97 protein-coding genes and 2 tRNA genes (2 of these 99 running past the window's edge) are annotated in these 113,916 nt (G+C 67.9%); 50 read left to right on the top strand and 49 right to left on the bottom strand.

Annotated elements, in window-relative coordinates:
• Positions 1-2,437, top strand: the 3' portion of a protein-coding gene (locus LCM32_RS06245) for a calcium-binding protein (protein ID WP_224820199.1). Its footprint begins 317 nt before the window's first position; the window shows 2,437 of its 2,754 coding nt (coding positions 318-2,754); the start codon falls outside the window, past its left edge; its stop codon occupies positions 2,435-2,437.
• Positions 2,438-2,506: 69 nt separating this feature from the next.
• Here the strand turns inward: LCM32_RS06245 and LCM32_RS06240 are convergent, their stop codons facing one another.
• Positions 2,507-3,304, bottom strand: coding sequence for a shikimate dehydrogenase family protein (locus LCM32_RS06240; protein WP_224820198.1), 798 nt, complete (start codon positions 3,302-3,304; stop codon positions 2,507-2,509).
• 101 nt (positions 3,305-3,405) lie between these two features.
• On the opposite strand from LCM32_RS06240, the gene LCM32_RS06235 reads away from it, so the two are divergent.
• From LCM32_RS06235 to LCM32_RS06205, 7 genes are all read left to right on the top strand, one after another.
• The gene (locus tag LCM32_RS06235; RefSeq protein WP_224820197.1) at positions 3,406-4,068 is read left to right on the top strand and encodes a GntR family transcriptional regulator; all 663 of its coding nucleotides are present in this window, start codon (positions 3,406-3,408) and stop codon (positions 4,066-4,068) included.
• 26 nt (positions 4,069-4,094) lie between these two features.
• Positions 4,095-5,117 (top strand): ABC transporter substrate-binding protein, encoded by a 1,023-nt coding sequence (locus tag LCM32_RS06230; RefSeq protein WP_224820196.1) that lies wholly within the window; start codon positions 4,095-4,097, stop codon positions 5,115-5,117.
• 60 nt (positions 5,118-5,177) lie between these two features.
• Positions 5,178-5,945 (top strand): ABC transporter ATP-binding protein, encoded by a 768-nt coding sequence (locus LCM32_RS06225; protein ID WP_224820195.1) that lies wholly within the window; start codon positions 5,178-5,180, stop codon positions 5,943-5,945.
• On the top strand, positions 5,938-6,774 hold the full coding sequence (locus tag LCM32_RS06220) for an ABC transporter permease (protein WP_412070666.1): 837 nt from the start codon (positions 5,938-5,940) through the stop codon (positions 6,772-6,774). The genes LCM32_RS06225 and LCM32_RS06220 overlap by 8 nt, the downstream gene beginning before the upstream one ends.
• On the top strand, positions 6,771-7,979 hold the full coding sequence (locus LCM32_RS06215; protein WP_224820194.1) for an FAD-dependent oxidoreductase: 1,209 nt from the start codon (positions 6,771-6,773) through the stop codon (positions 7,977-7,979). The genes LCM32_RS06220 and LCM32_RS06215 overlap by 4 nt, the downstream gene beginning before the upstream one ends.
• Before the next feature lie 167 nt (positions 7,980-8,146).
• Positions 8,147-9,295: a M20 aminoacylase family protein gene (locus LCM32_RS06210; protein WP_224820193.1), complete on the top strand. Its 1,149-nt coding sequence runs from the start codon at positions 8,147-8,149 to the stop codon at positions 9,293-9,295.
• 124 nt (positions 9,296-9,419) lie between these two features.
• Complete coding sequence (locus LCM32_RS06205; protein ID WP_224820192.1) at positions 9,420-9,761, top strand: zinc ribbon domain-containing protein YjdM; 342 nt, start codon at positions 9,420-9,422, stop codon at positions 9,759-9,761.
• 101 nt (positions 9,762-9,862) lie between these two features.
• On the opposite strand, the gene LCM32_RS06200 is transcribed toward LCM32_RS06205, so the two are convergent.
• The 3 genes from LCM32_RS06200 to LCM32_RS06190 form a co-directional block, all read right to left on the bottom strand.
• Positions 9,863-10,564, bottom strand: coding sequence for a tellurite resistance TerB family protein (locus tag LCM32_RS06200; RefSeq protein WP_224820191.1), 702 nt, complete (start codon positions 10,562-10,564; stop codon positions 9,863-9,865).
• Positions 10,565-10,749: 185 nt separating this feature from the next.
• Positions 10,750-11,130, bottom strand: a complete 381-nt coding sequence (locus LCM32_RS06195) for a RidA family protein (RefSeq protein ID WP_224820190.1) — start codon at positions 11,128-11,130, stop codon at positions 10,750-10,752.
• Positions 11,131-11,240: 110 nt separating this feature from the next.
• The gene (locus tag LCM32_RS06190) at positions 11,241-12,818 is read right to left on the bottom strand and encodes a GMC family oxidoreductase (protein ID WP_224820189.1); all 1,578 of its coding nucleotides are present in this window, start codon (positions 12,816-12,818) and stop codon (positions 11,241-11,243) included.
• 323 nt (positions 12,819-13,141) lie between these two features.
• Between LCM32_RS06190 and LCM32_RS06185 the strand changes: the two genes are divergently transcribed.
• Complete coding sequence (locus LCM32_RS06185) at positions 13,142-14,422, top strand: D-serine ammonia-lyase (RefSeq protein ID WP_263618105.1); 1,281 nt, start codon at positions 13,142-13,144, stop codon at positions 14,420-14,422.
• A 78-nt stretch (positions 14,423-14,500) separates the two neighbouring features.
• Here LCM32_RS06185 and LCM32_RS06180 read toward each other — a convergent pair whose 3' ends face one another.
• Complete coding sequence (locus tag LCM32_RS06180; RefSeq protein WP_224820187.1) at positions 14,501-14,896, bottom strand: VOC family protein; 396 nt, start codon at positions 14,894-14,896, stop codon at positions 14,501-14,503.
• 161 nt (positions 14,897-15,057) lie between these two features.
• Here LCM32_RS06180 and LCM32_RS06175 point away from each other — a divergent pair, with 161 nt between their 5' ends.
• Positions 15,058-15,999 carry a DMT family transporter gene (locus LCM32_RS06175; protein ID WP_224820186.1) on the top strand — a complete coding sequence of 314 codons (942 nt, stop codon included), beginning with the start codon at positions 15,058-15,060 and terminating at the stop codon, positions 15,997-15,999.
• A gap of 18 nt (positions 16,000-16,017) precedes the next feature.
• Here the strand turns inward: LCM32_RS06175 and LCM32_RS06170 are convergent, their stop codons facing one another.
• Both LCM32_RS06170 and LCM32_RS06165 read right to left on the bottom strand, forming a co-directional pair.
• Positions 16,018-16,314 carry a cupin domain-containing protein gene (locus tag LCM32_RS06170; RefSeq protein WP_222489513.1) on the bottom strand — a complete coding sequence of 99 codons (297 nt, stop codon included), beginning with the start codon at positions 16,312-16,314 and terminating at the stop codon, positions 16,018-16,020.
• A gap of 156 nt (positions 16,315-16,470) precedes the next feature.
• Positions 16,471-17,346 carry a LysR family transcriptional regulator gene (locus LCM32_RS06165; RefSeq protein ID WP_224820185.1) on the bottom strand — a complete coding sequence of 292 codons (876 nt, stop codon included), beginning with the start codon at positions 17,344-17,346 and terminating at the stop codon, positions 16,471-16,473.
• An 86-nt stretch (positions 17,347-17,432) separates the two neighbouring features.
• Here LCM32_RS06165 and LCM32_RS06160 point away from each other — a divergent pair, with 86 nt between their 5' ends.
• Positions 17,433-18,116, top strand: coding sequence for a class I SAM-dependent methyltransferase (locus LCM32_RS06160; protein ID WP_224820184.1), 684 nt, complete (start codon positions 17,433-17,435; stop codon positions 18,114-18,116).
• Between the two features lie 253 nt (positions 18,117-18,369).
• Positions 18,370-19,164 (top strand): DUF6635 family protein, encoded by a 795-nt coding sequence (locus LCM32_RS06155; RefSeq protein WP_224820183.1) that lies wholly within the window; start codon positions 18,370-18,372, stop codon positions 19,162-19,164.
• Between the two features lie 83 nt (positions 19,165-19,247).
• On the opposite strand, the gene LCM32_RS06150 is transcribed toward LCM32_RS06155, so the two are convergent.
• The 6 genes from LCM32_RS06150 to LCM32_RS06125 form a co-directional block, all read right to left on the bottom strand.
• The gene (locus tag LCM32_RS06150; protein ID WP_224820182.1) at positions 19,248-20,021 is read right to left on the bottom strand and encodes a MetQ/NlpA family ABC transporter substrate-binding protein; all 774 of its coding nucleotides are present in this window, start codon (positions 20,019-20,021) and stop codon (positions 19,248-19,250) included.
• A 44-nt stretch (positions 20,022-20,065) separates the two neighbouring features.
• The gene (locus LCM32_RS06145) at positions 20,066-20,740 is read right to left on the bottom strand and encodes a methionine ABC transporter permease (protein ID WP_224820181.1); all 675 of its coding nucleotides are present in this window, start codon (positions 20,738-20,740) and stop codon (positions 20,066-20,068) included.
• Positions 20,730-21,791: a methionine ABC transporter ATP-binding protein gene (locus LCM32_RS06140; protein WP_224820180.1), complete on the bottom strand. Its 1,062-nt coding sequence runs from the start codon at positions 21,789-21,791 to the stop codon at positions 20,730-20,732. Before LCM32_RS06140 ends, LCM32_RS06145 begins: the two co-directional genes overlap by 11 nt.
• Positions 21,792-22,070: 279 nt before the next feature.
• A complete protein-coding gene (locus LCM32_RS06135; RefSeq protein WP_224820179.1) occupies positions 22,071-23,189 on the bottom strand; it encodes an amidohydrolase in 1,119 nt (372 codons plus the stop codon).
• A 23-nt stretch (positions 23,190-23,212) separates the two neighbouring features.
• Positions 23,213-24,433: a Zn-dependent hydrolase gene (locus tag LCM32_RS06130; protein ID WP_224820178.1), complete on the bottom strand. Its 1,221-nt coding sequence runs from the start codon at positions 24,431-24,433 to the stop codon at positions 23,213-23,215.
• On the bottom strand, positions 24,430-25,620 hold the full coding sequence (locus tag LCM32_RS06125) for a diaminopropionate ammonia-lyase (protein ID WP_224820177.1): 1,191 nt from the start codon (positions 25,618-25,620) through the stop codon (positions 24,430-24,432). The genes LCM32_RS06130 and LCM32_RS06125 overlap by 4 nt, the downstream gene beginning before the upstream one ends.
• A gap of 113 nt (positions 25,621-25,733) precedes the next feature.
• Here LCM32_RS06125 and LCM32_RS06120 point away from each other — a divergent pair, with 113 nt between their 5' ends.
• A complete protein-coding gene (locus LCM32_RS06120) occupies positions 25,734-26,201 on the top strand; it encodes an Lrp/AsnC family transcriptional regulator (protein ID WP_224820176.1) in 468 nt (155 codons plus the stop codon).
• 284 nt (positions 26,202-26,485) lie between these two features.
• Here LCM32_RS06120 and LCM32_RS06115 read toward each other — a convergent pair whose 3' ends face one another.
• Positions 26,486-27,109 (bottom strand): SOS response-associated peptidase, encoded by a 624-nt coding sequence (locus tag LCM32_RS06115; protein ID WP_224820175.1) that lies wholly within the window; start codon positions 27,107-27,109, stop codon positions 26,486-26,488.
• Positions 27,110-27,302: 193 nt separating this feature from the next.
• On the opposite strand from LCM32_RS06115, the gene LCM32_RS06110 reads away from it, so the two are divergent.
• From LCM32_RS06110 to LCM32_RS06085, 6 genes are all read left to right on the top strand, one after another.
• Positions 27,303-28,595, top strand: a complete 1,293-nt coding sequence (locus LCM32_RS06110; RefSeq protein ID WP_224820174.1) for an amidohydrolase family protein — start codon at positions 27,303-27,305, stop codon at positions 28,593-28,595.
• A gap of 297 nt (positions 28,596-28,892) precedes the next feature.
• The gene (locus LCM32_RS06105; RefSeq protein ID WP_224820173.1) at positions 28,893-29,885 is read left to right on the top strand and encodes a BMP family protein; all 993 of its coding nucleotides are present in this window, start codon (positions 28,893-28,895) and stop codon (positions 29,883-29,885) included.
• Between the two features lie 152 nt (positions 29,886-30,037).
• Complete coding sequence (locus LCM32_RS06100) at positions 30,038-31,462, top strand: amidase (protein WP_224820172.1); 1,425 nt, start codon at positions 30,038-30,040, stop codon at positions 31,460-31,462.
• Positions 31,459-33,024 carry an ABC transporter ATP-binding protein gene (locus LCM32_RS06095; RefSeq protein ID WP_224820171.1) on the top strand — a complete coding sequence of 522 codons (1,566 nt, stop codon included), beginning with the start codon at positions 31,459-31,461 and terminating at the stop codon, positions 33,022-33,024. Before LCM32_RS06100 ends, LCM32_RS06095 begins: the two co-directional genes overlap by 4 nt.
• Positions 33,014-34,066 (top strand): ABC transporter permease, encoded by a 1,053-nt coding sequence (locus tag LCM32_RS06090; RefSeq protein ID WP_224820170.1) that lies wholly within the window; start codon positions 33,014-33,016, stop codon positions 34,064-34,066. Before LCM32_RS06095 ends, LCM32_RS06090 begins: the two co-directional genes overlap by 11 nt.
• Entirely contained in the window at positions 34,063-35,004 is a 942-nt protein-coding gene (locus tag LCM32_RS06085; RefSeq protein WP_224820169.1) for an ABC transporter permease, read from the top strand. Before LCM32_RS06090 ends, LCM32_RS06085 begins: the two co-directional genes overlap by 4 nt.
• A gap of 64 nt (positions 35,005-35,068) precedes the next feature.
• Here LCM32_RS06085 and leuD read toward each other — a convergent pair whose 3' ends face one another.
• From leuD to LCM32_RS06060, 5 genes are all read right to left on the bottom strand, one after another.
• The gene (leuD, locus tag LCM32_RS06080) at positions 35,069-35,686 is read right to left on the bottom strand and encodes a 3-isopropylmalate dehydratase small subunit (protein ID WP_224820168.1); all 618 of its coding nucleotides are present in this window, start codon (positions 35,684-35,686) and stop codon (positions 35,069-35,071) included.
• Positions 35,683-37,068: a 3-isopropylmalate dehydratase large subunit gene (gene leuC / locus LCM32_RS06075; protein ID WP_224820167.1), complete on the bottom strand. Its 1,386-nt coding sequence runs from the start codon at positions 37,066-37,068 to the stop codon at positions 35,683-35,685. Before leuC ends, leuD begins: the two co-directional genes overlap by 4 nt.
• Positions 37,069-37,079: 11 nt before the next feature.
• The gene (locus LCM32_RS06070) at positions 37,080-38,591 is read right to left on the bottom strand and encodes a tripartite tricarboxylate transporter permease (RefSeq protein ID WP_224820166.1); all 1,512 of its coding nucleotides are present in this window, start codon (positions 38,589-38,591) and stop codon (positions 37,080-37,082) included.
• A gap of 36 nt (positions 38,592-38,627) precedes the next feature.
• Positions 38,628-39,143, bottom strand: coding sequence for a tripartite tricarboxylate transporter TctB family protein (locus tag LCM32_RS06065; protein ID WP_224820165.1), 516 nt, complete (start codon positions 39,141-39,143; stop codon positions 38,628-38,630).
• An 85-nt stretch (positions 39,144-39,228) separates the two neighbouring features.
• Positions 39,229-40,239, bottom strand: a complete 1,011-nt coding sequence (locus LCM32_RS06060) for a Bug family tripartite tricarboxylate transporter substrate binding protein (RefSeq protein ID WP_224820164.1) — start codon at positions 40,237-40,239, stop codon at positions 39,229-39,231.
• A 162-nt stretch (positions 40,240-40,401) separates the two neighbouring features.
• Here LCM32_RS06060 and LCM32_RS06055 point away from each other — a divergent pair, with 162 nt between their 5' ends.
• The 5 genes from LCM32_RS06055 to LCM32_RS06035 all read left to right on the top strand — a co-directional run bounded on the left by LCM32_RS06055 (position 40,402) and on the right by LCM32_RS06035 (position 48,032).
• Positions 40,402-41,256: a GntR family transcriptional regulator gene (locus LCM32_RS06055; protein WP_224820163.1), complete on the top strand. Its 855-nt coding sequence runs from the start codon at positions 40,402-40,404 to the stop codon at positions 41,254-41,256.
• The gene (locus LCM32_RS06050; protein ID WP_224820162.1) at positions 41,253-42,113 is read left to right on the top strand and encodes an isocitrate lyase/PEP mutase family protein; all 861 of its coding nucleotides are present in this window, start codon (positions 41,253-41,255) and stop codon (positions 42,111-42,113) included. The genes LCM32_RS06055 and LCM32_RS06050 overlap by 4 nt, the downstream gene beginning before the upstream one ends.
• A gap of 435 nt (positions 42,114-42,548) precedes the next feature.
• On the top strand, positions 42,549-44,591 hold the full coding sequence (locus LCM32_RS06045) for an ATP-dependent helicase (protein WP_224820161.1): 2,043 nt from the start codon (positions 42,549-42,551) through the stop codon (positions 44,589-44,591).
• Positions 44,592-44,931: 340 nt separating this feature from the next.
• The gene (locus LCM32_RS06040) at positions 44,932-47,241 is read left to right on the top strand and encodes a sensor histidine kinase (RefSeq protein WP_224820160.1); all 2,310 of its coding nucleotides are present in this window, start codon (positions 44,932-44,934) and stop codon (positions 47,239-47,241) included.
• A 152-nt stretch (positions 47,242-47,393) separates the two neighbouring features.
• On the top strand, positions 47,394-48,032 hold the full coding sequence (locus LCM32_RS06035) for a response regulator transcription factor (protein WP_224820159.1): 639 nt from the start codon (positions 47,394-47,396) through the stop codon (positions 48,030-48,032).
• A 93-nt stretch (positions 48,033-48,125) separates the two neighbouring features.
• Here LCM32_RS06035 and LCM32_RS06030 read toward each other — a convergent pair whose 3' ends face one another.
• Both LCM32_RS06030 and LCM32_RS06025 read right to left on the bottom strand, forming a co-directional pair.
• Positions 48,126-48,899: a nitrilase-related carbon-nitrogen hydrolase gene (locus LCM32_RS06030; protein ID WP_224820158.1), complete on the bottom strand. Its 774-nt coding sequence runs from the start codon at positions 48,897-48,899 to the stop codon at positions 48,126-48,128.
• Between the two features lie 153 nt (positions 48,900-49,052).
• Positions 49,053-49,700, bottom strand: a complete 648-nt coding sequence (locus LCM32_RS06025) for a TetR/AcrR family transcriptional regulator (RefSeq protein WP_224820157.1) — start codon at positions 49,698-49,700, stop codon at positions 49,053-49,055.
• Between the two features lie 252 nt (positions 49,701-49,952).
• Between LCM32_RS06025 and hpbA the strand changes: the two genes are divergently transcribed.
• Positions 49,953-51,989, top strand: a complete 2,037-nt coding sequence (gene hpbA, locus LCM32_RS06020; RefSeq protein ID WP_224820156.1) for an N-methyl-L-proline N-demethylase HpbA — start codon at positions 49,953-49,955, stop codon at positions 51,987-51,989.
• 28 nt (positions 51,990-52,017) lie between these two features.
• On the opposite strand, the gene LCM32_RS06015 is transcribed toward hpbA, so the two are convergent.
• Both LCM32_RS06015 and LCM32_RS06010 read right to left on the bottom strand, forming a co-directional pair.
• Positions 52,018-53,202 (bottom strand): MFS transporter, encoded by a 1,185-nt coding sequence (locus LCM32_RS06015; protein ID WP_224820155.1) that lies wholly within the window; start codon positions 53,200-53,202, stop codon positions 52,018-52,020.
• The gene (locus LCM32_RS06010) at positions 53,199-53,522 is read right to left on the bottom strand and encodes an ArsR/SmtB family transcription factor (RefSeq protein ID WP_224820154.1); all 324 of its coding nucleotides are present in this window, start codon (positions 53,520-53,522) and stop codon (positions 53,199-53,201) included. The genes LCM32_RS06015 and LCM32_RS06010 overlap by 4 nt, the downstream gene beginning before the upstream one ends.
• A 254-nt stretch (positions 53,523-53,776) precedes the next feature.
• On the opposite strand from LCM32_RS06010, the gene LCM32_RS06005 reads away from it, so the two are divergent.
• Positions 53,777-54,880 carry a CobW family GTP-binding protein gene (locus LCM32_RS06005; protein WP_224820153.1) on the top strand — a complete coding sequence of 368 codons (1,104 nt, stop codon included), beginning with the start codon at positions 53,777-53,779 and terminating at the stop codon, positions 54,878-54,880.
• A 90-nt stretch (positions 54,881-54,970) separates the two neighbouring features.
• Here the strand turns inward: LCM32_RS06005 and LCM32_RS06000 are convergent, their stop codons facing one another.
• The 4 genes from LCM32_RS06000 to LCM32_RS05985 form a co-directional block, all read right to left on the bottom strand.
• Positions 54,971-55,264: a DUF6525 family protein gene (locus LCM32_RS06000; protein WP_224820470.1), complete on the bottom strand. Its 294-nt coding sequence runs from the start codon at positions 55,262-55,264 to the stop codon at positions 54,971-54,973.
• Between the two features lie 25 nt (positions 55,265-55,289).
• Positions 55,290-56,507: a zinc metallochaperone GTPase ZigA gene (gene zigA, locus LCM32_RS05995; protein ID WP_224820152.1), complete on the bottom strand. Its 1,218-nt coding sequence runs from the start codon at positions 56,505-56,507 to the stop codon at positions 55,290-55,292.
• Positions 56,508-56,814: 307 nt separating this feature from the next.
• Positions 56,815-56,889, bottom strand: a tRNA-Asn gene (locus tag LCM32_RS05990).
• Positions 56,890-56,990: 101 nt separating this feature from the next.
• On the bottom strand, positions 56,991-57,905 hold the full coding sequence (locus LCM32_RS05985) for an MBL fold metallo-hydrolase (protein ID WP_224820469.1): 915 nt from the start codon (positions 57,903-57,905) through the stop codon (positions 56,991-56,993).
• A 50-nt stretch (positions 57,906-57,955) separates the two neighbouring features.
• On the opposite strand from LCM32_RS05985, the gene LCM32_RS05980 reads away from it, so the two are divergent.
• Complete coding sequence (locus tag LCM32_RS05980; protein ID WP_224820151.1) at positions 57,956-59,272, top strand: ATP-binding protein; 1,317 nt, start codon at positions 57,956-57,958, stop codon at positions 59,270-59,272.
• A 135-nt stretch (positions 59,273-59,407) separates the two neighbouring features.
• On the opposite strand, the gene LCM32_RS05975 is transcribed toward LCM32_RS05980, so the two are convergent.
• Entirely contained in the window at positions 59,408-61,282 is a 1,875-nt protein-coding gene (locus LCM32_RS05975) for a hypothetical protein (RefSeq protein WP_224820150.1), read from the bottom strand.
• Positions 61,283-62,064: 782 nt separating this feature from the next.
• Between LCM32_RS05975 and LCM32_RS05970 the strand changes: the two genes are divergently transcribed.
• Together LCM32_RS05970 and LCM32_RS05965 are read left to right on the top strand one after the other, a co-directional pair.
• Positions 62,065-62,658: a hypothetical protein gene (locus tag LCM32_RS05970; RefSeq protein WP_224820149.1), complete on the top strand. Its 594-nt coding sequence runs from the start codon at positions 62,065-62,067 to the stop codon at positions 62,656-62,658.
• A gap of 46 nt (positions 62,659-62,704) precedes the next feature.
• Positions 62,705-63,772, top strand: a complete 1,068-nt coding sequence (locus tag LCM32_RS05965; RefSeq protein ID WP_224820148.1) for a cache domain-containing protein — start codon at positions 62,705-62,707, stop codon at positions 63,770-63,772.
• Here the strand turns inward: LCM32_RS05965 and LCM32_RS05960 are convergent.
• The 3 genes from LCM32_RS05960 to LCM32_RS05950 form a co-directional block, all read right to left on the bottom strand.
• Positions 63,759-65,738, bottom strand: a complete 1,980-nt coding sequence (locus tag LCM32_RS05960) for a glycosyltransferase (protein ID WP_224820147.1) — start codon at positions 65,736-65,738, stop codon at positions 63,759-63,761. The two genes, LCM32_RS05965 and LCM32_RS05960, sit on opposite strands and share 14 nt — an antisense overlap.
• Position 65,739: 1 nt before the next feature.
• On the bottom strand, positions 65,740-66,903 hold the full coding sequence (locus LCM32_RS05955) for an HlyD family secretion protein (RefSeq protein ID WP_224820146.1): 1,164 nt from the start codon (positions 66,901-66,903) through the stop codon (positions 65,740-65,742).
• 391 nt (positions 66,904-67,294) lie between these two features.
• Positions 67,295-67,370, bottom strand: a tRNA-Ile gene (locus LCM32_RS05950).
• A gap of 120 nt (positions 67,371-67,490) precedes the next feature.
• On the opposite strand from LCM32_RS05950, the gene LCM32_RS05945 reads away from it, so the two are divergent.
• The 3 genes from LCM32_RS05945 to purN all read left to right on the top strand — a co-directional run bounded on the left by LCM32_RS05945 (position 67,491) and on the right by purN (position 70,165).
• The gene (locus LCM32_RS05945) at positions 67,491-68,336 is read left to right on the top strand and encodes an MBL fold metallo-hydrolase (RefSeq protein WP_224820145.1); all 846 of its coding nucleotides are present in this window, start codon (positions 67,491-67,493) and stop codon (positions 68,334-68,336) included.
• A 183-nt stretch (positions 68,337-68,519) separates the two neighbouring features.
• The gene (gene purM / locus LCM32_RS05940) at positions 68,520-69,563 is read left to right on the top strand and encodes a phosphoribosylformylglycinamidine cyclo-ligase (protein ID WP_224820144.1); all 1,044 of its coding nucleotides are present in this window, start codon (positions 68,520-68,522) and stop codon (positions 69,561-69,563) included.
• Complete coding sequence (gene purN, locus LCM32_RS05935) at positions 69,560-70,165, top strand: phosphoribosylglycinamide formyltransferase (RefSeq protein ID WP_224820143.1); 606 nt, start codon at positions 69,560-69,562, stop codon at positions 70,163-70,165. Before purM ends, purN begins: the two co-directional genes overlap by 4 nt.
• Before the next feature lie 95 nt (positions 70,166-70,260).
• Here purN and LCM32_RS05930 read toward each other — a convergent pair whose 3' ends face one another.
• Positions 70,261-70,455 (bottom strand): hypothetical protein, encoded by a 195-nt coding sequence (locus LCM32_RS05930; protein ID WP_224820142.1) that lies wholly within the window; start codon positions 70,453-70,455, stop codon positions 70,261-70,263.
• Positions 70,456-70,671: 216 nt separating this feature from the next.
• Here LCM32_RS05930 and rnd point away from each other — a divergent pair, with 216 nt between their 5' ends.
• A complete protein-coding gene (gene rnd / locus LCM32_RS05925; RefSeq protein WP_224820141.1) occupies positions 70,672-71,841 on the top strand; it encodes a ribonuclease D in 1,170 nt (389 codons plus the stop codon).
• Between the two features lie 109 nt (positions 71,842-71,950).
• Here the strand turns inward: rnd and LCM32_RS05920 are convergent, their stop codons facing one another.
• A complete protein-coding gene (locus LCM32_RS05920; protein ID WP_224820140.1) occupies positions 71,951-72,427 on the bottom strand; it encodes a hypothetical protein in 477 nt (158 codons plus the stop codon).
• Positions 72,428-72,575: 148 nt separating this feature from the next.
• Between LCM32_RS05920 and LCM32_RS05915 the strand changes: the two genes are divergently transcribed.
• Complete coding sequence (locus LCM32_RS05915) at positions 72,576-72,986, top strand: SufE family protein (RefSeq protein WP_224820139.1); 411 nt, start codon at positions 72,576-72,578, stop codon at positions 72,984-72,986.
• A gap of 312 nt (positions 72,987-73,298) precedes the next feature.
• Here the strand turns inward: LCM32_RS05915 and LCM32_RS05910 are convergent, their stop codons facing one another.
• From LCM32_RS05910 to LCM32_RS05900, 3 genes are read right to left on the bottom strand one after another with little or no spacing between them, the layout of a single operon-like run.
• On the bottom strand, positions 73,299-73,823 hold the full coding sequence (locus tag LCM32_RS05910; protein ID WP_224820138.1) for a hypothetical protein: 525 nt from the start codon (positions 73,821-73,823) through the stop codon (positions 73,299-73,301).
• The gene (locus LCM32_RS05905; protein WP_224820137.1) at positions 73,820-74,536 is read right to left on the bottom strand and encodes a DUF1638 domain-containing protein; all 717 of its coding nucleotides are present in this window, start codon (positions 74,534-74,536) and stop codon (positions 73,820-73,822) included. The genes LCM32_RS05910 and LCM32_RS05905 overlap by 4 nt, the downstream gene beginning before the upstream one ends.
• A 13-nt stretch (positions 74,537-74,549) precedes the next feature.
• Positions 74,550-75,254: a corrinoid protein gene (locus tag LCM32_RS05900; protein WP_224820136.1), complete on the bottom strand. Its 705-nt coding sequence runs from the start codon at positions 75,252-75,254 to the stop codon at positions 74,550-74,552.
• 208 nt (positions 75,255-75,462) lie between these two features.
• Between LCM32_RS05900 and LCM32_RS05895 the strand changes: the two genes are divergently transcribed.
• Positions 75,463-76,575, top strand: a complete 1,113-nt coding sequence (locus LCM32_RS05895; RefSeq protein WP_224820135.1) for a PA0069 family radical SAM protein — start codon at positions 75,463-75,465, stop codon at positions 76,573-76,575.
• Positions 76,576-77,116: 541 nt separating this feature from the next.
• On the opposite strand, the gene bmt is transcribed toward LCM32_RS05895, so the two are convergent.
• From bmt to LCM32_RS05880, 3 genes are all read right to left on the bottom strand, one after another.
• Complete coding sequence (gene bmt / locus LCM32_RS05890; RefSeq protein ID WP_224820134.1) at positions 77,117-78,127, bottom strand: betaine--homocysteine S-methyltransferase; 1,011 nt, start codon at positions 78,125-78,127, stop codon at positions 77,117-77,119.
• A gap of 37 nt (positions 78,128-78,164) precedes the next feature.
• The gene (locus tag LCM32_RS05885) at positions 78,165-80,066 is read right to left on the bottom strand and encodes a phosphatidylglycerol lysyltransferase domain-containing protein (RefSeq protein WP_224820133.1); all 1,902 of its coding nucleotides are present in this window, start codon (positions 80,064-80,066) and stop codon (positions 78,165-78,167) included.
• Positions 80,067-80,384: 318 nt separating this feature from the next.
• Positions 80,385-80,699 (bottom strand): DUF1476 domain-containing protein, encoded by a 315-nt coding sequence (locus LCM32_RS05880; protein WP_224820132.1) that lies wholly within the window; start codon positions 80,697-80,699, stop codon positions 80,385-80,387.
• Positions 80,700-80,849: 150 nt separating this feature from the next.
• Between LCM32_RS05880 and purC the strand changes: the two genes are divergently transcribed.
• The 9 genes from purC to LCM32_RS05835 all read left to right on the top strand — a co-directional run bounded on the left by purC (position 80,850) and on the right by LCM32_RS05835 (position 94,157).
• The gene (gene purC, locus LCM32_RS05875; RefSeq protein ID WP_222489587.1) at positions 80,850-81,611 is read left to right on the top strand and encodes a phosphoribosylaminoimidazolesuccinocarboxamide synthase; all 762 of its coding nucleotides are present in this window, start codon (positions 80,850-80,852) and stop codon (positions 81,609-81,611) included.
• 17 nt (positions 81,612-81,628) lie between these two features.
• Positions 81,629-81,859 carry a phosphoribosylformylglycinamidine synthase subunit PurS gene (gene purS / locus LCM32_RS05870; RefSeq protein ID WP_222489588.1) on the top strand — a complete coding sequence of 77 codons (231 nt, stop codon included), beginning with the start codon at positions 81,629-81,631 and terminating at the stop codon, positions 81,857-81,859.
• A 713-nt stretch (positions 81,860-82,572) separates the two neighbouring features.
• On the top strand, positions 82,573-83,241 hold the full coding sequence (gene purQ / locus LCM32_RS05865; RefSeq protein ID WP_224820131.1) for a phosphoribosylformylglycinamidine synthase subunit PurQ: 669 nt from the start codon (positions 82,573-82,575) through the stop codon (positions 83,239-83,241).
• 192 nt (positions 83,242-83,433) lie between these two features.
• Positions 83,434-85,191, top strand: coding sequence for an ATP-binding protein (locus LCM32_RS05860; RefSeq protein ID WP_224820130.1), 1,758 nt, complete (start codon positions 83,434-83,436; stop codon positions 85,189-85,191).
• A 9-nt stretch (positions 85,192-85,200) separates the two neighbouring features.
• Complete coding sequence (locus LCM32_RS05855) at positions 85,201-86,535, top strand: sigma-54-dependent transcriptional regulator (RefSeq protein ID WP_224820129.1); 1,335 nt, start codon at positions 85,201-85,203, stop codon at positions 86,533-86,535.
• A gap of 949 nt (positions 86,536-87,484) precedes the next feature.
• Positions 87,485-90,373 carry an Rne/Rng family ribonuclease gene (locus tag LCM32_RS05850; protein WP_224820128.1) on the top strand — a complete coding sequence of 963 codons (2,889 nt, stop codon included), beginning with the start codon at positions 87,485-87,487 and terminating at the stop codon, positions 90,371-90,373.
• 245 nt (positions 90,374-90,618) lie between these two features.
• A complete protein-coding gene (locus LCM32_RS05845) occupies positions 90,619-91,368 on the top strand; it encodes a cytochrome c biogenesis CcdA family protein (RefSeq protein ID WP_224820127.1) in 750 nt (249 codons plus the stop codon).
• A 96-nt stretch (positions 91,369-91,464) separates the two neighbouring features.
• On the top strand, positions 91,465-92,721 hold the full coding sequence (locus LCM32_RS05840; protein WP_224820126.1) for a hypothetical protein: 1,257 nt from the start codon (positions 91,465-91,467) through the stop codon (positions 92,719-92,721).
• 23 nt (positions 92,722-92,744) lie between these two features.
• The gene (locus LCM32_RS05835) at positions 92,745-94,157 is read left to right on the top strand and encodes a cytochrome P450 (RefSeq protein WP_224820125.1); all 1,413 of its coding nucleotides are present in this window, start codon (positions 92,745-92,747) and stop codon (positions 94,155-94,157) included.
• A gap of 336 nt (positions 94,158-94,493) precedes the next feature.
• On the opposite strand, the gene LCM32_RS05825 is transcribed toward LCM32_RS05835, so the two are convergent.
• The 6 genes from LCM32_RS05825 to chrA all read right to left on the bottom strand — a co-directional run bounded on the left by LCM32_RS05825 (position 94,494) and on the right by chrA (position 99,518).
• Entirely contained in the window at positions 94,494-94,718 is a 225-nt protein-coding gene (locus LCM32_RS05825; RefSeq protein ID WP_224820124.1) for a ribbon-helix-helix domain-containing protein, read from the bottom strand.
• Entirely contained in the window at positions 94,715-94,951 is a 237-nt protein-coding gene (locus LCM32_RS05820; protein WP_224820123.1) for a DUF4169 family protein, read from the bottom strand. Before LCM32_RS05820 ends, LCM32_RS05825 begins: the two co-directional genes overlap by 4 nt.
• A gap of 2 nt (positions 94,952-94,953) precedes the next feature.
• The gene (fumC, locus tag LCM32_RS05815; protein WP_224820122.1) at positions 94,954-96,348 is read right to left on the bottom strand and encodes a class II fumarate hydratase; all 1,395 of its coding nucleotides are present in this window, start codon (positions 96,346-96,348) and stop codon (positions 94,954-94,956) included.
• A 445-nt stretch (positions 96,349-96,793) separates the two neighbouring features.
• Positions 96,794-97,351: a class I SAM-dependent methyltransferase gene (locus tag LCM32_RS05810; protein ID WP_224820121.1), complete on the bottom strand. Its 558-nt coding sequence runs from the start codon at positions 97,349-97,351 to the stop codon at positions 96,794-96,796.
• Between the two features lie 299 nt (positions 97,352-97,650).
• Positions 97,651-98,145: an SspB family protein gene (locus LCM32_RS05805; protein WP_224820120.1), complete on the bottom strand. Its 495-nt coding sequence runs from the start codon at positions 98,143-98,145 to the stop codon at positions 97,651-97,653.
• Between the two features lie 113 nt (positions 98,146-98,258).
• Positions 98,259-99,518, bottom strand: a complete 1,260-nt coding sequence (gene chrA / locus LCM32_RS05800; protein ID WP_224820119.1) for a chromate efflux transporter — start codon at positions 99,516-99,518, stop codon at positions 98,259-98,261.
• 442 nt (positions 99,519-99,960) lie between these two features.
• Between chrA and LCM32_RS05795 the strand changes: the two genes are divergently transcribed.
• From LCM32_RS05795 to LCM32_RS05785, 3 genes are all read left to right on the top strand, one after another.
• On the top strand, positions 99,961-100,692 hold the full coding sequence (locus tag LCM32_RS05795) for an RNA methyltransferase (protein ID WP_224820118.1): 732 nt from the start codon (positions 99,961-99,963) through the stop codon (positions 100,690-100,692).
• Between the two features lie 280 nt (positions 100,693-100,972).
• A complete protein-coding gene (gene ctaA, locus LCM32_RS05790; RefSeq protein WP_224820117.1) occupies positions 100,973-102,112 on the top strand; it encodes a heme A synthase in 1,140 nt (379 codons plus the stop codon).
• A 4-nt stretch (positions 102,113-102,116) separates the two neighbouring features.
• The gene (locus tag LCM32_RS05785) at positions 102,117-103,592 is read left to right on the top strand and encodes a carboxypeptidase M32 (protein WP_224820116.1); all 1,476 of its coding nucleotides are present in this window, start codon (positions 102,117-102,119) and stop codon (positions 103,590-103,592) included.
• Positions 103,593-104,123: 531 nt separating this feature from the next.
• Here the strand turns inward: LCM32_RS05785 and LCM32_RS05780 are convergent.
• Complete coding sequence (locus LCM32_RS05780; RefSeq protein ID WP_224820115.1) at positions 104,124-104,963, bottom strand: LysR family transcriptional regulator; 840 nt, start codon at positions 104,961-104,963, stop codon at positions 104,124-104,126.
• A 33-nt stretch (positions 104,964-104,996) separates the two neighbouring features.
• Complete coding sequence (gene gyrA / locus LCM32_RS05775) at positions 104,997-107,741, bottom strand: DNA gyrase subunit A (protein WP_224820114.1); 2,745 nt, start codon at positions 107,739-107,741, stop codon at positions 104,997-104,999.
• 192 nt (positions 107,742-107,933) lie between these two features.
• On the opposite strand from gyrA, the gene LCM32_RS05770 reads away from it, so the two are divergent.
• Positions 107,934-108,203, top strand: coding sequence for an usg protein (locus LCM32_RS05770; protein WP_224820113.1), 270 nt, complete (start codon positions 107,934-107,936; stop codon positions 108,201-108,203).
• 51 nt (positions 108,204-108,254) lie between these two features.
• Here the strand turns inward: LCM32_RS05770 and LCM32_RS05765 are convergent, their stop codons facing one another.
• Complete coding sequence (locus LCM32_RS05765; protein ID WP_224820112.1) at positions 108,255-108,815, bottom strand: YSC84-related protein; 561 nt, start codon at positions 108,813-108,815, stop codon at positions 108,255-108,257.
• 238 nt (positions 108,816-109,053) lie between these two features.
• Positions 109,054-110,067: a porphobilinogen synthase gene (gene hemB / locus LCM32_RS05760; protein ID WP_224820111.1), complete on the bottom strand. Its 1,014-nt coding sequence runs from the start codon at positions 110,065-110,067 to the stop codon at positions 109,054-109,056.
• Positions 110,068-110,190: 123 nt separating this feature from the next.
• On the opposite strand from hemB, the gene LCM32_RS05755 reads away from it, so the two are divergent.
• Positions 110,191-110,718: a component of SufBCD complex gene (locus LCM32_RS05755; RefSeq protein WP_224820110.1), complete on the top strand. Its 528-nt coding sequence runs from the start codon at positions 110,191-110,193 to the stop codon at positions 110,716-110,718.
• A gap of 4 nt (positions 110,719-110,722) precedes the next feature.
• Positions 110,723-113,916, top strand: the 5' portion of a protein-coding gene (gene mfd, locus LCM32_RS05750) for a transcription-repair coupling factor (RefSeq protein ID WP_224820109.1). It continues 283 nt past the right edge of the window; the window shows 3,194 of its 3,477 coding nt (coding positions 1-3,194); it begins with the start codon at positions 110,723-110,725; its stop codon lies beyond the right edge, outside the window.

The raw sequence follows: 113,916 nt of genomic DNA, 5'->3' as shown, positions 1-113,916 counted from the left end.
GATCCTCGATGCCGCGAAGTCCGTCGAAGTGCTGGACATGACCTTCGGGCTCTATGGCACCTACGGCGATGACATCTTCGACCTCTCCGGGGTGACCTCGTTCATCAGCGCGGGCGGCATCTACCTCGGGGACGGGGACGACAGCTTCATCGGCTCGGCGCTCGGCGATTCCGTCGACGGTGGCCTGGGCTACGACACGCTGCTCGGCGGGCTTGGCAACGACACGCTGAGCGGTGGCGACGGAAACGACTTCCTCGATGGCGGCGCAGGGGACGATCTCTTCTACAGCAACGCCTTCGACAGCCGGGATACCTTCCTCGGCGGGGAGGGGACCGATACGCTTCAGGCCAACGGCTACAGCTTTGCAGAGCTCATCCTCGACGAGGACGCCTCGATCGAAGTGCTCGACATGGCCGGCTGGGGTATCAGCGGCACCAGCGAGGCGAATACCTTCGACCTCTCGGGCGTCTTGCAGATCACGAACGGCTACTGGGTCGACATGGGGGATGGCGACGACAGCTTCATCGGCACCCAGACCGGGGATTCGGTCGACGGGGGCTATGGCAAAGACACGCTCTTCGGTGGCGCCGGCGACGACACGATGGATGGTGGCACCGGCAACGACTACCTCGACGGGGGCGCGGGCGACGACCTCTTCTACTTGTCCAGCTTCAACGGGGCCGACACCTATCGCGGCGGCGCGGGCACCGACACGCTGCAGACCTGGGGCTACACCACCTCGCGTCTCATCCTCGATGCGGCAGCCTCTGTCGAAGTGCTCGACATGAGCTATGGGCTCTCCGGGACTTCGGAGGCGGATATCTTCGACCTCTCCGGGGTCAGCAGCGTCATCGGGACGACCGCGATTGACCTCTACGCGGGCGCCGACAGCTTCACCGGGTCGAGCTTCGGGGATTCGGTCAACGGCTGGGAAGGCCACGACACGCTCATCGGTCTGGGCGGTAACGACAGCCTGCGCGGTGAAGCCGGCAATGACGTGCTGGACGGCGGCAACGGCAATGATACGCTCTCGGGCGGAGAGGGCAGCAACCTCTTCCTTGGCGGCGCGGGCAACGACCTCTTCCTCGCGGGCAGCTACTCCGGTCAGGACACCTTCGTCGGGGGGGCGGGGACCGACCGCGTGCAAATCTACCTCGGCACTGCAAACTCGCTGATCCTCGATGCGGCAGCATCGGTCGAGCAGCTGGACATGTGGTGGGGCATCTTTGGCACCGAGGCGGCGAACACCTTCGACCTCAGCGGGGTGAGCGAGTATTTCAATACCTCGACCATCTGGCTGATGGGCGGCAACGATGCCTTCACCGGCTCGGACCTGGCGGATTCTGTCGCTGGCGACAGCGGCAGCGATACGCTGATCGGTGGCGGCGGTGACGACTCGCTGCGGGGCGACGACGGGGCCGATTTCATCGCGGGCAACGCGGGCGTCGACACGCTGGACGGCGGCAATGGGATCGACACGGTCGATTACTCCGACGAGACCGGCGGCGGGTTCTTCAACCTCGTCAGTGGCGTGGTGGAGCTTTCCACCGGCGGCGGCATCGTCACCGAAAGCGCCACGAACTTCGAGAACCTTCTGGCCACCTCGGGCAACGACACGATCTTCGGCACCACCGGTCACAACGTGATCGCCGGCGGCGCCGGGGATGACGAGATCGCCGGGCGCGCGGGCAATGACTCGCTGGACGGCGCCCTCGGCGATGACAGCCTAGCCGGCGGGGCCGGGAACGACACGCTGATCGGCGGCTCGGGCGACGACACCCTCGAGGGGGGCGACGACCGCGACCTGCTCATCGGGGGCAACGACACCGACCGCCTCTTTGGCGGGGCCGGGGCCGATACGCTGCTTGGCGAGGCCGGGAAGGACTGGATCTACGGCGGTGACGGCGACGACAGCGCCGAGGGCGGCTATGCCAACGACAAGCTCTTCGGCGAGGACGGCGACGACGTGCTCTCCGGCGACGGCAACGACGACACGGTCGATGGCGGCCTCGGGGCGGATACGGTTCTGGGCGGTGACGGCAACGACCTCGTGCGCGGCGGCGCCGGCTTTGGCTGGGACCTCGTGGAGGGCGGCGCGGGCGATGACCGGCTGGTCGGCGGCGCGGGCAAGGACACGATGATCGGCGGCGCTGGAGACGACAAGCTCAACGGCGGCGGTGCGGCGGATCTCTTCATCTTCGCGGATGGGTTCGGCAACGACACGCTGGTGAACTTCGACAGCCTCGACGAGGAGCAGATCGACCTCTCCGACGTGACGGAGATCGAGAGCTTCGCGGACCTGCTGGCCAATCACCTGAGCGATGTGGGCGGCAACGCCCTGATCTCGGCCGGGGCCGACAGCATCCTGCTGGCCGGGGTCGCGGTGTCCGACATCGGCGTCGGGCTGGCCTATTCGGCGGATGATTTCCTCTTCTGATCCCGCCGCTTGTGCACTAAAACAGGGCCCGCCATGCAGATGGCGGGCCCTTTGCCTTGGTGCGGCGGATCAGCCCGCCAGCGGCCGGTCGAGGATGAAGGACAGCTGCGCCGCGACCTGACCTTCGCCCATGGCAGCGCCGTCCACCACGGGCGTGCCAAGGGCGGCAGCCCGCCGGGTCATCACGGTCTGGCCTGCGGGGCCGACGATGTCGCAGACGAAGGCCGCCGATTGCAGCTCCGCATCCGTGAAGGGCAGGGTGTCCGTCTCCTTCAGCCCCAGCGTGGTGGCATTCACCTGCACATCCACGGGGCTGTCGGGGGCCAGCAGGGCGACGCGCGGCCAATGCGTCACCAGCAGGTCCATCACCGCATCCAGCCGCGCCGGGTCCGCCTCGGCCAATACCAGCGCGGTGACCCCGGCCTCGCAGAAGGCATCCACGATGGCGAGGCCCGCGCCGCCGCCCGCGCCCACGATGCGCGCGCTGCGGCCCGCAAGGTCATGACCCGCCGCCGCGATCGCCGCGCAGAGCGCCAGCCCGTCGGTCGCATCGCCCGTGAGGCTGCCATCGGCCCCCCGCCGCAAGGTGTTCAGCGCGCCCAGCCGGTCTGCCCGGTCGGTGCGGCTGTCGACCTCGTCGAAGGCCGGCTGCTTGTGCGGGAAGGTGATCGAACAGCCCAGCATCGTCTCGGAGCTGCGCAGCAGCGTCCAGAAGGCGGGCAGCGCCTCGGGCGTCACGTCGAGGGCCGTCATGACGGCGTCGACTCGCTCCTCCGCCAGTCGGGCATTGATCGCGGGCGGCGAGACGACCTTCCACGCCGGATGGCCGATGATCGGAATATATTTCGTTTTTCCAGTGATTTGCATGGCGTTCCTCCCCCTCGCTGCAGGGCAGCGTATTTCCCTAGTTGACAGGATTGTGTCGCATGTTCCAAAAATATCCAACATTTTCAAGAACCGGGTATGAAATGCTCTTCGGCCGACAAACATCCGATGACGACACGATCGTGCAGATGCTTGCCTCCGCGTTGAAGCGCGACATTGCCTTTGGCCGTCTGCGCCCGGATGAGAAGCTCAAGATCGAAGCCCTGCGCCAACGCTACGGCGGCTCGGGCCATTCCATGCGCGAGACGCTGCGGATGCTGGTGGCGGAGGGCGTGGTGGAGGCCACGAACCAACGCGGCTTCCGGGTGACCTCGGCCACCGCCGATGACCTGAAGGACATCCTGCTGATGCGGATCGAGGTGGAACGCCTGGCGTTCTCCCGGTCGCTGGAGCAGGGCGGCGTGGACTGGGAGGCGGCGGTGATCGCCTCGGGCCACATGCTCGCCCGTGCGGATGCGGCGGTGCAGGAGAGCCCCGACGACACCACCGCGCTGCAATGGGACGAGGCCTGCCGTGCCTTCACGGCGGCGCTGCTTTCGGCCTGCGGCTCGCCCCGCCTGATCGAGACGGCGGACAGGTTCTACAATCAGTCGCGCCGGTTCCGGCTGGCGCTGCTGCGCGAAGGGCGGGTCGATTTCCCCGCACGTGCCGCCCGGCAAGAGGCTCTTCTGGATGCGATTATCCAGCGTAAAAGAGACCTTGCCCTTGCCCTGCAGGAGGAGGACATAAGGGCGGACCTAACCTGACTTCAGATTTTTTGGGAGGAGACTACATGACTAAATTCAATCGTCGCCAGACGCTGGGCCTGATGGGCGCAGCGGCGGCCACCAGCCTTGCCGCACCGGCACTGGCGCAGAACCGCAAGGCCGTGGTGGGTGCCATGAGCCTGACCAGCCACTCGGGCAGCTTCATCGCGCTGCAGCGGGGCTACTTCGAGCAGGCGGGCCTCGACGTCGAACTCAAGTTCTTCGAAGCGGCACAGCCCATGGCCGTCGCGATCGCCTCGGGCGACGTGGACTTCGGCGTCACCGCCATCACCGGCGGTCTGATCAACCTCGCCCAGAAGGGCGCAGTCACGGTCATCGGCGGCGCGCTGTCGGAAGAGCCCGGCATCGACGGCCAGATGTACCTCGCCTCGGACAAGGCGTTCCAGGACGGGCTGACCTCGATCGAGGGCCTTGCCGGCCGTCGCTTCGGCGTGACCACCGCGGGCTCCTCGTTCCACTACATGGGCGCCAAGGCGGCGATGCACGCGGGCGTCGATGCGCCGGAATTCGTGCCGCTGCAGAAGGTCGGGGCCATCGTCGGCGCGCTCAAGTCGGGCCAGGTCGATGCCTGGGCCATCGTGCCCCACATCGCCAAGGCGCTGGCCGGGTCGCCGGAAGTCCACGCCATCGGCATGGTCGCGGACGTGGTGCCGAACTACCAGGTGACCACGGTCTTCACCTCGCAGAAGAACGCGGGCAACGAGCGCGGCCTGACCGAGAGCTTCCTCAAGGGCTTCGGCATGGGCGTCAGCGACTACAACGCCACCATGGTCGACAAGACGAACGGGGACGAGGCCATCCAGGAGATGGTCAAGATCATCCACCAGTACGTCTATTCCGACCGTGAGTTCGAGAAGGCCGCGCCGTCGATCATCAACGGCTCGATGCGTCTCAACGAGGGCGCCGCGCTGAACACCGCCTCGGTGGCGGATCAGCTGGCGTGGATGCAGTCCGAAGGGCTGATCTCCAACGACATCACCCTCGATACCTTCGTGGACACCAGCTACGTCGAAACCATCGACGCCTGACGTCCGAACGACCCCGCGGGGCGGCCCTGTGCCGTCCCGCAAACCCTCAGTGAGTTCCCCATGGATATCCGACTAGACGGCATCAGCCATTACTATGGCGAGACCGAGGTATTGCGTGACATCACGCTCGACGTGCCCTCCGGGCAGATCGTCTGCCTCGTCGGCCCCTCCGGTTGCGGCAAGTCCACGCTGCTGCGTTTCATCGGCGGGCTGGAGCGCCCCACCAAGGGTGCCGTGCTCCAGATGGGCCAGCCGCCCGAAGGCTGCCTCAACCCGCTGACCTACGTCTTCCAGGATTTCGCGCTGCTGCCCTGGCGCTCGGTGCGCGGGAACATCTCGCTGGTGCTGGAGGATCACGGCATCCGCGGCGCGAAGGCCGACAAGATCATCGCCGACGTGCTGGCCCGCACCAAGCTGTCCGACTTTGCCAAGGCGCTGCCCAAGCAGCTGTCGGGCGGGATGAAGCAGCGGGTGGCCATTGCCCGCGCCCTCGCGGTGAACCCCGCTGTGATGCTGATGGACGAGCCGCTTTCCGCGCTCGACAGCCAGACCCGCGAACTGCTGATGGATGACCTGATCGCGCTCTGGGACCGGCAGCCCTTCACCGCCGTCTACGTCACGCACAACCTGAACGAGGCGGTCCGCCTCGGGCACAAGATCGTGGTGCTTTCGCGCCGCCCGGGTGCGATCCGCGAGGTGGTCGAGATCGACCGCCCCCTGACCGAGCGCAGCTTTGCCGACGCCGATCTGGAACGCACCCAGAAACACCTTTGGACACTCATGCGCGAAGAGGCGCGTGCCGCAGATGAGGAGCTGCTTGATGTCTGACGCGACCCTTCATTCGGCCCCGCCACCGGCTGCGGCCCCCAACGAGGCCATGGAAATCCGCTTCCGTGGCGGTGGCTTCGTCGCCAAGCCGCACCGCTGGATGGCGCCCATCGTCTTCGTCGTCCTGATCGCCTTCATCGAGATCGGCACCCGCAGCGGGTTCATCTCCTCGCTGACGCTGCCGCGCCCCTCGGACGTGCTGGCGACGCTGGTGCAGCTCTACAAGTCCGGCCAGCTCTTCGAGCATCTGGTGCCCTCGCTGACCCGTCTGGCGGTCGGCGCCTCGCTGGGGGCCATCGTCGGCATCTCGGTCGGCGTGATGATCGGGCTTTTCTCCTATGTCCGCGCGGGCCTCGTGCCGCTGGTGGCGGCGATCTTCCCGATCCCCAAGATCGCGCTGCTGCCGCTCTTCGTGATCTGGTTCGGCATCGACGAATCCTCGAAATATGCGCTGATCGCCTTCGGCACCTTCACCCCCACCGTCGTCGCCACCTACGGCGCGGTGGACAACGTGGACCGCTCGCTGATCCGCATGGGGCAGAGCTTCGGCCTGTCGTGGTTCTCCATCGTGCGCAAGATCGTGCTGCCCGGCGCCATGCCCGGCATCCTCTCGGGGCTGCGGATCTCGCTGGCCATCGCCATCATCCTGCTGGTCGCGGCGGAAATGCTGGGCGCGCAGCACGGCATCGGGGCCTATATCCTCGAAGCAGGCTCGCTCTATGACCTCGAACGGCTCTTCGCCGGCGTGGTGATCCTCTCGCTGCTCGGCGTGATCACCTCGGGCGCCATCGGGCTGATCGAACGCCGTGTGCTGGGGTGGCGGACATGAGCCGCAAACCCGAAAGCGCATACGACGTGATCGTCGCCGGGGGCGGGGCAGGTGGTATCGGTGCGGCGCTCGGCGCTGCCGCCGAGGGCGCCAAGGTCCTTCTGGTGGAGAAATACGGCTTCCTCGGCGGGGCGGCCACCACCTCGCAGGTTCTGGCCTACTGCGGCTTCTTCCAGCAGGGGCCGGACCCGATCAAGGCCGTGGGCGGCGTCGCCGACCTGCTGCTCGATGAGCTGCGTGCCCTCGGCCTCGACTGCGAACCGTTCAAGTCGCCCACCACCTCCAACTGGATCATCCTGCTGGAGCCGGAAGCGGTGAAACTCGCCATGGACCGGGTGCTGGCCAAGAACGGGGTGGAGGTGCTGCTGCACACCCGCATCGCCGCCGTCACCCGCACCGCCTCGCGGCTGGAGAGCGCCACGCTTGCGGGCATGGACGGACGTCAGCGGGTCACGGCAGAGGCCTTCGTGGATGCCACGGGCGATGCCAACCTCTCGCTCGTCGCGGGCCAGCCCTGCCGCACCGGCAATGCCGAGGGCAAGTTGCAGGCGGTCTCGGCCCCGGTGCGGATCGGTGGGCGCGACATGTCGGTGCCCATCGACCGGGACGCGATCATCGCGGCCTTCAGCGAATATAACAAGACTGGCGCCTATCCCACGGCGCGGGAGGATGGCGGCATCTTCACCATCGTGCCCCGCACCGGCGAGATGTGGTGGATGATGTTCGACCATCCCATGGCCGATCTCTCCTCCCGCAGCTTCAGCGAGGCAGAGCGCGCCTCGCGCGAGGCGGCGCATGACTACGTCGAAGTGCTGCGCGAGAAGGTTCCGGGGTTCCAGAACGCCTACCTCGTCCAGACCGGGCCGCAGATCGGCATCCGCGAAAGCCGCCACCCCGTCGCGCGCTACGAGCTGACGGGAGAGGACCTCAAGACCGGCCGCCGCCGTCCCGATGGCGTGGCCCGCGCCGCCTGGCCGATGGAGGATCACTCCGTCGCGGGCAAGCCGGTCTACCACCCGATCGGGGGCGAGGGCTTTGCCGATATCCCGCTCGACTGCCTGCGCGCCAAGGGGCTCGACAACCTCTATTTCGCGGGCCGGGTGATCGGCGCGGACGACATGGCCTATGCCTCGATCCGGGTCATGGGCACTGCCTTCGCCACCGGCGAGGCGGCGGGCCGCGCGGCCTATCGCAACGAACAGTAAGGACCTGCCTTTTCCGCAGGCAGCCCCCGTGCCCCCGCAAGGGCGCGGGGGCTTTCGCGTTTGAGGGGAGTGGACGCTGCCGCGGGATGCGTTAAACCTGCGCCTGACACGCATGTGCCCGCCGCAGGCAACACCGGGCGGGCCTCACGGCAAGAGGAGCCTCGCCCATGTCCCTCATGGAAAAAATCCGCAGCTATCAGGATGAGCTGACCGCCATCCGCCGCGACATCCACGCCCACCCCGAACTGGGGTTGCAGGAGCACCGCACCGCGGCGCTGGTGGCGGAAAAGCTGGAAAGCTGGGGCATCGAGGTGCATCGCGGCATCGGCCAGACCGGCGTCGTGGGCGTGCTGCAGGGCCGTCCGGGCAACCGCGCCGTGGGCCTGCGTGCCGATATGGACGCGCTGCCCATCGAGGAGGAGAACGACGTTCCCTACCGCTCGACCGTGCCCGGCGTGATGCATGCCTGCGGCCATGACGGCCACACCACCATGCTGCTCGGCGCGGCCAAGTACCTCGCCGAGACGAAGAACTTCGACGGCACCGTCTACTTCATCTTCCAGCCCGCCGAGGAAGGCGTGGGCGGCGCGCTTGCCATGCTGGAGGACAAGCTGTTCGAGAAATTCCCCTGCGACAGCGTCTATGGCCTGCACAACCGGCCCAACATGCCGGTGGGTGAGTTCGGCATCTGCGACGGTCCGGCCATGGCGGGCGGCGCCTTCTTCGACGTGAAGGTGACCGGCGTCGGCGCCCATGGCGCGCAGCCGCAGGCGGGGATCGATCCCGTGGTGGCCGCCTGCCATATCGCCACGGCCGCGCAATCCATCGTGTCGCGCAACGTGCTGCCGGGCCAGCCGGCCGTGCTGTCGATCACCAAGATCGCGGGCGGCGACGCCTATAACGTCATCCCCAACACCGCCACCATGGGCGGCACCGCGCGGTTCTTCAAACGCGAGATCGGCGAGCAGCTGGAGACCCAGTTCCGCAAGGTGGCCGAGGGCGTGGCCGCGGGCCTCGGCTGCACGGTCGAGGTGGACTGGCGCCTGATCTTCGCCCCCACCATCAATGCCGAGGCCGAGACCGAGGACAGCGCCGCCGCCGCGGTGGACCTCGTCGGTATCGAGAAGGTCGCGCGCGGCTTCCCGGCCTCCATGGGCTCGGAAGATTTCTCCTTCATGATGGAGAAGGTGCCGGGCAGCTACATGCAGGTGGGCAACGGGCCGGGCTTCAACCCGCACCACCCCAAGTATATGTTCAACGACGAGACGATCCCCTACGGCGTCGGCCTCTACGCCCGCATCGTCGAACGCGGCTGATCGCGACTGCGGTGACCGCACGGGCCGCCCGTGCCGTCGCCGCCCTGCGCCAGAACGTCGCCCCGGCCCGGCCGGGGCGTTTTTCATATGGTCAGGGGGCAGGGCGCTGCCTAAAGGCTGGGGCATGAGTGATACCCTGCCGCCGTGCCCCGAATGCGCCTCCACCTATGTCTATCAGGTCGACGCGCTGCTGATCTGCCCCGAGTGCGGGCATGAATTCTCCGCCACCGCGAGCGAGGAGGAGGGCCCGCAGGTGCGCGACAGCGTCGGCAACCCGTTGGCGGACGGCGACACGGTGACGGTGATCAAGGACCTGAAGGTCAAGGGCTCGTCGCTGGTGGTGAAGGTCGGCACCAAGGTGCGCGGCATCCGTCTGGTGGACGGCGATCACGACATCGACTGCAAGATCCCCGGCATCGGCCAGATGGGGCTGAAGTCGGAATTCGTGAAGAAGGTCTCCGAGTAAGCGGACCTTAGGCGAAACCCCCGCGGGCCGCTTCTGCGGTGCGGGGGCTCTGGCGCGGGGGATGGCCCGCGCGGGGGCGGCCTTCTGCCGCCCGCAAAGGGTCAGCCTGCGGCCTGACGGCGGGCGGCCTGTGCCTCCAGATCGAGGTGACCGCGCAGGCCCTCGGGCATCTGCAGCGCCCCGGCGAGGCTTTCGAGATACTGCTGCTCTTCCGGCGTGTCCGGGTCGATCGACAGCGCGGAGGCAAGGTAGATCTCCGCCCGCTGCTCGGTCGTGCGCGCCAGACGGGCCACGGCCACCGGATCGGCGGGGGCCGCGAAATAGTCGAAGAGCGCGGATTTCTCGGCCGATCCCAGCCCGAGGTTGCCGATCTGCTCGTGGATGCGGGCGTGTTCCTCCTGATCGATGTGACCGTCGGACTTGGCCGCGGCGATCATCGCCTTCATCAGCGCCAGTCGGAAATCCTCGCCGCCCGCGTCGTGGTCGTTCTCCACGTCGAAGCCGCTGTCGGCGGGGGGCTTGGGCAGGTTCAGCGGCTCGGCCTCGGTGCCCGAGGTCTTCTTGGCCTGCCAGTCGGAATAGGCCTTGTAGGCCAGCCCGCCGACCACGGCCATGCCGCCGATCTTCAGCGCCTTGCCACCCAGCTTGCGGCCCTTCTTGCTGCCCAGAAGCAGCGCCGCGAGGCCCCCGGCAGCGGCCCCGCCCAGCAGACCGTCGGGAAGACCCCCGGATTTGCCGGAGGCAGGCCGTTTCTGGCCGCCGCCCGATCCGAGAAACCCTTCGAGAAGTCTGTTCACGTCCATGTCACGCCTCGCTCCATTGTTCTCGAACGAGGTATGGAGGGGGCGGGGCCCCTTCAAGGCCGCATCACGATCCGTTCAGACGCGCGTCATCCGGGGCGGCGGAGGGCCGCCGTGAGGGGATCGTGACGACGCCAGACAGGGGCCACGATGGGCGCAGGCTGCCCAATGCCTTTGGGCGCCGGGGGTCAGCGCTTGGCGATCAGGTCGATCTCGACCAATGCGTCATAGGCCAGCCCGGTGACGCCGACACAGGTCCGCGCCGGGCGGCGATCCTCGGGGAACCAGCTGGCATAGGTCTCGTTCATGGCGGCGTAGTCGCGCTTGAACTCCGTCAGGTAGACCCGGCACATCAGGACGTTCTCCCAGCCAAGGCCGATGCCCGCCATGATCGTCTGGAGGTTCGTCATCACGTTGTTGGTCTGCGCCACGATCCCGTCCGGCAGGACGCCGGGGGCCTCGGGCGTGTCGGGCATCTGGCCGGTGATGCAGATCAGCCCGTCGCTCTCGACCGCATGGCTGAAGGGGGCCACCGGCGTCGTGCCATGGGCGATCATGTGGTACTTCATCGGGGTATCCTTGCAGTCTGTGCAGCCGGGTGTCCGGGCCAGTCTAGCCCGCCCGGTGAGGGCCTGTCACCTCTGGACCTGCCGCCGGAAAGCGACGGCAGGGCAGGGGATTAGCGCGCGCTCTTCATCTTGTCGGCCAGCCATTCCCCGATCATGACGCAGGTCATGTGGGTATTGGCGCGGCAGTCCATCGGCATGATCGAGGCATCGGCCACCCGCAGCCCCGGCACGCCCTTCACGGTCAGGTCGGGGTTCACCACGCCGGTGGGATCGGCATAGGCGCTCATCCGGCAGGTGCCCGCGGCGTGCTGGATGTCGGTCGCATTCTCCAGCATCCATGTGTCGAGGGCGTCATCCGGCAGCGCCACGGCCTCCTCCAGCGTCAGGGCGGTGTCGCCCATGGTGAAGCTCTCGGCGATCTCCGCCAGCCCGGGCTGTTGCGAGAGCGCATACGCGCGGCGCACCCCGTCGCGGAGACGGACGCGGTCGCGCGGATCGGCCAGCATGTTCTCTTCGATCTGGGGATCGGCCTCGGGGGCGGCGGAGGTCAGCGTGACGGCCCCGCGCGAGAAGGCATCGTAAAGCCCGATCCCGATGGCGCCGAAATCGTTCGGCGCATCCGTCCCGTCGATGTTGCGGTGGTTGAAGCCGATCATGATCATGTCGCGCACGCCGCCCTCGCCAAGACCCGAGGAATAGGTCAGGCAGCTGTTGGTGTGGCGCTGGTCGGGATCGGTGGTGCGGTGCTCGGGCTTTAGGGTGATCTTCACCCGGATCACGGGGTGATCCATGAAATGCCGGCCCACATCTGGCATCTCGCGCAGGCAGGCGATGCCGTGGTCGCGCAGGTGCATCGACGGCCCGAGGCCCGAGCGCATCAGGATCGCAGGCGAATGCACGGCGCCCGCGCAGAGCACGATTTCGCCCGCCCGGAACACCTGCCACTCACCGCCCACCTTGGCGCGCAACCCGGTGGCGCGGCCGTCCTCCAGCACGACCTTGTCGACGAGCGCCCCGCCGAGGATGGTCAGGTTCTCCCGTTCCCGCGCCGGTTCGAGGTAGCCGTCATTGGTGGTGATCCGTTTCAGCCCGCGGCTGTTGATCGGGTAGTTGGAGAAGCCTTCGCCCTCGGGTGCGTTCAGGTCGCGGTTCAGCGGATAGCCCGCGGCCAGCGAGGCATCGCGCAGCCCCTTGTCCACCGGGCCCCACGTCTCCTCGGGCGCGCGGTAGATCGGGATCGGCCCGCCCTGACCGTGGTAGTTGCTCTGTGCCATCTCCGGGTCGTCTTCCATTCGGGCGAAGAGCGGCAGCACATCCTTGGCGCCCCAGCCCTCGCAGCCGATCGCCTCCCATGCGTCGAAGGCCGCGCCGACGCCCCAGATGGCGATCTGCGCGTTGACGAGGGAGGAGCCGCCAAGCCCGCGCCCGCGCCAGTAATGCTTGGGCTCCTGCGCGGCGGTGCGGCGGCTTTGCACGCCGGGCCATTGCCACTCCTGCTGGTGGCCGGGCTGGTGCATGAAGGGCATGATATTGGCAGAACGCGCGGCCTCTGGCGCCTCGTCGGCGCGCCAGTCGCGGCCCGCCTCCAGCAGCAGCACCCGGATCGACGGGTCCTCGCTCAGCCGCCCGGCCAGAGCCGCCCCGGCCGAACCAGCCCCCACCACGATCACGTCATAGATGTCCGTCATTGTCGTCGCCCATTCCTGTCTTGCGCTGCGCCTCCCGTCGCGGCTTCAAGACAAGGCAAGCGGCGCGGAAGGTCCATGGTCGATTGTCGTCAATATCCGGTGTCCCGTTGATTTCCCGTCCTTTCACCCGTCGGGGCGCGTAAATTTGCGGCGTTTCCTCTTTGGGTTGTGCCGCGCCCAATGCGCCACCGTCCGTCCCTACGGGATCAACCGGGGGGCGACGTTTCGGGGGATAAATGGTTGCAGTGGCGGCCCAACCCCGGCAGAGGGGGAAGGGAATGCCCGGCGAGGCTCCGCGCCGGAGGAATGACAGGAAGTCCGCGATGTCCGATGCTCTTCTCGAGGCCCTCGGGGCCGCCCGCCCGCTGGTCTGGTCCAACCCCGATTATCGCCCCGCAGAGGATCCGCAGGCCCAGGCCGAGCTGAAGATCGCGCTGGCCGACTGGGACGCGGCGGCGGGCCTTCTGGCTGCGCTCTTCCCCGAAACCGGGCCTGAGGGTCGCATCCGTTCGCGCCTCGTCCCCGTGCCTCAGGGCGTGCTGCCCGCAGGCGTGCCCGGCAGCGTTTTCATGAAGGCCGACAATGACCTGCCGGTCGCAGGCTCCGTCAAGGCGCGCGGCGGCCTCTTCGAGGTGGTGACCACCGCCATCGCACAGGCCCGCGAGGCCGGTCTGCTGGCCGAGGGCGAAGACGCTGCCAAGCTGGCCAGCCCCGAGCTGCGGGATTTCTTCCGCGCGCGCACCATGTCCGTGGGCTCCACCGGGAACCTCGGCCTGAGCGTCGGCATCACCGCCCGGGCGCTCGGCTATCGGGCCGTGGTGCATATGTCGGCGGATGCCAAGGCCTGGAAGGTCAAGCGCCTGACCGACCTCGGCGTCAGCGTGATCCAGCACGCCAGCGATTACACCGCCGCCGTGGCTGCCGCCCGTGACGCGGCCGCCCTCGATCCGCTGTGCCACTTCGTCGATGACGAGGACAGCCCGACGCTCTTCCGGGGCTACAGCGCCTCGGCCGCCGAACTGGCCGAGGAACTGGCCGCGCAGGGCATCGAGATCGGGCCGGAGCGTCCGCTGATGGTCTACCTGCCCTGCGGGGTGGGCGGTGCCCCCGGTGGCACGGCGCAGGGCCTGCGGGCGGTCTTCGGGGCGAACGCGCATGGCTTCTTCTGCGAGCCGGTGCAGGCGCCCTCGGGCCTCGTGCGGCTGGCCTACAAGGGCAAGTACAAGACGGTCTACGACGTGGGCCTGACCAACAAGACCGAGGCCGACGGCATGGCCGTTGCGACCTTCTCGGACTTCGTGGCGGGCCGGATGGAAGAGCGCCTCGCCGGGGCCTTCACCGTGGGCGACGACACGCTGTTCACCTACCTGCTGAAGGCCCACGACCAGATGGGCGAGAAGCTGGAGCCCTCCGCGGCTTCCGCCTTCCGCGGGCCGGAGATGGTGATGCTCTCCGACGACGCGGCGGGCTTCCGGGCGCAGCATCTGGCCGGCGTCGATCCGGCGCAGGTGGTGCATGTGGTCTGGGCCACCGGCGGGCGTTTCGTGCCCGAGGCGCAGTACTCTGCCTTCGTCACCGAGGCGCGGAAACTGGCGCTGGTCTGATCCGACAGGGCTGATCCGGTGGCGATGCGGCCCAGGTGATCCGGCAGCGCCTGCGCGCCGCCGGATCACGTCTTGCCGTCACTTGTAGCGGCCGCCGCGCTCCAGCACTTCGATCTGGTAGCCGTCGGGATCGGCGACGAAGAAGAACTTCGCGATCACCTCGCCCGCAGGCGCAAAGCTGACCAGCTTGCGCGGGTTCAGGCCTGCGGCCTCGAACCGGGCGTGTTCCGCCTCCAGATCCTCCACCGACACGGCAAGGTGGCCATAGCCGTCGCCAAGGTCATAGGGCTCGGTCCGGTCCTTGTTGATGGTCAGCTCAAGCTCGAACTCGCTCTCCGGGTTGCTCAGGTAGACGAGGGTGAACTCCGGGAAATCCAGCCGGTCGGCGATCTCCAGTCCGAAGGCCTCGCGGTAGAAGGCAAGCGAACGCGCCTCGTCGAGAACGCGGATCATGCTGTGAATGGTCTTGGCCAAGTCTGTCTCCTTCTGGGGCCGTCAGGTCGCGGGCAGACTAGGACAGCGCCGCGCCGGGCGGTAGGGGCGGCGTGCAGGCCTTGCCCGGCCGACGCGCGCCCGCCGCGCATTGACGCCCCGGATGCAATCGCTAGACCGGAGGCGCTGACCCCGGAGCCGCCATGCCAGACCCCCAGACCCACGCGCAGATATCCCAGCCCGACAGCGGGCTGATCCTCGGCGCTGTCTTCTGTCTACTCGCGGCCACCGCATGGGGGACCACCGGCACGGCGGCGACCTTTGCGCCCGATGTGCCCGCCGTGGCCATCGGGGCTGCGGCCATGGGCTTTGGCGGGCTGTTGCAGGCGCTCATGGCGGCGGGCGGCATCCGGCGTCACGCGGCTTCGCTGAAGGCGCAGCTACCGCTCCTGCTGGCGGGGGGCCTCTCAGTCATGATCTATCCGCTGGCGTTCTATGCCTCCATGCGGCTGGCGGGGGTGACCATCGGCACGGTGATCTCCATCGGCTCCGCGCCGCTGATCTCGGCCCTGATCGAGAACCGCTTCGACGGTATCCGCCTGACCCTGCGCTGGACCTCCGGCGCGGCCATCGGCATCGCGGGCATGGCCCTGCTGGCCCTGGCCGAGGGCACGGGCGAGGTGATCCCGGAGAACGTGCCGCTCGGCGTGCTGCTGGGGTTGGTGGCGGGGGCGACCTATGCCCATTACTCCTGGGCCGCGCGGCGGATGATGCAGCGGGGCCTCCCGTCGCGCACGGCCATGGGCGCGATGCTGGGGGTGGGCGCGGCGCTGCTGATGCCGGTGCTGCTGGCCACGGGCGCGCCCTTCCTCGCCTCCACGCAAAACCTCGCCGTGGGGCTCTACATGGCGCTGGTGCCGATGTTCCTGGGCTACATCGCCTTCGGCGCGGGGCTGGCACGGGTGACGACCAGCATGGCGACGACGATCACGCTGTTCGAGCCGGTGGTGGCGGCGGTGCTGGCGGTGCTGGTGGTGGGAGAGCGGCTGCCCGCCATGGGCTGGACGGGCGTCGGGCTGATCATCGCCTGCCTGCTCTGGACCACCGCGCCCCTGCCGAAACGGCGGGCGCGGCGGAGGGTGTGAGGGGGCGCGTGCCTGACCTCAGTCCTTCAGTTCGACCTCGATGAAGGAGAGCATCCCCGGACCGGGATTGAAGACGTCATGTTCGATCCCCATGCCGCGGGCATAGGTGTCTCCGGCCTTCACCTCGCGCTCGATCACCTCGCCGTTCTGCTCATAGGCCATCTTGGCGTCGGTCAGGATGACGATGACGTAATCCATCTCGTGCTTGTGCCAGCCGGTGGTGTTGCCGGGGGCGAAATCCCAGCGGGTCACGCGGGTGCGGGCATCATCCACCAACTGGGTGGGCGTCGCGGGGCCGGTGCTGTCGAAGGGCATGGAACATCTCCTCTACTGATTATCGGCGCCACGTTAGCCCCGGCGCGGGCAGGGGCCAGAGGCATCTGAAGCGGATCGGCGCAAGGTTTCCAATACGGTGTAGAATTGCCACGCCCCGCCGCGGGGGAGGCGCGCGAGGTGTGCTCTGGGGCGCGGTCAGGCCGCCCCCAGACCCTCCGACAGCATGTCGAGCACCAGCTTGATCCGCGGGCTGGCCTGCAGCCCTTCGTGGCTGACCAGCCAGAGCGGCACCGGGATCGTCACCCCGGGCCAGAGCGGCAGAAGCTGCGGGTCATCGGCCACGATCTCGTCGAGGAAGGGGGCCACGCCCATGCCGCGCCGTACCATCTCCAGCACCACGAGCGAGGAGTTGGAGACGAGGCGGAAGTCCTCTGCCGCGATGCGGAACCCAAGGCCGTTGAGATAGGCGACCAGCCGTCCGGTGTCGTCGAAGCCGATGAGGGCACCGGCGAGCAGATCGGCCGGGGAGGCGGGCACGCCGTGGCGCAGGACCCAGTCGCGCGAGGCATAGAACCGCGCCCGGCTGCCGCGCAGCTCGCGCCCGCTGAGGCCCGCGCGATCCGGGGCGGCGTGGCGCAGGGCGATGTCGGCCTCCATCCCGTGCAGGTCGCTCAGGCTGTTCTGGGACCAGAGTTCCAGCACCAGCCCCGGCGCGGCGGCCCGGATCGTCTCCAGCAGGGCAGGCATCAGGAAGGTCGCCACCGTGTCAGAGGCCGAGATCCGCACCCGCCCGGTCATGTCCTGCAACCGCCCGCTGGCGGCCAATGCGACCGCCTGCGCCGCATCGCCCATGGGGCCGACATGGTCCAGCAGGGCGCGCCCGGTCTCGGTCAGGACCAGCCGCTTGCCGATCCGTTCGAAGAGCGCGACGCCGAGGGCCTCTTCCAGCGCCTGCACCTGCCGCGAGAGCGTGGGCTGCGTCAGCCGCAACGCCCGCGCCCCCGCAGAGAGCGAGCCATGGGTGGCGGTGGCGTGAAAGGCGCGAAGCAGGTTCCAATCGGGTGTGATCATGCGAATGCGTATATCATGCCTGCGAATTTCCGCAATTTACCGATTATCTGCATATGGCTATTCCGGGCGGTGAAAGGAGACCCCCGATGACAGCCTCGACCACCGCCCCCATGATGCCCACGGTCATGACCTCCGCCCCCGAGACCCGCGATGCCCGCTTCTGGGACCGGCTTTCCGCCCGCTACGCCCGCCAGCCGGTGGCCGATCCCGTGGCCTATGCACGGACGCTGGAACGGACGCGCGGCTACCTGCATGCCCGGACGCGGGTGCTGGAACTGGGCTGCGGCACCGGCTCCACTGCGCTGCAACTGGCGGGCGACGTGGCCGAATATATCGCCACCGACCTCTCGCCCGAGATGATCCGCATCGGCAATCAGCGGCTGGCCGAAAGCCCGGTGCCGGGGCTCTCCTTCGAGGCGGGCACCGTGCAGGACATGGCGCAGGAGGGGCCCTTCGACGTGATCCTCGGGTTCAACTACCTGCATCTCGTGCGCGATCTGCCGGGCACGCTGGCGGTGATCTCCAAGCTGCTGGCGCCGGGCGGGGTCTTCATCTCCAAGACGCCCTGCCTGCGCGAGATGAACCCGCTGATCCGGGGCCTCGTCATCCCGGTGATGCAGGCCGTGGGCAAGGCGCCCCATGTCGCCTCCTTCAGCGTGGCCGGGCTGGAGGATGCGCTGCATGACGCCGATTTCGCGCTGGAGTTGACCGAGAACCACGCCGGCAAGGGCGATGATCACCGCCCCTTCGTGGTGGCGCGTCCCTGGTAAGAGCGGCCCGCGCCGGGGGACCCAAGCCCCCGGCGCGGGAGAGGTAAGCCCGGGCCGTGGACCCCAAGCCCCCGGAGCGCGAGAGGGCGGCCCGGCGATCCGTGCCGCCCACCACTCATGTCCCATCCGGCCGCCCCATCGGCGAAAAGGCGCGGCCGTCACCTGCCGTCAACCAGACCATCGCAGGATGGCCCTCGACCTCGGACCGGGGAGGGACCAGAGTGGGCCTGCGATGCCAGAACCCGACCAGACCGTGACAGAGACCCGCCAGACGGCGACCCGCCGCTTTGCCCGCCGCCGCTTCGGCCCGCTGGGCACGCTGCGACTGCACCGCGCCGCCCTTGGCGCAGACCTGCTGCGCGCACCGCTGAACGTGGTGCTGGCGCCGCTCTACCTCGTGGTGCGGCTGCTGGCGCTCGGCCTCTCGGCGCTTGGCCTGAAACGCGCGGGCCGCTGGCTGGCGGCGCGGCGGATGATGCTGGAAACCAGCGTCGCGGCGCGGGTGAAAACGGACGTCCTGACGATGATCGAGGGGCTGGGCCCTGCGCGCCCCGCAGCGCCCGCCGCAGCGGTGGAGCTGGCCGTGCGCGACTATGCCGAGGTGCGCAATGCCGTGGCCGAGATCACGACGACGCTGATCGTGCTCTGCGCCGGGCTGCTGGTCTTCCATGCCGCGACGCCGGGCGTCCTGTCACTGGCCGCGCCGGTGGCCGAGATGCGCACGCAGGCCTACTTGATCGATAATTTTCCGCTCGGCCAATGGGCCGGGGGGCTGTGGTATGGCGTCTTCCCGGCGCGCCCCAGCGGGCTGGAGGTGCTGCTGACCGGGGTGGTGCTGGCGCTTTCCGCTTCGCTGGTGACCACCTTTGCGGGGCTCATCGCCGATCCGCTGCAGGTGCTGACCGGCACCCACCGCCGCCGGCTGATGCGGCTTCTCGACCGGCTCGACCGGGCGGGCGAGGGCGGGCTGGCGCGGGAACATGTGGCGGCGCGGATGGGCGATCTGTCGGACATGGCGCTCAGCCTCTGGCGCAGTCTGAAGGGCTGACCCACCGCAGCAACAGCAAAAAGGCCGCGCCCGGATGTCCCCGGCGCGGCCTTTCGTCTTCAATCCCCAGAGGGATCAGCGGCTTACCAGCTGGTCAGCACGGTGCCGTTGTACTTGTCCTCGATGAACTTCTTCACCTCGGGCGAGTGGTAGGCGTCCACCAGCGGCTTGACCCAATCCGCGTTCTCCTCGCCCTTGCGGACGACGATGATGTTCACGTAGGGGCTGTCGGTTTCGGTGGCGATGGCATCGTTCACCGGGTCGAGGCCCGAGGCGATGGCGTAGTTGGTGTTGATCATCGCCGCGTCGAGGTCATCCAGCGAGCGGGGCAGCTGTGCCGCGTCGAGTTCCTGGATCTTGATCTTGCGGGGGTTCTCGGTGATGTCGAGCACCGTCGGCACGAGGCCAACGCCATCGGCCAGCTTCAGCAGGCCCTTCTGTTGCAGCACCAGCAGGGCGCGGCCGCCGTTGGTCGGGTCGTTCGGGATGCCGATGGTGGAACCGTCGGGGATCTCCTCGGGCGATTTGAATTCGTTCGAGTAGAGGCTCATCGGCGTGTTGATGGTGGTGCCCACTTCGACGAGGTCGAAGCCGCGGTCGGCCATCTGGCGCTCGAGGTAGGGACGGTGCTGGAAGCTGTTGGCCTCGATGTCGCCATCGGCGAGCGCCTGGTTCGGCACCACGTAGTCGGAGAATTCGACCACGTCGATGTTCAGGCCGTCCTTGGCCGCGACCTTGGCGACTTCTTCCATGATTTCGCCGTGCTGGCCGGGGGAGACACCGACGCGGATGTCGGTGGCAAGCGCGGTGGTGGCCGTCAGCGCGAGGGCCGAGGTGAGGGTGATCAGACGCAGCATGGGAGGTCTCCTTCTAGCGATGCGTGTGAGAAAGGGGCGGGGCCTCAACGGCCCCGGTTGCGCGGTGCCCGCTTGTCGACGCGCCGGGCGAGGAATTCGCCCGCGGTCTGGACCAGCTGCACCATGACGATGAGGATGACGACCACGGCCAGCATGACCGAGGGCATGAACCGCTGATAGCCGTAGCGGATGCCGAGATCGCCCAGGCCCTCGCCGCCCACGGCGCCGACCATGGCCGAGTAGCCGATCAGCGACACCACGGCGAGTGTGAGGCCAAGGGTGATCCCCGGCAGGGCCTCGGGGATCAGCACCTTGCGGATGATCTGCATCGGCGTCGCGCCCATGGCGCGGGCCGCTTCGATCAGCCCGCTGTCGACCTCGCGGATCGCATTCTCGACCAGGCGGCCGATGAAGGGGATCGCGGCGATGGTCAGCGGCACGATGGCCGCCGTGGTGCCGATCGAGGTGCCCGCGATGAAGCGCGTCACCGGGATGATCGAGACGACGAGGATGATGAAGGGCACCGAACGGGTCGCGTTCACGATGACCCCCAGCACCTTGTTCACGAGGGGCGCCGAGAGCAGCTCTCCGCGTTGCGAACAGGCAAGGAAGACGCCGATGGGGATACCGAAGACGGCCCCGATCACGGTGGCAACGGCGACCATGTAGACGGTCTGCCAGGTCGCTTCCATCAGCATGTTGATGAGATTAGCCGACATAGCCCAGGACCTCCGTACGCTGATCATGGTTTTGCAGGTAGGCCCGCGCCTCGTCGGCGCGCGTGGCATCGACCGAGATCAGCAGGTTGCCGAAGGGCCTTGTGCCGATCTCCTCGATGGCACCGGCCAGGATGTTGACCTGAAGGCCCAGCTCCTCGCTCATCCGCGCCAGCAGCGGGTCGGTTGCGTTCTCGCCCACGAAGGTGATGCGGATCACCTCGCGTGCGGGGCCGGTGGGGCGGGTCGCGCTCATCTGGTCCGCGATGAAGCGCGGCAGGGTGACGCCGGTCACGCCCGAGAGGAACGACCGCGTCGTCGCATGTTGCGGCGCGGTGAAGATGTCGTAGGTCGCGCCCTGTTCGACGATCCGGCCGCCGTCGATCACCGCCACGTGGGAGGCGATGTCGCGCACCACGGCCATTTCGTGGGTGATCAGCAGGATCGTCAGCCCGAGGTCGCGGTTGATGTCGGCCAGCAGGTCGAGAACGGTCTGCGTCGTCTCCGGGTCGAGCGCCGAGGTCGCCTCATCCGAGAGCAGCACCTTGGGCTGCGTGGCAAGCGCGCGGGCGATGCCGACACGCTGTTTCTGCCCGCCGGAGAGCTCTGCAGGATAGCGCTTTGCCAGCTGTTCCAGCCCGACGCGGGCCACGAGGTCATCGACCCGGCCCTTGATCTCGCGCGCAGGCGTGCCCGCGATTTCCAGCGGCAGGGCCACGTTCTCGTAGACCGTGCGCGAGGACAGCAGGTTGAAGTGCTGGAAGATCATGCCGACGTCGCGCCGGATGCGCCGCAGCTCGGCCGCGCCCGCGCGGCCGACGTCGTGGCCCGCCACGGTGACGGTGCCCGATGTCGGCTGTTCCAGCCCGTTGACCATCCGCAGAAGGGTCGATTTGCCCGCGCCCGACCGGCCGATGATCCCGGTGATCGTGCCGGGTTCGACGGTCAGAGACACATTCTCCAGTGCGTTGACGGTGCCGCCACCCTTCTGCGGGAAAGCCTTCCCCACGTTCTCGAAGGTGATCCCGGCACCCGTGATCTGATTTTCGGCCATCCGTATCCTGTAAACTCGTCCGGCCTCCTCCCTGTGCGGCGGTAGATAACACTCCGTGTGGGGGTTCAAGTCCCGAAAAGCAGGCAAACCGGGACAGGATGCCCGGTTTTTGCCGCAAGGGGCCGGGAATGGCGGGAATATATTCCCACCATGCGGGGATGCGAAGAATGATTTTGTGTCATCCGCGCCAATGCGAACGGACGTTCTTATTGAATTTCAGGGTGACTTTGCGGCAGGTTCGCCGCCAAAAGCGACACGATGCGTCGCTTTTGAACGATCTCAGCCCGTGGGCAGGCGTTTGCGCACGATGGCCGCGTGCAGGGCGGCCCCATGCAGCAGCGCGGCATCGGCAAAGTCGTAGGCGGGGCTGTGCAGCGGGGCCGAATCCTCGCCATTTCCGATGAAGAGGAAACAGCCCGGCACATGGGCGAGGAAGCGGGCGAAATCCTCCGATCCGGTCATCGGCTCGGGCCGCAGCGCGGCTTGGGTCGAGACCGTGGCCGCCGCCTCCAGCGCCTGCGCGGTCAGCGCCGGATCGTTCAGCGTCGGGATGAATTCGCGCCGGTAGTCCACGCGGGCCGTGATGCCATGGGAGAGGGCGATGCCCTCGGCGATGCGGCGCATCTCTTCCTCGATCCTCTGCGAGGTCCGGGGCGCGAAGCTGCGGCAGTCGCCCAGCACCCGTGCCGTGCCGGGCAGGGCGTTGCGGGTGCCATCGGTGAGCAGCTCCGTCACCGAGACGACGGCGGTCTCGGAGGGCGCCAGACGTCGGGCGACGATGGTCTGCAACTCCAGCACCAGCGCACAGGCGGGCACCATCACCTCGCGGCCCCAGTCGGGGCGCGAGGCATGGCCGCCTGCGCCGGTCAGCGTGATCTCGAAGATGTCCTCTGCCGACATGATCGCGCCCGGGCGCGTCTCGGCATGGCCCACGGGGAGGCCGGGCATGTTGTGCAGGCCATAGACCTCGTCGAAGGGGAAACGCTCCAGCAGGCCGTCGTCCAGCATGGCGAGCGCTCCTTGCCCCCATTCCTCGGCTGGCTGGAAGAGGAAGTGCACGGTGCCGTCGAACCCGCCCTCGGTCGCCAGCAGCTCCGCCGCCCCCAGCAGCATGGCGGTATGGCCGTCATGGCCGCAGGCATGCATCCGTCCGGGCGTGGCGGAGGCATGGGGCAGGCCGGTCGCCTCGGTGATCCGCAGCGCATCCATGTCGGCGCGCAGGGCGACGGCCCGGTTGCCCGTGCCGCGCCGGAGCGTGCCCACCACGCCGGTGCCGCCCACGCCCTCGACCACCTCGAGGCCCAGACCGCGCAGGGTCTCGGCCACGAAGGCGGCGGTGCGGTGCTCCTCGAAGCCTGCCTCCGGGTGGCGGTGCAGGTCGTGGCGCCAGGCGGACATCCGGGCGTGGAGGGCCTCGCGGTTCACGAGATCAGGCCCCGCGCCACGTCCAGCAGCACCTCGGCCCCGGCCACGATGTCGGCGGGGTCGGTGTCTTCCAGCGGCGAATGGCTGATCCCGCCCTTGGAGGGGACGAAGATCATCGCCGTTGGGGCGATCCGAGCCATCATCTGCGCGTCATGGCCCGCGCCCGAGGTCATCCGGCGGCAGGAGAGCTGACGCGCCCCGGCGGCGGCCTCGATGGCGGTGACGATGGCGGGGTCGAAGACCACCGGCTCGAACCGGGCGAGGCTCTGGGTGGTGACCGTGAAGCCCTCGGCCCGGATCTCGTCCAGCAGGGCGGCCAGCCCGGCCTCCAGCGCGCGCAGCGTCTCGGCATCGGGGTGGCGCAGGTCCACCGTCATCTCGGCCCGCGCGGGGATCACGTTGATCGCACCGGGGGAGAGCGAGAGCGTACCGACCGTGGCCACGCCACCATCTGAGCCGCGCGCGGCTTCCTGCAGGTGGGTCATGATCCGCGCCGCCGCCACGCCCGCGTCCAAGCGCAGGCGCATCGGCGTGGTGCCCGCGTGGTTGGCCGCGCCGGTGAGGATGATCTTCTGCCACGAGATACCCTGCAGGTTCTCCACCGCGCCAAGGCGCAGCCCCTCGGCTTCCAGCACCGGGCCTTGTTCGACGTGGAGTTCGAGGTAGGCATGGGGCGTGAGCGCCGTGGGCGGGATCTCCCCGGCATAACCGATGCGCGCCAGTTCGGCCCCCAGCGTCGCGCCGTCGGTGCCCACGGTCGCGCGGGCCTCTTCCACCGACATGTCGCCGCAGGCCACGAGGCTGCCCAGCATGTCGGGGTGGAAGCGCACGCCTTCCTCGTTGGTGAAGGCCACCACCGCCACGGGCCGCGCCGGGCGGGTAGCGGCGGCCTTCAGCGCCTCGATGACCGAGAGCCCGGCCAGCACGCCGGTGCAGCCGTCGTAGATCCCTGCGTCGATGACGCTGTCGATATGCGAGCCCATGACCAGCGGCGCGCCGGTCGCACCCTCGGGCGACCAGAGCCCGATGATATTGCCGATCTGGTCCACGCGGATCTCCAGCCCGGCCTCCTCCAGCCAGCGGCAGAAGAGATCGCGCCCGGCGCGGTCGGCATCGGTGCCCGCAAGCCGCATCAGCCGGCCCTCCGCGTCGCGGCCCGTGGCGCCCAGCTCCTCCAGCCGGGCGATCAGGCGCGTGCCGTCGAGCGCCGGGGTCATGCCGCCACCTCCGCCGGGGTCTTGCCGACGATCCGCTCGTAGAGCGCCGCATCGGTCGCGCCCTCGGTGTTGATCACCAGCACGCGGGACTGCGGCCCGAGGCCCGCAGCCTGCGCGCCTTCCGCGTCGCGCAGCAGGGTGACGAGGCCCGCAAGCCCCGCGCCGCCGCTTTCGCCCGCCACCACCGCCGGGTCGCCCGCCACCGGGGCGGCAAGGCGGCGCATGACCTCGGTCGCGGCCTCCTCGGGCACGGTCAGGAAGCCATCGGCGCAGCGTTCCAGCACCCGGAAGGCCAGCGGCGAGGGTTCATAGCATTCCAGCATCGCCATAACGGTGGGCTCATCCTCGCCCACCTTGGCCACGCGGCCCTGTTTCGCGCTCTCGAAGAGGCAGGCGGCGCGGGCGGGCTCTGCCACGATGGCGCAGGGACGGTCTTCCCCCAGCACGAGGGCAAGGTGCCCGGCCACGGCGGCGGCGAAACCGCCCACGCCCGCCTGCAGGAAGACATGGGTCGGGGGCGTGTCGAGGGCCGCCAGCGACTCGGCGATCAGCGCCACGTAACCCTGCATGACGAGGCCGGGGATCACCTCGTAATCGTCCCAGGAGGTGTCGGAGACGATGGTCCAGCCCTCGGCCTCGGAGACGCGGGCGCTTTCCACGATGCTCTCGTCATAGGTGCCGTCGACCCAGCGGATCTCGGCGCCATAGGCGGCGATGGCGTCGGCGCGGTTCTGGCTGACGCCGCCGTGCACGAAGATGACCGAGCGCGCGCCCATGAGCTGCGCGCCCTGCGCGACCGAGCGGCCGTGGTTGCCGTCCGTGGCGCAGGCGAAGGTCATGGTGGCGGCGACGGCCTTCACCGCGTCCGAGAAGAGCTCTTCGACCGCGACCTCGCGGCCCAGCCGGGCGGAGGCCTCCTCCAGCACCAGCATCATCAGCGCATAGGCCCCGCCGAGCGCCTTGAAGGAGCCGAGCCCCAGCCGCTGGCCCTCGTCCTTGAGGTGCAGCGCGCCGATGCCGAGCTCCGCCGCGAGGCCGGGCAGGGCGATCAGCGGCGTGGCGCCGCCGTTGTCGCGCAGGGCCAGCACGCGGGCGATCCGGGCGGCACCCTCGGGGCCGAGAATCGCGGCGTCGCGGGGATCGAGAGGCTGGCCATGGGCGGGCAGGCGGTTGGGCAGGTAGGTCACGCGAGGCTCCTTGAATCGGGTGGTGTCGCAAGGATATTTCGTCTCGCCCGAAAAAGGGGCTGAATTTCCGCGGGGATCGTGCAAGTTTCTTGCATCCCGATGCCCTGCGGTGAATGTCCATGACGCCTCTCGACGAATATGACCGTGCCATCCTGCGGCTTTTGCAGGAGAACAACCAGATGCCGCAGCGCGAGATCGGCGCGGCGGTGAACCTCTCGGCGCCCTCGGTGCAGCGTCGCATCCGCCGGATGGAGGCCGAAGGCGTGATCGCGGCCAACGTGGCGCAGGTCTCGGGCGAGGCGGTGGGCCTGCCGCTGACGATCATCGTAACGGTGGAGCTGGTGAGCGAGACGCCGGATGCCATCGACGCGGCCAAGCGCAGTTTCCGCGACGCGCCGGAGGTGCAGCAGTGCCATTACGTGACCGGCGAGACGGATTTCGTGCTGGTGGTCTGCGTCGCCTCGATGCCGGCTTACGAGGAGTTCACGCGCCGGGTGTTCTTCGGGTCGGGCAACGTGAAAAAGTTCCGGACGATGGTGTCGATGGACCGGGTGAAGACGGGGTTGATGCTGGAGATTTGAGGGGGGGGGTTGACGGCTGGGTGCCGCGGAATGCCGTCAGCTTGGAGCCTGTCAGCACTGGCGGAGGGGTGAAGGTCTTTGAGAACGTCTTGAAGCCCTGCTGTGCAGCCTGGGCTGTCGACTACGAAGGGCAGCGCCGCCCCAGAGGGGCGGGACGGCGCTGCCCGGCCCAAGGCCGGGCGGGACATTGCTTGAGGTTTGCGGGACATTGCTTGAGGGTTTGTGTGGGCGCGTGATGGGGAGGGGCGTCCATTCCTCTGGAAGCGGCCAATAGCCCCGGCCCCTCACTCAGCCGGTTCGATCAGCTCCGGCCCGTCGTCCTTCATGCCGAACCGCGCCACCGGGTGGTGCCGCAGCCGGGCCTCGGCCCCCAGCAGCTCCGTCTCATCCGTCCCGCCCAGCCAGGCATCGCGTTCTTCGGCGTTCAGGATCACCGGCATCCGGTGGTGGATCGCCTCCACATCCGCATTGGCCGCGCGGGTCAGGATCGTGCAGGTCAGCAGCTCGTTCCAGCGCGAGGCGAGCCCCGCAAACCAGAGCGTCTCCTCGTTGCCCGCCGCGCTGAACACATGGGGCTGCTTCGCGCCCTTCTCGCCGGTCCATTCGTAATAGGCCCCCGCCGGGATCAGGCAGCGGCCATGACGCCAGACCGCGCGAAAGGTGGGCTTCTGCGCCGCTTCCTCGATGCGGGCGTTGAAGGTCGTGGCCTTCCACTCTTTCAGCTCGCCCTTGTGCCACGAGGGCACCAGCCACCAGCGCGCGTAATAGGCCACCAGCTCGGGCTTGGCGAAGAGCAGCACGTCCTGCGTCGGCTTCACGTTGAAGCGACGGGGGATCGGGTCGATCCTCAGCTCGGAATGCTCGAACTCGGTTCCGCGCAGGTTGGGGTCTACGAAACGGCCACACATGGGAGGGAGCCTAGCGTGCGGGCGGCATTTGACCAGAGGGCAGGGCGGCCCGCATTGCCGGGTGACCACGGCGCGGGCATCCCCGGGGCCAATCCGCCCCCCGCCGTCGCGGCAGAGGTGACACCGCCCGCCGCCGCCCCTAGGGTTCGGCCTGTGTCCCCGCGAGGGACGGCGCAAGACAAGGACCCCGCCGATGTTTGACCTGCTGATCCGCAACGCCACGCTTCCCGACGGCCGTACCGGGCTCGACATCGGCATCACCGGGGGGCGGATCGCCGCCGTGGAGGCCGGGATCACCGCCGAGGCGGGCGAGGTCATCGACGCCGCCGGCCTGCTGGTCTCGCCGCCCTTCGTGGACCCGCATTTTCACATGGATGCGACGCTGTCCCTCGGGCTGCCGCGGATGAACGTCTCGGGCACGCTGCTGGAGGGGATCGCCCTCTGGGGCGAGCTGCGCCCGACGCTGACGAAGGAGGCGCTGGTGGAGCGCGCGGTGCGCTATTGCGACCTCGCCGTCTCCAAGGGGCTGATGGCGGTGCGCAGCCACGTCGATGTCTCCGACCCGCGTCTCGTCACCGTCGAGGCCCTGCTGGAGGTGCGCGAGATCGTGGCGCCCTACCTCGACCTGCAACTGGTGGCCTTCCCGCAGGATGGCTTCTACCGCTGTGCCGAGGCCGAGGCGGCGCTGACCCGTGCCCTCGACATGGGGGTCGAGATCGTGGGTGGCATCCCGCATTTCGAACGCACGATGGAGGAGGGCGCGCGCTCTGTCGCGGCGCTCTGCCGTCTGGCGGCCGAGCGGGGCCTGCGCGTGGACATGCATTGCGACGAGACCGACGATCCCCTCTCGCGCCATATCGAGACGCTGGCCGCGGAAACGATACGCCACGGGTTGCAGGGGCGCGTCGCGGGCTCGCATCTGACCTCGATGCATTCGATGGACAATTACTATGTCTCGAAGCTGCTGCCCCTGATGGCCGAGGCCGAGGTCGCCGCGATCCCGAACCCGCTGATCAACATGATGCTTCAGGGCCGTCACGACACCTATCCCAAGCGCCGCGGCCTGACCCGCATCCCCGAGATGCTGGCCACCGGCATCACCGTGGGCTTCGGGCAGGATTGCGTGCTGGACCCGTGGTATTCCATGGGCACCGGCGACCTGCTGGACGTGGCCCATATGGCGCTGCATGCGACGCAGCTAGGATCGGGCGCCGACAAGCGGGCGCTCTTTGACTGCGTCACGGTGAATTCGGCGAAGATCATGGGGCTGGAGGGCTATGGGCTCGACGTGGGTTGCCACGCGGACATGGTGCTGCTGCAGGCCAAGGACCCGGCAGAGGCGATCCGCCTGCGCCCGAACCGGCTGAAGGTGATCCGCCGCGGCAAGGTCGTGGCGCAGACCGCGCCGGAGGTCACGACGCTCGACCTGCCGGGCCGTCCCGGGCGCGTCGATCCCGCCGACTATGCGCCGCGCCACGCCTCCTGAGCCGGGGCGGAGGCGCCGGGGCCTCTGGCGTCGCGGAGGGCTGGGGGGGGGGGCGCGGCACCCGGTGCCGGGACGTCCGCTGGGTAGGGTGCCACAGCGCTCTTGACCAATTGGTCAGAAATTGCCCGAATTCAGGGCATTGGCTCTCTGGCGGCTCTCCGGTTGCTTCGACAGTGGCGGCCCGTGCTTGACAGCGCGGGCGCGCCGCGTGCCTCGTAAGCCAGAACCGCCGCCAGACGGCCAAGGAACACCCGGCCAGAACCGGGGTATACCACTGACAGTCACGGGAGATTTCACATGACCAAGCTGATCCTCAACCGCCGCCGCCTGCTCGGCACCGGCGCCGCGCTGGGCGCAACGACGCTCTTCGCGCCCTCGATCCTGCGCGCGCAGGGCGCCCCGGTGAAAGTGGCGGGCATCCATGCCTCGCCGGTCGAGAACGCCTGGAACTCGGTCCTGCACGCGGCCATGGTGGCCGCCGATGCGGACGGGGCGATCGAATACACCTTCTCCGAGGGCGTCTCGGGCACCGATTACCCGCGCGCCATGCGGGAATATGCCGAGGCAGGCAACGTCCTGATCGTGGGCGAATCCTACGCGGTGGAGCGCGAGGCGCGCACCGTGGCGGGCGACTACCCCGACACCGCCTTCCTCATGGGCTCCTCCGGCGAGGCTGCAGGCGACAACTTCGGCGTCTTCGGCACTTGGAACTGGGAAGCGGCCTACCTCTGCGGGATGCTGGCCGGCGCCATGACCAAGACAGGCACCGTCGGCTCCGTTGGTGCGATCCCGATCCCGGAAGTGAACATGCTGATCAACGGCTTCGCGGATGGCGTGAAGGCGGTGAACCCCGAGTGCAAACATGTCGTCAGCTTCATCGGCACCTTCTTCGATCCGCCCAAGGCGCGCGAGGCGGGCCTTGCCCAGATCGACGCCGGGGCGGATATCCTCTTCGGCGAGCGGATCGGCACGGCGGATGCGGCGCAGGAGCGGGGCATCAAGGCCATCGGCTCGCTCATCGACTACACGCCGCGCTACCCGGATACGGTTTTTGCCAATGCCATGTGGTCCTTCCGCCCGCTGCTCGACGCGGCGCTGGCCGATGCCACCGGCGGGATGCCGGTCGGCAAGAACTACACGCCGCTCAGCCTGATGAAGGACGGCGGCAACGACATCCTCTTCACCGAGGGCGTGGCCCCGGCAGAGGCCGTGGCCAAGATGGAAGAGGTCCGCGCCGCCATCAAGGCGGGCGAGTTCGAAGTGCCGCGCAACTTCGACGAACCCGCGTAAGCGGCTGATCCCGAAGGGATGTGCAGCGCCCTGTCCGGCACCGGGCAGGGCGTTCGCGTCTCGCGCGCTCATGGCGGCGCGGCATTGACCGCGCGCAGCCGGGGCGGCATCACCGTCGGGACGGAACGCGCGACGCGCGAGGGGGACAGCGGATGACACAGACGCTCAGCGACGCGCCGGAGGCCCGCAGCGCCGGCTACGCCGATGCCACGGCACTGGCGCAGGCCATCGCGGCTGGCGAGATCACGAAGGCCGGGGCGATGCGGCGCGCCCGCGCCCGGGCGGCGGAGGTGGCGAACCTCGGTGCAGTCTGCTGGCTGGCCGAAAGTGATCCGGCCGAGGTGAGCGTGGAGACCGGTGCTGAGACCGGCGCAGAAATCGGCGCGGCCCCCTTCGCGGGCGTGCCTCTGCTGGTCAAGGACCTCGGCGGGCCCTTCGCAGGCATCCCGATGCGGGCGGGCTCCAAGGCGCTCGCCCGGATGAAGGGCGCCTCTGACAGCGATCTGGCACAAAAGTTCCGGGCGGCGGGCTTCCGGCCCTTCGGCGCAACGACGGTGCCGGAATTCGGGCTCTCGCTTTCCTCCGAACCGGCTGTCGGGCCGCGCTGCCGCAACCCGCTTGATCCGGCGCGCACGGCGGGTGGCTCTTCTGGCGGGGCGGCTGCGGCGGTGGCGGCGGGGATCGTGCCGCTGGCGCACGCCACGGATGCGGCGGGCTCGATCCGGGTGCCGGCGGCCTGCTGCGGCCTCGTGGGGCTGAAACCCTCGCGCGGGGCCATTCCCGGGGGCCCGGGCTTTGGCAACCATCTTGGCGGGATCGCCACGGAATTCGCGCTGACCCGCACGATCCGCGATGCGCAGGCGCTCTTTCCCTGCCTGACCGGGCAGGCCCGCGGCCCCGCGCCGGACCCGGCGCAGCTGCCCACGGGCAAGGCGCTGACCATCGGCCTCGTCACCGGGACCGAGGGCATCGCGCCGGAACGTGCCGCCGCCGTCGAGGCCGCCGCCGGGACGCTTGCGCAGGCGGGCCACCGGATCGAGGAGGTGCCCGTCTCGGACCTCGCCCAGATCATGAAGATCAGCGCCCGGGCCTTCGACCGGATTGCCTCGGCCAACCTCGCGGGGCTGGTGCAGGCCGGGCTGGATCCTGCGCTTTTCGAACCTCTGACGCGCGCCTTCGTGGCGCGGGGGCAGGCGCTCTCTGCCGTCGATCTCTACCGCGCGCAGGAGGGGATCGCGACGGCGGCCCACCTGCTGTGGCGGCTCTTTGACCGGGTGGATGTGCTGCTGACGCCGATGCTGGCTTCCGCGCCGGTGCCGCTTGGCAGCTTCCCCACCGATCACGACGACCCGCAGGCACAGCTGGACCGGATGGCCGCCTTCGCGCCCTTCACGGCCATGGCCAATGTCACCGGCGCCCCTGCGCTGACCCTGCCGGTGGGGGCCGATGCCGAGGGGCTGCCGCTGCCGGTCCACCTGATCGCGCCCATGGGCGGTGACCTGCGCCTGTTGGCCCTTGGCCGCCTGCTGGAGGGCGGCTGGACCCACCCGATCCCGCTTTTCGGAGGTGCCGCATGAGCCCGCCCGCTTCGCCGACTGCAACCCGCGTTCTGGAACTCGACCGGATCACCAAGCGCTTTGGCCCGGTGACGGCGAATGAAGACGTTTCGCTCCACCTCGACCGGGGCGAGATCGTCTCGCTTCTGGGGGAGAACGGCGCGGGCAAGACCACGCTGATGTCGATCCTCTTTGGCCAGTACACCGCCGACGAGGGCCATGTGCGGGTGGAGGGGCAGGAACTGCCGCCGGGCAAGCCGCGGGCCGCGATCCGCGCGGGCGTCGGCATGGTGCACCAGCATTTCGCGCTCGCCCCCAACCTGACGGTTCTGGAAAACGTCATGACCGGGACCGAACCGCTGTGGAAGTTCCGCTCGGACCGGGCGGGGGGCCGCGCGCGGCTGATCGCGCTGTCGGAGAAGTTCGGCCTGAAGGTGGACCCGGACGCCCGCGTCTCGGACCTCTCGGTGGGCGAATGCCAGCGGGTCGAGATCCTCAAGGCGCTCTACAACGATGCCCGTATCCTGATCCTTGACGAGCCCACCGCCGTGCTGACCGCGCAGGAGGCAGAGGGGCTCTTCTCCACCCTGCGGGAGATGGCGCAGAAGGGGCTCTCGCTCATCTTCATCTCCCACAAGCTGCATGAGGTCATGTCGGCCTCGGACCGGGTCGTGGTGCTGCGCCGGGGCCGGGTGGTGGCAGAGCGGAAGACCTCCCAGACCTCGAAGGAGGAACTGGCCTCCCTCATGGTCGGGCGCGAGGTGAAACGCCCGGCGCGGCCGCCCTCGACCCCCGGTCGGGTGCTGCTGGAGGCGGTGGACGTCCACGTGGGCGGCCGGGGCGGGGCCTCGCTCAAGGGCGTCAGCTTCCGCCTGCACGCGGGCGAGACACTGGGGATCATCGGCGTTTCCGGCAACGGGCAGACGACACTGGCGGGACTGGTCTCGGGGCTGCATGCGCCCGACAGCGGCAGCCTGCTGATCGACGGGCAGACGCCCGCGCGCCATGACGTGCCCCATGCGATCGCGGCGGGCATCGGGCGCATCCCCGAGGACCGCAATGCGGAGGGCTCCATCGGGGACATGACCACATGGGAGAACACGGTGCTGGAGCGCATCTGGTCGCCCGAGTTCTCGCGCCGGGGCATGGTGAAACGCGCCGCCGCCCGCGCCGCGACCGAGGCGATCATCCGCGATTACGACGTGCGCGGTGCCACGGTGGAGGGGCGTATCCGGCTGCTGTCGGGCGGGAACATGCAAAAGCTGATCCTTGGCCGGGTGCTGAACGCCGGGCCGGATATCCTTGTCGCGGCCCAGCCGAGCCGGGGGCTGGACGAGGGCGCCATCGCGGGTGTCCATGAACGCCTGCTGGAGGCGCGCGGGCGCGGGGCCGGGGTGCTGCTGATCTCGGAGGACCTCGAAGAGGTGATCGGCCTGTCGGACCGTATCCGCGCCATCGTGAACGGGCGGCTGTCGCCCGCGATCCCGGTGGAGAAGGCCGATGCCCAGACCCTCGGGCTGATGATGGCCGGCGACTGGAGCGCGGCGGCTGCACTGGAAGCGGAGGCCTCCCATGCGCTTTGAACGCCGCGACCATCCCTCGCGGGCCCTGACCCTGCTGGCGCCGGTGGGCGCGATCCTCGTGGCGCTGCTGGTGGCGGGCGGGCTGATCGCGCTCGCCGGGGCCAACCCGCTGCGGGCCTACGGGCTGATCCTCAAGGGGGCCTTCGGCTCCCGCCTTGGCATCTCGGAAACGCTGACGCGGGCCACGCCGCTGATCCTGACCGGGCTGGCCGCCGCCGTGGCCTTCCGCGCGCGGCTCTGGAACATCGGCGGCGAGGGGCAGCTTTACATGGGGGCGCTTGCGGTGGCGGGCTTCGGCATGATCCCGGCGCTTGTCGCGCTGCCCGCGCCGGTGGCGATCCTGCTCTGCCTTGCCGTGGGGGCCGTGGCGGGGATGGTGCTGCTGCTGGTGCCGCTGGGGCTGCGGCTGAAATTCGGCGTGGACGAGGTGGTGACGACGCTGCTTCTGAACTTCGTCGCCGTGCTTTTCGTCTCGCTGATGATCGAGGGGCCGATGAAGGACCCGCTGGCCTTCGGCTGGCCGCAATCGGTGCCGGTGCCCGACAGCGCGGTGCTGCCGCAGCTGATGGCGCGGACCCGGCTGCACCTTGGCCTGCTGATCGCGGTGGCGGCGGCGGTCTTCACCTGGTGGCTGCAATCGCGCACTGTCTTCGGGATGCGGGCGCGGGCGGCGGGGCTGAACCCGCGCGCCGCGGCCTTTGCCGGCGTGCCGCTGGGGCGGACGCTGATCGCGGTGGCCTGCCTTTCCGGCGGGATGGCGGGGCTTGCGGGCGCGATCGAGGTCATGGGGGTGAAGGGCTATGTCACCACCGATCTCTCGCCCAGTTATGGCTATTCCGGCATCATCATCGCGATGCTGGCCAACCTGAACCCCATCGGGGTGATCGGGGCCGCGCTCTTCTCGGCCGTGATGTTCGTGGGCGCGGACAGCATGAGCCGCGCGCTCTCGATCCCGTCCTATATCGCCGATGTCACCGTCGCCCTGTCGCTGCTGACCATGCTGGTGGCGATCTTCCTCACCCAGTACCGGATCCGCAGATGAGCGTTCTATTCGATATCCTCTCCTCGGTCGGCATGTGGGAGGCGGTGCTGCGCATTGCCACGCCGCTGATCTTCGGCACCCTTGGCGTGCTGCTGTGCGAACGGGTCGGCGTTCTGAACCTCGGGATCGAGGGGATCATGACCTTCGGCGCCATGGTCGGCTGGCTGAGCGTCTACAACGGTGCGGACCTCTGGACCGGCATGCTCGTGGCCGCTGCCGCCGGGGCGATGTTCGGCCTGCTGCATGCGCTGATGACCGTGCCGCTGGGGTTGAGCCAGCATGTCACCGGGCTTGGCATCACGCTCTTCGCCTCGTCGTTTTCCTATTACCTCTTCCGCCTCGCGGTGCCGACGTCCTCCTCGCCGCCCACGGTGGAGCCGTTCCGCCCGCTGGCGGTGCCCGTGCTGTCGGACATACCCTTCGTCGGGCCCGTGCTCTTCACCCAGACGCCGCCGACCTACCTTGCGCTTGTGCTGGTGGCGCTGCTGGCCTGGGGGCTCTACCGCACGCCGCTGGGGCTGGCGCTGCGCATGACCGGCGAGAACCCCCATGCGGTGGATGCACAGGGGATCGACCCGGTGCGCCTGCGGATTGTCACGATCATGGCGGGCTCGGCGCTGATGGCCATGGGCGGGGCCTTCCTGACGCTGGCGGCCTTCAACAGCTTCTTCCCCACGATGGTACAGGGGCGGGGCTGGATCTGCGTGGCGCTGGTGGTCTTTGCCAGCTGGAAGCCGGGCCGGGCCCTGCTGGGCGCGCTGCTCTTTGCCTTCTTCGATGCCTTCCAGCTGCGGCTTCAGACCGTGGTGGACGGCGTGCCCTACCAGCTGTTCCTGATGCTGCCCTACCTGCTGTCGATCCTCGCGCTGATCCTGATGGCGCGGCGGGCACGGGTGCCGCAGGCGCTGATGCAGCCCTACCGGCGCGGCGAACGGTAAGACGGCAAAAGGGGCGGCCATGGCCGCCCCTTTCGATTCTTGCGAGTGGTGCTGTTGGGCAGGATCAGCCTGCCTTGCGGGGCCTGATCCACGGGCGGGCGCCGAAATAGGACGCCTCGAACGCCGCGATCCGGTCGGCGTCCTGCAAGGTGGCCGAGAGATCGTCGAGCCCGTTTTCCAGCCGGTGCTTCAGCCGCGGGTCGATCTCGAAGGCAAAGACCTCGTTGCCGATGGTGACGCGCTGCGCGGGCAGGTCGACCTGCGCGGGCGTGCCCGGTGCCTCGGCCAGTTTCGCCAGCAGCGCCTGCACCGTGGCGGGCGGCAGGGCGATGGTCAGCAGGCCGTTCTTGCCCGAGTTCGAGCGGAAGATATCCGCGAAACTCGGGGCGATGACGGCGCTGACGCCGTAATCCAGCAGCGCATAGACCGCCGCCTCGCGGGAGGAGCCGCAGCCGAAGTTGTCATCCGCCACCAGCACCGTCGGCCCCTCGGGCAGGGCGTTGAGGGGGAAGTCGGCCTTGGCCGCGCCGTCCTGATCAAAGCGCATGTCGTGGAAGCACTGGTCGCCGTAGCCATCCGTGCGCGAGCGGCTCATGAAACGGGCCGGGATGATCTGATCGGTGTCGACGTTGGCGCGGGGCAGGGCGGCGGCGGGGCCAGAGAGGGTCTTGATCGGTTTCACGCCTTGGTCTCCTCTGCCAGCAGCGCGCGGGCATCGCTGATCCGTCCGGTGACGGCGGCGGCGGCCACCATCTGCGGGCTCATCAGGTGGGTGCGGGCGCCGGGGCCCTGACGGCCACGGAAGTTGCGGTTCGAGGTCGAGGCGCAGCGTTCGCCCGAAGCCACCAGATCGCCGTTCATGCCGACGCAGAGCGAACAGCCGCTCGCACCCCACTCGGCCCCGGCCGCGCGGAAGATATCCGCGATGCCAAGCTCTTCGGCCTGCCGGGCCACGTCGTCGGAGCCGGGCGAGACCAGCAGCGGCACGGCAAGGCTGCGCCCCGCCAGCACCGCGGCAGCGGCCTTGAGGTCCGAGAGCCGCCCGTTGGTGCAACTGCCGATGAAGGCGCGGTCCACGGTGATACCGGTGATCGGCGCGCCGGCCTCCAGCCCCATGTAGCCCAGCGAGTCGCCGTTGGCGTCCGCGGGGATCGCGCCATCGACGGGGGCGACCTGCTCGGGGCTTGTGCCCCATGTGACCATCGGGGCGACCTCGGCGGCGTCCAGTTCGACCTCGCGGTCATAGACGGCGCCCGGGTCGGCGGTCAGCCCGCGCCACTCGGCCACCGCCGCCTCCCAGTCGTCGCCCGCGGGCGCCATGGGGCGGCCCTTGAGCCAGTCGAAGGTCGTCTCGTCCGGCGGCACGAAGCCCGAGCGTGCGCCCATTTCGATGGTCATGTTGCAGAGCGTCATGCGCTCTTCCATCGAAAGCGCGGCAATGGCCGCGCCGTCGTATTCCACCGCATGACCCGTCGCACCGCCGGTGCCGATCTTCCAGATGATCGCAAGGGCTAGGTCCTTGGCCGTGGTGCCTGCGGGCAGGCGGCCGGTGACGCGGATGCGCATGACGGGCACGGGCTTTTGCCAGAGCGTCTGGGTCGCCATCACATGGGCCACCTCGGAGGCGCCGATGCCGAAGGCGAAGGCCCCGAAGGCGCCATGGGTCGCGGTGTGGCTGTCGCCGCAGACCACGGTCACGCCGGGCAGGGTGAGGCCCTGTTCCGGCATCGCCACATGGACGATCCCGCGCCGGGGATCGCCGATGCCGAAGCTGTCGATGCCGAAGTCGCTGGCGTTGCGTTTCAGCCGGTCGATCATCGTGGCCGTCGTCTCTGTCGCCCGCAGCGGGCTGGAGGGGGCGTAATGATCCGCCACGCCGAAGGTCAGCTCCGGGTGGCGCAGCTCGCGGCCGGTCTCGCGCAGGCGGGCGAAGGCGTGGTGCGAGCCCTCGTGCAGGTAATGCCGGTCGATATAGAGCAGATCGGTGCCGTCCTGCGTCAGGACGCGGTGCCTGTCCCAGATCTTGGCGATGGCGGTGCGGGGGGCCGTGTGGTGAGGGGACATCCGGGCTCTCCTTATTCGGCGATGACGGGGGCGGTCTGACGGCTCATCCGCTTGCCGACGAGGACCGCCAGCAGCATGAGGATCAGCAGCACCAGCATCACCATGGTGATCGGGCGGGTCAGGATGAAGGCCGGGTCGCCGCCGGAAATCTGCCACGAGCGGGTCAGCTCGCCCTCGGCCATGGGGCCGATCAGCAGGCCCACCACGGTGGCCGTCACCGGGTAGCCGTAGCGCCGCATGATCCAGCCGAGCGCGCCCGCGCCCGCCACGGTCAGCGGCCCGACGATGGAGCCGGTGATCGCATAGGTGCCCATCATCGAGACCGAGAGCACGTAGGGGATCAGGTAGCTGAGGCGGATCTTCACGATCGAGGAGGCGAGGAAGACGAAGACCAGCCCGACCCCCAGCAGCAGGATCGCCTGCGCGATGTTCCCGAGGATCAGCGCATAGACGATATCCGTGTTCTCGGAGATGAAGCGGGGGCCGCCGGTGACGTCATGCATGGCGAAGGCGCCTAGTAGGATCGCGGTGCCCGCGCCGCCCGGCAGGCCGAGCGCCAGCAGGGTGACCATGCCGCCGCCCTCGGAGGAGGAGTTGGCGGCCTCGGAGGCGACGACGCCCTCGCGGTTGCCCTTGCCGAAGGTCTCGGGCTCCTTGGATAGCCGCTTGGTGGCGGCGTAGGAGGCGAGGTTGGCGACTGAGGCGCCCACGCCGGGGATGATCCCGATCAGCGTCCCGATGGCCGAGCCGCGCAGCACCTGCGGCCAGCCGCGCATCGTGTCGCCCGCGCCCTTGAGGATCGGCTTCAGCTTCATCTTGCGCATCTCGCGGTCGGCGATCAGGTAGTCGCGGCCCGCCATGTTGATCAGCTCGGAAGCGGCGAAGAGGCCGATCAGCGCCGGGATCGCGGGAATGCCATCGAGCAGGTACATCGAGCCGAAGGTGCCGCGCATCAGCCCGGTGTCCGAATAGCCGATGGTGCTGATCAGGATGCCGAGGATGCCTGCGGCAAGGCCCTTGGCGATGGAACTGTCGTTCAGCACCGCGATCAGCAGCAGGCCCCAGATCGCGACGATCAGCATCTCGGTCGGGCCCAGCATCAGCACCCATGTGGCCACCGGCGAGACGATGAACATCAACAGGATGTAGCCGAAGAGCGTGCCCACGGCCGAGGCCACGAGCCCCGCGCCGAGCGCCTCGCCGTGCTGGCCCTTCTTCGACATCGGGTAGCCGTCGAAGGCGGTCGCCACGGCGGAGGAGGTGCCGGGGATGTTCATCAGGATCGCGGGCACCGCGCCGCCGAAGCCGCCGCCGGTGAAGATCGCGGTCAGGAAGAGGATCGCGGGCAGGAAGTCCATGTAAAGCGTGGCGGGCAGGAAGACCGCCATGGCGATGGAGATGGAAAGCCCCGGGATCGCCCCGAAGACCAGCCCGATGAACAGGCCGGGGATCACCACAAGCCAGGCCAGCGGATCGCTGCCCAGCAGGGAAAGGGCGGCGGAGAAGGCGGAAAGGTCGATCATCTGGGTCGTGTCCCGATAGTGGTCATCCGACGCGGCTCAGAAGAGCAGCACCGGCAGGCGGACCATCAGCAGGTCCGTGAAAATCCATGTCATCAGCGCGGCACCGGGCACGGCGGCCAGGGCCAGCTTCCACAAGCTGCGTTCGCCCTGGATGATCAGGGCGAGGGCGATGAAGACAGCGGTGCCCACGTCGAAGCCGATCCAGGGCAGCAGGCAGGCATAGACCCCGGTGAGCACCAGCAGGGCGATGCCCTTGGTCTCTTCGCGCAGCGGGCGGCGGGTGATCTGGGCCAGACCCTTGAGCGGGGCCAGATCGGCGATCCCGGCCCAGAGGGCGGCGGCCACGCCGATCACCGCGGCGGGCAGGATCAGCAGGTAATCCGTCAGGCCGCGGGCCACGCCCATCACGCTCCAGGCATAGAAGGCGAGGGCGGCGGCGAGGACGAGGGCGAAGACGAGGGCGCCCCAGTTGCGGCGCGGCGCAGGATCGCTCTGGGTCGGACCGCCTTGCGTTTCGGGGGCGACCGGAGGGGTGGAGGTGGCGTCAGTCATGTCGTGCGTCCAGCGGTGGAGGGTGGGGCAGGGCCCGCGGGGCCCCACCCTTGGTCGTCACATGTGGCGGCGCTTTCGGGCGGCCTCAGTTCACCACGTCGCTGAGCGCTTCGAGCGCGGTATAGGCGTCGTCGACCATCTTCTGGCTGGCCTCGGGGCCGACCCAGTCCGCGCCGAGGCCGGCCTGTTTCGCGGCGTCCTTGTAGGCGTCCGAGGTCACCACCGTTTCATAGGCCGCGACCAGCTTGGAATAGCGGTCGGGATACTCGCTCTCGAAGGCGGCGGGGATCAGCAGGCCGGTGATGTTGCCGCCGATGATCGGCTGCGCCTCGGCCCCGAGAGAGACCAGTGCGTCGTTCAGCAGCGGTGCGCCGAGCCCGTCGGGATCGTTGTCGTTGACCACGGCGAGGACGCGCAGGCTGTCCATGATCGAGGCGGCACCGCGGGCCGCGATGACCTCGAAGTCGACCTGGTTGCCGGCAAGGGCCGTGCGCAGCGGGGCACCGCCGTCATAGGTGACGAAGCGCACGTTGTCGGCGGGAATGTCGAGGGCCTCCATCGCGACGAGGGTCTGCAGGTGGCCGCCGTTGCCGTAGATGATCCCCGAGGAGACCTTGCCGGGCTCCTTCATCGCCTCGACCAACTGGTCGAAGGTCTCGTAGGGGCTGTCGTTGTGGACGGCGACGATGGCGTAGTCGTTCCACTGGGCGTTGAGGAACTTGAAGTCCTCCCATTTCACCGGGGCGCCGCCCACGAGGATCGCGTTGGCGAGGTAGGGCGTCGCCTGCATCAGCAGCAGCGTGTTGCCATCGGGCTTGGACTGGCGGGCGACATAGGTCGCGCCGAGGCCGCCTGCGCCGCCGGGCCGGTTCTCCACCACCACGGGCACGCCGAGCTCTTCGGAGAGCGGCTCCGACAGGGTGCGGGCCATCCGGTCGGCCGAGCCGCCTGCCTTGAAGGGCACCACGATGGTGATCGGGTCCTCGGGCCAGGCGTCGGCGGCCTGTGCGCCGGTCAGCGTGACGCCGGCAAGGCCCAGCGATGCGGCGGCGGTGCAGATGAAGCGGCGGCGCGATGCGCCGGTGAATTTCAGCATGGTATCCTCCCATATCCGGCCAATTCCGGGACGGACCCCGTGGCCCGCATGGCCTGAAAGCTATCAAGTCTTAATGTCATGTCAATAATACATTTGGGGTTGGACGCTGATCAACTTCCGGTTAACAATCGCCGTCAACGGGAGGAAATCTGAGGAAGAGCCATGGCAGAACAGCCGCGTAACCGGCCTTCGGGCAACGTCGTGACGGGGTCCGCTTCCTTTGGGGGCGCCGCCTCGGGCGAGGAAAGCCTCTGGCCCAAGCACCACCGCGTCTACCTGATTCTGAGGCAGGAGATCGAAGACGGGGTTTATACCGACGTGGAACCCATGGCGGGGGAGCTGGCGCTTGCGGATCGATTCGAGGTCTCGCGGATCACGATCCGCAAGGCGATGGACCGTCTGGCGCAGGAGGGCCGGGTCGAACGGCAGCGCGGGCGCGGCACCTTTGCCCGGCGCGACAGCCGTCCCTCGCCCGTGGGGGCCAGCCTTTCGGGCAATATCGAGAACCTGATCGCGCTTGGCCTTCAGACCGACGTGGAGCTGATCGACCTGACCTATGTCATCGCCCCGCCGCAGGTCTGCGACGCGATGCAGGTGCCCCATGGCACCGTGATGCAGCGCGCCGTCCGGGTGCGCAGCCACGAGGGCGTGCCCTTCAGCCACCTGACCACATGGCTGCCCGAGCCCATCGGGCGCAGTTTCACGCCGGAGGAGATGCAGTGCACGCCGCTCCTGCGCCTGATCGAGCGCGCGGGTCATCCCATCGCCTCGGCCCGGCAGGCGATCACCGCCAAGCTGGCCACGCCCGAGGTGGCGCATCTGCTGCGGATCGAGCCGGGCGAGGCGCTGCTTTCCGTCCGCCGCCTCGTCTTCGACGATGCCGGGGCAGTGGTGGAATACATCAACGGGCTCTACCGGCCCGACACCTACGAACACGAGATGGAATACGACCGCAGCCAGACGAAGGCGGCGCAAATCTGGACCACCAAGGACACCGCGACCGGAGCAGACCGATGACCTCTCTCAAGACCCTTCTGGCCGATCCCGCCCGCGGCATCGTGGCCCCCGGCGTCTATGACGCCTTTACCGCGCTGCTGGCCGAGCAGGCGGGCTTTGACTGCCTCTACCTTTCCGGTGCCTCGATCGCCTACACCCGGCTGGGGCGGCCCGACATCGGGCTGGTCTCCGTCTCCGAGGTGATCTCTACCGTGGAGCTGATCACCGACCGCGTCGGCCTGCCGATGATCGTGGACGGGGACACCGGCTTCGGCAATGCGCTGAACGTGCAGCGCACGGTGCGCGGCTTCGAGCGCGCGGGCGCGCAGGCGATCCAGATGGAAGACCAGAGCTTCCCCAAGCGCTGCGGGCACCTCGCGGGCAAGAAGCTGATCCCCGCCGCCGAGATGGTGGGCAAGATCCATGCCGCCGTGGACGCGCGGAAGTCCGAGGGCTTCCAGATCATCGCCCGGACCGATGCCATCGCCGTCGAGGGTTTCGACGCCGCGCTGGAGCGGGCAGAGATGTACGTGGAGGCCGGGGCCGACGTGCTCTTCATCGAGGCGCCGCGCTCGCTGGAGCAGATGGAGGTGATCGCCAAGACCTTCGCCGCGCGCATCCCGCTGCTGGCGAATATGGTCGAGGGCGGCATGACGCCCATGGGCTCGGCGCAGGAGCTGCACGACCGGGGCTTCCGGGTGGTGATCTTCCCGGGCGGCGTGGCGCGGGCGATGCTGCGGCAGGGGCAGGCGTATTACGCCTCGCTCAAGGAGAACGGAAGCAACGCGCCCTTCAAGGAGCGGATGGCGGTTTTCGACGAGCTGAACGAGGTGATCGGCCTGCCGCAGATGCTGGAGCATGGCGCGAAATACGAGTGATCCGGGGCAGAGGCCCTGACGGATCGGCACCCGGAGGCGCAGGCTTCCGGGTGTTTTTGTTTGGTGCGCTGATCACGTTCAAACCCACACGCTGGACATGAAACGCGAAGGGCAGCAGCCGACCCGCGGGGTGGCGCAATAGCGCCGCCCCAGGGGGGCGGGTCGGCGCTGCCCGGCCTCTCGGCCGGTCGGGACATTCCTTGAGGGTAGGGGGTGACGGTGAGGCCTTGGAGCTTAGCATGCCTCCCTGCCTTCGGAGCATTGCGCAGGGTTGGGAGAAGACAGCGCCACCAGCGGGGCTTCCCGCGGCGGAGGAATGGCGCGGAGGACCTGCGCCACCAACGAACCACCGCCCCGCCAAAACAAAGTTCCCTTTATGTTCTCTTAACGCTATCCTGCCGCAAAACGCAAAACGCAAACCATCGGTGGGCAGGGATGGCGCAGGCAGGATACCTCGACAAACTGAACGACAACCAGCGGGCCGCCGTGACCCATGGCCCGGCGGATGCCACGCCCGGCGCGCCGCTCTTGGTGATCGCGGGGGCGGGCTCGGGCAAGACCAACACGCTGGCGCATCGGGTGGCGCATCTGCTGGCCTCGGGCGCCGATCCCCGGCGCATCCTTCTGATGACCTTCTCGCGCCGCGCGGCGGTGGAGCTGACCCGCCGGGTCGAGCGGATCACGGCGCAGGCCATGGGCTCGGCCGTGGCGGCAGAGGCGCTCACATGGGCCGGCACCTTCCACGGCATCGGCGCCCGCATCCTGCGCGACAACGCCGAGGTCATCGGCCTGCATCCCGATTTCTCGATCCACGACCGCGAAGACAGCGCCGACCTGATGAACCTCTGCCGCCACGCGGCGGGCCTCAGCCAGACCGAGACGCGCTTCCCGGCCAAGGGCACCTGCCTTGCGATTTACTCCCGCGTGGTCAACGCCGAGGAGCCGCTGGCCGAGGTCCTGCGCGAGCATTTCCCCTGGTGCGCCCGCTGGGAGGCGGAGCTGAAAACCCTCTTCGGCGCCTATGTGGAGGCCAAGCAGGCACAGAACGTCCTCGACTTCGACGACCTGCTGCTGGCCTGGGCGCAGGTGATGGCCGATCCCGCATTCGCCGCCTGGATCGGGGCGGAATGGGACCACGTGCTGATCGACGAATACCAGGACACCAACCGCCTGCAGGCGCGTATCCTCATGGGGCTGAAGCCCGACGGGCGCGGGCTGACGGTGGTGGGGGACGACGCGCAGTCGATCTATGCCTTCCGGGCCGCGACCGTGCGCAACATCCTCGACTTTCCCGGCCAGTTCGATCCGCCCGCGGGGGTCGTCACGCTGGATCGCAACTACCGCTCCACCCAGCCGATCCTGGCCGCCGCCAACGCGGTGATCGCCGAGGCCCGCGAACGGTTTACCAAGGACCTCTGGACCGAACGCGAGAGCGCCGAGAAACCGCGCCTCGTCACGGTGAACAGCGAGGCGGAGCAGGCGCGTTACATCGTTGACCGGGTGCTGGAGGATCGTGAGACGGGCACGCGGCTGAAGGATCAGGCAGTGCTCTTCCGCACCGCCAGCCATTCGATCCAGCTGGAAGCCGAGCTGACCCGCCGCAACGTACCTTACGTGAAATTCGGCGGGCTGAAGTTCCTCGACACGGCCCATGTGAAGGACCTGCTGGCGGTGCTGCGGCTGGCGCGCAACCCGCGCGACCGTGTGGCGGGCTTCCGGGTGCTGCAACTGATCCCCGGCATCGGGCCCAAGGCGGCGGGGCGGGTGCTCGACGCGCTCGACCTTACGCCCGATCCGCTGACCGCGCTGGAGGCGGTGACGCCGCCCGCCAAGGCCCGCGCCGACTGGCCCGGCTTCGTCGCCGCCATGGCGGGGCAGACCGCATGGCCGGTGGCGCTGGAAAAGGCCCGTGCGTGGTACGAGCCGCATCTTGAACGCATCCACGAGGACGCCGACGCCCGCCGCGCCGACCTGCTGCAACTGGAGCAGATCGCCCAGGGCTACCCCTCGGCCGAGGCCTTCCTGACCGAGCTGACGCTCGACCCGCCCGACGCCACCAGCGATCAGGCCGGTGTGCCGCTGAAGGACGAGGACTACCTGATCCTCTCGACCATCCATTCCGCCAAGGGGCAGGAGTGGAAATCGGTCTACCTGCTGAACGCGGTGGATGGCTGCATCCCCTCCGACCTCGGCACCGGATCGACCCATGAGCTGGAGGAGGAGCGGCGGCTGCTCTACGTCGCCATGACGCGGGCCAAGGACCGGCTGACGCTGGGGCTGCCGCTGCGATTCTACGTCACCCAGCAGACGCGCAACGGCGACCGGCATGTCTATGCCATGCGCACGAGGTTCATCCCGAACGGCATCCTCGACCGCTTCGAGGCGCTGCACTGGTCACCCACCCAAGGGGCGTCACAGGCCCGTCAGGCCCCGCCGAAGATCGACGTCTCGGCAAGGATGCGCTCCATGTGGGGCTAGGCGGGCTGCAAAAGAGGGCAGTAGGGCAAAAAGAATGCCGGCATCAGGTGGGGATCCCGACACCGGCATTCAAAAAAGTGGATCCTATGGACGCACCACTCACACGCGCCGCTAAAAAGGTCTCTCTCAAATAGGCCGGAAGATCAGGTGCTTAACGGGATGTTGTTACGCCGTCTCCTCCGACAAGATGCAGACTGCCACAGCAAACATCCGCGTGATATTGGTGTGATTGCCTGCGTAATATTGCCTATGCCGGGCGGGGCCATTTCCGTTGCCCGGCGGGGACGATTGTGAGACCCCTTGGAAGGCGGGGGAGGCCCGTGGCAAGAACGGGCGGGACATGCGCAATTCACTGGGGGCATTGCTGGCGATCGGGTTGGCCGGGTTGCAGTTCATGGCTGTGCTCGCGGTGGTCTTCTCGTCCTACGTGACCTCGGAACGCGCCCTGCTGGATCACGCCCGCGACCTGCTCAGCGACGTGGGCACCAACACCATCGAACATTCCCGCGGCTTCCTCAGCCCGGCACGGGGCGCAGCGGAGCTGTCGGCCCGGCTGGCGCAGGACCGGGTGATCGCCAGTGACGTGCCCGAACTGCTGGAGCAGCTGCTGTTCCAGCAACTGCAGCTCGCCCCGCAGTTCGCCGGTGTCTACCACGGCAGTGAGGATGGCGAGTTCGTCTATGTCATGCGGGCGGATGCCTCTGCGCCGGGGCCGTTCCGGACCAAGATCATCCGCGTGAAGGGGGACACCCGCAGCACCGAGCTGATCTGGCGCGATGACGACTTCAACGTGATCGAGCGCCGCTTCGATCCCGACGACACCTATGACCCGCGCACGCGGCCCTGGTACAAGCGGGCGCGCGCGCAGCTCACCACGATCTGGACCGATCCCTATATCTTCTTCTCCTCCCAGCAGCCGGGCATCACGCTGGCCTCGCCGGTGATGGATGGCACCGACACCGTGCGCGGGATCGTGGGCGTCGATATCGAGATCAGCGCGATCTCGGATTTCCTGGCGCGGCTGCGCATCGGCTCGACCGGGCGGGCGCTGATCATCCACCAGAACGGTGACGTGATCGCGCATCCCAACAAGGAGCTGCTCAAGACCAAGGACGCCGACGGCACCTTGCGGTTCGTGGACATTACCCAGTTCGAGGACCCGATCGCGCAGGCGGCCTTCTCGGGGCTGAAGGCGGACGGCACGGTGCCGACGCCCAAGGAAACCCTGAGCCAGTTCACCTATGGCGGAGAGACCTACGTCTCGGTCATCATGCCGCCGATCAGCGAGCATCTGCCCTGGACCATCGCGGCCTATGCGCTGGAAAGCGACTTCACCGAGGTGATCAAGGAAAACCGGCTCCAGAACATCTGGATCGCGGCTGTCGTCGCGGTGGTGACCGGGCTCTTCGGTCTTGCGCTTGCGAATTACATCTACCGCCCCGTTCGGGCCTTCGCCGTGCGCTCGGCCCTGATCGCGCAGGGCGAGGTCGACCCGTCGGAACCCTCTCCCAAGACCTACGAGGAGTTGGACAACGCCAACCGCACGCTGATGCAGCAGATCGCCCGGCGGCGCGAGACCGAGATGGAATTCGGCCAGACCTTTGCCCTGTCCTCGCGCGGGATGGCGCAGATGGATGCGGGCAGCGGGCGCTTCCTGCGGGTGAACCACAAGTTCTGCGAGATCACGGGCTATTCCGAGGCGGAGCTGGAGCAGATGACCTTTGCCGATCTGGCCGACCCGGCCGATCCGCCCTTCCTGCTGCCCGCGGCCGATACCGGCGCCACCCCGCGCGAGATCAACCACGAGATGCGCTGCCTGCGGCACGACGGCTCTGCCATCTGGACGATGGTCAACGCGATCCTCAGCTTCAACCAGGAGGGGCGTCCGCTGCATTTCGTCCTGACAATGGATGACATCAGTCACGCCAAACGGGCGGAAGAGCAGATTGCCGAACTCTCCAAGGACCTGTCGAACCTGTCGCGCGACAACACGATGGGCCAGATGGCCGCCGGTCTGGCGCATGAACTGAACCAGCCGCTGACCGCCATTGCGCAGAACGCCGACAGCGCGCTCTTCGCCATCGACCAGATGGCCGGGGCCGATCCCGAACTGCGCCACACGCTGGAGGAAATCGCGGATCAGTCGATGCGCGCGGGCGAGATCATCAAGGCGCTGCGCGGCTTCATCCGCCGGGACGAGGGCATGAAGACGGCCTTCGACCTTGGCGAACTGGTGCAGCAGACCCGGCGGCTGGTCATGGCCGAGGCCCGGGTGGCGGGCGTTGCCGTGATCTCGGAGATCGGGGCGCTGCCCGCGGTCAGCGCGAACCGCATCCAGATCGCGCAGGTGCTGGTGAACCTGATGCGCAACGCGATCGAGGCCGTGGCCGAGGGGGCGGGCGAGGTGAAGCAGGTGCGGGTGCAGGCGCAGGTCGAGGGCAACCGCGTCACCGTCTCGGTCGCGGACACCGGGCCGGGGGTGGACCCCGAGATCACGCTCTTCTCCGAGTTCGAGACCACCAAGGTGAACGGCATGGGGCTGGGCCTGTCGATCTGCAAGTCCATCATCGAGGCCAATGGCGGCGCGCTTTGGCACACGCCGGCGCCGGACGGGGGCGCGGCCTTCCACTTCACCGTGGCGCTTGCCTGACCGGGGCGGCATCGGACATTCGTACGAGACAAACCGCCGCAGCGTCATAAGGTGACTTTTCGGGGCATTACCCGCCGCGGGCCACTTACCGAGGCGCGGCCGATCCGTTAGCTTGCGCCGCAGAGTGGTGGGACGCGTTTCTCGGGGGTCCGATGACGGACAGGACATCCGTCGTCTACGTGGTAGACGACGATCAGGACATTCGCAGTTCGCTGACGCGCGCCTTGGGGCAGCGCGGGTTCGACGTGGTGCCCTATGCCTCCGCCGCCACTTTCCTCTCGGAATATGACGAGCAGACGTCAGGCTGCATCGTTCTCGACTACGGGATGCCGGGGATGAACGGGCTGGAGCTTCAGGCCGAGCTCAACCGCCGGGGCAGCCCGCTGGCGCTGATCTTCATCACGGGCCACGGCGGCGTGCCGGAATCGGTGCAGGCCATGAAGGGCGGGGCGGTCGATTTCCTCGAAAAGCCCTTCCGCCAGTCGGTGCTGGTGGAGCGGATCGAGGCCGCGCTTGAGATCGCAAGCCAACGCAGCGAGGCGCTGGAGGTGCAGCGCGCATTCCGCGCGCGGCTCGACCGGCTGACGGCGCGGGAAGAAGAGCTTGTCGCCATGATGATGGCCAACCCGGCGGAGGTCTCCAGCAAGGAGATCGGCAACCAGCTGGGCATCAGCCCGCGTACCGTGGACCACCACCGCGCGCGTATCCTCGAAAAGCTGGAAGTGCGCTCGCTGGTGGAGCTTGTTGACCTCGTGAAGCGGGTCGAGGGGGCGGGGCCGTCGCTGTCCTGACCGGCGCGCACCGGTCTCGATAGAGAAGGCCGCCCGTGCAGGCGGCCTTTTTTCGTTTCAGGCGGGCATTCGGCCCGGCCTGAGGGGCGCGCTTCAGGGGCCCGAAATGTCGCCCCGTTCCTGTGCGGCCGGGGCATGGAGCGCCGTGCTGGCATCGGGGTCCGGCAGATCGGTGATCAGCAGTGCCTCGCCGCTGCCCGCACGGGCAAGGATCTCGCCTCTCGGCCCCGCGATGACAGAGCCGCCGCCGAAGGCGAGGCCCGCGTCGTCGCCGGTATAATTCGCATAGGCCACGGTGATCCCGTTTTCGGCCGCGCGGGCGGGCACCAGCAGGTCCTGCACGTGGGGATAGGCGGCGGGATTGGCCGTGGGCACCAGCAGCAGGTCGACCCCGGCCACGGCAAGGCGCCGGGCATGGACCGGGAATTCGATGTCGAAGCAGATCAGCAGGCCCAGCCGGCGGCCCTTGAAGTCAAAGGCGACATAGCCTGAACCGGGGGTGAAGTTCGCCTCTTCCATCGCGCCGAAGGGCTGCACCTTGCGGTAGAGCGCCAGCCGCTCGCCCTCGGCCGACAGGACCATGGCGCTGTTGCGGGTGCCCTCGGGCGTCTTTTCGGCAAAGCCGAAGCAGATCGCGCAGCCGGCCGCTTTCGCGATATCCGCCGCCCGGGCGATCCACTCGCCACAGGCAGGCTGTGCCATCGGGCCATGCAGCCCGGGCCGGTTGTAGCCGGGCAGGTACAGCTCGGGCAGCAGCAGCAGATCGGCACCGCCGAGGGCTGCGGCGCGCGCCATTCGTTCCATCCGGGCAAAGGCCCCTTCGACATCGCCCCCGGTGGGGGCGGCTTGGCACAGGGCAAGTCGCATTCTTCAGCCGATCCTCATGATGTTATTGGTGCCGGGATCCGCCGGGAGAGGGCGTCCGCGCACGGGGCGCTGCCTAGTGCGCCACGCGCCGGGCAGCAAGGGGGCGGGGCTGTCTTAGTCGGGTTGTGATCGCTGTCCGCGGTGCTCCGCCGGTCAGGGCTGGCCGTCCTGCGCGCGCCGATAGCCGATGCGCGCCTCGAAGCGGGCCATTTCCTGCGCCGGCGGGCGGGTGCCGGTGTAGATCTCGACGTAATGCGGGAAGCGGGCGAGGCGCTCTTCCAGCGGCTCCGTCACCCGCATCGAGATATAGCCCACCTGCACGAGGTAGACCGTCCGCGCCCGCACATCCGCGTCGTCGGGCGCATGGCCCCAGCGTTCCAGCAGGTCCCGCAGCGCCGCCAGCCGGTCCGCATCGGCCTGCTGCAGCCGGGCCAGCACGCCCGCGTCCTGCTGTGCCCAGGAGCGCACCGCCCGTTCCAGCCCGCTGTCGAAACTGTTGTCAGAGAGGAAGGTGCTGATCACGTTCAGCATCGCCTCTGTCTCGGTCGCAGCATACTCCTGCGTGGCGGCGACGAGGTGCCGGGTGGTGGCCGCCTCCCACCGGTCGAGAAGGGCAGCCAGCAGCTGCCCCCGGTCCTTGAAGAACCAGTAGAAGCTGGTGCGCGACAGCGCGAGCCGGTCCGCCAGCGTCATGATCTTGACCGCCTCCACGCCCTTCTCGACGAGCACGGCCTGCGCCGCGTCGAGCCAGAGATCGGGGGAGCCGCGCCAGCCGCGGTCAGAGGGGGAATCGTCGGTCATGCCATCCTGCAAGGCGCTCGGGTGGTCTTATTGTCCATAAAATGTGCGGTTCTGTCCAGTTGGGTGAGGTTTGGCCCGTAAGGCGCTGACTCAGTTGTCATCTCCATCTTCGCCACACCCACCTTTGGCTGTCCTCTCTCAGCGTTGCATATCGCAACCAAGACCAACGCCTACAAATTTCTTGACACAACTGTACATTTTTTCGGAGCGTTTCCCGAACCCGTCTGCGTGGCTTTTCGAGGGATGATGCCGATGACGAATGATCCGTTGCTCCAGCCGTTCCAGCTCAAGCACCTGACGCTGAAGAACCGCATCATGATCACCAGCCACGAACCGGCCTACCCGGAGGACGGGATGCCGAAGGAGCGCTACCGGGCCTATCACGTCGAACGCGCCCGGGCGGGTATCGCGCTGACCATGACGGCGGGCTCTGCCAGTGTCGCGCGCGACAGCCCGCCCGCCTTCAACAACATCCTCGCGTGGAAGGACGAGGTGGTGGGCCACATGAAGCAGCTCGCCGATGCCTGCCACGACGAGGGCTGCGCGGTGATGATCCAGCTGACGCACCTTGGCCGCCGGACCCGCTGGGACAAGGGCGACTGGCTGCCCGTCGTCTCGCCCAGCCATGCCCGCGAGGCGGCGCACCGGGCCTTCCCCAAGCGGATGGAGGACTGGGACATCGCGCGGATCATCGAGGATTACGCCCTTGCCGCCGAGCGGATGAAGGCGGCGGGCCTCGACGGGATCGAGATCGAGAGCTACGGCCACCTGATGGATGCCTTCTGGTCGCCGCTGACCAATGACCTCGACGCGCCTTATGGCGGCAGCCTCGACAACCGGCTGCGGTTTACCTTCGACGTGCTGCGCGCGGTGCGGCGGCGCTGCGGCGAGGACTTCATCGTCGGCATCCGCTACGTGGGTGACGAGGACCTGCCCGGCGGGCTGACCAAGACCGACGGGCTGGAGATCTCTCGCCGGCTGAAGGACAGCGGCATGGTGGATTTCCTCAACGTGATCCGCGGCCATATCGACACCGACGCCGGGTTGACGGACGTGATCCCGGTGCAGGGGATGCGCAACGCGCCGCATCTCGACTTCGCCGGAGAGATCCGGGCCGCCACCCAGATCCCCACTTTCCACGCCGCCAAGATCCCCGACCTCGCCACCGCGCGCCATGCCATCGCCAGCGGCAAGCTGGACATGGTCGGCATGACGCGGGCCCATATCGCCGACCCGCATCTTGTGCGCAAACTCGTCGAGGGCCGCGAGGAGGACATCCGCCCCTGTGTCGGGGCGAACTACTGTCTCGACCGGATTTACCAGGGCGGCATGGCGCTGTGCATGCACAACCCCTCCACGGGGCGCGAGGTGTCGCAGCCCCATGCGATCGCCCGGGCCGAGGCGCCGCTGCGGGTCACCGTGGTGGGCGCGGGGCCGGGCGGCATGGAGGCCGCCCGCGTCGCGGCGGAACGGGGCCATCAGGTGACGGTGCTGGAGGCCTCGGACGCGCCCGGCGGGCAGGTGCGGCTGACCGCCTTGCAGGAGCGGCGGCGCGAGATGGGGGCGATCATCTCGTGGCGCATGGAGCAATGCGAGAAGCTGGGCGTGACCTTCCGCTTCAACACCTATGCCGAGGAGGCGGAGGTGCTGGAGACCGAACCCGACGCGGTGATCATCGCCACCGGCGGGCTGCCCGATACGGAGGTGCTGGAGGCGGGCAATGACCTTGTCGTCTCGGCCTGGGACATCCTGTCGGGCGACGTGAAGCCGGGCCGCGAGGTGCTGGTCTTCGACGATGCGGGCGATGCGGCGGGGCTGCAGGCGGCAGAGGCGATCGCGCAGAGCGGCGCGCGGGTCGAGATCGTGACGCCGGACCGGGCCTTTGCGCCCGAGGTCATGGGCATGAACCTCGTGCCCTTCATGCGGTCGCTGCAACAGCTGGACACGACCTTCACCGTCACATGGCGTCTGCGGGAAGTCCGGCGCGAGGGCAACGCGCTGCTGGCGGTGCTGGGGTCGGACTATGGCGCGGTCATGCGCGAGCGGCGGGTGGATCAGGTGGTGGTGAACCACGGCACGCTGCCGCTGGATGAGCTCTACTTCGCGCTCAAGCCGCTGTCGTCCAATCTGGGCGAGGTGGACTACGAGGCGCTGGTGGCCGGGCAGGGGCAGGCGATGGCGCCCAACCCGGACGGGGCCTTCCGGCTCTACCGGATCGGGGATGCGGTCTCGGCCCGCAACACCCACGCTGCGATCTATGACGCGTTGCGGCTGGTGCGCACCCTCTGACCGCAAGGCAGGGCTGGCGCGGGCGGGGTCAGACCACCCGCTGCGCGCCGGTACTGTGAAGCCGCAGGTAGAGCAGCCCCGAAGCCGCCACCGGCAGCAGGGCGCAGGCGGCCAGCAACGCCAGCGTCCGGTCGGGCCCCAGCCCGTCGATCAGCATGGCCCCGATCAGCGGCGCCACGGCGCCCGCGATCAACATGGGCCGGGCAAGGCGTCCCATCAGCGGGGCATAGCCCTCTGGCCCGAAGATCGCGAGCGGCAGGGCGCCCTTGGTGATCGACCAGAGCCCGTTGCCCGCCCCGTAGGCCACCACCGCCGCCACTGCCGGAAGCCCCAGCGAGAGGGTGGCCATCCCGATCAGCACCAGCGTCGCACTGGCGATCATGGTCCAGATCGGGTGATGGCGCCCGCGGCCCAGCATCTCGATCACACGGGCGCCCACCTGCGACGGCCCCAGCAGCGTGCCAAGCCCGATCGCCGCGGCCAGCGTATAGCCCTGCGCCCCCAGCAGCGTGACCATGTGGATCGAGAAGATCGTGGCCAGCATGGTCAGCGTGACCCCGGTGGCGACAATGCAGAGCATCCGCAGATCGGTGCCGCTGACCGGGGCCGGGCCGGTGGCGGCCCCGGCGGCCGCGCCGCCGCCGTCGCCGGGCGCGCGCGGCAGCAGATACCGGCAGAGCGGCAGCGTCACGCACAGATGCAGCGCGGCATAGCCAAAGCAGGCCGCGCGCCAGCCGAAGGCCTCGACCATCCAGGCGGAGAGCGGCCAGCAGACCGTGCTGGCAAAGCCGCCCCAGAGCGTCAGCTGGGTGATCGCCGCACGGGCATCGCGCCCGAAGGCGCTGCCGAGGACGGAGAAGGCCGCGTCATAGAGCCCGGCCGCCATGCCGAAGCCGAGGACGATCCACGCAAGCAGATAGGCTGCCTGCGACTGCGCCAGCCCCAGCAGCGCGAGCCCGGCGGCAAGGCAGACCATGCCAGCCGAGAGCGCCTGCCGTCCGCCGGTGCGTCCGATCCAACGCCCGACGGCCGGGGCGCTGAGCCCCGAGACGAGCAGCCCGAGGGAGACACCGCCCGAGAGGAAGCCGAGGCTCCAGCCGGTGTCTTCGCCAATCGCGGCAGAGAGGGGGGCCATCAGGTAGTAGCTGCTGCCCCATGCGAAAATTTCGACCACGCCGAGGGCAGAGATCGTGCGGAGGGTCGCGCGGGTCATTCTGCCTGTTGCTCCGGCAGAGGAACAGCGCAGCCTTCATCGGCGCAGCACTCGTCCCCGAGAAAGCCGAGCAGCGCCGTCATGGCCGGGTATTCTGCATGGCAGATCAGCGTGGTGCCCCGGCGCTCCTGCCGCAGGAGCCCTTGCTGGATGAGCGTCTTGAGGTGATGCGACAGGGTCGAGGCAGGGAGGTCGACCCGGGCCTGCACCTGCGCCACGGGCAGGCCGCCGTGGCCCGCCCGCACGAGGGTCCGGTAAATCTGCAGGCGGGTCGTGTTGCCCAGGGCCTGCAATTGTCGCGCTGCTATTTCGATATCCATGGAAGGAAAGGGCCGGAAATCCAGCGGCCTGTCAATGGGGCATTCTCAATGGGGCCTTCGGGATCGGCGGAAATAACTCGCCGGCGGGTCGCGTGGCCTGCTTCTCTGACGGCCCGCTGCCGGTCCTGCGCCGGGGCGATGGGGGCTTTCGCCCACCCCCGGACCATGGCAAAACCCGCGGGTCCGGCGCGGCCCCTGCCTGAAAGCCAGCGGCGCGGCCCGCAGATCCGCGACAGGACGAGAGGAGCGGCAGCATGATCTCCCCCAAGGCGCAATGTCCCGTCTACCTGCTGACCGGGTTCCTCGGCGCGGGCAAGACGACCCTGCTGAACCGGCTGATGGACGATCCGGCATTGCAGGACACTGCCCTCGTGATCAACGAATTCGGGCTGGTCCCGGTGGATCACGATCTGGTCCGGGAGGGGCGCGAACAGCCCATGGTCACCACCGCGGGCTGTATCTGCTGCACCGTGGGCAGCGATCTGCGGTCCTCGCTGGACCAGTTGCTGCAGGGGCGCAAGACGGGCGCGCTGCCGCCCTTCAGCCGCGTCATCGTCGAAACCACGGGCCTTGCCGATCCGGCCCCGATCATCAACAGCCTGATCCCCGGCGGCATCGACGCGCGGTCCTGGGCCGATCACGCGGTGGCGCGGGCCTTCCGCCTGTCGGGGGTGATCACCCTTGTGAACGTGGAGGGCATCGGCGCCGCGCTGGCGGCCCATCCGGAAAGCCTGCGCCAGATCGCCTTTGCCGATCATGTCATCCTGACCCACACCGAAACCGGCGCCGTCGGCGACTGGCCCGACAGGTTGCGCGCGATCAACGGCGCGGCCCGTCTGCACGATGCCGCGGACCCCGGGTTCGATCCGGCCAGCCTTCTGGAGGCGGGCAGCTATCAGGCCTTCGGCAAGGGCGAGGACGTGACCCGCTGGCTGGCGGCAGAGGCCTCTGCCGGGGCGCATGCCCACGGCGGGGCGTTTCATGACCTGAACCGGCATGGCCGTGTCCTTGCCGTGCCGCTGACCCGCGATGCGCCGCTCGAAGAGGCCGACCTGCGCGGATTCCTCGACCGGGTGAGTGCCACGCCCGAGGCGGGGCTCTTGCGGATCAAGGGGCTGGTTGCGCTGCGGGACGACCCGTCCCGCCCGGCCGTGGTGCATGGCGTCGGGCATCGCCTCTATCCGACCCGGCGGCTTGAGGGCTGGCCCGATGGCTTGGCCCAGACCCGGCTGGTGCTGATCGGCACCGGGCTGGACGAAGAGGCGCTGCGCCGGGACTTCGCGGCGCTTGGCGGGGAGGCCCCGCCGTTCATGACCGCGCGCCCGGGCGGCAGCGGGACTGCGGGCGGTTCGTCCTGAGCCGCTGAGACCTTAAGAAAAAAGCCCCCGGGGACTACCGAGGGCCTGTGTCGTGTCTGTACCTGCGGACTGTCGGATGGCAAGTCAGCCCTAGGATCCCGTCCGCGCCCCGCGAGGGGCCACGCCCCAGATCGCGGGCCCGTCGCGGGCCAGCAGGGCGCTTTCGACCCGTGACAGGTAACGGGCCGCGGCAGAGGCATCCCCACCGTGGGCCTGCAGCGCGCGGGTCCAGAGCCGCAGCGCCGAGGACGGGGACCAGGGCAGGGCGGCCTGCGCCAGCCAGTGCCGCAGAGCGACCGGCAGCCGGTCAAAGGCCGCCATCGCATCCCCGCGCCGCCGTCTGCGCCGCAGGGTGCTGCGTGTGTTCGTGTCGCGCCTGTGCATCATGTCTCCGCCGGTGCGCCGGGCATCACGCGGCCTGCGGGGCACGCCGCCAGCCCGGGAAGGGATCGGGCAAATCCGCCCAGAGATCGGGTGCGAACTCCTCCTCCGGCACCAGTGCGGCGTCGAGCGTGGCCGTGATCGCGGCCCGGTCCATGCCCGCGCCGATGAAGACCAGTTCCTGCCTGCGGTCGCCAAAGGGCTCCTGCCAGTGCTGCGCGAGATAGGCGCGGGCCTGCGGATGATCCGGGCGGCGCGCCTCGGGCACGGTGGCCCACCAGTTGCCGAGCGGTCGCACGCTGCTCAACGCCCCGGCGAGCGAGAACTCCGCCAGCCAGTCGGGCCGCGTGGCGATCCAGAAATGCCCCTTGGCGCGGATCACCCCGGGCAGGTCACCGTTGAGCGCGTCATGGATCTTCTGCGGGTGGAAGGGGCGGCGGGCCCGGTAGACGAAGGAGGACACGCCGTATTCCTCGGTTTCGGGCACGTGGTCCTCGAACCCGTAGAGTTCCTTGGCCCACATCGGGTGTAGATGCGCCTTCTCGAAATCGAAGAGGCCGGTGTCGAAGATCCGCTCTGGCGCTACTCGGCCGTGGTCGGTTTCGACGATGCGGGCGTCGGGGTTCAGCGCGGTGACGATCTTGCGCGCGGCATCCAGCCTTTCCGGGCCCGCGTCGCTGACCTTGTTCAGTACGACCACATCGGCGAATTCGATCTGGTCCACCAGAAGGTCCACCAGCGTGCGATCGTCCTCTTCGCCCAGGGATTCGCCGCGGTCGCGGATGAAATCGTGGCTGGCGTAGTCTTTCAGCAGGTTCACCGTGTCGACCACGGTCACCATGGTGTCGAGCCGCGCCACGTCGCTGAGGCTGTCGCCTGCCGCATCCCGGAAGTCGAAGGTCGCGGCGACGGGCAGGGGCTCGGCGATGCCCGTGCTCTCGATCAGCAGGTAGTCGAAGCGCCCCTCCGCGGCCAGGCGGCGGACCTCGATCAGCAGGTCGTCCCGCAGGGTGCAGCAGATGCAGCCGTTGGTCATCTCGACCAGCTTTTCCTCGGTATGGCTGAGGTCCGCCCCGCCGTCGCGCACGAGGTCGGCGTCGATGTTCACCTCGGACATGTCATTGACGATGACGGCGACGCGGCGCCCGTCGCGGTTGTTGAGGACGTCGTTCAGGAGCGTGGTTTTTCCCGCCCCGAGAAATCCGGACAGGACGGTGACGGGCAGGCGGGGGTCCGTGGCGGGCATCTGGGTCTCCGTGGTGTGTAATGTTATACTATTACGTATAGCGGTCCGCGGGAGACGACTGCAACAGGAAACCGCCCGCCGAAGGCAGGGCGGTGCGTGTGGCGGCGTGCGACCTGGGCGTGGCGGGCGTGGAGGGTACTGATTTGTTTGGGGCGGACCGGGGTCGCCAGTGCGCTCTACGCCCGTGAGATTTCGGGCCAGAAACTTGGCGATCAATTGTACCCGGAACTGTGCCCCAGTGAGAGGGCTGAGTGACCGGCCCGAAAAGCAAAAAAGCCACCAAGCTATTGAGCTTGGTGGCTTTTTATGGCTCCGGCGGTAGGGATCGAACCTACGACCAATTGATTAACAGTCAACTGCTCTACCGCTGAGCTACGCCGGAACATGTGGGGCTGTATAGCGATGCGATTCCGGGGCGTCCAGAGGCAATTGTCACGAAATTTTCGATTTTCTCGCCGCGGGTGCCATGACCTTGCGGCAGGGTCAGGAGCGGCGCGCGAAGCGGGCGTCGAGGGTCAGGTCTCCGACCGGCGAAACACGGGATCTTCCCGTAAGGTCAATGAGATGCGCGAGGACATTGCGCGTTGCGGCGGGCAGGAGACGGGGATCCGTGTCGGTGTAGATCCGCGCCGCGAGGGCGGCCGCGGTGGCGGGGCCGTCGCTGAGCGCGTCCAGAATCGCCGACTCGCGGGCGCGGCGATGGGACAGCAGGAAGGCGAGCCGCTCGGCCGGGGTCGCGACCGGTGCGCCGTGGCCGGGATGGAAGCGCCGGGCGGGCAGGGTGGCGAGCCGCTCGCAGGAGGCCATGAAGTCCGTCAGGTCGCCATCGGGGGGCGAGACGAGGGAGGAGGCCCATCCCATCACGAGGTCGCCGGAGAAGATCTCGTCCCCCAGGCGGAAGCTCAGGTGGTTGCCGTAGTGCCCGGGGGTCCAGAGCGCCTCCAGCGTCCAGTCGGGGCCGGACACCTCGGCCCCGTCCGCCAGAAGGATATCGGGCACGAAGGTGGCATCCACGCCTTCGCCGCCGCCGATCTCGCCCGTCGCGGCGAGGGCCTGCATCGCGGCGGACCGCCCGGCGAAGGCATCGCCATAGGCCAGCACCGGGGCGCCCGTCGCCTCGGACAGGTCACGGGCGAGGGGAGAATGATCCAGATGCGCGTGGGTCACGAAAATGTGGCTGATCCGCTGGCCGGGCGCGAGGGCCGCCAGAATCGCCTCCATGTGGCGGGCATCGCGGGGGCCCGGGTCGATCACCGCGACCTCCGTCGCGCCAAGGAGATAGGTGTTCGTGCCGCGATAGGTCATCGGAGAAGGGTTCGGCGCCACGATCCGGCGCACCAGCGGCGACAGCGCCACGGGCTTTCCGGGCCGGGGATCGAAATCATCCGGCGCTTGCATGGGGCTCTGCATGGGCTTTCCTCCGCCAAGTCCGCTGCTAAGGTTTAGCCATGACCTTCGACTGGCTCAAACGCTATGTGCCGCGCAGCCTCTACGGGCGGGCGGCGCTCATCCTCGTGCTCCCGGTTGTGACGCTGCAACTGGTGGTCTCCGTCGTCTTCATCCAGCGCCACTTCGAGGGGGTGACCAAGCAGATGACCGGCTCGCTCTCGCTGGAGCTGGGGGTCCTGCTGGAGGCGGACAAGGAGGAGGCGGCCCTGCTGCCCGAGATCACGCTGGAGGAGATCTCGAACTTCCTGGAGATCGCCGTCACCAAGGTGCCCGAGGCCGACCTGCCGGCGCAGGACCAACGCCGCTGGTACGATTTCTCGGGGCGCGTGGTGATCGCGACGCTGGACGGGGCCGTGCCGGCGGTGCGCGCCGTGCTGCTGCCCGATGACCAGCGGGTGACGGTCTACGCGGAAGGGGCCCGTGGCCTCCTGCGGTTCGATTTCTCGCGCAAGCGGGTCTCGGCCTCAAACCCGCACCAATTGCTGGTGAACATGGTGGTCTTCGGCATGCTGATGACGGCGATCTCCTTCATCTACCTGCGCAACCAGCTGCGCCCGGTGACGCGGCTGGCCAAGGCGGCGGAGGCCTTCGGGCGCGGACGGGTCGAGCCCTACAAGCCCTCCGGTGCGGTGGAGGTGCGGGCGGCCGGGAATGCCTTCCTCGACATGCGCAACCGGATCGAGCGCCAGATCGAGCAGCGCACGCTGATGCTTTCGGGGGTGAGCCACGACCTGCGCACGCCGCTGACCCGGCTGAAGCTGGGCCTCTCCATGCTGGAGGACGAGGACCGCGAGCCGATGGAGCGCGACGTGGCCGAGATGCAGCACCTGCTGGACGAGTTCCTTGCCTTCGCGCGCGGCACCACGGGCGAGGAGGTGGAAGAGGTCGACCCGATCGCGCTGGTCCGGCAGATCGTCGAGGACGATCAGCGCGGCGCGGTGCCGGTGACGCTGGTGGAGACGGAGGGTGAAGGGACAGTGCTGCTGCGCCCCGGTGCGATCCGGCGCGCGGTGGAGAACCTGATCTCCAACGCCGTGCGCTATGGCGAGCGCGCCGAGGTCTCGGTCACGCTGTCCGAGAAGAGCCTGCGCATCCGGGTCGAGGACGACGGGCCGGGCATTCCGGCCGACCGGCGGGAAGAGGCGCTGCGCCCCTTCGCGCGGCTCGACGAATCGCGCAACCAGAATCGCGGCATGGGCGTGGGGCTGGGCCTCTCGATCGCCATCGACATCGCGCGCGCCCATGGCGGCGTGCTGCGGCTGGGGGACAGCCTGAGGATGGGTGGGCTTCAGGCCGACATCGTGATCGCGCGCTGATCCGCCCCGTGCCGCCGCGACGGGCTGCCTTTACGGGGTGACGCCCGGGGCCGTAGGCGAGGGCAGGGCGACGGGCCGTGGCCGACGACGCCGCAACGGGCCGCAGTCAGGCGAGGGCGCCGGGAGGGGCCGCAGTCAGGCCCGCTCCACCACCCAGATCATGTCGGGACGGCCATAGAGCAGCGGTTGCTGGGTGCAGTTGTAGTGCATCCCAAGGCTGCTGCGCCGGTTTTGCAGGTAGCAGGCGGTCGGGGCGCCGTCGCCGATCATCAGCATGGCCCAGTGATGCGCGATGTTCTGCGCCGCATCCTTGGCGTCGTGCTGGCGCAGGGCCATGGCGAGGCCGATCGCGCGGTTGTCGTCCTCGGGCCCGGAAATCGCCAGCGAAAGCTCCGGCGCATCGCGGGGGACGATCTTCCAGAAGAACTCGCCCTCGCGGCGCATGATCCATTGCGCCTCCGCGGCCTCGGGGCGTTCGTTCAGCGTCACGGGGGCGCCGTCCTTCAGGCCGGTGGCGGCCAGATGATAGCCGAAGGAGCTGAGCCGGACGGTATCGCCGTCCTCGAAAGGCCAGTAGTCGGGGTTGTCGAAGGCAAGGCGGTTCAGGGTCTGAACCACCGCGGTGTGTTTGTCCGACCCTTCGCCGACGCGGTAGTACTGATTGACGTCGCGCAGGCGGTTCATCTGCGGCGTGTTGATGTCCTGAAAGCTGTGCATGCCAAAGCAATTGTGCACGGCAAATCCCGACCCGTCGGGCAGCCAGACGTAATCCGCATTCCACCCCCCGGAATACTGCGGCCCCCGCATGAGAGAGATCGCCTTGTCCCAGATCGTCCAGGGCTTGCCGTTCTCGATCTCCCACCACTGCGCATGGGCGATGATGTTGGCCTCGGGCCAGTCGTCGCCATAGCGCGAGGCCGGCATCGAGGCCCAGACCCGCTTGTCATCGGCGGCGATGATCCGGCCCACGGGATAGCTGAAGTAGCGCGGCGAGGCCGGGTCATCCGACAGGCGGATGCGCGATCCGGTGTTGCTCCACGTCCGGCCTCCGTCGGTGGACTTGCGGACGACCTGGATGAAGCCGCGCTCTGCGTGACGGATCGAGCAGAGCATGTAGAGATCGGTGGTGCCGGGGCGCTGCACCACATCGGCCACCGTCGCGCCGAAGTTGCCGCCGTTGAAGGTGATCTCCCCGATCTCCTCGTAGGTCTCGAAGCCGTCGCGGCTTTCGATCAGGGCAAGGCGGTTGGAGGGGATGTTGGCATAGCCGTAGACATTGACCCAGAGTTGCTGGCGCGGCCCGCTGCCGTCGTCGAAGACGCTGCCCGCCATGTCGCCGTGCCGCGCGCCATAGGTCAGCAGCACCGTGCCGGTGCCCTTGCCGCCGGGCCCCGTGGCGCGGAACACCGTGCCTGCGGTGTTCGCCGGGGCGCCGGCCGTGCGGAAATCGGAGGTGCCGGGGCTCTCGATCACGTACCAGACGCCGGTTTCCAGCGCGCCGTCCGTGGCGATCATCCGGGCGCGGCCACTGCCGCCGGTGGTGTCCGTTGCAACGAAGCTGGCGCCCGCCTTGGCAGAGGCGGCACCGATCCGGCCCCAGTTCGTGTTGCCCGCGTCGGTGATCCGGTAGGTGCGCCCCTTGTTCAATCCGCCGGAGGGCAGGTCGGGGATCCACCGCTTGGCCGGGTTCGAATGGCTGTCGAGCGGCTCTGTCCAGGTGCCAACGCCGAAGTCGATCTGGGGATTGTTCTGCTCGGGCCGGATGTTGATGCCGTTGAAGAGGCTCCAGAGATCGGCGTTGCTCTCCAGCTCCGACACGCCGAGGTCATAGCGGTAGACCTGCGCGGGGTAGATGTCCTGCGGTGCAGAGGGGAAGACCTTGATCAGGCCGATGTAGCTGTCGCCGAAGGGCAGGACGTTGGCATTCTGCGCCTCGCCGATGTCGTGGTCCCGGGCGTTGCCGCCGCTGGCAAGGGCGGGCATCTCCGACAGGAAAACCGATTGGACCATGTCTTTCTCCTCGGACGGGGCGTCAGGCGGGCGGCCCGGGCGTGTGGGCCACGGCCCCACTTGGGCACGAGCGGCGGCCCGCTCTCAAGGGGCAATCGCCCGCAGCGGCCGTTCCGGCAGAAGGCTGCGCCCGACTTGCAGGCATTGCGACGCGATCACCGGGGCGGGACGCGGGCGCTGACCATTGCTCCACGGTTCTGGCCATCGGGTGTCCCGCCCGGATTTCGGACCGCTGGACCGGGCAGGGCGCGCTTCGGGCTCGATGAAATCCGACGGCAGAAGGGAGGGGTGAGCGCGGGGTGGCTGCGCTTTTGCTGACCACCGCTTAGGGATGCTACAGTGCCGAAAATGCCGACGCTGCAGGCGTGGTCGCTGCCCCGCGCTCACCATGACACATAGCCGGAGCATCAGACGCATGCGCCCCGCATTTGGGGATAGGACAGCGACTTCTTGAAGGTAGAGCGCAGAACGATCCTGATGGGGGACGACCAATCGACGGGCGATCCTGCCGGGGGCGGCGACAATGGTCTGACCCGGGACGACCATCCGGCGAGACGGGATCGGCAGGATCACGCTTTCGCCCGGGCGTGGCCTCACTTGCGCTGCTCTGCCGATAACATACACTTCTCACATATCTTTGATGGGCAATCCCGTGGTCGGGCCTCGTTAATCACGCCGCCGGGCAGAGAGGCAGGGGCGTGACCACAGAATTGCTGTATTTCCCGGCCATAGAACCGGGGCAGAATCGTCGCGAAACGCGGCACTTAGGCGAGAGGGCAGGCATGGAGACGCGCAAGACCAAGGCGCACACACGGGCGGCGATCGGGCTGGCCATCGCGCTGACCTGCGCGGCATCGGCCCGGGCGGATGGAGAGTTCTTCCAGCTCGACATCGCGGAAGACGCGACCGATGCCAGCCTCTCCATCGCGCGGGGGCAGCTGAGCTTCGATGCGGGCTACACGCGCTACGAGGGCGGCAGTTCCGGCCACGTCTCGCTCCTGTGGTCGATCCCGGTCGAGGGGTTAGGGACGGTCAAGCTCGGCCCGAGCGTGGCGCACAGCTTCAGTGACACCGCATCCGATGAGACGCAGCTTGGTGCCAAGGTCGCGCTTGAACGCTGGGCGCCCACGTCCTTCGGGCACATCTTCGTGCTGGGCAACTACAGCACCAACGACAATGACTACTTCGGGCTGGTGCAGACCGGCTTCGGCAATTCCGGCTTCGCGACTGAGTTCTCCGTCGGTGGCAGCGACAAGTACAGCTCTGTCGTCGCGGCTGTCAGCAAGCGGTTGGGCGACGGGCCCTACGTTCTGCGGGCCGGATACAAGTTCAAGGCCGAGACCTTCTTCGTCGGTTTCGCCGTCAACACCTTCTGAGGCTGGGCTGCATATGTCAGAGAAACCGTCCCGCGGATTGGTCACCTTGGGCACGGCCGTTTACGGCTTCGTCGTCCTTTCGGTGCTCGTATTGGCCGTGGCCGCTGCCGCGCTGTTCATGGCGCGGTCCGAAAGCGTGCTGGACGAGGCGCTCGACAGTGCGGTGCGCAAGCGGACAGAGGCGGCAGGGCAGGACTTCGCCCGGGCGCTGCACGCAGATTGGGCCGATCTCAAGTATCTCTCCGGCGCCATTGACGGATCGGACCTCGACGGGATCGGCGAGGTCATGGCCGGGATGCGCGGGGATGGCACGCGGATTTCGTGGATCGGCTACGCGGGTGTCGACGGAACCGTGCGCGAGGCCTCTGACGGGCTGCTGGTCGGCGCGGATGTGAGCGAGCGGCCGTGGTTCCGCAACGGGCTGCGGTCGGGTTTTGCGGGTGACGTCCACGAGGCGGTCCTTCTGGCCAACCTTCTGCGCCCCGAGGGCGGCGAGCCGCTGCGCTTCGTCGACCTCGCCCTGCCGGTCAAAAACCTTGAGGGAGACCTGACCGGGGTGCTGGGCATGCACATCGACGCGGGCTGGGCCGAACGGTCGCTGGCGGAGATGGCGCGGAGCCTCGGGATCGACCTCTACCTCATCAGCCAGTCGGGCGAGATCGTCATGTCCTCCACCGGCACCACGGCCGGTGTGGAGGAGGTCATGCAACTCGCCTCCGCGCGGTCCGGGGCCGAGGCGTCAGGCCGCGCCGAATGGTCCGACGGGCGGGAGTATTTCACGACGCTGGTGCCGAACCTGTCCTACGCGGACCTGCCCAACTTCGGCTGGCGGCTTGCGGGCCGGCTCGACGCCGGGACCTTCCAGGCGGGCCTGCACAGCCTCGTCGGATCGGCGGCGCTGGCCGCGGCACTGGCGCTCGCCGTGCTGGCGCTCCTGACCTTCCTCTTCGTACTGATCTTCATCCGTCCCATCGACGCACTCGTCGACAGCGCGACGCAGCTTGCCGCGGGCGAGGATGCCTATCCCCGGGAACGGAATTCGACGCGCGAGGCCGCCCAATTGTCGGCGGCACTCGCCCGTCTTCAGGCCCGCCGCAAGATCAGCGGCTCCTGACCGAGAAGCGTTCCATCAGGTCGCCCAGCAGGGCCGAGGCCCGGACGTTGGCCACACCGGGTGCGTTGCCCTCGGCGTAGAACCGCACGAAGAAGGCATCGCGCTGCGCCGCGTTCGGCAGCAGCTGGACCCGGGCGCCGTCCACCGTGGGCGTGATGACATAGGCCGCGACCTCGCCCGGAACGCCCTCCAGTTCGAGGGTGCCGCGGGTTTCGGCCGGGAAGACCGCACCACGCAGCCGCACCGTGTCCATCGTCAGCGAGGTGATCCACAGGTACCACTCGACGCCGTCGGCGCGGAAGGTCACGCGCTCGGGCCTGTCGGCGACATGGATCTCGGCGCGCGGCAGCTCGATGCAGGCCAGTGCCGTGGCCCCCAGTACGACAAGGTTGTAGAGCGTCCAGAACAGGATCACCCATTTCCCGTCGCCGGCATCGTTGAAGGCAAAGGCATCCGAGGCGATGCCCAGCCAGAGGCCCGCGAAGGTCACGGCGAAGGTCAGCAGGAACGGCATCATCATCCGCCACTGCACGACGACGCGGGACCGGTCACCGCCCTTGGCCGTGACCGAGAAGGGGTGGCCATGTGGCCGGAAGAGGCCGGTGAAGGCCGCGCGGCTGATCGGGATCGCGCCGATCAACTGGCTGACGTCGTTCAGGATCGGCACGATCATCCCCCGGCTGAGGATGTTCAGCACGACGAGGAACCAGACGTAGTAACAGCCGAAATAGCTGATCACGTCCGGCAGCCGCGCGTCGACGACGGTGATGTTGAAGTACCAGTAGAGCAGCGGGAAGAAGATCGACGCGATGCGGAACGGGAAGGTTGTCAGCCAGTAGAAGACCGAGTCGACCACGCTCCACCTGTCGCGCAGGCGCAGGTTGTTCTGCGCAAAGGGACCGAGCGAGGACCGCGCGATCTGCATCAGCCCGAGGCACCAGCGGGCGCGCTGCGTGACGTATTCCTTCAGCCCCTCGGGGGCGAGGCCCTCGGTCAGCGGTTCGGCGAGGTAGACGGTGCGCCAGCCCTGATTCTGCAGCGAGAGCGTCAGCAGGAAATCCTCGGTCACGCTCTCGGTCGGAAAGCCGCCGATGTCCTCGAGCGCCGCGACCCGGCAGACCGAGGAGGTGCCGCAACAGAAGGCAATGCCCCAGCCGTCGCGCGATGGCTGCATGTGGTCGAAGAAGAACCGCTGTTCGTCAGGGTAGGAGCGGCTGAGCCCGAAATTGTGCTGGATCGGATCCGGGTTGAAGAAGTGCTGCGGGGTCTGGACCAGCCCGACCGCGGGGTCGTGGAAGAGCGCGAGCGTGCGCGACAGGAAGCCCCGGTGCGGCACGAAATCGGCGTCGAGCACGGCAACGAAATCCGGTGGCACCGGGTCTTCGGCCAGCCGCGTGAGCGCGTGGTTGATGTTGCCGGCCTTGGCGCCCTTGTTGTCGGGGCGGCGCATGTAGCGCACGCCAAGCTCGGCGCAGAAGTCCCTCAGCCAGTCGCGGCGGCTGTCGTCGAGGACGATCACCTCCTTGTTCTGGTGCCTGAGCGAGCGAGAGCCGACGATCGTCCGTTCGAGGACATCGCGATCCTCGTTGTAGGTGGCGATCAGGATGGCGACCTTCGGTTCCGGCCCGCTCCACCACCCTTCGTGATCCGTCGCCTCGTCGCTGCGCAGCTTGACGCGCGACATGATGACAAAGGCGCTGAGAGACCCGACGAGGGCCAGCATCTCGAGCGCGAAGAGGGAGGTGGAGGCGACGAAGTCGACCGTCAGCCCCACCGGCGCCAAGGTCTCGCTCAGACGCCACCACGCGTAGCGCAGGGCAAACAGGAAGGCGATCACGAAGAGCACCGCGCGGTGGCGGTTGTTGGTCCGGTCGACGACCGAGGGCAGGATCAGCGCCACCCCGGTGATCAGCCAGAGGTGGATGATGCTCGATCCGAGCCCGCCCAGATGCGGAAATTCAAGCATGTCAGCCGCGGAACAGGTCGAGCGGCCGGCGGTCGAAGAAGGCGCGACCGGTCTGCCCGATGAGGCACCCGGCCTCGGGGTCGGCGGCAAGGCCGGGGACCTGCAGCATCACGTCGTAGCGCTCCAGATGTTTCTGGCTCGGGGCGACGGCCAGATGTTCGTAGACCGTCGCGGCGCCCGAACCGGCCAACCGGGCGACCGTCGCATCGAAAAGCTCGGACTGGCCTTCCAGTCGGAAGGTGGCGGCCTGTCCGATCCTCAGATCGTTGTAGACCCGCTCGGTCACCGACAGTGTCACCATCGCCTCGTCGCAGTTCACCAGACGCAGGAGAGGATCGCCGCGTTGCACCGTCACGCCATCGGCCTGCAGGATGTCCCAATAGAGGCCATTGACCGGCGCGGCCATCTCGCCCCCTCTGAGGGCATTGACGCGCACCCGCTCGCGGTCGATCCGGGATTGGATCGCATCCACGCGGCCCTCTGCCTCGGTCAGGGCGTTCTGCTGGTCCGCAAGCACGCTGTCGAGTTCGGTGGCCCGCTGCTCCGCATTGGGGCTGTCGTTGTAACCGTCGCCAAGGAAGACGCCCGCCTCGGCGGCACGCAGCGCGATCTGCAGCACCTCGACCCGCTCACGGGCGTGATCGAGCACCAGCGCATCCACAAGCGGCTCGCCCGGCAGCCGGTCTTGCAGGTCGTCCAGACCGTCGATCAGCCGCTGGTCCGTCCCGTCGGGGAAATCGCCGCCTTCCAGCAGCTGGAGACGGACACGGGCGTGATCCAGCCGCGTGCGCAGTTCGTCCAGCCGGTTGCTGCGGAAGACATCGGTTCGTGCGCGCAGGTCGGTCAGCACGGCCTGCGTCGCGTCGATATCGGCAGAGAGGCGCGCGGCCTCGGCCCGGGCGAGGTCCTGCTCCATGATCAGGTCATTCAGTCGGACCGTATCCACCAGTTCGTCCGTCACCGTCGCCAGAACTTCGCCCTGTGCGATGCGCGACCCATAGGCCCGCTGGGGCATGTCCAGCGTCCCGGCGACATCCGACCGGACAGTCACGACCGGGGCATTCACCACGGCATCCGCACTGGCCCCCGACATCTGCTCGCCGACGATGATCCAGATGGCGGCGAAGATTACGATGAAGCCGATGACGAGACGGGCGTATTTCATTTCAGGTCCTTGGGAGAGGGAAGACCGGGCAGGGGCGGCCACGGAGGATGGGGGGCGAGTCAGTGCGTACCACAGGGCCATGCAACTCGGGTTCAATTATGGCGTTCGCATGCTGCAACGGCGCAAGGCACATGAATCGTTGCAGAATAGCCCGATCGAGTGGCGAGAACCCGCACGCCGGCCTGATATTGCGCGCAATGGCGCCGAAGGCCGGGGGCAGAAAGCGCTTGCGCAGTGGCGTCCCTGTTCCACGGCACACGTGGCGTGGCAGCGCCGGGGGGAGGCCTCGGTCTTCAGTCCCGGTGCTGTTCAGGAAGACCCGCGCGGGGCAACGTCGAACGTCTTGCGGATCAGGGCGCCTGGGGCAGACTGGGGCATCGGGACGGAAGGGTGGTAGGCCCGGCAGGATTTGAACCCGCAACCAAAGCGTTATGAGCGCTCTGCTCTAACCGTTGAGCTACAGGCCCGTCCGGGGCTGTTATCGCGATCTGCGCCGGAAGGGTCAAGCATGCGCGCCACTGCACGGTGTCGTGGATTGCATCCGGGCCACGGGGCTGCTTGTTTGGCGCCAGCCAAGGAGGCCCCTCATGACACGTATTCACCGCGTGCCCGTCGGCGACGCAGCCCTGACCGTTCTCCACGACGGCGCCATGTACCCGCAGGCCGAGGCGGTGCTGCTCTCCTATGATGTCGCGCTTGCGGCAAAGGCGGATGCCCAGACGGGCACGCGGGCCGAGGAGCCGCTGAAGTTCGACATCAACGCCTGTCTGGTCGAGCTGGAGGGGCAGGTGATCCTGATTGACGCGGGCAATCCTCCGGGCCGCAGCCCCAACGCGGGCTTCACGCCCGAGGCGCTGGAGGAGGCGGGCGTGACGCCGGAGCAGATCACGACGGTCCTGCTGACGCATCCCCACGGCGATCACGTCGGCGCGCTGCTGGATGATGCGGGCGGGGCGCGGTTCCCGAACGCCACCCTCGTGCTCAGCCGCACCGACTGGGAGATGGTGCATGACGACGCGCTGCTGGAGGCCCTCAGCGAAGGCTCGCGCAGCTCGCGCCTCTATGTCCGCACCACGCTGTTGCCCTATGCCGAAGGCGTCCGGCTGCTGGAGGAGGGCGAGGAGGTCCTGCCCGGTCTGACCCATGTGCCGCTGCCGGGCCACACGCCGGGTCATTCCGGCTTCCGCCTGCAGCGCGGGGAGGACAGCCTCCTGATCCTCGCCGACGTGGTGCATTCGCAGCGCTTCCAGCTCGCCCTGCCGGAGTGGAGCGTGGTCTATGACCTCAATGCCGATCAGGCGCGGGCGACCCGGCAGGCCCTGCTGGAGCAGCAGGCGCGCAGCGGCGAACGGGTGGTTGGCATGCACCTCGACTTCCCCGCCGTGGGCCGGGTGGAGGCAGCTCCCCTCGGCTACCGCTTCGTGCCGGACTGAGGCGTCACCCCCGCCGCGGGGACGGGGCGGAGGCGTCGCAACGGGCCTGCGCCCCGGAAAACCCGGCGGGCCGGAGACGGGCAGGGCGAAACTCTGGCTGAAACCTGTGGTTTCGGCCCGCTTGCCCCGTGGACAGCCGCGCCGCATTGCTCTATCGGGGGCGCCATCATCAGGAGAGTGCGCATGAGCGGGAAACCCAACGGGATCACCTATGCCGATGCCGGCGTGGACATCGACGCGGGCAATGAGCTGGTCGAACGGATCAAGCCGGCGGCGAAGCGGACCAGCCGGTCCGGCGTCATGTCGGGCCTGGGCGGCTTCGGCGCGCTCTTCGACCTGAAGGCTGCCGGGTATCAGGACCCGATCCTCGTGGCGGCCACCGACGGCGTGGGCACCAAGCTGCGCATCGCCATCGACACCGGCCTCGTGGACGGCGTGGGCATCGACCTGGTCGCCATGTGCGTGAACGACCTCGTCTGCCAGGGCGCCGAGCCGCTCTTCTTCCTCGACTATTTCGCCACCGGCAAGCTGTCGGTCGATGCTGCCGCCCGCGTGGTGGAAGGCATCGCCGAGGGCTGCTACCGCTCGGGCTGTGCGCTGATCGGCGGCGAAACCGCCGAGATGCCGGGCATGTACCCGGCGGGCGATTTCGACCTCGCAGGCTTTGCCGTCGGCGCGATGGAGCGCGGCACCGCGCTGCCCGAAGGCGTGCAGGCGGGCGATGTCCTGCTGGGCCTCGCCTCGGACGGGGTGCATTCCAACGGCTATTCGCTGGTCCGCAAGGTGGTCGAGGTCTCGGGCCTTGGCTGGGACGCGGCCTGCCCCTTCGGCGAGGGCACCCTCGGCGAGGCGCTGCTGACGCCGACCCGTCTTTACGTGAAGCCGGCGCTTGCCGCCGTGCGCGCAGGCGGTGTCCATGCGCTTGCCCATATCACCGGCGGCGGCCTGACCGAGAACCTGCCGCGCGTCATCGAGGGCTTCGGCGCCGAGATCGACCTCTCCGCATGGTCGCTGCCGCCGGTCTTCCAGTGGCTGCGCGCGCAGGGCGGCACCGATCAGGCAGACCTGCTCAAGACCTTCAACTGCGGCATCGGCATGGTCGTCGTCGTGGCGGCCGATCAGGCCGAGGCCCTGACCACGCTGCTGGAAGGCGAGGGCGAAACCGTCTTCCGCCTCGGCACCGTGACGGACGGCGAAGGCGTTTCCTACACGGGCACGCTCTCTTGACCCAAGCCGAGACGAAGCGGGTCGCCATCCTCCTGTCGGGGGGCGGCTCGAACATGGTGAAACTGGTCGAGTCGATGCAGGGTGATCACCCGGCGCGGCCCTGCCTCGTGCTCTCCAACGACCCGCAGGCGGGCGGCCTTGCCAAGGCCCGCGCCATGGGGGTCGAGGTGGCCGCCGTGGATCACCGCCCCTTCAAGGGCGACCGCGCCGCCTTCGAGGCCGCGCTGATGGAGGTGATCGCGCCCTATCAGCCGGATATCCTCTGCCTTGCGGGGTTCATGCGCATCCTGACCGAGGGCTTCGTGTCGCAATGGACGGGCCGGATGCTGAACATCCACCCCTCGCTGCTGCCCAAGTACAAGGGGCTGCACACCCACGCCCGCGCGCTGGAAGCAGGCGATGCCGAGGCAGGCTGCACCGTGCATGAGGTGACGCCCAACCTCGACGACGGTCCGATCCTCGGACAGGCGCGGGTGCCGGTCGAGCCGGGCGATACACCCGATGTGCTGGCCGCGCGGGTGCTGACGATGGAGCACAAGCTCTACCCGGCCGTGCTGCGCCGCTTTGCCGCCGGCAACCGCGAGATGCTGACCCTCTCGTGAGCCGGGGCTGACGGGCGCCAGAGACTGAACAGCGAAACGGGGGCCATGGGCCCCCGTTGTCGTTCTGCCAGTCAGGTCTGCTGTGCAGGTCCGGCTTACCGCGCGCTGAGGGCGCCCGCGGAATTGCCGTTCCAGTGTTCCGGCGCGCGGCTGTCGGGCCCGGCCAACAGGGCGGGCAGCCCCAGCAGGGCCAGCAGCAGCACGGCGGCAAGGGTGGAGGCGATCACCGACCCGTCGTGCCGGGCGCGGGAGATCGCTTCTGCGGGGATATTCAGGTCGAGAGTCGTCATGGGGAGCCTCCTTTGAGGGAATGATCCTCATATACGGCCTGCGCTTTCATTCCGAAAATGAATGTTTGAATTGTCTCGCATCACATTTGTGAATGTGTCGCCTCATCCGGTGGCAGTGATGCCGCCAGTCCACGGAGAATCCGGCTCGGCTCCTTTTCATTTCCCCCGGTTTTGCCTATCCCTGTGCAACCGCATGCAGGCAAACATGGCCCAATTATGATAACAATCACCACGACCGACGACCTTTCCGCTTTCTGCCAACGGGCAGCCAACTGCACCTATGTCACGGTCGATACCGAGTTCCTGCGCGAGCGGACCTATTACTCCCAGCTTTGCCTCGTGCAGCTGGCCCTGCCGGTGGAACAGGCGGGCGAGGGGCCCGACGCCGTTCTGGTCGATCCGCTGGCCGAGGGGCTCTCGCTTGAGCCGCTTTACGAGCTCTTCCGCAACACCGCCGTGGTGAAGGTCTTCCACGCCGCGCGTCAGGATCTGGAGATCTTCTTCGTCGACGCGGGCGTCATCCCCGAGCCGCTCTTCGACACGCAGGTCGCCGCGATGGTCTGCGGCTTTGGTGAACAGGTCGGCTACGAGACGCTGGTGCGCAAGATCGCCAAGGAGGCGCTCGACAAGTCCTCGCGCTTCACCGACTGGTCGCGCCGCCCGCTGACCGATGCGCAAAAGACCTATGCCATCGCCGACGTGACCCACCTGCGGGTGATCTACGAACGGCTGGCCCGCGACATCGCCCGCGCCAAGCGCGAGAAGTGGGTGGCCGAGGAGCTGCGCATCCTCTCCGATCCCGAGACCTATCAGGTCCGCCCCGAAGAGGCGTGGCAGCGCGTACGCACCCGCACCACCTCGGGCAAGTTCCTGGCGGTGCTGCGCGAGCTGGCCAAGTTCCGCGAGGCCTACGCGCAGGAGCGCAACGTGCCCCGCAGCCGGGTCTACAAGGATGACGCGCTGGTGGAGCTGGCCTCGACCAAGCCCAAGGACATGAAGGACCTCGCCCGGTCCCGGCTGCTGCTGCGCGAGGCCCGCAAGGGCGAGATCGCGGATGGCATCCTCGCCGCGGTGAAGGCGGGCATGGACTGCCCCGCGGACAAGCTGCCCGAGGTCGATACCTCGCGCGAGAAGATGCAGGTGAACCCGGCGCTGGCCGATCTGCTGCGCGTGCTGCTGAAGGCCAAGTCGGAGCAGGCGGGCGTCGCCTCGCGGCTGATCGCCCCCGCGGCGGACCTCGATGCCATCGCCGCCGGGATGCGCGACCTGCCGGCCCTCAGCGGCTGGCGGCGTGACGTCTTTGGCGAGGATGCGCTGCGGCTCTGCGATGGAAAGATCGCGCTTGCGGCCAAGGGCCCGAATGTCGAGATCATCGAACTCGCCTGATCAACGGGCCGCGAAGGGACCCGGCGCAGGCTGTGCCGGACATGGGTCTTCTGACAACGCGAAAGGGCCGCCCCGAGGGGCGGCCCTTCGTGCATCGGTGGCGGGGGGATCAGCGGCTGATCGCGGCCGAATTCGTGGCGCCCAGCACTTCGATCCGGCGGATCGGGACAAGCTCGGCATTGGTGAAGAACAGCGCCTTGCGCATGGTGCGGCTGGCGGCGGTGCCGACGGGCGCGCGTTCCAGCTTCTCGGCCACGAGGGTCAGGCGCAGAACGCCGTCCACCGGGCTGCCGTCTTCGGTGTCGGGGATCAGGCGCAGGTCGTGGTCGCCCTGGGTCGAGGATTGCGCGGTCACGGTGAGAATGCCGCCGGTGGGCGTGCGCTCCAGCTTGGCATCGAGGATCTTTTCGACCGGGACGCCGAAGTAGCGCGCCTGGTAGTCCTTCAGGTTGCCGAGGCCGATGGCCGAGCGCTCCGGGATCAGGTCGTTGGTCTCACCGTTGGGCGCGGGGGCCGGCGCGCGGTTGCGCCCGCAGGCCGAGACGGCCAGGGCAGAGATCAGGACGAGGGACAGGAGCTTGCGCATGTCGGGACCTTCTGATGATTTCCTCCCGGTTACCTTATCGGGCCGGGCTTGAAAAGCGCCAAGCCCCGGGGGTGGGGTGCTGGCCCTGTGCTCTGGACCTTCGGGCGGCGAGGGCCTAGGTGAAAGGCAAGAGACAGCGGAGAGAACCATGGCGCAGGAAGCCTTTGAGGACATTGTCGCGGATTTCGAATTCCTTGAGGATTGGGAGACCCGCTACCGGCACGTGATCGACATGGGCAAGGCGATGGACCCGCTGCCCGACGCGCTGAAGGTGCCCGCCACCAAGGTCGATGGCTGCGCCAGCCAGGTCTGGCTGCACCCGGTGATCGAGGACGGTGTCTTCCGCTTCGACGGCGAAAGCGACGCGATGATCGTGCGCGGTCTGATCGCGGTGCTGCGCGCGCTCTACAACGGGCTGCCGGTGGGCGAGGTGGGCAAGGTCGATGCGGCCGGGGAACTGGCGCGGCTGTCGCTGCAGGACCACCTCTCGGCGCAGCGCTCGAACGGGCTGCGCGCGATGATCGAACGGGTGCGGAAGGTCGCGGCCGAAGCGGCGTGAGGCGGGGCGTGGTAGTGGCGCGGCTTCGGTAGAGGTCTCGCTGTGGCTCTGTAGTCCCGAGCCACGTTGCACATTCATGCGCCTCTCAGACCTGAGCCCACAAGCGCCGCACTCTCCATGCACCACCCGCCCGGCCGAGAGGCCGGGCAGCGCCGACCCGCCCCCCTGGGGCGGCGCTAGTGCGCCACCCCGCGGGACGGCGCTGCCCTATGTGGTGGATCGCAGCGTTGCAAAGAGCGTCTGTTAGGGCCGGTGTCGGTCCCGGCGGTCACGTTTGAAGACGGCGGATGTGTCGCCAGTGACGGCACGTCCTCACCGGCTCACATACCCCCGCAAGCCGTGGAAGAAGAGGTCGATCTCCAGCGCCAGCCCGACCTCGAAATCGTTCAGCTCCTGCCCGCTCCAGGTGTATTGCTCCAGCCGCGCGAGGTACTCCCGCCGCGTCTGGTCATGCTGCTTCGAGAGCGGCAGCGCCTCCGCCGCGCGCAGCAGGTCGATGCGCTTGTGCACCTCCCGCATGCCCGAGAAAGCCTCCATCATCGGGCGCGTCAGCATCGGGTCCTTCTGCCACGACCGCCCGCCGAAGACCTCCTGCACCACGCGGTTGCCCGCGCCGAGGCAATCGTAGGCGACGCAGCCCTTGAACCCCTTGTCCGTCAGGCTGTCGTGGATGGAACACAGATGCCCCTTCAGGTTCCGGCAGGGCTCGCCCGGGTTCTTGTCGAAGGCGAAGTCCTTGCCCTTGTCGAAGGCAAGCGCGAGGCAGCAGAGTGCCGCGCATTTCGAGCAATCGGTGGCCAGACGGTCAGGGGAACGATCAGGGGCTTCAGCGGTCACGAGGCAATCCGTTCAAGGGCTGTGGCAAGGTCGCCATATCCCGTGAAACGGCGGGTGAATGCAAGGCCGAGCCGGGCGGCGGCGGCCTCGGCCCGGGCGGTCAGCGCGGGATCCTCGGTCTGGGCGAGGTAGACCAACCGCTCGTAATGGCCGAAGTACATCGGCAGCAACTGCGGATGCCGGTCGAGCCCGAGTGGCTCCCAGACGAAGGCATCGAACTGCCGGGCGAGGAAATCGGTGAGGTAGAACGATGTGATCTCGTCCCGGGCGGCAAAGGCCTCGACCCCGTCGAAGAAGGCGTAGCAATGGGCGCCGGGCAGCATGGAGACGCCGAGGCGGGCACATTCCGCCTCCAGCAGCCCGCCGGTGCCGCAATCGCCGTAGAGCACGAAGACATCCTCGTAGTCCGCCCGGGCGGCCTCGACGGCCTCGCGCACGGCGGCGGTGATCTTCTCGGGGGTGTTGTGCAGGATGGCGGGCAGGCACTGCAGGTCGAAGAGGCTCCAGCCATTCAGGCGGATCAGCGCCAGCACCTCGCGGGCGAGCGCCCCGCAGGCCAGAAGCAGGATACGACCCCGCCCGCTGGCAGGCAGGCCCGTATCGGTCAGTGTCCGCAGGTCGAGTGACTGCGCATCAGGTAAGACGTCGGGCTGGGCGCTGGACTTAGCGCTGGTCAAGCCATCGTCCGGCGCGTCGGGCAGGGGCCGCGTCATGCCGCCCCCGGCCTCAGGAGGCCACGCCCTGATTGTGCTTGCGCGCGATGAAGGTCTTGGCGGTTTCCACCGCGACGGCGGCATCCCGGCAATAGGCATCGGCGCCGATGGCGCGGCCGAATTCCTCGTTCAGGGGGGCACCGCCCACCAGCACGATGTAATCGTCGCGGATGCCCTGTTCCTTCATCGTGTCGATCACGACCTTCATGTAGGGCATCGTGGTGGTCAGCAGCGCGGACATGCCGAGGATGTCGGCCTCCTCGCGGCGGATCGCGTCGAGGTATTCCTCGACCGGGTTGTTGATCCCCAGATCGACGATCTCGAAGCCCGCACCCTCCATCATCATGGCGACGAGGTTCTTGCCGATGTCGTGGATGTCGCCCTTCACGGTGCCGATGACCATCTTGCCCTGTTTCGGGGCGCCGGTTTCAACCAGTAGCGGCTTGAGGATCGCCATCCCGCCCTTCATGGCACCCGCGGCCAGCAGCACTTCCGGCACGAAGAGGATGCCATCGCGGAAGTCATGGCCGACGATGGTCATGCCGCCCACGAGAGGCTCGGTCAGGACGCGGTAAGGCTCCCAGCCGCGCTCCAGCAGGATGTTCACACCCTCTTCGATCTCTTCCTTGAGGCCGTCGTAGAGGTCGTCCATCATCTGCTGGACAAGTTCCTCGTCATCGAGTTCCGACAGGATGATGTCGTCTTCGTTTTCCGACATGGGTCACCTCTTGCCTGGGCCCCTGTGGCGGGGCGGGGTCTATCTTCCCAGCCAATAGCCAAACGGCCGGGGCCGACTGTCCGGATTGCGACATGGCGCGTTCCATCCCCGACCTATAGCAGGAAATCCCACGGTTTGGCATCGCGGATTGCTGTCCGCGGCGCGGTCCCCGCTTGCGCGTGTTCTCTATATGTTCCATCCTGCCGCCATGAGACTCGCCCCCGATCCCGCCGCCCCCGAAGGCACCAGCCGGCTTGCGCCCGAACGGCGCAGGGGCCGGGGGGCTGTCAGCAATGCCACCGGCCGTTTCGAGGGCCAGCAGCGCGAGGCGGTGCACGACGGCTGGGAGATCGAGGAGGAGCTGCCGGTCCTGCGCACCGAGGTGACGCTGGAGGCGCCGCGCAGCCTGATCACCTACAACCGCTCGCCCGATCTGCCCTTCGACCGGTCGATCAACCCCTATCGTGGCTGCGAACACGGCTGCATCTACTGCTTTGCCCGGCCCAGCCATGCCTACCTCGGCCTGTCGCCGGGGCTCGACTTTGAAACCCGCCTCGTGGCCCGCCCCGAGGCGCCCGAAGTGCTGGCGCGGGAGCTGTCGGCGAAGAAATACCGCGTGGCGCCCATCGCCATCGGCACCAATACCGATCCCTACCAGCCGATCGAGAAACGTCACGGCGTGATGCGCGCCTGCCTCGAGGTGCTGCGCGATTTCCGCCACCCGGTGGCGATCGTGACCAAGGGGACGCTGATCCTGCGCGACCTCGACCTGCTGTCGGAGATGGCCGCGCAGGGGCTGGTGCGGGTGGGGCTCTCGCTGACCACTCTGGACCCGGCGGTGTCGCGCGCGATGGAGCCCCGGGTGCCCGGGCCGCAGCAGCGCCTTGCGGTGATCCGGGGGCTGGCGGAGGCGGGCGTGCCGGTGCGGGTCATGACCTCGCCCGTGGTGCCGGGCCTCACGGATCACGAGCTGGAGGCGCTGCTGGAAGCGGGCGCCGACGCGGGCGCCACGGCGGCGAGCTGGATCATGCTGCGCCTGCCGCGGGAGGTCTCGCCGCTTTTCGTGGAATGGCTGGAGGAGCGCTTCCCGGACCGTGCCGCGCGGGTCATGTCGCGGGTCCGCGAGATGCACGGCGGTCAGGACTACGACGCGCAATGGGGCCGGAGGATGCGGGGCACCGGACCCTATGCCGAGATGATCGGCAAGAGGTTCAAGCTGGCGGTGAAGCGGCTGGGGCTGGACACCGCGCAGCCGGAGTTGCGGAGTGACCTGTTCAGGGTGCCGCCTCGGGCCGGGGACCAGATGGATTTGTTTGGGTAGGGGGGTGGTTGGTTGGCCGTTTGCTCCCGTCTTCGATGACGCGGGGGAGATTTCTGAGAAACAGCCGGGAGGGTTGAGCATTAAAGGAGCCTCTGGTGAGGCCTGCGTGTCCGGCACGGCGTGCTCGCGACTGGCATCTGTGACGCTGTCTGTTTCGCCGCGCGCATGGCCCCTTCGATAGTCGCCCATGCCTCCCATCCGGCAGTCCCTCAACGAACTCTCTCAAGCGCTGCTGATTGGGCGTCTTCCTTTCCATCTACCACCCGCCCGGCCGAGAGGCCGGGCAGCGCCGACCCGCCCCCCTGGGGCGGCGCTTATGCGGCACCCCGCGGGACGGCGCTGCCCTGCGTGGTGGATCGAGAGGTCGGATTTCGACCACCGGATCGGGTGGGTCCTTGAGTGTCAGTTACGCACTCTTCAAGATGCCTTCAGTGCGCCCCTTTCCGTCCGGACCCACGCTTGCCGTGGCCCGAGAAACAGAAAAACCCGCCAGCTCTCGCCGACGGGTCTCCCATCATCCCAAGGGCTTGCGCCCCGTTCCTCACCCTCTCCGGCGCGAGCGGCGGCGAGGGGCGGCGCCGTCGTCTCCGGTGCCATCCGAGGCCGAGGAGAAACCGCCCATCTTCTCCGCAATCTCCTCCAGCGTGGGGCGCGGGCCGCGCGGGCGGGTCTCCAGCGCCTCCTTCATCTTCTCCAGATGCTCGGGCATCGTGCCGCAGCAGCCGCCGATGATCGTGGCGCCCGCGTCCCGCGCGAGGCAGGCGTATTCCGCCATCAGCTCGGGCGTGCCGTCGTAATGGATATGGCCGTCGTGGTATTTCGGGATGCCGGCATTGCCCTTGGCGATGATCGGCCGCTCGGTGCCCTGCGCGGCAAAGCCCAGCACCGTGCGCAGCAGGTCCGAGGCCCCGACGCCGCAGTTCGCCCCGAAGGCCAGCGGCGGGTTTGGCAGCTTCTCGACCATGGTCACCATGTCGGCGGAGGTCACGCCCATCATCGTGCGGCCCGCGGTGTCGAAGGACATGGTCCCGCACCACGGCATGTCCGCGAGGGCAAAGGCCTCGGCCGCGGCCTTGTATTCCTCGATGGCCGAGATCGTTTCCAGCCAGAGCACATCGGCCCCGCCTTCCTTCAGCCCCTCGGCCTGCTCGTGGAAGATCTCCACCGCCGCCGCGTGGGTGAGGCTGCCCATGGGGGCCATGATCTCGCCCGTCGGCCCGACGGAGCCCGCGACGATCACCGGGCGGCCCGCCGCATCGGCCACCTCGCGGCCCAGTTCGGCCGAGATGCGCGACAGCTCGCGGGCGCGCTTCTCGGCGCCGTGCAGCTTCAGCCGGCTGGCATTGCCGCCGAAGGAATTGGTCAGGAAGAGGTCGGAGCCCGCGTTCACCGCGCCGCGATAGAGCGTGCGGATCTTCTCGGGCTCCTCGACGTTCCACAGCTCCGGCGCATCGCCCGAGCTGAGGCCCATGTTGAAGAGGTTCGTCCCCGTGGCCCCGTCGGCCAGCAGCCAGTCGCGGGTTTCAAGAAGGCGGGAAAGGGCGTTGGTCATGGTCTCGCTCCCCTGAGCTTTTAGCCACCCCCTCCTGTCACATCCCGGAGGCAGGGGCAAATGTCCCTTCCTCATAGGGCGCGGTCGCCGCGCTGTGAATGGCGGCCTGTCCCGCGCCCCGGATGGTGAGGGCGATATCCGCGAGGCCCAGGGCCAGGGCCGCCCGGCTGGGCGCCGCGGCATAGAGCGGGGCGCGGGTCGGGCCGAAGCTCTCCTTGAACCGGGTCAGCCCGGCGCCGCCCTGCCAGCGGGCGGCCTGCGCCCGGGCGCGGGTCAGTAGCGGCCCCTCGGTGCAGAGCGCGGGCATGGCCGAGAGGGAGAGCCGGGGGCAGGCGTCGCGGCGGGCCTCTTCAAGGGCGGCGCAGACGAGGGCATGCATCGTCCCGTCCGGCAGGCCGGGGAGATAGCGCATCAGGTCAAGGGCGCGTTCCTGCCGGCTGCCGTGGAAGGTCATGAAGGCCACCGCGCGGCCGCCTTGCCGGGCGAGGTAGATCCATTGCCGGGCAACATGTTGCGCGCTGTAGCGCCCGGTGGAGAAGCCCCGCGCCCCGCCATGATTGGCGCACCACGCCGTGTCGAGCGCGGCAAGCTCGGCCAGCGGCAGCAGGCTGCCGGGGGGCAAGGCGGTGATCTCGATCCCGGCCTTCTCGGCATGTCGCAGCTTGCGGCGCAGCTGGCGGTGGCGCGGGCCGGAAAGGTCGAACCGCACGGGATCGAGCAGCGCCTCGTCCGCCACGCGCAGGACGTGCCATCCGGCGGCGCGGGCCTCCAGCGCCGTCGGGGCGGCGCATTTGTAGAGACAGGGCAGCCGGTTCGCCTGTCGCGCGGCGCGGCTGAGGGCGGGCAGCAGCGGGCGCAGCCCGTCGGTCAGCGGATCGAAGAGCAGCGTCAGCGTCTGGCCCGTCTCCACCACCAGGGCGGCGGCGTCGCCCGCCCGCAGGAGCCGCCCGCCGTTCTGCCGCGCGAGCGCCGATTCGGAACGGGCCGCCACCTTCAGCAGCGCCTCAGGCACTGGCGGCAGCGCCGTCGTAGCGTGCTGGTGCCCGCGCCGGGGCCGCGCCAGCAGGGGCAGGGCCAGCAAGGCGGGCAGCGCGTAATAGACGATCCGGTAGCAGACGACGGTGGCCAGCAGCGGCTCCACCGGGACGGCGGGCAGCAGCGCCAGCAGGGCCAGCTCGAAGGGGCCGACCCCGCCGGGGGTGGAGGTGAAGAGCCCCGCGCCAAGCGCCAGCAGGTAGACCGGCAGCAGCACCTCGAAGCCCAGCGAGACCTCGGCCGGCAGCAGCACGTGCAGCGCGGCGGCGGCGGCAGTGGTGTCGATCAGCGTATAAAGCCCGATCGCCGCCATGGCGGGCAGCGAGGGCAGGCGCAGTTGCCAGCGGGCGAGCCGCAGCACAGGACGCCAGAGGGCGAGGGCCGCCAAGGCCAACGCTGCCCCCAGCACCGCGAGGGTCAGCGGGACGGGCAGGGCCGGGCCGCCCGGCAGCAGCAGGCAGGCAAGCACCGCCAGCACGCCCCATGCGGCGAGGAAGGAGAGCGAGACCGCCGCCGTCACCCGTGCCGCGCCGAGCGGGCCGAGGCCCTCCAGCATCCGCCAGCGGGCGAGCGCGCCGGTCACCATCCCGAGGCCGAGCACCTGGCTGAGGGCAATCGCGGCCATGCCCGCGCGTTCCGCCTGCCGGGCCGGCAGGCCGGTGCGCAGGTGCCGGTGCATGACGAGGTCATAGCGTCCGAGGGCCCAGAAGCTGAGCGCCGTGGCCCCTGAAGCAGCCAGCCACTGCGCGGAGCTGACCTGTCCGACGCCGTCGCGCACCAGAGCCAGATCGATTCCCTTCAGACGCCCTGCAAGCAGCACGAGGCAGACCGCCCCCGCCATCAGCGGCACGGCCGAACGCATCAGGCCACGGGCCTGCGCCCGCGCCAGGTCAAAGCCTTTCAAGATCCCAGTCCTCCGAATGCCGGAAGCCCCCACCGCCGCGACCTTACGGCGGGAGGTGCTAACGAAAGCTTGCGTGGGGCCGGGGGGCGCAGGCCTTCACCGCCAGACGGCGGTGGGTCTGAACGTAGAGGCAGGATGCTGTGTCAGGTGCTGGCAGGGGCTGTAGCGCATGCCGCTGCCGGTCAAGCGCTCGAGGCGGGGACATCCGGGGCGGGGGGCACATGGGGCAAAGAAAAACGCGCCGCTGTTGGCGGCGCGTTTCAATCTGTCTGTCGGGGGGCGCCATGGCGGCGCACCCGCTGCGGGCCGGTCTCCGGCTCAGATTTCCTCGAGAAGCTGGGCCTTTGCCTCGGCCATCTTCTCGACCAGCTTGGCGCGAATGGTGGCCTCGTCGGCCTTGCCGTCGAGGTCCGCCACGAGCTTGCGGACCACGTCCTCCTCGCCCGGCTCCTCGAAGTCGGCCTTCACCACTTCCTTGGCATAGGCGTCGGCGGCGTCGCCGGTCTTGCCGAGCAGGTCCGCGGCCCAGAGCCCGGTCAGCTTGTTCCGGCGGGCTTCCGCACGGAACTGCATTTCCGCGTCATGCGCGAACTTGTTTTCAAAAGCGCTTTCACGTTCGTCGAAGGTGGTCATGGGCAGATCCCCCGGCTAAAGTTAACTCAATATTTGTATGCCGCCGCAGGACACATTCCGCAAGTGCCCTGCGCCGCTTGCGACAATGGCTCCCATGACGTAAGAGGGCGCGAGCGGCGGGACTCAACCCGCTTCCGCAAAGGACAGGCCATGGCACGGCGCAAGAAAATCTACGAAGGCAAGGCGAAGATCCTCTACGAGGGCCCGGAGCCCGGGACCATCGTGCAATATTTCAAGGACGACGCCACGGCATTCAACGCCCAGAAAAAGGCGACCATCGAAGGCAAGGGCGTTCTGAACAACCGTCTGTCCGAGTTCTTCATGACCGGGCTGAACAACATCGGGGTGCCCACGCACTTCATCAAGCGGCTCAACATGCGTGAGCAGCTGTGCCGCGCCTGCGAGATCATCCCGCTGGAAATCATCGTCCGCAACTACGCCGCCGGGTCGCTGGCGACGCGTCTCGGCCTCGAGGAGGGCATGGCGCTGCCCCGCCCGATCGTCGAGTATTGCTACAAGGACGACAAGCTGGGCGATCCCATGGTCACCGAAGAGCACATCGCGGCCTTCGGCTGGGCCAGCCAGCAGGACATGGACGATATCCTCGCCCTGTCGCTGCGGGTGAACGATTTCCTCTCGGGCGTCATGATGGCCGTCGGCATCCGGCTGGTGGACTTCAAGATCGAGATCGGTCGCGTCTACGAGGGCGATTTCCAGCGCCTCGTCGTGGCGGATGAGATCAGCCCCGACAGCTGCCGCCTGTGGGACATCGAGACCGGCCAGAAGCTGGACAAGGACGTGTTCCGCCGGGATCTGGGCAACCTGACCGACGCCTATTCCGAGGTGGCGAAACGCCTGGGCGTGCTGCAGCAGAGCCCGGCTTCCGTGACCAAACCCACGCTGATCAACTGAAAGAAGAAGGCCCTGCGATGAAAGCGCGTGTGCATGTGATGCTGAAGAACGGTGTTCTGGACCCCCAGGGCGAGGCCGTGCGCCATGCGCTTGGCGCGCTCGGCTTCGACGGGGTCGAGGGTGTGCGCCAGGGCAAGGTGATCGAACTGGACCTCGCCGCGGGCACCACGGAAGACACCGTGAAGGCCATGTGCGAGAAGCTGCTCGCCAATACGGTGATCGAGAGCTACACGATCGAACTGGCCTGAGGGGATACCCTGCCGGACAGATTGAAACGCGCTGCCCCCGGGCGGCGCGTTTTGCTTTTGGGGGAGGCGTGGGGCGAGGTGTCGGGTGTGGGGGGGGCGCCAAGGGATGCCCGATTGGGCTGCGGGGACTGATCTGCTGTGCGGCTTGATCTCCTGTGTGGCTGAGGGGCCCGATCTTCGGTCGAGCTCCGGAAGCCTGATCTGCGCCGCCGCTGCGGAAGCCCGATCTGCGATCGTGTGACCGCGGACCCGGACTTGCACTGTTTGACTGGTCCAGTACGTCCAACGCCAGCGGTGCTTTTCGAACGCCGTACTCTCTATCAGCCACCCGCCCGGCCGCAGGGCGGGCAGCGCCGTCCCGCCCCCCTGGGGCGGCGCTATCGCGCCACCCCGCGGGACGGCGATGCCCTTCGTGGTGGATGGAGCCGTTGGAGCGTCAAAGGGGTGGCTGCGGGGTGTGGGTCAATGGAATGTGTGTTGCGGCGGGCAAGGGGCGGTCAGAGACGCATTACGATGAAGACTACGCAGAGGCAGAAGATGGGGAAGGGGCGCAACCATCCGCAAGCCAACGCAACCAACGCGCCATTCTCCCGCCCGCCGGCCCCCCATTTCCCCCTTCACTCCCTCCCGTCCCACCCAACTCTTGAACCAAACCGCTTTCGCGCGTATCAGGCGCGTAATCCCGGACATATCTCGGCTACAGGAGATCGCCCATGAAGGCCGCCGTTCTCGTCTTTCCCGGTTCCAACTGCGACCGCGACCTGAAGGTCGCCTTCGAAAACGCCGGGGCCGAGGTCACCATGGTCTGGCACAAGGACGCCACGCTGCCCGAAGGCATCGACATCGTCGGCGTGCCGGGCGGCTTTTCCTATGGCGACTACCTGCGCTGCGGGGCCATCGCGGCCAACTCGCCGATCTGCGGCTCGCTGAAAGCCCACGTGGAGCGCGGCGGCTATGCGCTCGGCGTCTGCAACGGCTTCCAGATCCTGACCGAGACCCGCATCCTGCCCGGCGCCCTGCTGCGCAATGCGAACCTCAAGTACATCTGCCGCCCCATCGGCCTGAAGGTGGAAACCACCGACAGTGCCTTCACCGCGGGCTACGGCAAGGGCGACGAGATCCTGATCCCCATCGCCCACCACGACGGCAACTACCAAGCCGACGAGGCGCTGCTGAAACAGCTGCGCGACGAGGACCGGATCGCCTTCACCTACACCGACAACCCGAACGGCTCTGCCGGGGACGTGGCCGGTGTGCTGAGCGAGAATCGCCGCGTGCTCGGCATGATGCCCCACCCGGAACGGGCGGCGGAGCCCTCGCAGGGTGGTATCGACGGCCGCGCGATGTTCACCGCGCTGATGGAACAGCTCGTCTCGGCCTGAGCCGATCGACGCCGAACCACCGGGTGCCGCGCACCCGATCGCATCTGACGGTCGCCCCCGGGCGGCCGTTTCGCGTTCTGGGAGAGGGCCGCAACCCCCGATTGCGCGCCATACGGTGCCGATGGGCGGCCCTGCGCCGAGTGGCATCGGCGCTGCTTGAGCAAGGACGCGGAGCCAAGTAAATTGGAGCCTATGGCGCAAGGGGACTCCCGACGCCCGGTGTCAGGCCGGGCCATCAGCTGGCGGACGCGGCTGGCGCTGCTGGCTCTCGTGGCGCTGGCGGCGGTGGTGGTCTACGTGACCAACTCCATGCTGACGGACCGCTTCACCTCCAACACCCGCAACCGGGCGGAGCTGCGGCTGGCGCTCTACGGTGGCAACCTCGTCAGCGAGCTGCGCCGGAACTCCATCGTGCCGCAGCTGCTGGCCCGCGACGCGGCGCTGATCAACGCGCTGAACTCCGGCGATTATTCCCAGTCGACCCAGCGGCTGATCTCCTTCGTGGACGAAATCGGGGCGGCCTCGCTGATGCTGCTGGACCGCGACGGGCGCACCGTGGCCGCGACGGACCGCAACCGGCTGGGCGAACAGCACCGCACCGCGGCCTATTTCGTCGACGCGCTGCGCTCGAACGGGACGGTCTTCTCGACGCTGGAGCGGGAATCGGGCGGCTACCGCTTCACCTATTCGCGCCGGATCGAGAGCCAGTCCAACGTCGTTGGCGTGATCGTGGTCGAGGTCGACCTGCAGAAATTCGAACGGGCCTGGGCCGGCATCTCGGATGCGGTCCTCGTGGTGGACAGCACCGGCAAGATCATCCTCGCCACCGAACCCCGCTGGCGCGGCCGGACCGAGGCCGAGGCGCTGACCCGCGACCCGCCCGACACCGCCATCGAACGCGCCCTTCAGGCCACCGCCGACTGGACCGCGCTGCCCGCTGATGCCTACGTGCAGGGCGAGGCGGTGATGCGGGTCTCCTCGCGCATCCCGTTCCGGGGCTGGCAGATCACCTCCTTCACCACCTATGCCTCGATCCGGGAGCGGGTGAACGGCGTTCTGGCGCTCGAAATCATGGGATTTGCCATCCTGCTGGCGCTCGCCTTCTATGCGCTCAGCCGCAAGACGGCGCTGCGCATGGCGCTCTTCCAGCGGGAGTCGGCGGATCTTCGCGCCCTGAACGAACGCCTCCAGCGGGAAATCGCCGAGCGGGAACGGATGCAGGAAAGCCTCGTCGTAGCCGAGCAGACGCTGGAGCAGAGCTCCAAGCTGGCCGCGCTTGGCGAGATGTCGGCCGCCGTCAGCCACGAGCTGAACCAGCCGCTCGCCGCGATGAAGACCTACCTCGCCGGGGCCTCGCTGCTGCTGCGCCGGAACCGCCCGGACGAGGCGCTCTCCTCCTTCCAGCGGATCGACGACCTGATCGAACGGATGGGCGCGATCACCAAGCAGCTCAAGAGCTATGCGCGCAAGGGCGGTGACGCCTTTGCCCCTGTAATCGTTGGCGATGCGCTCAATTCCGCACTCGCCATGATGGAACCCCAGTTGCGCCAGCGGCAGGTCAAGATCAACCGCGCGATCCCCGATCGCCCGGTGCTGGTCATGGCCGACCGGGTGCGTCTGGAACAGGTCCTGATCAACCTCCTGCGGAACGCTCTGGACGCCACGGAAACCGTGGATGAGCCAGAGATCGACATCCTGCTTTCCGCGGGGGAAACGGCCACGGTCACGGTGCGTGACAACGGCCACGGGATCGAAAATCTCGAGAACCTTTTCGAGCCTTTCTACACCACGAAGCAGCCCGGCGACGGTGTCGGGCTGGGGCTTGCGATCTCTTCCGGGATCGTGAACGAGTTCGGCGGACGCCTCATTGCACGGAACGCAAGTGGGGGCGGGGCTGTTTTCGAACTGCAACTGCCTATCTTGAGTGAAGATATCGAGGCCGCGGAGTAAAAGAAGAATATGCAAAAAAGCATGAAGATCGCCATCGTCGACGACGAACAGGACATGCGCCAGTCCATCAGCCAGTGGCTGGCCCTGTCCGGTTATGACACCGAAACCTTCTCGAGCGCCGAGGAGGCGCTTAAGAAACTGGGGCCCGATTACCCCGGCATCGTGATCTCCGACATCAAGATGCCCGGCATGGACGGGATGCAGTTCCTCAAGAAGCTGATGGGCTCGGACAGCGCCCTGCCGGTGATCATGATCACCGGGCACGGCGACGTGCCCATGGCGGTCGAGGCCATGCGCATCGGGGCCTTCGACTTCCTCGAGAAGCCGTTCAATCCCGACCGGATGAACGAACTGGCCAAGAAGGCGGCCAATGCCCGCCGCCTGACCATGGACAACCGCGCCCTGCGGCGCGAGCTGTCGGACGGCGGCCAGATCATGAACAAGCTGATCGGCACCTCGCCGGTGATGGAGCGCCTGAAGGAAGACATCCTCGACCTCGGTCAGGCCGACGGTCACGTGCTGATCGACGGTGAGACCGGCACCGGCAAGACGCTGGTGGCCCATGCGCTGCACGCGGTCGGCGCGCGGGCGGGCAAGAAGTTCGTGCTGGTCTCCTGCGCGGCCATCGACGAGGACCAGCTGTCAAAGCGGCTCTTCGGCCCGATGCTGCCCGAGGACACCCAGCTGCCCGCCATCGAGGAGGCCCGCGGCGGCACCCTCGTGCTGGAGGACGTCGAGGCCCTGAGCGAAAGCCTTCAGGCCAAGCTCTTGAGCGCGATCAACGAGCAGGGCACCCCGGCCGAGACCCGGATCGTTGCCATCTGCAACATGCAGGAGCAGGACAAGACCTGCGAGGACGCGCTGCGCCCCGATCTCTACTACCGTCTGGCCGCGCTGCGCATCACCGTGCCGCCGCTGCGCCAGCGGGGCGAGGACATCCTGACGCTCTTCACCAAGCTCTCGGAGCAGTTCAGCGAGGAATACGGCTGCGAGGCACCGCAGGTGACCGCGCAGGAGGCCGCCCAGCTGTTGCAGGCGCCCTGGCCGGGCAACGTGCGCCAGCTGATCAACGTGGCCGAACGCGCGGTGCTGCAGTCGCGCCGCGGGTCGGGCTCCATCGCGTCTCTGCTGATGTCGGACAACGACGAGATGCAGCCGGTGATGACCACCGAGGGCAAGCCGCTGAAGGAATACGTCGAGGCGTTCGAGCGGATGCTGATCGACAACACGATGCGTCGCCACAAGGGCTCCATCGCCTCGGTGATGGAAGAGCTCTGCCTGCCGCGCCGGACGCTGAACGAGAAGATGGCGAAGTACGGGCTGCAGCGGTCGGATTATCTCTGAGCTTGGGCTCAAGGGGGCCTGACGGCTGACACGGATCGGGGGCCGGGGTGCTATGATGTGCCCCGGCCTTCTCCATTGAACGGGGATCACCTTCCAATGGTGCCGCTCCCCCGAAGCCGCGCATCGACGGCGCGCGCGGAGGCGATCCAACGCTCTCTGGCGGGCAGTTTATGGCAGCCAAGCATGTCGTGTCCTCTCGAGGGACTGCCCAGTCTCACCAAATCGTCGCCGCGTGGGGGCGCGCCGGCGATGCGCGGCGGCCTGCGGCCTTGTTCCGCGCAGGCGTTCGTCAATGGCCGGAGGAGTGGGCTGCGGAGCCATTCCATTTGGCCGCCGCCGAAAGATCAGCGGGGCCATACAGCCGCCGCGAAACGGGCAGAACTTGTGCAGCCTCGACCAAGGGGCAGGGGAGTTGCCTGTTCCCTCAGGGCGTTACGCGACATTGGAAGGTCCGCATCCCTCCACCGATCCCTCCGACGCCCCCGCACCACAGGTCGTCTTGCACAACTTATGCGCGAAACGCGACTGCTGCCTCCGCGCCACAAAGCTTCGCTGCATTTTCACCATTGTATTGTATGCCGCCCACACTCTATGCTCTCAGAACGGATTTGCGCCCTCTGAGTGGCGCTCCGACATGAGTTTCGCTGGACTGAAACGGCAGGGCCACAAGGCTCGCCGGTCAGGACAGACCGATTGGGCCCATAGGGCCATAGTAACGCCCGTCCCGGAAACGGACAGCGGGCACTGCAACGGGTGATCGGCGATCAAACGATCGGTCACCGGAGAAGAAACGCGATGAGGCGTGCAAGAGAATACCTGAGCGGATGTGAGACCCTTGCGGGCCTCCCCTCGGACATTGCCGCCGTCGCCCCTGACAGACATGCCGCAGCCATTCTTCGCCCGCCACCTTCGGGGGAGGCGGGGATGTTGCGCCATGCAAACGGATCACATGGCAAAGAAAATGCTTATCGACGCCACGCACGCGGAGGAAACCCGCGTCGTGGTGGTGGACGGCAACAAGGTCGAGGAATTCGACTTTGAGTCCGAAAACAAGCGGCAGCTCGCCGGCAACATCTACCTCGCAAAGGTAACCCGGGTCGAACCGTCGCTTCAGGCGGCCTTCGTAGACTACGGCGGGAACCGTCACGGCTTCCTCGCCTTCTCGGAAATCCACCCGGATTACTACCAGATCCCCGTCGCGGACCGTGAGGCCCTGATGGAGGAAGAGCGCGCCTATGCCGAGGCACTGAAGGCGCGCGACGAGGCCGAGGAAGAGAAGAAATCCAAGCCCAAGCGCTCGCGCTCGCGCTCGAAGGCGGCCAAGACGGACGCCAACGATGCCGTCGAGACCCGCGAAATCGAGGGTATGGAGACGATCGACACCTCCGACGAGGACAGCGTCGACGAGATCGCCGAGGGCACCTCGCCGATGATGACCGTCGCCGAGACCCCGGTTGAGGAACCCTCCGAGGACACCGCGGACGAGGAGGAGGCAGAGGCCTCCGACGACGTCATGGACGAGGATGCCTCCGACGAGGACGAGGACAGCGACGACGACGCCCCCTCCGCCAAGTCCGGCGGCCGCAAGTCGGCTGCCTCCGAGAAGGACAGCGAGATCGAGAGCGTCGCGGACGACGACGACCACGAGGACATCCGCCCCCCGCGCAAGCCCCGGCCCAAGCGGTACAAGATCCAGGAAGTCATCAAGGTCCGTCAGATCCTGCTGGTGCAGGTCGTCAAGGAAGAGCGCGGCAACAAGGGCGCAGCCCTGACCACCTACCTCTCGCTGGCAGGCCGGTACTGCGTCCTGATGCCGAACACTGCCCGTGGCGGTGGCATCAGCCGCAAGATCACCAACGCCGTCGACCGCAAGAAGCTGAAGGAAATCGCCGCCGAGATCGACGTGCCGACCGGCGCGGGCCTGATCGTGCGCACCGCCGGTGCCAAGCGGACGAAATCCGAGATCAAGCGCGACTATGAATACCTGCAGCGCCTGTGGGAGCAGATCCGCGAGCTGACGCTGAAATCCATCGCGCCGGCCAAGATCTACGAAGAAGGCGACCTGATCAAACGCTCGATCCGCGATCTCTACTCGCGCGACATCGACGAGGTCCTGGTGGAAGGCGAGCGGGGCTACCGCAACGCCAAGGACTTCATGAAAATGATCATGCCGTCCCACGCCAAGAACGTGAAACACTACCAGGACGGTCTGCCGCTCTTCGCGCGCTACCAGGTGGAAAGCTACCTCGCCGGGATGTTCAACCCCGTCGTGCAGCTGAAATCCGGCGGCTACATCGTGATCGGCGTGACCGAGGCGCTGGTGGCGATCGACGTGAACTCCGGCCGGGCCACCAAGGAAGGCTCGATCGAGGAGACCGCGACCAAGACCAACCTGGAAGCGGCCGAAGAGGTCGCCCGCCAGCTGCGTCTGCGGGACCTCGCCGGCCTGATCGTCATCGACTTCATCGACATGGACGAGCGCAAGAACAACGCCGCCGTCGAGAAGAAGCTGAAGGACAAGCTCAAGACCGACCGCGCCCGCATCCAGGTGGGCCGCATCTCGGGCTTCGGCCTGCTGGAGATGTCGCGCCAGCGACTGCGTCCGGGCATGATCGAAGCCACGACGCAGCCCTGCTCGCATTGCCACGGCACCGGCCTCATCCGTTCGGATGACAACATGGCCCTCTCCGTGCTGCGCCAGATCGAGGAAGAAGGCACCCGTCGCCGGTCGCGCGAAGTGCTGGTGAAGGTGCCCGTCGGCATCTCCAACTACCTCATGAACCAGAAGCGGGAGCACGTCGCCCAGATCGAGGGCCGCTATGGCATGGCCGTGCGCATCGAGGGCGACCCGATGCTGGTCAGCCCGGACTTCACCATGGAGAAGTTCAAGACCGCGACCCGCGTGGTGACCGAAATCCCGCATGTGATCTCCATCGACACCACCTCCATGGATGACGAGGAAGACGAGGATATCGTCGACGAGGTCGAAGTCGAAGAGGCCGAAGAAGAGGCAACGACGACCGAGGCCAAGCCGGAAGCCGCGTCGGAAGACGACCAGAAGCCGAAGAAGCGCCGTCGTCGGCGTCGTCGGCGGAAGTCCTCGGGCAGCAATGGCGAGACCGATGAGAACGGGTCGGACGAGACCTCGGACGAGGCCGCAGAAGGCGAGGCGCCCAAGCTCGATGAGCAGGCCGCCGAAGTGACCGCGGGCGAGGCCGAAGTGGGCACCGCCGAAGCCGCTGCCGAGGCCCCCGAGGCCGAGGAGAAGCCGAAGAAGACCCGCAGCCGCAGCCGCAGCAGCCGTGCCAAGAAGGCCATGGAAGCGGCAGCCGCCGCCGACGCTGCCGAGGCCGCAACCGCAACCGGCGCGGAAGCCCCGGCAGAGGCTGCGCCCGCGTCGGAAACCCCGGCAGAGGTCGTGGCCGAAGCGCCCGCCGAACCCGCGCCGACCCTCGAGGACAGCGCGCCGGTCGAAGAGACCGTGGCCGAAGCCCCCGCCGACGTGGTGGAGCCTGTGGCCGAGGTCGCTGAACCCGAGGCCGCTGAACCTGAGGCTGTGGCCGAGCCGGTGATGGCCGATGTGCCCTCGGCGCCGGAAGGTGTCGAAGAGGCGGCCGTCGAGGTGGTCGAGGTGACGGCAGAAGCCGAAGTCGCGCCCGCGGCCGAAGCCCCTGTCGAGACCCCTGTCGAAGCACCGGTCGAGGAGACCGTGGCAGAGGTGGTCGAGGAGACCGTCGCCGCCGAGACCGTGGCCCCGGCGCCCGAGCCCGAGCCCGTCGCGGCGGAAGAGGCCCCGGCCAAGCCCAAGCGGCGCGGCTGGTGGAACGCCGGCCGCTGAGGTTCGCTTCCGCACCGACATGATGTGAACCGCCGTACCCCACCGGGTGCGGCGGTTTTCATTTGTGGACTCGATCCATCCGGGACGCGTCTCCTAGCCTAGCCTAGCCTAGCCTAGCCTAGCCTAGCCTAGCCTAGCCAAGTCAAGCCGCGGGCCCGGCGGGACGGCTCCATTGAAACAGAACCCAACGCTCTTGTGACATCGCACCACATGACGCGGCAGCCCACATGCGATAATCGGAAGACATGTTCGGGATCGACCTCATAGACGCGGGCCTCTTGCCCGCCATGCTCGTGGCGCTGACGGCGGGGGTGATCTCCTTCCTCAGCCCCTGCGTGTTGCCCATCGTGCCGCCGTACCTGGCGTATATGTCCGGGGTCTCCATGGCCGAGGTGGGGCAGGGCCGCGACCGGGGGCGCCCGCTGCTGGCCGCGCTCTTCTTCGTGCTGGGGCTCTCCACCGTCTTCCTGCTGCTCGGCTTTGCGGCCTCGGCGGCGGGGCTGCTCTTCCTGCAATACCAGCAGTGGTTCAACACGGTCGCGGGCGTTCTGGTGATGATCTTCGGCGCGCATTTCCTCGGCGTGATCCGCATCCCCTTCCTCGACCGCGAGGCGCGGATGGATGCGGGCGATCGGGGCGGTTCGGCCTTCGGGGCCTATGTGCTGGGGCTGGCCTTTGCCTTCGGCTGGACGCCCTGCATCGGGCCGCAGCTTGGCGCGATCCTCTCCATGGCCGCCTCCGAGGGCAACGTCACGCGCGGGACCGCGCTGCTGGCGGTCTATGCCATCGGCCTTGGTGTGCCCTTCCTGCTGGTGGCCGCCTTCCTGCCCAGCCTGGGCGGCACGATGTCCTGGCTCAAGCGCAACATGGAGCGGATCGAGCGCATCATGGGGCTGCTGCTCTGGACCGTGGGCCTGCTGATGCTGACGGGCGGCTTCTCGGCCTTCTCCTTCTGGCTGCTGGAGACCTTCCCGGCGCTCGCCACCATCGGCTGACCACCATCGGCCGACCACCATGGGCTGACCATTCTGCGGCCTTAATCTTGCCGGAAACAATCTGTAGCCTCATGGGAAAGAATGAGGGCAGGGCAGATGCCGGACTATTTCGCAGCAGAGACGGAAGGACAGGTGGCGCGCCGCCGGGTCTTCTACATCCCCGGCTACGATCCGATCCATCCGCGCCGCTACCGGGAACTCTACCGCAAGGAGGCCGCGCTGCAGGCGGAGGTCTCGGGCTACGAGATCACCCTGCGTCCCAAGACCACCAAGGGCCCTTATGGCTGGCATGTCTCGGCGCAGATGGACGGCGCAGAGATCGAGAGCGATATCGAGGTGCTGGTCTGGTCCGACATCGTGCGGGACAGCATGGCGCAGGGGATTGCCGCGACCTACGTGCAGATGGTGCGCACGGCGGCGGTCTATATCGGCTCCGGTGCGCTCTTCCGGCTGATGCGGCTGCGCAAGGGGCCGGTGATCGCGGCACTCTATCCCGTCGGGATGCTGATCCTGCAACTGCTGCTGGCCTGCCTTGCGGGCTGGGGCGCGGGGGCGCTGATGGCTTGGCTGCTGTCGCTGGCGCTGCCGATGCTGGCGCCGCTCTTGGGATGGGCCACGGGGCTGGCCGTGGTCTGGCGCGTGCTGGCCTGGTTCAAGGCCAAGGACGGCAAGTTCTTTGCCTATTACCTGATGAACGATTACGGCTTCTCGGCCCAGTCTCTGGGGGCGAACCCGCCCGCGCTGGAGGCCCGGATGGCCGAGTTCGGCGATGCCATCGCCGCTGCCTTGCGCGAGGATGTGGACGAGGTGCTGGTTGTGGGCCATTCCTCGGGCGCCCATCTGGCGGTCTCGATCCTCGCCGATCTGGTGCGCTCGGGCCGGGCGCCCACCGGGCGGGGCGAGGGGCCGCGGCTCTCCTTCCTGTCGCTGGGGCAGGTGGTGCCCATGGTCTCCTTCCTGCCCAAGGCGGGACGGCTGCGCGATGACCTCGCCTATCTCTCCATGCGCCCCGAGGTGCCCTGGATCGACGTGACGGCACCCGGCGACGGCTGTGCCTTCGCGCTCTGCGATCCTGTCGCGGTCACCGGCGTGGCGCAGCAGGGCAAACGCTGGCCGCTGGTGGTCTCCGCCGCCTTCACCCAGACGCTCGCGCCCGAGACATGGGCCAAGCTGCGGTGGCGCTTCTTCCGGCTGCATTTCCAGTACCTGTGCCACTTCGACCGGCCCGGGGATTACGATTACTTCCGCATCACCGCCGGGCCGCTGACCCTCGGCCGCCGTTACGAGGGCCGCGAGCCCTCGAAAAGCCGGATCGAAACCCCGGTGTCGAAATACACGAGCCGCGTCGCATGAGTTGCCCCGTTCATGGGGAGAGGATGCCGCCGCCCGAGCCCTCTGCGCCGTCTCAGGCCGGGCCGGAGGGGCCCGACCCCCGCCTGCCGCCCAAGCCGCCCTCGCGGCCCGACAGGGTCTCGCTGAGGCGCTACGTGAAGCTCTTCCGGGCCGACCTGCTCTCGGCCCAGCCCGCGCGGCTCTACCGCGCGTGGATGGCCGAGTTCCGCACGCCCTTCTTCCGCTCCTACCTCATGAACCAGCCCGAACTGGTGAGGATGGTGCTGAAGGACCGGCCCGGGGATTTCCCCAAGTCCGACCGGGTAGGCGAGGGGCTGCGCCCGCTGCTCGGTAACTCCGTCTTCCTGACCAATGGCGAGACCTGGAAACGGCAGCGCCGGATCATCGACCCGGCCTTCGAGGGCGGGCGGCTGAAGGACACGTTTCCCGCCATGTGGGCCGCCGCCGAGGCCTGCGTCGCGCGGCTGGCGCCCCATGCGGGCGGCACGCTGGAGATCGAGGCCGAGACCAGCCATGCCGCGGCGGACGTGATCTTCCGCACGCTCTTCTCGATCCCGATCGAACACGAGGTCGCCGCGCAGGTCTTTGACGAATTCCGCGTCTACCAACGCAGCCAGCCGGTGCTGAACCTAGCCGCCTTCGTGCCCCTGCCGCGCTGGATGCCGCGCTTCTTCCGGCGTGACACGAAACGCTCGGCCCGGATCATCCGGCGGCTGATCACCGGGCTGACCGACGCCCGGCGGCAGGAGATCGCGGCAGGCACCGCACCTGACGATCTGGCCACCAAGATCATGACCACCGCGGACCCGCAGACCGGCGACACCTTCGACACCGCCGAGATGGTCGACCAGGTGGCGATCTTCTTCCTTGCGGGGCATGAGACCTCGGCCTCGGCCCTGGCCTGGACGCTCTACCTCATGGCGCTTTACCCCGAGTGGCAGGAGCGGCTGGCCGAGGAGGCGCGCGCGCTGGACGCAGGCGCGGACTTCGCGGTGATGTCGAAGCTCAAGCTCAGCCGCGATACCTTCCGCGAGGCGCTGCGGCTCTATCCCCCGGTGCCGATGATGGTGCGCGAGGCGGCCTGCCCGGTGCACGCCCGCGACCGCGAGGTCCCGAAAGGCGCGCAGGTGGTGCTGAGCCCCTGGCACCTGCACCGGCACGAGCGGCTCTGGGACCGGCCCGATGTCTTCGACCCCACCCGCTGGGGGACCGAGAACGGCCGCACCTGCGCCCGCGAGGCCTATATTCCCTTCTCCGCAGGGGCCCGGGTCTGCACCGGCGCAGGCTTTGCCATGGTCGAGGGGCCGCTGCTGCTGTCGATGATCCTGCGGCATTACCGGGTCAGCCGCGTCGAGGGCCGCGACCCGGTGCCTGTGGCGCATCTGACGGTGCGCTCGAAGGACGGGATCTGGCTCCACCTGGAGCGCAGAGGTTGAAGGTCTGAACCGGAAAATTCGAATTTTCCGGTCCGTTTTCTTCGAAGAAAACGGGAAGTGCATCCGATGTTTCAACAGATAACCTGGATCGGGTCCTGGTTGCAGAAGATGACGAGTTGTCCCGCGTTTTCGACCGCATGGAACCCGCGGCGGCGCAGCTCTGCCTCGAACCGGCTGCGGCCCACGTAACGCTCGATGTCGCGCAGTTTCCGCCGGATGACCGCACCCTACAGGGCCGCGCGGGAGCTGAAGAGATGGCGCATCCAGGCGTCTGCGGAGAGAGGGGCAGGGATCTGCGTCATCCGCCAAGCCTGCCCGAGGTCAGTTAATCCGCGATTAACCGCGATTGCCCCGGTAGTGGGCCAGCACGTAGACCCGGATCGCCGAGGCCAGCCCGGCCTCGATCCCGCGGGCCTCGTCGATCTCGGCGGCAAGCGCGTTCAGCGCCAGCCCCTTTTCCTCGGCGATGTCACGGAAGGCGCGCCAGAAGTCCTCCTCCAGAGAGACGCTGGTGCGGTGGCCTCGCAGGGTAAGGGAGCGTTTGACCGGGCGGGTGCTCATGCCCCGGACCCGTCGTCCTTCGGGGCGTCTTGCGCAGCGGGGCCGTCCACCCCGGGCGCATCGTCGGTCCGGTGCCCGTCGAGCAGGCGGCGGGCCTGGTCGGCGCGGGCCTTCTCCGCGTCCTTCTGGGCCTTGCTGCGCCCGAATTTCACGGCGTTCTCGTCGGCGCGGGCCTTCTTCTCGGCCCGCGCCTTGTCTTTCCGAAACCGGTTCAGGTTGACCGGTTCGGCCATGCTCAGGCCTTGGGGCCGATCATCTGCTCGGGGCGGACGACCTTCTCGAAGGTTTCCTCGTCCACGAAGCCGAGCGCGATCGCCTCTTCCTTCAGCGTGGTGCCGTTCTTGTGCGCCGTCTTCGCCACCTTGGTGGCGTTGTCGTAGCCGATGGTCGGCGCCAGTGCGGTCACCAGCATCAGGCTTTCGCGCATCAGCTTCTCGATCCGGGCCTCGTTGGCCTGGATGCCGTTCAGCATCCGCTCGGTGAAGGAGGCGGTGACGTCACCCAGCAGCTGCATGGATTGCAGCAGGTTGTAGGCCATCATCGGGTTGTAGACGTTGAGCTCGAAGTGGCCCTGCGAACCAGCGAACTTCATCGCGGCGTCGTTGCCCATGACGTGGGCGGCCACTTGCGTCATCGCCTCGGCCTGGGTCGGGTTCACCTTGCCGGGCATGATCGAGGAGCCGGGCTCGTTCTCCGGCAGGATCAGTTCGCCCAGACCCGAACGCGGGCCGGAGCCCAGGAAGCGGATGTCGTTGGCGATCTTGTAGCAGGCGCCGGCCACGGTCGCGAGGGCGCCGGACATGAAGACCATGGCGTCATGGGCGGCGAGCGCTTCGAACTTGTTGGGCGCGGTGACGAAGGGCAGGCCGGTGATCTCGGCCATGTTCGCCGCGACCTGTTCGCCCCAGCCCAGCTTGGTGTTGAGCCCGGTGCCCACGGCGGTGCCGCCCTGTGCCAGTTCGTAGATGCCCGGCAGGGCCATCTCGACGCGTTTGATGCCGTTGCGGATCTGCATGGCATAGCCCGAGAATTCCTGGCCCAGAGTCAGCGGCGTGGCGTCCTGGGTGTGGGTCCGGCCGATCTTGATGATGTCCTTGAACTCTTCCGCCTTGGCTTCCAGCCCTTCGGCCAGCTGCACGAGGCCCGGCAGCAGCACGTCGCGCGCGGTCATCGCGGCGGCGATATGCATCGCGGTGGGGAAAGTGTCGTTCGAGGACTGGCCCATGTTGCAATGGTCGTTCGGGTGCACCGGGTCCTTGGAGCCGATCACGCCGCCGAGGATTTCGATCGCGCGGTTCGCGATGACCTCGTTCGAGTTCATGTTCGACTGGGTGCCCGAGCCGGTCTGCCAGACCACCAGCGGGAAGTTGTCGTCGAACTTGCCGTCGATCACTTCACCGGCGGCCTCGATGATCGCGTCGGCGATCTTGGCCTCCATGTCGCCGTTGGCCTTGTTGGCCATGGCGCAGGCCTTCTTGATCACGCCGAGCGCCCGCACGATGGGGACCGGCTGCTTCTCCCAGCCAATGGGGAAGTTCATGATCGAGCGCTGCGTCTGCGCGCCCCAATACTTGTCTGCAGGAACTTCGAGCGGTCCGAAACTATCGCTTTCCGTGCGGGTCTTGGTCATGTCAGCTCTCCTAAAGGAAGTCGCCGCTTTGTACCGCTCCTGCGGGGAAGATCAATGCCGCATTGGGGGGAATAGGGCAGGGAGGGGAGGTGCGATAGGAAACGTCCTTTCTCTGAACGTGGCGGGCCTACAAATCTTATGGGCCTGCGCGGTCCCCTCCACTGATCCCCCGCCCGGCCGATAGGCCGGGCAGCGCCGACCCGCCCCCCATGGGGCGGCGCTTATGCGCCACCCCGCGGGACGGCGCTGCCCTCCGTGGCTGACGGAGAGCGGAATGGGAAAGGGAGCGCGAGGGGCAGGCAGCCCAATTGGACGTGATGCGCGACATCCCGCGAGCGAGGAGAGGTCCCGAAGTCACCCACAACAAAAGACGGGCGGCGCAATCCCTCGCGCCGCCCGTCCTATCCTGTCACGTCCTGTCCCGCGGCCCCTCGGGCCCACGCACTTACTGCGCAGACCGGCGGAACTCGAACACCCGCGCCGGGGGCAGGTTCGCCCAGACCGTCCCGCGCTTCGTCGCGCGCACGCCCAGTTCGGCCTGCACCTCGGGCGGGATCGGGGCGTTGGGCGAATAGGTGATCTGCACGAAGACCCCGCCCGGGGCCATCACCTTGAAGGCCCGGCCCACCACCTCGCGCTGGATCTGCGGCCGCGCCAGCACCGGCACACCCGAGATGACCGAGCCGATGTGCGCAAGGCCAAGGCTCTCGATCTCCTGTGCCGGGCGGTTCAGCACGGTCACGCCGGGGAATTTCTCGCGCAGGGTCTCGCAGAAGCGCGGGTTCATCTCCATCAGGATCAGCCGCTCCGGCGCCACGCCGCGGTCGAGGATCGCGCGGGTGAAGCTGCCGGTGCCGGGGCCGATTTCCACGATCGGGCCGCTGACCTGCTCAACCCCCGCCGTCATCATCCGGGCCACCGCCTGGGACGAGGGCGCAATCGCCGAGACCTCTTTCGGGCGGCGCATCATCTCGCCCAGGAACACCGCAAAATCGCTCGCCATGGTTCTTTCCCCACTTGCCACTGTCGTTGCGACGAGAAACCGGAGAAGCCCCCGTCTGGGCAAGTGGGAATTCAGGATTTTACAAAAAATTCATGTGCTTACGTTGGTTTCCTGCGATCTAGGCGGGCGAATTCTCTCGCCCCGCCAAGCGCTTGCCACGCTCTGTGACGGTGCCATGACCGTGGTGTGACAGGGGCATGTCGCGGGCCTCGGGGCCGTGACCGGGAGGGGCCGCAGGGCGCGCATGAAAACGGGGCCGCGCGGGCCCCGTGATACGTCGTCCTATGTCGCCTGACGGCTTACTTGCGGAACTGGTCCAGCCGCACCACGTCCGCTTCCTGGCCGGAGTTTTCCGACTTGGAGGAGGGGGTCTTCACCTTGGACGGATCGCGCAGCGGGCGCGGCGGATCGGGGGGCGTCGGATCTTCGTCCTCGTCGCTCACCTGCGTCTCGAAGCGCAGGCCGAACTCCACCGAGGGGTCCACGAAGGTCTTGATGGCGTTGTAGGGGATGAACATGTGCTCCGGCGCGTCGCCGAAGTTCAGGGTGATCCCGAAGCCCGTGTCGCCCACCTCAAGGTTGTCGTACCAGTGCTGCATGACCACGGTCATTTCGCTCGGGTACCGATCCTTCAACCAGTCCGCCAGCTCCGTCTCCGGATGGGTGGTGTCGAAGGTAATGAAGAAGTGGTGCGCCCCGGGGAGGCCGTGGTCGGCAACGTCCGTGAGGACCTCCTGAATGAGGCTGCGCATCGCGCGGTGCATCAGGTTGCCGTAGTCGATGGATCCAGACATGCGTTCATCCGTTTCTTTAGGGGAGCATAGGGGATTCGGAGAAAAACGGAAGGCGGGGGAGGAAAAATCTCTGTCGACCACGCTTATGCGCCGCGCGCCCTTGGCAGGATGGCTCAGGACGCTATCGCGCCCAGGGCGATCCCGGCAAGGGCCATGGGGCCAAGCGCCACGAGGGGGCCGCGTTTCAGCCCGAAGACGAGCCATGCTGCGAGAATCGTCAGCACCACGGCCTCGGGCTGTAGGCTGTCCCAGAGGGGGCGGAGCCAGAGGCCCCCGGTCTCCACCTCGGCAAAGAAGACATGCAGCGCGAAGAAGACCGATAGGTTGAGAATCACGCCGGCCACCGCCGCGGTGATCCCCTGCAGCGCGCCCTGAAGCCTCGGCTGGGCCAGCACACGTTCCACATGGGGGGCGAGGGCGAAAATCCACAGGAAGCAGGGAATGAAGGTCACCCAGAGCGCCATGAGGCCCGCCGCAAGGGCGAGGCCCGGGCCGGAGGCGTTCTGCCCGGCGACCATGGCCACGAACTGTGTCACGAGGATCAGCGGCCCGGGCGTGGTCTCGGCCAGGCCGAGCGCGTCGATCATCTGCTGGGCGCTGAGCCAGCCATGGGTCTCGACCGCGGCCTGCGCCATGTAGGCCAGCACCGCATAGGCGCCCCCGAAGGTGACCACGGAGAGCTTGCTGAAGAAAAGCGCGATGGCGGTGAGGAACTCTGCGCCCGAGAGGGCGAGTGCCGCCACGGGCCCTAGCCAGAGCGCGCCCCAGAGCAGCGTCTGGCGCAGGCTTTCGCGCAGGGCGCCCTGCGCGGCGGGCGGCGGGGCGCTTGCAGGCGGGCGCGCGGCAAGGGCGCCCCAGAGGGCGGCGAGTGCCACGATCAGGGGGAACGGCAGGGAGAACGCGAAGGTTGCCACGAAGGCCAGCCCCGCCAGCAGCCAGCGGTCCGGCGCGGTCAGCGTCTTGCGCGCGAGGCGCGAGAGCGCCTGCAGGACGATGACGATGACCAGCGCCTTGATCCCGAGGAAGGCCGCCTGCACCAGCGGCAGCGTACCCCACTGGCCATAGGCGAGCGCAAGGGCCGCGATGACGAGGGCGCCGGGCAGCACGAAGAGGCCGCCCGCGATCAACCCGCCGACGGTGCCCCTGAGCCGCCAGCCCGCATAGGTCGCCAGCTGCATCGCCTCCGGTCCCGGCAGCAGCATGCAGAAGCTGAGCGCGCCGAGGAACTTGCTGTCCTCGAGCCAGGGGCGTTCCTCCACCAATTCGCGGTGCATCAGGGCGATCTGCGCCGCCGGTCCGCCGAAGGACAGCAGGCCGATGCGGCCGAAGACCTTGAAGAGATCGGAAGGGCTGGGAGGGGGGCTAACGGTCATGGGGGCCTCTGGCTGCGGTCTCGCGCCGGTTTGCAGAGCCTATGTGACGGTTTTGCAAAGTGTAACGGTTTGTTTGGGAATTCCCTGCGGTAGGCAGGGGCTGGGGGGCTTGTGGGGGCGGAACACCGGCTGTGGCCTCGTTTCGAGGCGGAGGCGGAGGCGGAGGCAAGCATGGGGTGCTGTCCCCCCGATATGTCCCGCCCGGCCGTAAGGCCTTGCAGCGCCGACCCGCCCCCCTGGGGCGGCGCTATTGCGCCACCCCGCGGGACGGCGCTGCCCTGTGTGCCATCCGGTGGGGGGCTTGGTTAGATGACCGAAATCTCCGTCCCGCCGGGGGCCCCCGGAGTACCCTCCCATCCCTCGGCACACCCGCCTATCCGTCGCCAACCCTTGTCCCCCTTGGCGCCTTGGCCTATTGCCGGAACAAACAGGAAAGGCCCCCATGTCCCAACCCACCTTCGTTCTCGTGCGCCCGCAGATGGGCGAGAATATCGGCGGCGCCGCGCGCGCGATGTGGAACTTCGGCCTCGACCGGATGCGTCTCGTGGCGCCCCGCGACGGCTGGCCGAACCAGAAGGCCGTGGCCATGGCCTCGGGCGCGGGGCGGCTGCTGGACAACGCGGGCCTCTTCGAGACTACCGCCGATGCGCTCCATGACAGCCACTTCGTGCTGGCGACCACGGCCCGGCCGCGCGGGTTGACCAAGCCGGTGCTGACCCCCGAACGCGCCATGCAGATCGCGGCAGAGAGGATCGCCGCCGGTGAGAAGGTCGCCGTGCTCTTCGGCCCGGAACGCGCCGGGATGGAGAACGACGACATCGCGCGCGCCAATGCGATCATCTCGGTCCCGGTGAACCCGGAGTTCGCCTCGCTCAACCTCGCGCAATGCGTGCTGCTGACGGCCTACGAATGGCGCCGCCAGACCGCCGAGATCACCCATGAGACCGTCGAGATGGCCGGGGCCGACTGGGCCACGAACGTCGAGATCGAGAAACTCTCGGAACATTACGAGGAAACGCTGGAGCAGGCCGGGTTCTTCTTCCCCGAGACCAAGGCCGCCAGCATGAAGCTGAACCTGCGCAACCTCTGGTCGCGGATGCCGCTGACCCGCTCGGACGTGCAGGTGCTCCACGGGGTCCTGCGTCAGATGGTCCGCTGGAAGGAGCGCGGCTGAGCGCTAGACCCTGTCGTGTGACGCAAGTACCCTGCCGCGCAACCCGGACCCGACGCCAGACACGACCCCGGACAGAACCCGGAGAGGAAACGACCCCCGCGCCCATGCCCTGACCGCGAGATCGGCCCCCGACTGCCCGACCCTCCGGGCAGGTGCCGGGGGCGGCGCTCGGCGGGGCCAAGGCCGGGACAGCACAACGCGGGGCGCCCGGCGCCCCTGAGACGACCCGCGACATGCCCCGGGAGGGGCCGGGCGGCAGGCCCCTGACGAGGTGACCCTTATGAGCCAGAAACGCAGCATTTTCGAAGAGGTCGGGACCGACCAGAAGCAGGAGGTCCAGACCGGCGCGATCGACAGGGGCCGCCGCAAGGGCGCGCGCGGCGCGATCCGGGTCTGGCTCGCGGTGCTCTTTGCCCTCGTGGTGGCGATGATCTGCGTCGGCGGCCTTACCCGCCTGACCGACAGCGGCCTGTCGATCACCGAATGGAAGCCGCTCACCGGCGCACTGCCCCCGATGAATGAAGCGGACTGGCAGGCGGAATTCGACCTCTACCAGCAGATCCCCCAGTTCCAGATCCAGAACCAGTGGATGGAGCTGCAGGACTTCAAGCAGATTTACTGGTGGGAATGGTCCCACCGCCAACTGGGCCGGGTGATCGGGCTGATCTGGGCGCTTGGCTTCTTCGGCTTCCTCGTCTTCCGCCAAATCCCCGCAGGCTGGACCGGGCGGCTCTTCCTGATCGGCGCCCTTGGCGGCGTACAGGGCGCGATCGGCTGGTGGATGGTCTCCTCCGGGCTGACCGGTACCATGCTCTCGGTGGCCTCCTACCGGCTGGCGACCCACCTCGGCATCGCCTTCATCATCCTCGGCTTCATCGCGTGGTACTTCTTCTGCCTCGGCCGGGACGATCGGGAGCTGATGCAGGCCCGCCGCGCGGGCGAGCGCAAGCTCTTCGGCATGGCGACCGGCTGGATGCATTTCGCCTTCCTGCAAATCCTCCTCGGCGCGCTGGTGGCGGGGATCGACGCGGGCCGGTCCTACACCGACTGGCCGACCATGGGTGGCCAATGGCTGCCGCCGGAGCCCTTCATGATCGAACCGCTGTGGCGCAACTTCCTTGAGAACCCGGCGCTGGTGCAGTTCATCCACCGCTGCTCGGGCTACCTGCTGGCGATCTTCTCGCTGGTCTGCTTCCTCAAGGGGCGCCGCTCGGCCCACACCACGACGCGGGTGGCCTTCACCATGGCCTTCGTGGCGCTGGTGGTGCAGGTCATCCTCGGCGTTCAGGCGGTGCTGACCGGCGCGCAGCTGCACGTGGCGATCACCCACCAGCTGGTGGCGGTGGCGCTCTGGGTGCTGATCATCCGGGCGCGGTTCTACGCCCGCTATCCCGTCACCGCCAAGATCCGTGGAGCCTGATGCCATGACTGCCCTTCAAGACCTGCTGTCCTACCAGCGCGAGACCGAGGCCCTTGCCGCCATTGCCGGGCGGCTCGGCTGGGACCAGGAAACGGTGATGCCCCGCGGCGCGGCCGAACAGCGCGGCGAGGAGATCGGCGTGATCGAGGGTATCCTGCACGGCCGCCGCACCGATCCGCGGATCGGCGACTGGCTGGCCGCCTGCGAGGGCGCCGAGATGACGGCGGCGGAGGCGGCACAGCTGCGCCACATCCGCCGCAGCTTCGAGCGCACCAGCCGGGTGCCCGCGAAACTGGCGACCGAGCTGGCGCGGCTGACTTCCGTCGCGCAGGGCCACTGGGCCGAGGCGCGGGGGCGGGACGATTTCGCGGGCTTCGCGCCCGTTCTGGAAAAGATCGTCGCGCTGAAGCGCGAGGAGGGCGCGGCACTGGCGGCGGGCGGCGATGTCTATGACGCGCTGCTCGACGACTACGAGCCCGGGATGACGGCGGCCGAGCTGGAGGCGATCTTTGGCGAGATGCGCCCCCGGCTGGTGGCCCTGCGCGAGGCGGTGCTGGGCAAGCCGGAACCGAAGGGGCTGAGCGGCACCTTCGAGGAGGGGGCGCAGATGGCCTTCTCCACCAAGCTGGCGCTGACCTTCGGCTATGACCTCGAGCGCGGGCGGATCGACAAGGCGGTCCATCCCTTCAGCTCCGGCTCGGGCGCGGATGTGCGGATTACCACGCGGACCAACCCGGCCGATCCGTTCAATTGCTTCTATTCCACGATCCACGAGGTCGGCCACGCCTGCTATGAACAGGGGATCGAGGCGGACTATGCGCTGACGCCGCTGGGGCAGGGCGTCTCGATGGGCGTGCACGAAAGCCAAAGCCGCATCTACGAGAACCAGCTGGGCCGCTCGCGCGCCTTCACGGGCTGGATGTACGACCAGATGACCGAGGCCTTCGGCGACCTCGGCCTCGACGGGGCAGAGGGCTTCTATGCCGCGGTGAACCGCGTCCAGAAGGACTTCATCCGGACCGAGGCCGACGAGGTGCAATACAACCTCCACATCATGCTGCGCTTCGATCTGGAGCGGGCGATGATCGCGGGCGACCTCGCCGTGGCGGACCTAGAGGAGGCGTGGAACGCGCGCTTCAAAGCGGACTTCGGCTATGACGTGCCGCGCGCCTCGCTCGGCTGCCTGCAGGATGTCCACTGGTCCGTGGGGCTCTTCGGCTACTTCCCGACCTATTCGCTTGGCAACGTCTACGCGGGCTGCCTGCACGAGGCGCTGCGCGCCGATGTGCCGGATCTCGACGCGGCGCTTGGCGCGGGCGACACGGCCCCGGCGATCGACTGGCTGCGCGACAAGGTGCAACGGCACGGCGGGCTGATGACCCCGCGCGAGGTGATCACGCAGGCCTGCGGCGCCGCTCCCACGGCGGGCCCGCTGCTGCGCTATGTCGAGGCGAAGTTCGGCGACATTTACAGTCTCTGACGCGCCGCACTGGAAATGCGAATGGCCCCGGTCGTGAAAACGGCCGGGGTTTTTTAATCCCGTTTCGTGATTATTGTCCGTTTCAACTATCAGGGGAGCGGGCAAAAAAATTGGGCCGGCTGTTCCTGCCGACCCAGTTGGAAGGGATTGACGGGGTAGAAGCGTCAAACCACCATTTTCAGTCAGCCTCAGCAGGAACAAGAGAGAACCCTGCCGCCGAACAAGCCGATCGAGGCCAACCAAGGACACCCGAAGGTCCCCTATCACAATGCACCGGGCCCTGAGGGAAGGGCGTTCGATGCCAAAACCAGAGACGTTCTCGACGAATTCCGGGTCTGCAATCTTTCCGCGTACTCTGCCGTGAGCGGGCATTCTGCCCCTGGTACGGAAACCTCCCTTCCACTGTGAGGGCGTTCCGAAAACTCTACTGCCTCAGTACACACGTCTGAGTAGAGCATATAACGATTTCAAAAGCAAAGGCACTGTTAAGGATGTGAGCAGAAATGTGCCGAAAGATTGTTTCTTTTCAGATCACAATTGAGTGGTGTGATTGAATTCCTGCGCAATCCAGTCCGCGACATCCTGCAATAGCGGATCACGGCGCCGCGTTTCGTGGAAGCAGAGATAGAGCGGCGAGACGAGATCGGCCTGCTCGGGCTCGAAGCGCTGAAGTTCCGGGTCGCTCATGGCCACGATATTGGGCAGGAGGCCGGGCAGGCGGCTGCTGCGCATGGCGCCCATGATTTCGTGCAGGGTTTCGACCCGAACCAGCGGGTCATGACCCGCCATGACCTTGCGGGCGAACTGCATCGTCTCGGCCTGATCGTGGCTGCGATTGAGCCCGATCCAGCCCATATCGCGCGGACTGTCCGGATAGGCGTAGACGTTGATGTGGAACTTGCCAATGTAGCGCACCACCAGCCGGCCCTGTTCGGGCCGCTGGGTGACGATGATCATGTCGTTCTCGCCAAGCGCCTCGGTCAGGGTCAGCGCGTTGAAGGTCATCCGCAGGCCGGGATGGCTTTCGAGGAAGGCGCGCAGGGCAGGGTAGAAGACATAAGAGCTGATCGTGGGCGGGCAGCCGACGGTGATGTTCCCGCCGGTGGCCGGGGCCGCGGTGCTCTGCGTATGCAGATAGGAAACAATCTCATTCTCGAACCCGGTGATCGTTTCGATCAGGTCCGAAATCGCCTCGTTCGCCACCCAGCCTTCGGGCGTTTTCACGAAGAGATCAAAGCCGAGCGATTCGGACAGGCGGCTCAGGCGGCGCGACACGGTGGCTGGGTTGGTCTCCAGCAGGCGCGCGGCGGCGCTCATGCTGCCGGTCTTGTGGACCGCGACGAGGTATCTCAGATCATCCCAGTTTTTCATCGGCGTTCCGTCGCGCCTGCCTGTCCCGCGGGATCAGGAGGCGGCCTCCTGTCCCTCGGGACCTTCATCCTCATCCGCCTGTTCGGCGATCCGTGCCACCGAGACGACCTCTTCGCCCGCACCGGTGTTGAACACCCGCACCCCGCCCGCGCTGCGCGACCGGAAGGAGATGCCATCGACCGGCACCCGGATCGACTGACCGCGCGAGGTGGCCAGCATGATCTGGTCGTCCATCTCCACCGGGAAGGCGGCGATGACGGGACCGGTGCGCATGCTCTTCTCCCAGGCGGTGACGCCCTGGCCGCCGCGCCCGCGCACGGGGTAATCGTGCGAGGAGCTGATGTGGCCCGCGCCGCCCACGGTGATCGTGAGGATCAGCGTCTCGGCGGCCGACATCTCGGCGTAACGCTCCTGTGCCAGCGGCATGTCGGCGTTGCCCTCTTCTTCCTCCGTCGCCTCGGTGTCACCGGCCATGGCGCGGCGCATCTTGAGGTAGGAGGCCCGTTCGTCGCTTTCCGCGGCGAAGTGGGGCAGGACGAACATCGAGGCAACCTCGTCGTTCTCGTTCAGCTTGACGCCGCGCACCCCGGTGGAGTTGCGCGAGTTGAAGACCCGCACGTCATCGGCACGGAAGCGGATCGCCCGGCCGGATTGCGTGAACAGCATCACGTCATCCTCGGGGCCGCAGATCCGCGCGTTGATCAGGCGCATGCCCTCGGCTTCGCCTTCGAACTTCATGGCGATCTTGCCGTTCCGCATCACGTTGGTGAAATCGGACAGCGCGTTACGCCGCACGGTGCCTGCGGAGGTGGCAAAGACGATCTGCAGGTCGCCCCATTCCTCCTCGGCCCGGTCCACGGGCATGATCGCCGCGATGGAGACACCGGTGGGGATGGGCAGGATATTGACGATCGCCTTGCCCTTTGAGGTCCGCCCGCCGACCGGCAGGCGCCAGCACTTGAGCTTGTAGACCATGCCCTCGGTCGTGAAGAAGAGCAGCTGCGTATGGGTGTTGGCGACGAAGAGCGTGGTGACCGCGTCGTCATCCTTCATCGCGCCACCCGAGAGACCCTTGCCGCCGCGCTTCTGGCTGCGGAAGTCGGCCAGCGGGGTCCGCTTGATGTAGCCGCCGGCGGTGACGGTGACGACCATCTCCTCCTGCTCGATGAGGTCCTCGTCCTCCATGTCACCGGACCAGTCGACGATCTCGGTGCGGCGGGGGACGGCGAAGAGCTCCTTCACCTCGGTCAGTTCGTCGCGGATGATGCCCATGATCCGCTCGCGCGAGGCGAGGATCTCGAGGTATTCGCGGATTTTCTTGGCCAGTTCCTGCAGCTCGTCCGTGACTTCCTGCACGCCAAGCTGGGTCAGGCGCTGCAGCCGCAGCTCGAGGATCGCGCGGGCCTGCGCCTCAGAGAGGTTGTAGGTGCCGTCCTCGTTCATCGTATGGGTCGGATCGTCGATCAGACGGATGTATTCCGCGATGCTGGAGGCGGGCCAGCGGCGCGTCATCAGCTTCTCGCGCGCCTCGGCCGCATCGGCGGAGGCGCGGATCGTGGCCACGACCTCGTCCACGTTGGTGACCGCGACGGCCAGACCGCAGAGGATGTGGGCGCGTTCGCGCGCCTTGCGCAGCTCGAAGGCGGTGCGGCGGGCCACCACTTCCTCGCGGAAGGTGATGAAGGCCGACAGGAAGCCATAAAGCGTCAGCGTCTCGGGCTTGCCGCCGTTCAGCGCGAGCATGTTGCAGCCGAAGGAGGTCTGCATCGGGGTGAAGCGGAAGAGCTGGTTCAGCACGACCTCGGGGGTCGCGTCGCGCTTCAGCTCGATCACCACGCGGACGCCCTGACGGTCGGATTCGTCCTGCACGTGGGCGATGTTGTCGATCCGCTTGTCGCGGACGCATTCCGCGATCTTCTCGATCATCGCGGCCTTGTTCACCTGATAGGGGATCTCGTCGATGATGATCGCGTAGCGGTCCTTGCGGAGCTCTTCCACGTGGGTCTTGGAGCGGATGATCACGCTGCCGCGGCCTTCGAGGTAGGCCTTGCGCGCACCGGACCGGCCCAGCATGACGCCGCCGGTGGGGAAGTCGGGGCCGGGCACGTATTGGTTCAGGTCGCTGCTGTCGAGGTCGGGGTTCTCGATCAGGGCCAGCGTCGCATCCACCACTTCGCCAAGGTTGTGGGGCGGGATGTTGGTGGCCATGCCGACGGCGATACCGCCGGCGCCGTTCACCAGCATGTTGGGGAAGCGCGCGGGCAGGACGGCAGGCTCTTTGTCCTTGCCGTCGTAGTTGTCGAGGAAGTCGACCGTATCCTTGTCGATGTCGGCGAGCAGGAAGTTCGCCGCCTTCTCCATCCGGACCTCGGTGTAACGCATGGCCGCGGCCTTGTCGCCGTCCATGGAGCCGAAGTTGCCCTGACCGTCCAGCAGCGGCAGCGACATGGAGAAGTCCTGCGCCATCCGCACGAGGGCGTCATAGATCGCGCTGTCGCCGTGGGGGTGGTATTTACCCATCGTGTCGCCGACCGGGCGGGCCGACTTGCGATAGGACTTGTCGGCGGTGTTCCCGGATTCCTGCATCGCGTAGAGGATGCGGCGGTGCACAGGTTTTAGGCCGTCACGAAGATCCGGAATCGCCCGGCTCACGATCACGCTCATCGCGTAATCGAGATAGGAATTGCGCATCTCGTCGGTGATCGACACCGTCGGTCCCGCGTAGGGCGTGCGCTCGTTTTCTTCCGGGTTTTCAGGGGGTTGGGGCGTATCGCTCAACGGCTCTGCCTGTATTCTTGTTGGGTTCTAGATATAGCTGTCCGGTTTATAGCAGACCCGTCATATAGGGTGCAATGGTTGCTGGCGCCTGCCTTTGGCAGCCGGGCGCATACAGTGATAACATACTGTTTTCGTTGACTGAAAATGAAGTCGTGGCAGGCTTTTTCCTGTGGATATGTCACAGGAGGCAAAATGCAGGAAACCCCGACCGAACTGATGCTGCGCGGATACGGCCTGACGACGGCCGAGTTCTTCTATCACATGCCCGACTATGCCCATGTGCTGAACACCTTCGTCTGGCAGGAGTATGACCTTGCCCCGGATCACCCGCGGCTCTTCAAGTTCATCGAATTCTGGCAGAAGGAAATCGAAGGGCCGCTGCACTCGGTCCGCTTCACCCATCGCAAGGAAATCTCGCCCGGTCGCTGGCGCAACGTGGTGGGGGAATTCACCCTCCATTGACGCAAAAGGCCGCCCCGGAGGGCGGCCCGAATACTGTCGCGGGTCTGCCGGTCAGGGCAGGATGCGCGAGTATTTCACGCCTTCCAGCGTCGCGCCGAAGCGCAGGCCGGCCTGACCGAAGATCACCGCCACGATCGGCGCGATCGAGGTGGTCGTTTCGGCGCGCATCGCCTCGGCCTTGTCGGAGAAGACGTATTCCACGTCCGCGCCCGCAGCCCAGCCCGAGGACCGGCGGAAGCCCGAAAGCGCCTCCTGCGTCATGAAGAAGAGGACATGCGCATATTGCTGTGCGCCGATCTGCAGGCCGACGTTCGCGGCGGCGGCGGAGTAGTAATCCACCGTGCTGCCGCCCACGCGCAGCGCGCCGCGGCCATAGCCGCCGCCGATGCCAAAGCCTGCCTCGGTCATCAGCGGCATGACCAGCATGCCGGCGGATTTCGCGGCGAGGTTGCGGGTCTCGGGGTACTGGCTGAAGAGCTGCGCCAGCGTCGCGTCCACTCGGGCGTCGATCTTGGCGCCGCCCGGGCTGCCGATGCCGTTGTTGCACGCCGCCAGCAGCGGGATCGCCGCCAGTGCCGAGAGGGAAAAGGTGCGTCTGGAAAGGGTGCTCATGGTAATCCGCCTGTCTCTTGCCCGTGAGGGGGACTTTGCCCCGGAGTGTCGCGTCAATGACGCGGCCGGTTTGCCCGGCTTCGAGGGCGAAGTATAGGGGGGCAGGCCGGTCCTGTCACCCTCGGCGGTCACGTCACCCGGCGCTCGGCGGAAAACGCCTCCGATCCGGGCGGGGGCGTGAAAACGCTGCCGCAGGGGCAGGGGCGCGGCCCGCGAAACGGGCCGCGGGCGAACCGGGTCAGACCACGGCGGATTTGCCCTGCATCAGCTTGGCAAAGCGCGGTGCGAAATAGGTCAGCACCCCATCGCAGCCCGCGCGCTTGAAGGCCATCAGGCTTTCGACCATGACCTTGTCGCCATCGAGCCAGCCATTGCGCACCGCGCCCTCGATCATCGCGTATTCGCCCGAGACCTGGTAGGCGAACGTGGGCACGCCGAAGGTGTCCTTCACCCGGCGGCAGACGTCGAGGTAGGGCATGCCGGGTTTCACCATCACCATGTCCGCGCCCTCCTGCAGATCGCGCGCCACGAGGCGCAGCGCCTCGTCGGTGTTGGCGGGGTTCATCTGGTAGGTCGCCTTGTCGCCCTTCAGCGCGCCGGTGGCGCCGGTGGCATCGCGGAACGGCCCGTAGAAGCCCGAGGCATATTTGGCCGAATAGCTCAGCAGCATCACGTTGGTGTGGCCACCGGCCTCCAGCGCGCCGCGGATGCGGGCGATGCGGCTGTCCATCATGTCCGAGGGGCCGATGATGTCGGCGCCCGCCTCGGCCTGGCTGACGGCCTGTTTCACCAGCGCCTCGACCGTCTCGTCGTTCAGGATCTGCCCGTCCACGACAAAGCCGTCATGGCCGTCGATGTTGTAGGGGTCGAGGGCGATGTCGGTCATCACCGCCATCTCGGGCACCAAGGCCTTGATCGCGCGGGTCGCCCGGTTCGACAGGTTCTCGGGGTTCCAGGCCTCGGCGCAATCCTTGGTGCGCTTGTCCATCGGCGTGTAGGGGAAGATGCAGACCGCCGGAATGCCGAGGTCGAAGGCCTCGCTCGCCGCCTGCGCCACGCGATCCACCGAAAGCCGGCTGACCCCGGGCATCGAAGCGATCGGCTGTTCCACGTTCTCGCCCTCGCAGACGAAGACCGGCCAGATCAGGTCACCGACGGCCAGGTGGTTTTCCTGCGCCAGGGCCCGGATCGCGCCGCTCTGGCGGGCACGACGGAACCGGGTTTGGGGGAAGGGGGCCTGAACCGGGAACATCAGCGGATCCTTTCTTGATCATACAAGAGTGAGGTGGCATGGAATGCGACGCGCCTCAAGGGTAGGAATTACCGAAAACGGGCGCTACTAAGGTGCGGCAGTCAAAAGGCCGAGAGGGCCCCGGTGAACCTTCACGAAACGATATTCGAACTCATCGACATGCGCTCCTTCTCGAACCTGTGGTTCTGGATCGCGCTTGCGGTGGTCTGGTCGACGGCCAGCCATTGGGTGCTGGGTGTGCCCTATGACATGGTCCTGCGCGCGCGCCGCGTCGGGGGGCAGGCCGAGGCCGACCTCGAGGACATGGTGCGGATCAACATCAACCGCATCCTCTATATCAACCAGCTGTCGGGCACGGTGCTGCTGTCCTTCGGCTGTTTCATCCTGACGGTGCTGGGGCTTCTGGGCTTCCTCTACGGGGTGGAATTCGCGCAGGCGGTCTTCCTGCTGGCCTTCCCCATGTCCTTCGTGGGGCTCTTGAGCCTGCGCACCGCCGTCCGCATCCGGGTGGAGGAGCCGCAGGGCGCCGATCTGCACAAGCGCCTGATGCGCCACAGGATCGGCGTGCAGGCCATCGGCGTCGTGGCGATCTTCGTCACCGCGCTCTGGGGCATGTTCAAGAATTTCTCGATCGGCGTACTGGGAGGCTGATCCCATGAACGAGCGGACGAACATCACCCTCGGCGGCGCGCCGGAAGGGTTCGACGCAGCGCTTGTGCTGGCCGAGGCCGCCCGCGCCGGCGGGCCGGTGATCCATGTGGCCCGCGACGACAAGCGGATGGCCAACATGGCCGATGCGCTCGCCTTCTTCGCGCCCGAGATGCCGGTGATCCGCTTCCCGGGCTGGGATTGCCTGCCCTATGATCGCGTCTCGCCTCATGCCGATATCTCGGCCGCGCGGATGGCCACGCTGGCGGGTCTCGTGCACGGGATGCCGCAGACCTTCGTCCTGCTGACCACGCTGAACGCCGCCACCCAACGCATCCCCGCCCGCGATATCCTGCGCGAGGCGGCCTTCACCGCCCGTGTCGGCGGCCGGGTGGACGAAAAGGCGCTGCGCGATTTCCTCGTGCGGATGGGCTTCTCGCAGAGCCATTCGGTGATGGAGCCCGGCGACTACGCGGTGCGCGGCGGCATCATCGACATCTATCCGCCGGGCGAGGGCGGGCCGGTGCGGCTCGACCTCTTCGGCGATGTACTGGATGGCGCGCGGCGCTTCGACGTCACCACGCAGCGCACCACCGAGAAGCTGGAGGTCGTCGAACTGGCCCCCGTCTCCGAGGTGATCCTCGACGAGGCCGCGATCACGCGCTTCCGGCAGAACTACCGCATCGAGTTCGGCGCGGCAGGCACCGACGATCCGCTCTACGAGGCGGTCAGCGCGGGCCGCAAGCATCAGGGGATCGAGCACTGGCTGCCCTTCTTCCACGAGCGGCTGGAAACCCTTTTCGGTTACATGCCCGGCGCGCCGGTCATGCTGGACGACCAGACCACCCCCGCGCGCCTCGCGCGGTGGGAGAGCGTGGCCGACCAGTACGAGACCCGCCGCCATGCGCTGCAACAGCGCGGCAAGATGGACAGCGTCTACAAGCCGACGCCGCCGGGGCTGCTCTATCTCGATGACACTGCGTGGGAAGCGGCCCTTGGCGCGCGCCGGGTGATCCAGACCTCGCCGCTGCCCCGGGCCTCGGGCCCCGGCGTGGTGGACGCAGGCGGGCGGATCGGGCGCAATTTCTCGCCCGAGCGTCAGCTGGAAAACGTCAGCCTTTTCAAAACGCTCGCGGACCATGTTCGCGCGAAATTGGATCAGGGGCCGGTGGTCATCGCCTCCTATTCCGAAGGCGCGCGGGAACGTCTGGAAGGGCTGATCGAGGACGAGGGCCTCGTCGGGGCCGTCTCGATCCGCGACGCCAAGGGCATCGACCGTCACGGCCTGCACCTCGCCGTGCTGGCGCTGGAAAGCGGCTTCGAGGGCCCGTGGAAGATCAAGGGCAAGGACACCCGCCTGACCGTGATCTCGGAGCAGGATGTCCTCGGCGATCGCCTGATCCGTCAGCCCAAGAAGAAGCGCCGGGCCGAGAATTTCCTGACCGAGGCCAACAGCCTGTCGCCCGGGGACCTCGTGGTCCACGTGGATCACGGCATCGGCCGTTACCTCGGGCTCGAAGTCATCACCGCGGTCGGCGCCCGGCACGAATGCCTCGCCATCGAATACGCCGAGCAGACCAAGCTCTACCTGCCGGTCGAGAACATCGAACTGCTGTCGAAATACGGCCACGAGGTCGGCATGCTCGACCGGCTGGGCGGCGGCGCATGGCAGGCCAAGAAGGCCAAGCTCAAGCAGCGCATCCGCGAGATGGCGGACAAGCTGATCCGCGTCGCAGCGGAACGCGTCCTGCGCACCGCGCCCATCCTCGAGCCGCCGCACGGTGCCTGGGACGCCTTTCAGGCCCGCTTCCCCTATCAGGAAACCGATGACCAGCTGGGCGCCATCGGCGACGTGCTGAGCGACCTCGGCTCGGGCCACCCGATGGACCGGCTGGTCTGCGGCGACGTGGGCTTCGGCAAGACCGAGGTCGCCCTGCGCGCGGCCTTCATCGCCGCCATGTCCGGCGTTCAGGTGGCGGTGATCGCCCCCACGACGCTGCTGGCGCGCCAGCATTATCAAGGCTTTGCCGAACGGTTCCGGGGCTTCCCGCTGCAGGTTGCGCCGCTCTCGCGCTTCGTCTCCTCCAAGGATGCCGCGCTCACCCGTGACGGGATCGCCAAGGGCACCGTGGACATTGTCGTGGGCACCCACGCGCTGCTGTCCAAGCAGATCCGCTTCAAGAACCTCGGCCTGCTGATCGTGGACGAGGAGCAGCATTTCGGCGTCGCCCACAAGGAACGGCTGAAGCAGCTGCGCTCCGACATCCACGTGCTCACCCTGACAGCCACGCCCATCCCGCGCACGCTGCAACTGTCCCTGACGGGCGTGCGCGATCTCTCGATCATCGGCACGCCTCCGGTCGACCGGCTGGCGATCCGCACCTACGTCAGCGAGTTCGACGCCGTCACCATCCGCGAGGCGCTGCTGCGCGAACATTACCGCGGCGGGCAGAGTTTCTACGTGGTGCCGCGCATCTCCGACCTGCCCGAGATCGAGGAGTTCCTGCGCGAACAGGTGCCCGAGGTCAGCTTCATCACCGCCCACGGCCAGATGGCGGCGGGCGAGTTGGACAAGCGGATGAACGCCTTCTACGACGGGAAGTACGACGTGCTGCTGGCCACGACGATCGTGGAAAGCGGCCTCGACATCCCGCGCGCCAATACGATGGTTGTACACCGCGCCGACATGTTCGGCCTCGCGCAGCTCTACCAGATCCGGGGCCGTGTGGGCCGCGCCAAGACCCGCGCCTATGCCTATCTGACCACGAAACCGCGGGTGAAGCTGACGGCGGATGCCGAGAAGCGCCTGCGCGTGCTGGGCTCCCTCGATACGCTGGGGGCGGGCTTTACGCTGGCCTCGCAGGACCTCGACATTCGCGGCGCCGGCAACCTGCTGGGCGAGGAACAGTCGGGCCAGATGCGCGACGTGGGCTATGAGCTCTACCAGCAGATGCTGGAGGAGGCGATCGCCAAGATCAAATCGGGCGAGATGGAAGGCCTGCAGGAGCTCGACGATCACTGGGCGCCGCAGATCAACTTGGGCGTTTCGCTTTTGATTCCAGAGGACTACGTGCCCGATCTGGACCTGCGTCTGGGGCTCTACCGCCGCCTTTCGGACCTCACCACCAAGGTCGAGCTGGAAGGGTTCGCCGCCGAACTCATCGACCGCTTCGGCAAGCTGCCGAAGGAGGTCAACACGCT

The sequence above is a fragment of the Pseudooceanicola nanhaiensis genome (assembly GCF_020171315.1).
Classification (GTDB): domain Bacteria; phylum Pseudomonadota; class Alphaproteobacteria; order Rhodobacterales; family Rhodobacteraceae; genus Pseudooceanicola; species Pseudooceanicola nanhaiensis_A.
Note: the sequence above shows the minus strand (reverse complement) of the source record. Positions and strands in the feature narration are given on the sequence as shown.

Excerpts from the sequence above, each read along its gene's own strand:
- LCM32_RS06240 (WP_224820198.1), bottom strand. The coding sequence starts at position 3,304 with ATGCAAATCACTGGAAAAACGAAATATATTCCGATCATCGGCCATCCG.
- LCM32_RS06235 (WP_224820197.1), top strand. The coding sequence starts at position 3,406 with ATGCTCTTCGGCCGACAAACATCCGATGACGACACGATCGTGCAGATG.
- LCM32_RS06230 (WP_224820196.1), top strand. The coding sequence starts at position 4,095 with ATGACTAAATTCAATCGTCGCCAGACGCTGGGCCTGATGGGCGCAGCG.
- LCM32_RS06225 (WP_224820195.1), top strand. The coding sequence starts at position 5,178 with ATGGATATCCGACTAGACGGCATCAGCCATTACTATGGCGAGACCGAG.
- LCM32_RS06220 (WP_412070666.1), top strand. The coding sequence starts at position 5,938 with ATGTCTGACGCGACCCTTCATTCGGCCCCGCCACCGGCTGCGGCCCCC.
- LCM32_RS06215 (WP_224820194.1), top strand. The coding sequence starts at position 6,771 with ATGAGCCGCAAACCCGAAAGCGCATACGACGTGATCGTCGCCGGGGGC.
- LCM32_RS06210 (WP_224820193.1), top strand. The coding sequence starts at position 8,147 with ATGTCCCTCATGGAAAAAATCCGCAGCTATCAGGATGAGCTGACCGCC.
- LCM32_RS06205 (WP_224820192.1), top strand. The coding sequence starts at position 9,420 with ATGAGTGATACCCTGCCGCCGTGCCCCGAATGCGCCTCCACCTATGTC.
- LCM32_RS06200 (WP_224820191.1), bottom strand. The coding sequence starts at position 10,564 with ATGGACGTGAACAGACTTCTCGAAGGGTTTCTCGGATCGGGCGGCGGC.
- LCM32_RS06195 (WP_224820190.1), bottom strand. The coding sequence starts at position 11,130 with ATGAAGTACCACATGATCGCCCATGGCACGACGCCGGTGGCCCCCTTC.
- LCM32_RS06190 (WP_224820189.1), bottom strand. The coding sequence starts at position 12,818 with ATGACGGACATCTATGACGTGATCGTGGTGGGGGCTGGTTCGGCCGGG.
- LCM32_RS06185 (WP_263618105.1), top strand. The coding sequence starts at position 13,142 with ATGTCCGATGCTCTTCTCGAGGCCCTCGGGGCCGCCCGCCCGCTGGTC.
- LCM32_RS06175 (WP_224820186.1), top strand. The coding sequence starts at position 15,058 with ATGCCAGACCCCCAGACCCACGCGCAGATATCCCAGCCCGACAGCGGG.
- LCM32_RS06170 (WP_222489513.1), bottom strand. The coding sequence starts at position 16,314 with ATGCCCTTCGACAGCACCGGCCCCGCGACGCCCACCCAGTTGGTGGAT.
- LCM32_RS06165 (WP_224820185.1), bottom strand. The coding sequence starts at position 17,346 with ATGATCACACCCGATTGGAACCTGCTTCGCGCCTTTCACGCCACCGCC.
- LCM32_RS06160 (WP_224820184.1), top strand. The coding sequence starts at position 17,433 with ATGACAGCCTCGACCACCGCCCCCATGATGCCCACGGTCATGACCTCC.
- LCM32_RS06150 (WP_224820182.1), bottom strand. The coding sequence starts at position 20,021 with ATGCTGCGTCTGATCACCCTCACCTCGGCCCTCGCGCTGACGGCCACC.
- LCM32_RS06145 (WP_224820181.1), bottom strand. The coding sequence starts at position 20,740 with ATGTCGGCTAATCTCATCAACATGCTGATGGAAGCGACCTGGCAGACC.
- LCM32_RS06140 (WP_224820180.1), bottom strand. The coding sequence starts at position 21,791 with ATGGCCGAAAATCAGATCACGGGTGCCGGGATCACCTTCGAGAACGTG.
- LCM32_RS06135 (WP_224820179.1), bottom strand. The coding sequence starts at position 23,189 with ATGTCCGCCTGGCGCCACGACCTGCACCGCCACCCGGAGGCAGGCTTC.
- LCM32_RS06130 (WP_224820178.1), bottom strand. The coding sequence starts at position 24,433 with ATGACCCCGGCGCTCGACGGCACGCGCCTGATCGCCCGGCTGGAGGAG.
- LCM32_RS06120 (WP_224820176.1), top strand. The coding sequence starts at position 25,734 with ATGTCCATGACGCCTCTCGACGAATATGACCGTGCCATCCTGCGGCTT.
- LCM32_RS06115 (WP_224820175.1), bottom strand. The coding sequence starts at position 27,109 with ATGTGTGGCCGTTTCGTAGACCCCAACCTGCGCGGAACCGAGTTCGAG.
- LCM32_RS06110 (WP_224820174.1), top strand. The coding sequence starts at position 27,303 with ATGTTTGACCTGCTGATCCGCAACGCCACGCTTCCCGACGGCCGTACC.
- LCM32_RS06105 (WP_224820173.1), top strand. The coding sequence starts at position 28,893 with ATGACCAAGCTGATCCTCAACCGCCGCCGCCTGCTCGGCACCGGCGCC.
- LCM32_RS06100 (WP_224820172.1), top strand. The coding sequence starts at position 30,038 with ATGACACAGACGCTCAGCGACGCGCCGGAGGCCCGCAGCGCCGGCTAC.
- LCM32_RS06095 (WP_224820171.1), top strand. The coding sequence starts at position 31,459 with ATGAGCCCGCCCGCTTCGCCGACTGCAACCCGCGTTCTGGAACTCGAC.
- LCM32_RS06090 (WP_224820170.1), top strand. The coding sequence starts at position 33,014 with ATGCGCTTTGAACGCCGCGACCATCCCTCGCGGGCCCTGACCCTGCTG.
- LCM32_RS06085 (WP_224820169.1), top strand. The coding sequence starts at position 34,063 with ATGAGCGTTCTATTCGATATCCTCTCCTCGGTCGGCATGTGGGAGGCG.
- leuC (WP_224820167.1), bottom strand. The coding sequence starts at position 37,068 with ATGTCCCCTCACCACACGGCCCCCCGCACCGCCATCGCCAAGATCTGG.
- LCM32_RS06070 (WP_224820166.1), bottom strand. The coding sequence starts at position 38,591 with ATGATCGACCTTTCCGCCTTCTCCGCCGCCCTTTCCCTGCTGGGCAGC.
- LCM32_RS06065 (WP_224820165.1), bottom strand. The coding sequence starts at position 39,143 with ATGACTGACGCCACCTCCACCCCTCCGGTCGCCCCCGAAACGCAAGGC.
- LCM32_RS06060 (WP_224820164.1), bottom strand. The coding sequence starts at position 40,239 with ATGCTGAAATTCACCGGCGCATCGCGCCGCCGCTTCATCTGCACCGCC.
- LCM32_RS06055 (WP_224820163.1), top strand. The coding sequence starts at position 40,402 with ATGGCAGAACAGCCGCGTAACCGGCCTTCGGGCAACGTCGTGACGGGG.
- LCM32_RS06050 (WP_224820162.1), top strand. The coding sequence starts at position 41,253 with ATGACCTCTCTCAAGACCCTTCTGGCCGATCCCGCCCGCGGCATCGTG.
- LCM32_RS06045 (WP_224820161.1), top strand. The coding sequence starts at position 42,549 with ATGGCGCAGGCAGGATACCTCGACAAACTGAACGACAACCAGCGGGCC.
- LCM32_RS06040 (WP_224820160.1), top strand. The coding sequence starts at position 44,932 with ATGCGCAATTCACTGGGGGCATTGCTGGCGATCGGGTTGGCCGGGTTG.
- LCM32_RS06035 (WP_224820159.1), top strand. The coding sequence starts at position 47,394 with ATGACGGACAGGACATCCGTCGTCTACGTGGTAGACGACGATCAGGAC.
- LCM32_RS06030 (WP_224820158.1), bottom strand. The coding sequence starts at position 48,899 with ATGCGACTTGCCCTGTGCCAAGCCGCCCCCACCGGGGGCGATGTCGAA.
- LCM32_RS06025 (WP_224820157.1), bottom strand. The coding sequence starts at position 49,700 with ATGACCGACGATTCCCCCTCTGACCGCGGCTGGCGCGGCTCCCCCGAT.
- hpbA (WP_224820156.1), top strand. The coding sequence starts at position 49,953 with ATGACGAATGATCCGTTGCTCCAGCCGTTCCAGCTCAAGCACCTGACG.
- LCM32_RS06015 (WP_224820155.1), bottom strand. The coding sequence starts at position 53,202 with ATGACCCGCGCGACCCTCCGCACGATCTCTGCCCTCGGCGTGGTCGAA.
- LCM32_RS06010 (WP_224820154.1), bottom strand. The coding sequence starts at position 53,522 with ATGGATATCGAAATAGCAGCGCGACAATTGCAGGCCCTGGGCAACACG.
- LCM32_RS06005 (WP_224820153.1), top strand. The coding sequence starts at position 53,777 with ATGATCTCCCCCAAGGCGCAATGTCCCGTCTACCTGCTGACCGGGTTC.
- LCM32_RS06000 (WP_224820470.1), bottom strand. The coding sequence starts at position 55,264 with ATGCACAGGCGCGACACGAACACACGCAGCACCCTGCGGCGCAGACGG.
- zigA (WP_224820152.1), bottom strand. The coding sequence starts at position 56,507 with ATGCCCGCCACGGACCCCCGCCTGCCCGTCACCGTCCTGTCCGGATTT.
- LCM32_RS05985 (WP_224820469.1), bottom strand. The coding sequence starts at position 57,905 with ATGCAAGCGCCGGATGATTTCGATCCCCGGCCCGGAAAGCCCGTGGCG.
- LCM32_RS05980 (WP_224820151.1), top strand. The coding sequence starts at position 57,956 with ATGACCTTCGACTGGCTCAAACGCTATGTGCCGCGCAGCCTCTACGGG.
- LCM32_RS05975 (WP_224820150.1), bottom strand. The coding sequence starts at position 61,282 with ATGGTCCAATCGGTTTTCCTGTCGGAGATGCCCGCCCTTGCCAGCGGC.
- LCM32_RS05970 (WP_224820149.1), top strand. The coding sequence starts at position 62,065 with ATGGAGACGCGCAAGACCAAGGCGCACACACGGGCGGCGATCGGGCTG.
- LCM32_RS05960 (WP_224820147.1), bottom strand. The coding sequence starts at position 65,738 with ATGCTTGAATTTCCGCATCTGGGCGGGCTCGGATCGAGCATCATCCAC.
- LCM32_RS05955 (WP_224820146.1), bottom strand. The coding sequence starts at position 66,903 with ATGAAATACGCCCGTCTCGTCATCGGCTTCATCGTAATCTTCGCCGCC.
- LCM32_RS05945 (WP_224820145.1), top strand. The coding sequence starts at position 67,491 with ATGACACGTATTCACCGCGTGCCCGTCGGCGACGCAGCCCTGACCGTT.
- purM (WP_224820144.1), top strand. The coding sequence starts at position 68,520 with ATGAGCGGGAAACCCAACGGGATCACCTATGCCGATGCCGGCGTGGAC.
- LCM32_RS05930 (WP_224820142.1), bottom strand. The coding sequence starts at position 70,455 with ATGACGACTCTCGACCTGAATATCCCCGCAGAAGCGATCTCCCGCGCC.
- rnd (WP_224820141.1), top strand. The coding sequence starts at position 70,672 with ATGATAACAATCACCACGACCGACGACCTTTCCGCTTTCTGCCAACGG.
- LCM32_RS05920 (WP_224820140.1), bottom strand. The coding sequence starts at position 72,427 with ATGCGCAAGCTCCTGTCCCTCGTCCTGATCTCTGCCCTGGCCGTCTCG.
- LCM32_RS05915 (WP_224820139.1), top strand. The coding sequence starts at position 72,576 with ATGGCGCAGGAAGCCTTTGAGGACATTGTCGCGGATTTCGAATTCCTT.
- LCM32_RS05905 (WP_224820137.1), bottom strand. The coding sequence starts at position 74,536 with ATGACGCGGCCCCTGCCCGACGCGCCGGACGATGGCTTGACCAGCGCT.
- LCM32_RS05900 (WP_224820136.1), bottom strand. The coding sequence starts at position 75,254 with ATGTCGGAAAACGAAGACGACATCATCCTGTCGGAACTCGATGACGAG.
- LCM32_RS05895 (WP_224820135.1), top strand. The coding sequence starts at position 75,463 with ATGAGACTCGCCCCCGATCCCGCCGCCCCCGAAGGCACCAGCCGGCTT.
- bmt (WP_224820134.1), bottom strand. The coding sequence starts at position 78,127 with ATGACCAACGCCCTTTCCCGCCTTCTTGAAACCCGCGACTGGCTGCTG.
- LCM32_RS05880 (WP_224820132.1), bottom strand. The coding sequence starts at position 80,699 with ATGACCACCTTCGACGAACGTGAAAGCGCTTTTGAAAACAAGTTCGCG.
- purC (WP_222489587.1), top strand. The coding sequence starts at position 80,850 with ATGGCACGGCGCAAGAAAATCTACGAAGGCAAGGCGAAGATCCTCTAC.
- purS (WP_222489588.1), top strand. The coding sequence starts at position 81,629 with ATGAAAGCGCGTGTGCATGTGATGCTGAAGAACGGTGTTCTGGACCCC.
- purQ (WP_224820131.1), top strand. The coding sequence starts at position 82,573 with ATGAAGGCCGCCGTTCTCGTCTTTCCCGGTTCCAACTGCGACCGCGAC.
- LCM32_RS05860 (WP_224820130.1), top strand. The coding sequence starts at position 83,434 with ATGGCGCAAGGGGACTCCCGACGCCCGGTGTCAGGCCGGGCCATCAGC.
- LCM32_RS05855 (WP_224820129.1), top strand. The coding sequence starts at position 85,201 with ATGCAAAAAAGCATGAAGATCGCCATCGTCGACGACGAACAGGACATG.
- LCM32_RS05850 (WP_224820128.1), top strand. The coding sequence starts at position 87,485 with ATGGCAAAGAAAATGCTTATCGACGCCACGCACGCGGAGGAAACCCGC.
- LCM32_RS05845 (WP_224820127.1), top strand. The coding sequence starts at position 90,619 with ATGTTCGGGATCGACCTCATAGACGCGGGCCTCTTGCCCGCCATGCTC.
- LCM32_RS05840 (WP_224820126.1), top strand. The coding sequence starts at position 91,465 with ATGCCGGACTATTTCGCAGCAGAGACGGAAGGACAGGTGGCGCGCCGC.
- LCM32_RS05835 (WP_224820125.1), top strand. The coding sequence starts at position 92,745 with ATGCCGCCGCCCGAGCCCTCTGCGCCGTCTCAGGCCGGGCCGGAGGGG.
- LCM32_RS05825 (WP_224820124.1), bottom strand. The coding sequence starts at position 94,718 with ATGAGCACCCGCCCGGTCAAACGCTCCCTTACCCTGCGAGGCCACCGC.
- LCM32_RS05820 (WP_224820123.1), bottom strand. The coding sequence starts at position 94,951 with ATGGCCGAACCGGTCAACCTGAACCGGTTTCGGAAAGACAAGGCGCGG.
- fumC (WP_224820122.1), bottom strand. The coding sequence starts at position 96,348 with ATGACCAAGACCCGCACGGAAAGCGATAGTTTCGGACCGCTCGAAGTT.
- LCM32_RS05810 (WP_224820121.1), bottom strand. The coding sequence starts at position 97,351 with ATGGCGAGCGATTTTGCGGTGTTCCTGGGCGAGATGATGCGCCGCCCG.
- LCM32_RS05805 (WP_224820120.1), bottom strand. The coding sequence starts at position 98,145 with ATGTCTGGATCCATCGACTACGGCAACCTGATGCACCGCGCGATGCGC.
- chrA (WP_224820119.1), bottom strand. The coding sequence starts at position 99,518 with ATGACCGTTAGCCCCCCTCCCAGCCCTTCCGATCTCTTCAAGGTCTTC.
- LCM32_RS05795 (WP_224820118.1), top strand. The coding sequence starts at position 99,961 with ATGTCCCAACCCACCTTCGTTCTCGTGCGCCCGCAGATGGGCGAGAAT.
- ctaA (WP_224820117.1), top strand. The coding sequence starts at position 100,973 with ATGAGCCAGAAACGCAGCATTTTCGAAGAGGTCGGGACCGACCAGAAG.
- LCM32_RS05785 (WP_224820116.1), top strand. The coding sequence starts at position 102,117 with ATGACTGCCCTTCAAGACCTGCTGTCCTACCAGCGCGAGACCGAGGCC.
- LCM32_RS05780 (WP_224820115.1), bottom strand. The coding sequence starts at position 104,963 with ATGAAAAACTGGGATGATCTGAGATACCTCGTCGCGGTCCACAAGACC.
- LCM32_RS05770 (WP_224820113.1), top strand. The coding sequence starts at position 107,934 with ATGCAGGAAACCCCGACCGAACTGATGCTGCGCGGATACGGCCTGACG.
- LCM32_RS05765 (WP_224820112.1), bottom strand. The coding sequence starts at position 108,815 with ATGAGCACCCTTTCCAGACGCACCTTTTCCCTCTCGGCACTGGCGGCG.
- hemB (WP_224820111.1), bottom strand. The coding sequence starts at position 110,067 with ATGTTCCCGGTTCAGGCCCCCTTCCCCCAAACCCGGTTCCGTCGTGCC.